Origin of the sequence: Mariniphaga sp., from assembly GCF_041687215.1 — a bacterium.
Lineage (GTDB): Bacteria > Bacteroidota > Bacteroidia > Bacteroidales > Prolixibacteraceae > Mariniphaga.
Window position 1 is genome coordinate 1 of the sequence record NZ_JAWLCI010000012.1, and the last position, 85,315, is coordinate 85,315.

General features: G+C 41.7%; 66 protein-coding genes, 1 tRNA gene and 1 pseudogene. 35 read left to right on the plus strand and 33 right to left on the minus strand.

The features are described 5' to 3' along the window. From ACESMA_RS06610 to ACESMA_RS06620, 3 genes and pseudogenes are all read right to left on the minus strand, one after another. Window positions 1–249, minus strand: a pseudogene (locus tag ACESMA_RS06610) (MFS transporter); the annotation flags it as partial. A 295-nt stretch (window positions 250–544) separates the two neighbouring features. Further along, window positions 545–1,561: a LacI family DNA-binding transcriptional regulator gene (locus ACESMA_RS06615; RefSeq protein ID WP_372947991.1), complete on the minus strand. Its 1,017-nt coding sequence runs from the start codon at window positions 1,559–1,561 to the stop codon at window positions 545–547. 53 nt (window positions 1,562–1,614) lie between these two features. After that, the gene (locus ACESMA_RS06620) at window positions 1,615–2,568 is read right to left on the minus strand and encodes a DNA adenine methylase (protein WP_372947992.1); all 954 of its coding nucleotides are present in this window, start codon (window positions 2,566–2,568) and stop codon (window positions 1,615–1,617) included. A gap of 319 nt (window positions 2,569–2,887) precedes the next feature. On the opposite strand from ACESMA_RS06620, the gene ACESMA_RS06625 reads away from it, so the two are divergent. The 5 genes from ACESMA_RS06625 to ACESMA_RS06645 all read left to right on the plus strand — a co-directional run bounded on the left by ACESMA_RS06625 (window position 2,888) and on the right by ACESMA_RS06645 (window position 14,116). After that, window positions 2,888–5,851 (plus strand): SusC/RagA family TonB-linked outer membrane protein, encoded by a 2,964-nt coding sequence (locus tag ACESMA_RS06625; RefSeq protein ID WP_372947993.1) that lies wholly within the window; start codon window positions 2,888–2,890, stop codon window positions 5,849–5,851. Window positions 5,852–5,869: 18 nt separating this feature from the next. Beyond that, window positions 5,870–8,092, plus strand: coding sequence for a RagB/SusD family nutrient uptake outer membrane protein (locus ACESMA_RS06630; protein ID WP_372947994.1), 2,223 nt, complete (start codon window positions 5,870–5,872; stop codon window positions 8,090–8,092). A gap of 25 nt (window positions 8,093–8,117) precedes the next feature. After that, a complete protein-coding gene (locus tag ACESMA_RS06635; protein ID WP_372947995.1) occupies window positions 8,118–9,215 on the plus strand; it encodes a SusE domain-containing protein in 1,098 nt (365 codons plus the stop codon). Between the two features lie 119 nt (window positions 9,216–9,334). Further along, on the plus strand, window positions 9,335–12,082 hold the full coding sequence (locus ACESMA_RS06640; protein ID WP_372947996.1) for an alpha-amylase family glycosyl hydrolase: 2,748 nt from the start codon (window positions 9,335–9,337) through the stop codon (window positions 12,080–12,082). A gap of 84 nt (window positions 12,083–12,166) precedes the next feature. After that, entirely contained in the window at window positions 12,167–14,116 is a 1,950-nt protein-coding gene (locus ACESMA_RS06645; protein WP_372947997.1) for a glycoside hydrolase family 97 protein, read from the plus strand. Window positions 14,117–14,187: 71 nt separating this feature from the next. Here the strand turns inward: ACESMA_RS06645 and ACESMA_RS06650 are convergent, their stop codons facing one another. The 7 genes from ACESMA_RS06650 to ACESMA_RS06680 form a co-directional block, all read right to left on the minus strand. Further along, window positions 14,188–14,463 (minus strand): type II toxin-antitoxin system YafQ family toxin, encoded by a 276-nt coding sequence (locus ACESMA_RS06650; RefSeq protein WP_372947998.1) that lies wholly within the window; start codon window positions 14,461–14,463, stop codon window positions 14,188–14,190. Further along, window positions 14,460–14,660: a hypothetical protein gene (locus ACESMA_RS06655; RefSeq protein ID WP_372947999.1), complete on the minus strand. Its 201-nt coding sequence runs from the start codon at window positions 14,658–14,660 to the stop codon at window positions 14,460–14,462. Before ACESMA_RS06655 ends, ACESMA_RS06650 begins: the two co-directional genes overlap by 4 nt. Window positions 14,661–14,704: 44 nt before the next feature. After that, window positions 14,705–15,454 (minus strand): LytR/AlgR family response regulator transcription factor, encoded by a 750-nt coding sequence (locus tag ACESMA_RS06660; RefSeq protein ID WP_372948000.1) that lies wholly within the window; start codon window positions 15,452–15,454, stop codon window positions 14,705–14,707. A 5-nt stretch (window positions 15,455–15,459) separates the two neighbouring features. Next, entirely contained in the window at window positions 15,460–16,443 is a 984-nt protein-coding gene (locus tag ACESMA_RS06665) for a sensor histidine kinase (RefSeq protein WP_372948001.1), read from the minus strand. Window positions 16,444–16,687: 244 nt separating this feature from the next. After that, window positions 16,688–17,500, minus strand: a complete 813-nt coding sequence (locus ACESMA_RS06670; protein ID WP_372948002.1) for a mechanosensitive ion channel family protein — start codon at window positions 17,498–17,500, stop codon at window positions 16,688–16,690. A gap of 114 nt (window positions 17,501–17,614) precedes the next feature. Beyond that, window positions 17,615–17,866 carry a phosphopantetheine-binding protein gene (locus ACESMA_RS06675; RefSeq protein WP_372948003.1) on the minus strand — a complete coding sequence of 84 codons (252 nt, stop codon included), beginning with the start codon at window positions 17,864–17,866 and terminating at the stop codon, window positions 17,615–17,617. A gap of 168 nt (window positions 17,867–18,034) precedes the next feature. Beyond that, window positions 18,035–18,568 carry a GNAT family N-acetyltransferase gene (locus tag ACESMA_RS06680; RefSeq protein ID WP_372948004.1) on the minus strand — a complete coding sequence of 178 codons (534 nt, stop codon included), beginning with the start codon at window positions 18,566–18,568 and terminating at the stop codon, window positions 18,035–18,037. Between the two features lie 124 nt (window positions 18,569–18,692). On the opposite strand from ACESMA_RS06680, the gene ACESMA_RS06685 reads away from it, so the two are divergent. The 5 genes from ACESMA_RS06685 to ACESMA_RS06705 are packed head-to-tail and all read left to right on the plus strand — an operon-like array spanning window position 18,693 to window position 22,355. Continuing rightward, window positions 18,693–19,517, plus strand: a complete 825-nt coding sequence (locus ACESMA_RS06685; RefSeq protein ID WP_372948005.1) for a peptidylprolyl isomerase — start codon at window positions 18,693–18,695, stop codon at window positions 19,515–19,517. Window positions 19,518–19,521: 4 nt separating this feature from the next. Further along, window positions 19,522–20,334 (plus strand): peptidylprolyl isomerase, encoded by an 813-nt coding sequence (locus tag ACESMA_RS06690; protein WP_372948006.1) that lies wholly within the window; start codon window positions 19,522–19,524, stop codon window positions 20,332–20,334. Continuing rightward, window positions 20,327–21,667 carry a peptidylprolyl isomerase gene (locus ACESMA_RS06695; RefSeq protein WP_372948007.1) on the plus strand — a complete coding sequence of 447 codons (1,341 nt, stop codon included), beginning with the start codon at window positions 20,327–20,329 and terminating at the stop codon, window positions 21,665–21,667. Before ACESMA_RS06690 ends, ACESMA_RS06695 begins: the two co-directional genes overlap by 8 nt. Window positions 21,668–21,690: 23 nt before the next feature. Next, window positions 21,691–22,077 carry a HEPN domain-containing protein gene (locus tag ACESMA_RS06700; RefSeq protein WP_372948008.1) on the plus strand — a complete coding sequence of 129 codons (387 nt, stop codon included), beginning with the start codon at window positions 21,691–21,693 and terminating at the stop codon, window positions 22,075–22,077. A 26-nt stretch (window positions 22,078–22,103) separates the two neighbouring features. After that, entirely contained in the window at window positions 22,104–22,355 is a 252-nt protein-coding gene (locus ACESMA_RS06705) for a nucleotidyltransferase domain-containing protein (RefSeq protein WP_372948009.1), read from the plus strand. On the opposite strand, the gene ACESMA_RS06710 is transcribed toward ACESMA_RS06705, so the two are convergent. After that, the gene (locus ACESMA_RS06710) at window positions 22,352–22,975 is read right to left on the minus strand and encodes an HAD family hydrolase (RefSeq protein ID WP_372948010.1); all 624 of its coding nucleotides are present in this window, start codon (window positions 22,973–22,975) and stop codon (window positions 22,352–22,354) included. The genes ACESMA_RS06705 and ACESMA_RS06710 overlap by 4 nt on opposite strands. A 50-nt stretch (window positions 22,976–23,025) precedes the next feature. Here ACESMA_RS06710 and mtnA point away from each other — a divergent pair, with 50 nt between their 5' ends. The 11 genes from mtnA (at window position 23,026) to ACESMA_RS06765 (ending at window position 42,497) form a co-directional block, all read left to right on the plus strand. Next, the gene (mtnA, locus tag ACESMA_RS06715; protein WP_372948011.1) at window positions 23,026–24,132 is read left to right on the plus strand and encodes an S-methyl-5-thioribose-1-phosphate isomerase; all 1,107 of its coding nucleotides are present in this window, start codon (window positions 23,026–23,028) and stop codon (window positions 24,130–24,132) included. After that, complete coding sequence (mtnP, locus tag ACESMA_RS06720) at window positions 24,129–24,875, plus strand: S-methyl-5'-thioadenosine phosphorylase (RefSeq protein WP_372948012.1); 747 nt, start codon at window positions 24,129–24,131, stop codon at window positions 24,873–24,875. Before mtnA ends, mtnP begins: the two co-directional genes overlap by 4 nt. Window positions 24,876–25,114: 239 nt before the next feature. Beyond that, entirely contained in the window at window positions 25,115–26,134 is a 1,020-nt protein-coding gene (gene pheS / locus ACESMA_RS06725) for a phenylalanine--tRNA ligase subunit alpha (RefSeq protein WP_372948013.1), read from the plus strand. 160 nt (window positions 26,135–26,294) lie between these two features. After that, a complete protein-coding gene (locus ACESMA_RS06730) occupies window positions 26,295–26,882 on the plus strand; it encodes a hypothetical protein (RefSeq protein ID WP_372948014.1) in 588 nt (195 codons plus the stop codon). A gap of 186 nt (window positions 26,883–27,068) precedes the next feature. Continuing rightward, window positions 27,069–27,962: an ABC transporter ATP-binding protein gene (locus ACESMA_RS06735; RefSeq protein WP_372948015.1), complete on the plus strand. Its 894-nt coding sequence runs from the start codon at window positions 27,069–27,071 to the stop codon at window positions 27,960–27,962. 29 nt (window positions 27,963–27,991) lie between these two features. Further along, window positions 27,992–31,324: a hypothetical protein gene (locus tag ACESMA_RS06740; protein ID WP_372948016.1), complete on the plus strand. Its 3,333-nt coding sequence runs from the start codon at window positions 27,992–27,994 to the stop codon at window positions 31,322–31,324. Between the two features lie 49 nt (window positions 31,325–31,373). Further along, entirely contained in the window at window positions 31,374–32,846 is a 1,473-nt protein-coding gene (locus ACESMA_RS06745; RefSeq protein ID WP_372948017.1) for a TolC family protein, read from the plus strand. Between the two features lie 21 nt (window positions 32,847–32,867). Continuing rightward, window positions 32,868–33,926: an efflux RND transporter periplasmic adaptor subunit gene (locus ACESMA_RS06750; protein ID WP_372948018.1), complete on the plus strand. Its 1,059-nt coding sequence runs from the start codon at window positions 32,868–32,870 to the stop codon at window positions 33,924–33,926. A 35-nt stretch (window positions 33,927–33,961) separates the two neighbouring features. Further along, a complete protein-coding gene (locus ACESMA_RS06755) occupies window positions 33,962–37,048 on the plus strand; it encodes an efflux RND transporter permease subunit (RefSeq protein WP_372948019.1) in 3,087 nt (1,028 codons plus the stop codon). A gap of 1 nt (window position 37,049) precedes the next feature. After that, complete coding sequence (locus ACESMA_RS06760; protein WP_372948020.1) at window positions 37,050–41,774, plus strand: efflux RND transporter permease subunit; 4,725 nt, start codon at window positions 37,050–37,052, stop codon at window positions 41,772–41,774. Between the two features lie 3 nt (window positions 41,775–41,777). Next, window positions 41,778–42,497: a hypothetical protein gene (locus ACESMA_RS06765; protein WP_372948021.1), complete on the plus strand. Its 720-nt coding sequence runs from the start codon at window positions 41,778–41,780 to the stop codon at window positions 42,495–42,497. A 5-nt stretch (window positions 42,498–42,502) separates the two neighbouring features. Here ACESMA_RS06765 and panD read toward each other — a convergent pair whose 3' ends face one another. Both panD and panC read right to left on the minus strand, forming a co-directional pair. Further along, a complete protein-coding gene (gene panD / locus ACESMA_RS06770; RefSeq protein WP_372948022.1) occupies window positions 42,503–42,853 on the minus strand; it encodes an aspartate 1-decarboxylase in 351 nt (116 codons plus the stop codon). A gap of 11 nt (window positions 42,854–42,864) precedes the next feature. Then, complete coding sequence (gene panC / locus ACESMA_RS06775; protein ID WP_372948023.1) at window positions 42,865–43,704, minus strand: pantoate--beta-alanine ligase; 840 nt, start codon at window positions 43,702–43,704, stop codon at window positions 42,865–42,867. 162 nt (window positions 43,705–43,866) lie between these two features. Here panC and ACESMA_RS06780 point away from each other — a divergent pair, with 162 nt between their 5' ends. Both ACESMA_RS06780 and ACESMA_RS06785 read left to right on the plus strand, forming a co-directional pair. Next, on the plus strand, window positions 43,867–44,670 hold the full coding sequence (locus ACESMA_RS06780; RefSeq protein WP_372948024.1) for a glycogen/starch synthase: 804 nt from the start codon (window positions 43,867–43,869) through the stop codon (window positions 44,668–44,670). Between the two features lie 132 nt (window positions 44,671–44,802). Continuing rightward, window positions 44,803–46,140, plus strand: a complete 1,338-nt coding sequence (locus tag ACESMA_RS06785) for a DUF4270 domain-containing protein (RefSeq protein ID WP_372948025.1) — start codon at window positions 44,803–44,805, stop codon at window positions 46,138–46,140. Window positions 46,141–46,211: 71 nt separating this feature from the next. On the opposite strand, the gene ACESMA_RS06790 is transcribed toward ACESMA_RS06785, so the two are convergent. From ACESMA_RS06790 to ACESMA_RS06800, 3 genes are read right to left on the minus strand one after another with little or no spacing between them, the layout of a single operon-like run. After that, window positions 46,212–47,153 carry a DUF4252 domain-containing protein gene (locus ACESMA_RS06790; RefSeq protein WP_372948026.1) on the minus strand — a complete coding sequence of 314 codons (942 nt, stop codon included), beginning with the start codon at window positions 47,151–47,153 and terminating at the stop codon, window positions 46,212–46,214. Window positions 47,154–47,166: 13 nt separating this feature from the next. Further along, complete coding sequence (locus ACESMA_RS06795; RefSeq protein WP_372948027.1) at window positions 47,167–47,601, minus strand: hypothetical protein; 435 nt, start codon at window positions 47,599–47,601, stop codon at window positions 47,167–47,169. Further along, window positions 47,564–48,097, minus strand: a complete 534-nt coding sequence (locus ACESMA_RS06800; protein WP_372948028.1) for an RNA polymerase sigma factor — start codon at window positions 48,095–48,097, stop codon at window positions 47,564–47,566. The genes ACESMA_RS06795 and ACESMA_RS06800 overlap by 38 nt, the downstream gene beginning before the upstream one ends. A gap of 119 nt (window positions 48,098–48,216) precedes the next feature. On the opposite strand from ACESMA_RS06800, the gene ACESMA_RS06805 reads away from it, so the two are divergent. Continuing rightward, window positions 48,217–48,786, plus strand: coding sequence for a manganese efflux pump MntP family protein (locus ACESMA_RS06805; protein WP_372948029.1), 570 nt, complete (start codon window positions 48,217–48,219; stop codon window positions 48,784–48,786). A gap of 10 nt (window positions 48,787–48,796) precedes the next feature. Next, window positions 48,797–49,798 (plus strand): tRNA dihydrouridine synthase DusB, encoded by a 1,002-nt coding sequence (dusB, locus tag ACESMA_RS06810; protein WP_372948030.1) that lies wholly within the window; start codon window positions 48,797–48,799, stop codon window positions 49,796–49,798. Here the strand turns inward: dusB and ACESMA_RS06815 are convergent. The 13 genes from ACESMA_RS06815 to ACESMA_RS06875 all read right to left on the minus strand — a co-directional run bounded on the left by ACESMA_RS06815 (window position 49,786) and on the right by ACESMA_RS06875 (window position 66,373). Next, window positions 49,786–50,025 (minus strand): hypothetical protein, encoded by a 240-nt coding sequence (locus tag ACESMA_RS06815; RefSeq protein ID WP_372948031.1) that lies wholly within the window; start codon window positions 50,023–50,025, stop codon window positions 49,786–49,788. The two genes, dusB and ACESMA_RS06815, sit on opposite strands and share 13 nt — an antisense overlap. A 31-nt stretch (window positions 50,026–50,056) precedes the next feature. Then, window positions 50,057–50,848, minus strand: a complete 792-nt coding sequence (locus tag ACESMA_RS06820; RefSeq protein WP_372948032.1) for a T9SS type A sorting domain-containing protein — start codon at window positions 50,846–50,848, stop codon at window positions 50,057–50,059. Window positions 50,849–50,860: 12 nt separating this feature from the next. Beyond that, complete coding sequence (locus tag ACESMA_RS06825; protein WP_372948033.1) at window positions 50,861–51,484, minus strand: tetratricopeptide repeat protein; 624 nt, start codon at window positions 51,482–51,484, stop codon at window positions 50,861–50,863. Next, complete coding sequence (locus ACESMA_RS06830) at window positions 51,472–52,803, minus strand: tetratricopeptide repeat protein (RefSeq protein ID WP_372948034.1); 1,332 nt, start codon at window positions 52,801–52,803, stop codon at window positions 51,472–51,474. Before ACESMA_RS06830 ends, ACESMA_RS06825 begins: the two co-directional genes overlap by 13 nt. Next, window positions 52,788–55,013, minus strand: a complete 2,226-nt coding sequence (locus ACESMA_RS06835) for an urea transporter (protein ID WP_372948035.1) — start codon at window positions 55,011–55,013, stop codon at window positions 52,788–52,790. Before ACESMA_RS06835 ends, ACESMA_RS06830 begins: the two co-directional genes overlap by 16 nt. Window positions 55,014–55,137: 124 nt before the next feature. Then, window positions 55,138–56,466, minus strand: a complete 1,329-nt coding sequence (locus tag ACESMA_RS06840) for an alanine racemase (RefSeq protein WP_372948036.1) — start codon at window positions 56,464–56,466, stop codon at window positions 55,138–55,140. A gap of 2 nt (window positions 56,467–56,468) precedes the next feature. Then, entirely contained in the window at window positions 56,469–57,515 is a 1,047-nt protein-coding gene (locus ACESMA_RS06845; protein WP_372948037.1) for an ATP-grasp domain-containing protein, read from the minus strand. A 5-nt stretch (window positions 57,516–57,520) separates the two neighbouring features. Continuing rightward, window positions 57,521–57,784 (minus strand): PqqD family protein, encoded by a 264-nt coding sequence (locus ACESMA_RS06850; protein ID WP_372948038.1) that lies wholly within the window; start codon window positions 57,782–57,784, stop codon window positions 57,521–57,523. 168 nt (window positions 57,785–57,952) lie between these two features. Further along, entirely contained in the window at window positions 57,953–58,771 is an 819-nt protein-coding gene (locus ACESMA_RS06855; protein ID WP_372948039.1) for a hypothetical protein, read from the minus strand. Window positions 58,772–58,869: 98 nt separating this feature from the next. Beyond that, window positions 58,870–60,720, minus strand: a complete 1,851-nt coding sequence (locus ACESMA_RS06860) for a T9SS type A sorting domain-containing protein (protein ID WP_372948040.1) — start codon at window positions 60,718–60,720, stop codon at window positions 58,870–58,872. Between the two features lie 78 nt (window positions 60,721–60,798). After that, complete coding sequence (locus ACESMA_RS06865; RefSeq protein WP_372948041.1) at window positions 60,799–63,885, minus strand: efflux RND transporter permease subunit; 3,087 nt, start codon at window positions 63,883–63,885, stop codon at window positions 60,799–60,801. A 22-nt stretch (window positions 63,886–63,907) separates the two neighbouring features. Beyond that, window positions 63,908–65,101, minus strand: coding sequence for an efflux RND transporter periplasmic adaptor subunit (locus ACESMA_RS06870; protein WP_372948042.1), 1,194 nt, complete (start codon window positions 65,099–65,101; stop codon window positions 63,908–63,910). Window positions 65,102–65,128: 27 nt separating this feature from the next. Then, on the minus strand, window positions 65,129–66,373 hold the full coding sequence (locus tag ACESMA_RS06875) for a TolC family protein (protein WP_372948043.1): 1,245 nt from the start codon (window positions 66,371–66,373) through the stop codon (window positions 65,129–65,131). 249 nt (window positions 66,374–66,622) lie between these two features. Here ACESMA_RS06875 and ACESMA_RS06880 point away from each other — a divergent pair, with 249 nt between their 5' ends. Further along, window positions 66,623–67,201, plus strand: coding sequence for a hypothetical protein (locus tag ACESMA_RS06880; RefSeq protein WP_372948044.1), 579 nt, complete (start codon window positions 66,623–66,625; stop codon window positions 67,199–67,201). A gap of 152 nt (window positions 67,202–67,353) precedes the next feature. Here ACESMA_RS06880 and ACESMA_RS06885 read toward each other — a convergent pair whose 3' ends face one another. Beyond that, the gene (locus ACESMA_RS06885; RefSeq protein WP_372948045.1) at window positions 67,354–67,842 is read right to left on the minus strand and encodes a rhodanese-like domain-containing protein; all 489 of its coding nucleotides are present in this window, start codon (window positions 67,840–67,842) and stop codon (window positions 67,354–67,356) included. Between the two features lie 153 nt (window positions 67,843–67,995). After that, window positions 67,996–68,071 (minus strand) — tRNA-Met (locus ACESMA_RS06890). A gap of 357 nt (window positions 68,072–68,428) precedes the next feature. Here ACESMA_RS06890 and ACESMA_RS06895 point away from each other — a divergent pair. From ACESMA_RS06895 to ACESMA_RS06915, 5 genes are all read left to right on the plus strand, one after another. Continuing rightward, window positions 68,429–69,967 carry an SUMF1/EgtB/PvdO family nonheme iron enzyme gene (locus ACESMA_RS06895; RefSeq protein WP_372948046.1) on the plus strand — a complete coding sequence of 513 codons (1,539 nt, stop codon included), beginning with the start codon at window positions 68,429–68,431 and terminating at the stop codon, window positions 69,965–69,967. A 35-nt stretch (window positions 69,968–70,002) separates the two neighbouring features. After that, window positions 70,003–71,358, plus strand: a complete 1,356-nt coding sequence (locus ACESMA_RS06900) for a Gfo/Idh/MocA family oxidoreductase (RefSeq protein WP_372948047.1) — start codon at window positions 70,003–70,005, stop codon at window positions 71,356–71,358. A gap of 224 nt (window positions 71,359–71,582) precedes the next feature. Next, window positions 71,583–73,019: an asparagine--tRNA ligase gene (gene asnS, locus ACESMA_RS06905; RefSeq protein WP_372948048.1), complete on the plus strand. Its 1,437-nt coding sequence runs from the start codon at window positions 71,583–71,585 to the stop codon at window positions 73,017–73,019. Between the two features lie 60 nt (window positions 73,020–73,079). Continuing rightward, window positions 73,080–74,537: an RNA polymerase factor sigma-54 gene (gene rpoN / locus ACESMA_RS06910; RefSeq protein ID WP_372948049.1), complete on the plus strand. Its 1,458-nt coding sequence runs from the start codon at window positions 73,080–73,082 to the stop codon at window positions 74,535–74,537. 1 nt (window position 74,538) lies between these two features. Continuing rightward, window positions 74,539–75,144 carry a hypothetical protein gene (locus ACESMA_RS06915; protein WP_372948050.1) on the plus strand — a complete coding sequence of 202 codons (606 nt, stop codon included), beginning with the start codon at window positions 74,539–74,541 and terminating at the stop codon, window positions 75,142–75,144. Between the two features lies 1 nt (window position 75,145). Here the strand turns inward: ACESMA_RS06915 and ACESMA_RS06920 are convergent, their stop codons facing one another. Further along, a complete protein-coding gene (locus ACESMA_RS06920) occupies window positions 75,146–75,847 on the minus strand; it encodes a response regulator transcription factor (protein ID WP_372948051.1) in 702 nt (233 codons plus the stop codon). Between the two features lie 83 nt (window positions 75,848–75,930). After that, window positions 75,931–76,971, minus strand: a complete 1,041-nt coding sequence (locus ACESMA_RS06925; RefSeq protein ID WP_372948052.1) for a sensor histidine kinase — start codon at window positions 76,969–76,971, stop codon at window positions 75,931–75,933. A gap of 332 nt (window positions 76,972–77,303) precedes the next feature. Here ACESMA_RS06925 and ACESMA_RS06930 point away from each other — a divergent pair, with 332 nt between their 5' ends. The 4 genes from ACESMA_RS06930 to ACESMA_RS06945 all read left to right on the plus strand — a co-directional run bounded on the left by ACESMA_RS06930 (window position 77,304) and on the right by ACESMA_RS06945 (window position 85,205). Beyond that, window positions 77,304–79,586, plus strand: a complete 2,283-nt coding sequence (locus tag ACESMA_RS06930; RefSeq protein ID WP_372948053.1) for an inorganic phosphate transporter — start codon at window positions 77,304–77,306, stop codon at window positions 79,584–79,586. Between the two features lie 121 nt (window positions 79,587–79,707). Beyond that, window positions 79,708–80,802 carry a phytase gene (locus ACESMA_RS06935; RefSeq protein ID WP_372948054.1) on the plus strand — a complete coding sequence of 365 codons (1,095 nt, stop codon included), beginning with the start codon at window positions 79,708–79,710 and terminating at the stop codon, window positions 80,800–80,802. Window positions 80,803–80,884: 82 nt separating this feature from the next. Then, the gene (locus ACESMA_RS06940; RefSeq protein WP_372948055.1) at window positions 80,885–81,721 is read left to right on the plus strand and encodes a UDP-2,3-diacylglucosamine diphosphatase; all 837 of its coding nucleotides are present in this window, start codon (window positions 80,885–80,887) and stop codon (window positions 81,719–81,721) included. Window positions 81,722–81,905: 184 nt separating this feature from the next. Continuing rightward, window positions 81,906–85,205, plus strand: coding sequence for a SusC/RagA family TonB-linked outer membrane protein (locus tag ACESMA_RS06945; protein WP_372948056.1), 3,300 nt, complete (start codon window positions 81,906–81,908; stop codon window positions 85,203–85,205). Window positions 85,206–85,315 lie beyond the last annotated feature (110 nt).

The following is an 85,315-nucleotide window of genomic DNA, read 5'->3' on the forward strand; positions in this document are numbered from 1 at the left end:
AAAATAGGGTCGGCGACGCCCCAGCCGGTTCCAGGTTTTGTCGCTCATGTGTCCGATGATGGGCTGCACCACCAGCCCGGTTACCGGAGCGGCAATCCATAAAATGGGAATATTTTCCACTTCAGCGCCGAGGGTTTCAAATATGCGGCTTACGTTGGCATTTTGCAGGGCAAACCCAAACTGAATTCCCAAAAAACCGAAACTCATGTTCCAGATTTGCCAAAAGCTAAGAGCAGGTTTCTTACTCATAACAATTATTTTATGTTATAACTGGCTACAATGAAAATTGCAACAAACGGATGTTTGTCTGCTCTGCAGTTGTGAGGTAACTTATGATGTTTTGCCGGAACAAATATAAGGGATAAAATATGGAATCTCCAAATTTATTTTTGCGCTAACCTGCTGATAACAGGCACATTTTGGGCTGAAAGACTTGATTCAAACGTTTGCGGAAAAATTTTGGGAGGCGTGATTTTTAATCGCGCATTAGATTAAAAATTCCGGGTTGTACACGAAATGCGGAAATGCAATTCGCGCCACCCGTTTAAGAAACCTGGCTTGACCCCCGCACAATTAAATTGGCATTTAACACTTTGGTTTCACAGGGATAATCTTCTTTTGAAAGAATTCGTTTCAGCAACATGCGGGTGGCCACCGTTCCCATTTCGTAGCCGTGCTGATCGACCGAGGTAAGCGTGGGGTCGGTAATTCCGGAGAACCGTCCGTCGGAAAAGCCGACAATGGCCACTTCGCCTGGAATTTTGATTCTCCTTTTTTGCAGGGTTTGCATGGCGCCGATGGCGGTTAGGTCGTTCACGGCAAAAATACCGTCTATTTCAGTACCGGATTCCAGAATTTTAAGCACTGCCAATCTGGCTTTTTCAAAATTGTCGGCATCGTAAACCAATGACTCGCCCAGGTTCAGTCCTGAGTCTTCCAGCGCTTTTTTATATCCTTCTTTCCGTTGCTGTCCAATGAGCAGGTTTTGCGGTCCGGCAAAGTGGGCGATACGTTTTTTGCCTGAATCAATAAGATGACGGGTGGCGCGGTACGCTGCATCAAAATCGTCGATAATCACCTGGTCGGCTTCGAAACCGGGAACAATGCGGTCGTAAAACACCAGCGGGACTTCGTTTTCGCGGATTTTCTCCAGGTGGCTGAAATCTTTTGTATCCTTTGAAACCGAAACCAGGATTCCGTCAACCTGACTGGCCAGCAGGGTTTTTACGTTGGCTTTTTCGCGTTCGCCCATCTCGTTCGACTGGCAAATGATAACGTTGTAACCTGCATCGTAGGCAACATCTTCAATGCCGCTAATAACCGATGAAAAAAAGTAATGTACAATTTCAGGAATAATAACGCCAATGGTGTTGCTACGCTGCTGCTTAAGGCTGAGCGCTACAGCATTGGGCTGGTAGTTCAGTTTTTCGGCCAGTTCGTTCACCGCGCGTTTGGTTTCAACGCTTATGTCGGGATGATCTTTTAATGCTCTCGAAACCGTTGACGGAGAAACTTTTAGTTCCCGGGCAATATCTTTTATGGTGGCAAAACCTTTTTTCATTCACCTGCTGACAGTTGATTTTCGGTTTTAAAAGTAACAAAATAAAATGATTTTTAAACGTGGTAGTTCGTTACAACAATCTCATTAATCGCATGTCGTTTGTGTGCGGCAGAATTAATTGCCCGCCTGGCCGGAACCCGGAAAATCTGAAATTCTTTATACAATTCGTCAAAAAAATGGTCATCTGCATTGTGGTTTTTGGGGTCGGAATTGCTCAGCATCTGTTTTATCCCTTTTTGGTTTAATTCAGAAAAAAGCGTTGCCAAAGCTATTTGTTCGGGGTCGCCAAAACTGTTTTTGCTGTATGCGGTAAAGCTCGATGTTTGATTCAATGGCCGGTAAGGCGGATCGTAATAAACAAAGGTGTTTTCGTTCACCCTGTTTTTAATTTCCCTGAAATCGGCTTTTTGTATTTCGGCAACCGAAAGCAGTTGGGAAACTTTTACCAGGTTTTCGGCATCCAGAATTTTCGGATTTTTGTATTTCCCCTGCGGAACATTAAATCCGCCTTTGGAATTGAACCGGAACAACCCGTTGAAACAGGTGCGGTTCAGAAAAATGATTTGTGCTGCCCGTTCCATCCATTTTGCTGAAAATCTGTTGTAGTTTATCTTTTTCTTTTTCGTATTGAATTGGTCACGTACTTTGTAATAATATTCTGTACGTTTTTCCTCGTTCAGATTCAGGTATTGGTTCTGCAACACGTTCAGTTGTTCAATCAGGGTTTGCACCTCTTTTTGAATGACCAGATAAGTCAGAATCAAATCCTCGTTATTGTCGCACAAAAGGGCCGATTTTACAGGGTGTTTTTGTACGATGTTGAAAAAAACAGCTCCCCCGCCAACGAATGGCTCGCAAAAAGTTTCAATTTTCCCCTCACTGAGTTCTTTGGGATAGAATTTCTGAAAGGCTTCCAGTAACTGCCCTTTTCCGCCAGCCCATTTCAAAAAGGGTTTTGCCGGGATTTCTTTTTCACTTTTTTTTATGTTGTTTTTCTGATTGGTCATTTTAAAATGATTGAACGGTAAAAATACCAAAACAAATTTCGGTTTGAAAATCAAAATACCAATTCTGATTTTTTGGCCATAATTACCTACCGGATCCTACCTGTTGTTAAACATATTCGGCGCAAACGAAACCGCAAACGTTTGCGGTTTTTCGCATGTTAAAAAACGGTAAATATCCTTAACAATTTATATACATTCGCATCGGATTTTTGCTTTGCTCAGGCAAAAACATGAAGTAACTTATTGATTTATTGCCAATTTTAAAATTAACTATTTGTTAATTAAACCGTGTAAGTATTATTAATTAATAACATTAAAAATGAGTATCATACGTAAAAACCTAAAGTTTTTTCTGTTTTTGGTTGCGCTGTTTACTGTTGTTTCAGTATCGGCTCAACAAAAAACAGTAACGGGTAATGTTACCGATGCAGAAAGTGGGGAAACATTGCCCGGTGTTACAATTGCCGTTATGGGAACTACCAGAGGAACAATTACGAATTTCGATGGTCAATTTTCCATTGATGTTGAAGAAGGACAAAAACTCTTTTTCTCATTTGTAGGATATACATCTCAAGAAATTCTGGTGGGAAGTAGCAATGTAATTAATGTTCAATTAGTTCAATCGCTATTTAAACTTGACGAAGTTGTAGTTATTGGATACGGACAGGTAAAAAAGGAAGATGCAACCGGTTCGGTAGAGGCTATTAGTACCGAAGATTTTAACCCGGGAGCAATTACCTCGCCACAGGAACTGGTAACCGGTAAAATTGCCGGTGTAAATATCACCTCAGGTGGCGGTTCGCCGGGTGAAGGCGCAACCATTCGCATCCGCGGTGGTTCATCGCTTTCGGCCAGCAACGACCCGTTGTTTGTAATCGACGGAGTTCCGGTTGACAACGACGGAATTACCGGTATGAAAAACCCGCTGAGCACTATTCATCCAAGCGATATTGAAACCTTTACCGTTTTAAAAGACGCCTCGGCAACTGCTATTTACGGTTCACGTGCATCAAACGGGGTAATTATTATTACCACCAAACGCGGAAGAAAAGGAACTCCGCTTGGTGTAACCTACAACCAGTTCTTTTCTTTGGGAACGCATGCCAACAAAATTTATCCGCTATCTACCAGCGAGTTCAAGTCAATTATGAACGAACGGTACGCAAATAATCCCAATGCGCTCAGACTTATAGGCAATTCAGATACCGACTGGCAAAATGAAATTTACCGGCCGGCTTACGGGCACGATCATAACCTGAGCGTTACCGGCAATATCAGTGAAATGCCATTCAGAGCATCGGTTGGTTATTCAAACCAGGAAGGTATTCTGAAAACAGACGGAATGAATCGATTTACAGGTTCTTTGGGATTCAGTCCTTCATTTTTCGAGGATCATCTTCGCATCAACCTGAATGTGAAAGGAATGTTGATTAACAACCAGTTCGCCAACCGTGGAGCAATTGGTTCGGCCTACAGCTTTGACCCCACTCAGCCGGTGTACAATGGAAGTCCTTACGGCGGTTTTTTCACCTGGGTACAGCAAAATGGCGACCCAATTCCTATTGCCAATATGAACCCGGTGGCACAACTTCAGCTACAGGATGACCAGTCAACTGTAAAAAGAAGTATTGGAAATGCCGAATTCGATTACCGGTTTCATTTTCTGCCCGACTTAAGGGCCAACCTGAATTTGGGATATGACATTTCCGGTAGTGAAGGTTTCACTAAAGTTCCGGAGTATGCTCCTTGGGCCTACGACAAACTTAGAGGTGGCGGTACCGACACAAAATATTCTCAGGACAAAAAGAATATGCTGCTCGATTTTTACCTGAACTATGTGAAAAACATTGATGCCATCGACAGCCGTATTGATGCCATGGCGGGTTATTCATGGCAACACTTTTGGCGGGCAGGAGAATCGCGAAGCACAAACGTGAAAGGTGATAATGTGTATTCTGAAACCGACTATGAAACTGAAAATTACCTGGTTTCTTTTTTCGGAAGATTGAATTATACTTTTAAAGAGAGATATTTGGCAACATTCACTTTACGTAACGATGGTTCTTCCCGATTTTCACCAGATACCCGCTGGGGTTTATTCCCATCGGTTGCACTGGCATGGCAAATTGCAGAAGAATCATTCCTTGCCGACTCGCGCACCATTTCAGACCTGAAACTGCGTCTGGGTTACGGGATTACCGGTCAGCAGAACATTACCGACAATGATTATCCGTATATGCCACGATATACTTTTGGCGAACCCACTGCAGCCTACCAGTTTGGAAATTCCTATGTGACCACCATCAGGCCCGAAGGCTACGATTCCAACATTAAATGGGAGGAAACCACTACCTACAATATAGGGCTGGATTATGGTTTCCTGAATAACAGAATTTCAGGTGCTATTGACGGTTACTACAGGGTTACCGACGATTTGATTAACTTCATTCCTGTTCCGGCAGGTACCAATTTAACCAACATGATTTTAACCAACGTAGGTGATTTGGAAAACCGGGGGATTGAATTCAGCATTGATGCTATTCCTGTTTCAAGGGAAAATCTGAGCTGGAATATCGGATTTAACATTTCGTATAATGAAAATGAAATTACCAAACTAACCGCAATCGACGATCCAACATACATTGGTGTGGAAACAGGAGGAATCTCTGGTGGCGTTGGAAATAACATTCAAATCCACAGTGTTGGATTCCCTGCCAATTCATTCTTTGTGTATGAACAGGTTTATACTCCGGAAGGAAAACCGGTTGAGGGACTTTACGTGGACAGAAACGGCGACGGTGTAATTACCAACGATGATAAATACCGTTACAAAAAACCTGCAGCAGATGTATTTATGGGCTTCTCAAATAAGCTTTATTACAACAACTGGGACTTTGGATTCAACGGCAGGGTGAGCCTGAATAACTATGTGTACAATAACATTTGGTCTGGCCAGGCTACCTATAATAATCTGTACAATTCGGTTGGTTATCTGAACAACATCAGTAAGGCTGTTTTTGATTCAGGTTTCGAAAACCCGAAATATTTCTCAGATTACTACATTCAAAATGGTTCGTTCTTAAGGCTCGACAATATCAGCCTGGGTTATACTTTTACCAATTTCTACCAGGAACGAATGAAAATAAGGCTTTACGGAACCGTTCAGAATGTATTCGTTATAACTGATTACGAAGGACTTGACCCGGAAGTTAGCGGTGGTATAGACAATAACATCTATCCGCGTCCGCGTACATTTGTGCTTGGTGTAAGTATTAATTTTTAACCGAAAAAGCAAGGAATAATGAAAACAAAAATTTATAACATATTTATTGCGGTTGGACTGGCTGTTCTCGTAGCTTTTTCATCGTGTATAAACGATTTGGACACGACACCACTAGATAAAGACGTGGTTACTTCAGAGAATGTTTATGCCAACCCAGAAAATTACAAAAATGTGCTGGCCAAACTGTATGCCGGGTTGGCTGTCAGCGGTCAGGAAGGACCTGCAGGAATGAATGACCTGAGTGGTCTTGATGAAGGTTTCGGTCAGTACCTGCGTGCCTTCTGGTATGCACAGGAATTGCCAACCGACGAAGCTGTAATTGCATGGAACGACGGCAACTTGCGCGATTACCAGGAAATGGACTGGAGTTCGAACAACGAGTTCATTTCCAACATGTACTACCGTGTTTTTTACCAAATTGCACTTACCAACGAGTTTATCCGAGAAACCACTCCTGAAAAACTGGATGGCCGTGGAATTGACGGTACTTTCCGCACCGACATTGAACTTTACCGGAATGAAGCCCGCTTTTTGCGTGCATTGAGTTACTGGCATGCCATCGATATGTTTGGCAATGTGCCATTTGTAACTGAAGAAGACGCAGTTGGGTCATTCTTCCCGGAACAGATTTCACGTGCCGACCTGTTTAACTACATTGAATCGGAACTGCTGGAAATTGAAACACAGCTTACTGCTCCCGGCCAGGTGGAATATGGCCGTGCCGATCAGGCTGCTGTCTGGACCTTGCTGGCCAAATTGTACCTGAACGCAGAAGTTTACGTTAATCAGGCAAAATATACAGAATGTATTACCTACTGTAATAAAATTCTAAATGCAGGTTTTTCGCTTGAGCCGGAATACCAGCACTTGTTTTTGGCTGATAACCACACATCAAACGAAATCATTTTCCCTATTACCCAGGATGGAAACCGCACCAAAACCTACGGTGGCGTTACTTTTATCATCAAAGCTGGTTTAGGTGGAAGTATGGATCCGGCAGAGTTCGGAGTTGACGGTGGCTGGGGTGGAACCCGTGTAACCAAAGAGTTTGTGGGGAAATTCCTGAATCTGGAAACGTTAAAAAGCGCCCGGATTCCTCTTAAAAGTGCTATGGATTACCCTGTTATTTATGTGCCCGGAGGATATCAGGATGAAAGCGGATACAGTGAAAATGAATGGGCGCCCGACCAGGCTCCAACGCTGGCATCAAAAAATTCTGACAACAACTACGAAGGGTATATTTATTTCAGTGAAGCCAATGCAGAATTCAAATTTACGGCAGGCCCTAACTGGGATGTAAACTGGGGCGACGATAACGGCGACGGAACACTTGAAGCCAACGGTGCAAACCTGAAAGCTCCCGAAACAGGCATGTATAAAATTAATGTCAATTTGAACAACTTCAGTTATACCATGGTAAAAACCGATTGGGGGCTGATTGGTGATGCCACCCCCGGGAGTTGGGATAACAGCACACCCATGGAATTCGATGCTGAAGAAAAAGTGTGGAGTGTGGTTATTGAACTGGGAAGCGGTAGCTATAAATTCAGAGCAAACGATGCCTGGGACATTAACTTTGGAGATAACGGTGCTGATGGAACTCTTGAATATGGCAGCGATAATATTGCGGTTGCCGAGCCCGGAAAATACCTGATTAAACTCTATCTGAATACTCCTGATTATAGCTATACTGCTGAAAAATACAGCTCCGATGGCCGTGGCATGTTCCACACCGATGGGCAAACGCTGGAAATTGAAAGTATGTTTGAATTCACCAACGGCTACGCTGTGAAAAAATGGAAAAATGTTACCAGAGACGGACAAACAGGTTCCGACATTGAATTTGTGGACACCGATTTCCCGCTGTTCCGTCTGGCTGATGTTTACCTGATGTATGCCGAAGCTGTATTGCGCGGAGGTTCAGGTGGCGATGCTGCAACAGCTTTAAATTATGTGAACATGATTCGCACGAGGGCTTATGGTGATGAAGGCGGAAATGTAACTTCTGCTGACCTGACACTCGATTTCATTTTGGATGAACGTGCACGCGAATTCTACTGGGAAGCCCAGCGCCGCACCGACCTTATCCGTTTTGGAAAATTCAGCGGTGGCGATTACCTGTGGGAGTGGAAAGGTGCTGTGAAAAACGGAAGATCGATTGATGCGAAATTCAATATTTTCCCGATTCCTGCTGCCGATGTAATTGCAAACCCGAATCTTACGCAGAATTCCGGTTATTAATTTTTCAATTTAAAAATGAATAGCAATGAAAAATATTAAAAATTTAATTTTCGTTTTCCTGGCTTTCTCGCTGTTGTATGCCTGCGAAGAAGTGGAAAGAGAACCAGTGGTAATGCCGGGTGATGCGCCTGTTATGAGCCAGCCGACCGCTGGAACCCAGGTGGTATTTCAAAGGGTAAATGCTGAAGAAGAGTCTGTAACTTTTACCTGGAACGAGTCTGATTTTGGTTTTCCAAGCGCCACAGTTTACAACCTGTTTGTTGATGAAGCCGGAAACAATTTCAACAATGCAATGGAACTTGCAACAACATCAGAACTTTCGGTGAGCATTTCTCACGCAACTTTAAACGAAAAACTGATGACTATGGGCTTGCCGGCAAACGAACCGGTCGCCATTGAGTTCAGGGTGGAAGCAACTGTAAATCCGAAATATTCACTGTACTCGCAACCGGTAAACATGACGGTAACACTTTATGCTGCATCGTTCCCGCCTATCTACATGATTGGCGCAAGCGTTGGCGGCTGGGATACCAGCAAAGCAGTTGAAGTGGCTTCTGCTGGCGAACCCTTCCAGTACATCACAATCTGGAATTTCGATGCATCAAACGGTTCAAACTTCCGGTTCTTCAGTCAACCCGAATGGAGTGCTTCACTGGGTGGATACGATGTATTTACCAGCTATCCGGAAGATTTGCTCGAACCGGCAACAGGAGACGATGATCCGAATTTCAATTTTATTGGAACAGCCGGATGGTACGAAATTAAAGTGAATACCGAAACCGGAACCATTGAAATGACAACAACAGACGAGCCCGGCATGTACCTTACCGGCGATGCCACACACGGCTGGAACTGGGATGAACCGGTAACCGCACTGACATACATGAGCTACAAAATATGGGAAGGCGATGTTGCTTTTACACAAGACGGAGCATTCAGGTTATTTGGCCAAAAAGACTGGGGGCCAACCAGCTACGGTTACGATGTAGTGGTGAATTACGACACGGATTACATTGACATTGCAGAAGGGCATGGCGATCCAAACTGGTTTTTCCTGAAACCTTCGGGAACATATCACGTAGTGGTAAATTTGAGAACAAATACGATTGAAATCAGTGAATAATTTGGCCACTTCTTTTATTCACCAATTCAGGAAGTGGATTGATTGTTAATTTACCTAACAAGAGTCATCGGGAACCTTTCTGATGACTCTTTTTTTTAAATACGAAAAAGGAAACGATTATGAATACATTGAAAATTTCCATTTTGACGTTAATACTGGTTATCCCTTTATTTATGAAGGCTCAGATAACTACCGACCCTGCTTTGCCAGTGGCCACACAAAAAGTTACCATCACATTCGACTCATCAAAAGAAAGCAGACTGGGTTATTTTACCGGCGATTTGTATGCCCACACCGGCGTTGGAATTGAAGGGAAAGGCAACTGGCAAAATATAGTTGGCGGTGGTGATAGTTGGGGAAAAAACGATGTTCAGCCCAAACTCACCCACAAGGGAAACGGAATTTACGAACTCGAAATTACACCTGACATCAACACCTTTTATTCGATGGACAGCGGTGAAAAAGTATTGAACATGTCGTTTGTTTTTCGTTCAGCCAACAATTCGCAGCAGACCAATGATATTTTTATAGATGTCTATGAAGAAGGTCTGGTAGTTCAAATTACCGAACCTGCCACAAATTCAATTTTCCCGAAAAACCAAACTGTGAACATTTCAGCCCAATCATCGGCAGATGTAAACCTGAGAATATACCTCAATGAAACAATTCTGACACAAAATACAGGGACTACTATTTCAACCACACATACTTTTTCTGAAAGTGGAAATTATTGGCTGATTGCCGAAGCATCGGTTGATGACGTAACCGAAAAAGATTCTGTGCAAATTTTTGTTCGGGAAGATACGACAGAAGAAACACTGCCGGAAAATTACCGGAAAGGAATTAATTATACTTCAGACACTTCAGCCGCACTGGTTTTGTATGCTCCTTTTAAAGAATTTGTGTTCGCTTTGGGCGATTTTAACAACTGGGAACCCCAAAACGAATATCAGATGAAAAATGACGGAGATTATTTCTGGCTCGAAATTTCGGGACTTGAAAATGGCAAAGAGTATGCATTTCAGTATTTTATTGATGGAGAAATCCGGGTAGCAGATCCTTACACCGAAAAAATCCTTGATCCCTGGAATGACCAGTATATCAGTGATGAAACATACCCAGGACTTCTGGCTTATCCCGAAGGAAAAGCCGAAGGAATTGTATCGGTACTGCAACCCGGGCAGGAGGAATATCAGTGGGAAGTATCTGATTTTCAAATTCCGGAAAAAGAAAAACTGGTAATTTACGAATTGCTCATCCGCGACTTTATCGAAGAACATACCTTTAAAGCTGTGCGCGAAAAACTGGATTACCTGGAAGATTTAAACATCAATGTGCTGGAATTGATGCCCGTAAACGAGTTTGAAGGCAATAGCAGTTGGGGCTACAATCCTTCGTTCTATTTTGCGCCCGACAAATATTACGGTCCGCGCAACGAACTGAAAAAACTTATTGACGAGTGCCACAAACGCGGAATTGCAGTGGTTATCGACAAGGTGCTGAACCACAGCTACGGCCAAAGTCCGTTGGTACAAATGTACATGGACAACTGGACCATCTCGCCTGAAAATCCCTGGTATAACGTGGAATCGAACTTTAAAAATTCACAGTTACGTTGGGGGTACGATTTTAACCACGAAACCGATGCAGTAAAAGAACTGGTTGACAGCGTGAACAGTTTCTGGATGACCGAATACAAAGTGGACGGTTTCCGGTTCGATTTTACCAAAGGATTTTCCAATACACCGTTTGGCGAAAATAGCTGGGGCAGCGAATACGATGCTGCGCGTATTGCCAATTTAAAACGCATGGCCGATGAAATTTGGAAACGGAAAGAAGACGCATTGGTTATTTTTGAACACCTCTCGGATAACACCGAAGAAAAAGAACTGGCCGATTATGGTATTTTGATGTGGGGAAACATGCACGGCAGTTACCGTGAAGCAGGCCGGGGAAACATTGGCGCTTCCAATTTAAGCTGGGGTATCTATAATAGTCGTGGCTGGAACGAGCCAAACCTGGTTACTTATGCCGAAAGTCACGACGAGGAACGGACCATGGTGGACTTGCTCAGTTCCGGTTTTATTGAAGGCAATTACAACATCCGGCAAATACCAATAGCCCTCGACCGTGTGGAACTGAATTCGGTTTTTCTGCTGCCATTGCCCGGCCCTAAAATGATTTGGCAGTTTGGTGAACGCGGATACGACGTTTCCATCGATGATTTTGGAGGACGGCTATCTGAAAAACCTCCCCGCTGGGAATACCTTGATAATTCAGACCGCACCGATTTATTTCGGGTAATGGCACAACTGAATTATCTGAAACAGACTTACGAAGAATTTACACCCGAAAGTTTCGATTACAACCTGAGCGGACAAGTGCGTTGGTTTCGGTTAAGTCACAGCGGAAACCATGTGTTTGTCGTTGGGAATTTTGGCACCACATCAACCACCGCAGAAGTTACTTTCCCCGATACCGAAAAATGGTACAACTTTTTCGCACAGGATTCCATAGAAGTGGAAACCGCAGCGCAAAGTTTCTCCATGCTGCCCGGCGAATACCGGTTGTATTCCAATCGTAAGCTGACAAAAACACAGGTGGTAACCGACGTGACTGAAATTGTTAATATAATGGACGATATTCACATTTACCCGAATCCAGCTAATGATGAGGTGACTATATCTTCCGAAAAACCATTGTCAAAAGTTGAAATCTATTCGGTTACCGGCACGATGGTCAACCAACTTAACGTTTCTCATGAAAATCAGGTAAAAATATCAACTGGAGACTACACTCCGGGAATCTATTTTGTGCACATTCTTCAGGAAAATAAACGGACAACGAAAAAGCTGATGGTGAAATAAAGGATGGCATCGCTTTGGGCGATGCTATCCTAATTCCCATAATTTCTTCTTAACTTGCAACCCATAAACCAAAAACGAGTTGTTATGAAAAAATATGCTGTTCTGCTATTATCCATTCTTTTTATGAACCAGTTAAATGCAAAGGAATATTTGGTAAAATCTCCCTCCGAAAGACTGACTGTTAAAGTGACTGTAGATGAAGATGTTCGTTACACTATTTTTCTGGATGATAAAGTAATTATTGCTGCAAGTCCCATTTCGCTGACACTTGAAAACGAAGTTTTAGGGAAAAATGCCAAAGTCAGGAAAGACAAAATTGTTTCGGTAAACGAAGAAATTATTCCGGTTGTGGCCCGCAAAAATGCAAAAATCCCAGATGTTTACAACCAGCTCACCCTTTCGTTTAAAGATTACAACCTGCATTTCAGGACGTACGACGAAGGTGTGGCTTACCGCTGGGAGGTAACCGCCAAAGGCCCGCTGAAAGTGATGAATGAACAGGCCACTTTTACATTTCCAACCGACCTGAAAGTGTGGTTTCCGGAAGAGGAAAGCATGTTTTCGCACCAGGAACGTTCTTATTTGGATGTCAAACTTTCAGAAATTACACCCGAACGTTTTGCTTCAACCGGGTTGTTGGTAAGCTGCAACAACAATGTGAAAGTTTACATTTCAGAATCGGACTTGATAACCGATTATGCCGGGATGTTTTTAAAAGGTTCTGCCGAAAATCCTTTCCGGCTCGAAGGCAAATTTGCTGGTGTGGTTTTGGAAGAAGAACAACGCACTGACCGCGATGTGGCGCCGCTAAAATATGCCGATTACATTGCTGAACTGGAAGGTCCGAAAAGTTTTCCCTGGCGGGCGATGATTATTTCCGATGACGATAAACAATTGGTAGAATCGGAACTGATTTACAAACTGGCACCTGAAAACGTGTTGGAAAACACTGACTGGATAAAACCCGGGAAAGTGGCCTGGGACTGGTGGAATGCGCTGAATGTTTACGGTGTGGATTTCAAATCGGGCGTGAACAACACTACCTACAAATATTACATTGATTTTGCCGCGAAATACGGCCTCGACTACATCATCCTGGACGAAGGCTGGTACCACCTGGAAGACATCATGAAAATGCAGGATGAAATTGATGTGCAGGAACTCGTTGATTACGGTAAAGACAAAGGTGTTGGCGTAATTCTCTGGGTGGTTTGGAAAGCGTTGGACGACAAGCTCACCGAAGCTCTCGACCAGTTTGAAGCGTGGGGTGTAAATGGAATAAAAATCGACTTTATGCAACGCGACGACCAGTGGATGGTGAATTTCTACGAAAAAATTGCCCGCGAATGTGCCAAACGGAAATTGCTGGTGGATTATCACGGTGCGTATAAACCTGCCGGGCTGGAACGCATGTACCCGAATGTGATTTCTTATGAAGGCTTAAAAGGAATGGAAAACTGCAAATGGTCTGAACTACCAGACCCGGAACACAACGTTACACTTCCGTTTATTCGTATGGTTGCCGGCCCCATGGACTACACTCCCGGCGCCATGCTGAATGCAAACAAGGAAAATTTCAGGGATATTTTTGAAGCGCCGATGGCGCCCGGAACCCGTTGCCACCAACTGGCCATGTACGTGGTGTTTGAAAGCCCGCTGCAGATGCTTTCCGATAATCCGTCGAACTACTACAGCGAACCCGAAGCCATGGAGTTTTTGAAGGAAGTACCCACTGTTTGGGACGAAACCCGTGTGCTGGAAGCCAAAGTGGGCGATTATATTTTAACGGCCCGTCGCAAAGGCGAAACCTGGTACGTAGGCGCTATGACCGACTGGTCGCCGCGCTCGCTGGAACTCGACCTCAGCTTCCTGCCCGACGGAAATTTCACCATGCAGGTATGGAAAGACGGCGTTAATGCCGACCGCCATGCTGCCGATTTTAAACAGGAAAAACAAACCGTCACCCGGTCGTCCAAAATTAAAATTGATATGGCTCCAGGAGGGGGCTGGGCTGCAATCATCAGCAAAAATTAAAAATTTTCACATTGAAAAATGATTTGAAAGGATGGCAGGAATTTTTTGATCTGTCATCCTTTTATTTTTGATTAGAACAAATCCGTGTGCGTGCCGGTACGAATCAATTTGATTTCTTTTTGTTTGGTGTCTTTTTCCCAGATGAGTAACCAATCGGGTTTTATATGACATTCCCAGCAACCAGCGTAATTTCCGGAAAGCTTATGCGATTTATATTTGGCAGGCAATAATTCACCGGTTTCAAGCAAACCAAAAATTGTCTGTAATTCAAAGATGGGAAAGTTCCGCTTTTTACAGGTTTTAAAATCGCGTTTAAATTGGTTGGTAAATGAAAGCGTATAACTCATGCATTCAGTTTTTCCATCAGGTCATCCAAATTTTCTGTCCGGGTAACTTTGCCTTCTTTTGCCGCCCGAATTGCCCTTTTTGTTGTTTCATTGGGCTCTTTTTCAATGGAAATAAATCTTTCGTCTGAAAAGCTTTTCAGAAATTCAAGCAAACTTTTTCCTTTTGTTGTCTTTTCATCAATGATTACTGTTGTCATCTTTAAAACATTTTTCTCAAAATTAGGAAAAATTCATTAAAAACTCATCGGTCCAACCACTGTTTGAATTCTGAAACTTTGTCGCGGCTGATGATGAGGCCTTCGTCATCAAAATTTTTCAGTTTCAGTTTGAGCCGGTTGGTAGAATAGCTGATAATTTCGGTTATACAATTGATATTCACCATAAAATTGCGGTTGATGCGAAAAAATAATTCCGGGTCAACACGTTTTTGCAGTTGGTCGAGCGAATAATCGAGTGCATAGTTTTTTCCGGTTTGGGTTTTCAGAAATGAACAGCGTTCTTCCACAAAAAAGCAGCAGATTTCTTCCACCGGCACCGATTGAAAATGTACGCCCACTTTCACAAAAAACCGCGTTTTCCATGGTTTGGCCAACTGTTCAAAAACTTTCGAAAGCTTTTCTTCCATTCCAACAGGCCTGAAAATTTTCCTATATTTTCCTAACGCCGATTCCAGTGCTTCCCGGTCAATTGGTTTCAGCAGGTAATCCACGCTGTTCACTTTAAAAGCGCGAATGGCATACTGGTCGAACGCCGTGGTAAAAATTACCGGAGTCTCCACTTTTACAGCATCAAAAATCTCGAAGGAAATGCCATCATCCAGTTGAATGTCCATAAAAATCAGATCGGGAGTTGGATTGGATGTCAGCCAGTTCACCGACTCTTCCACCGATTCCAGTTTGGCAACTACTTTAATTTCAGAATCAATCTGATTTAGCAGCGATTCCAGTTTTTCGGCTGCCAGCCGTTCGTCTTCAATAATTACAATGTTCATTTATCTTAAATTTTTGCTGGAATTTTAACTATGAATTCTGTATTGGTTTGGTTGATTTCAATTTCGCGTTTCAAAATCAGCCGGCACCGTTCATTCAGGTTCTTCAACCCGGTTTTCGATGAGTTGCTGAGTTGCGATTTCGGCTGCAGGTTATTCCGAACCACCAGCTTGTCCAACCCTTCATTATGGATGGTAATAACCATCGGATTTTTTCGTGTGGCAGCGTTGTGTTTCAACGCATTTTCGGTTAAAAGCTGTAGCGAAACCGGCGGAATCAGTACATTTTCAGTTTCGGTCAGCTCCACTTTCAGTTCAATTTTCTCTTCGTCCCTTATTTTTTGCAATGCAAAATATTCCTGAACAAACTGCACCTCGTCGGTCAGCGGCACCAGGTCTTTTTCCTGGTTTTCCAAAATGTACCGGTAATTATTCGACAATTTCCGGATAAATTCTTCCGACAACGATGGATTGCTGTGTACCAGCGACGACAACGTATTCAGACTGTTAAACAGGAAATGCGGGTTCACCTGGCTTTTCAGGGTTTCGTATTGAAACAGCAATTTTTCCTGCGCCAGTTTTTCTTCCCGTTTCAACGCATCAGACCACTGCGAATAAAAAAAGAAAAGCGTTCCGAAGGCAAAACCAATGAGCGTGGCAGAAATAAATCCACTTATTTCCTGTTGTTTGAATGCTGAAAGGGCACTTGTAAAGCTAACTCCGTTTATTATTTTCTGTAAGAAGAATACCGCTAAAAAAAATGCAGATGCAATAATTATTACTACTAAATAAAAAAGAACCAGCCGCACAATGGTTTTCTTTTTAAACTGGCTGACAGAAACATCGAGGTCGCGAAAAAACCTGAACCCAAGCCAGATAAAAATTTCAAGTTGCAGCCAGGTAAGTAAAATCATGATGGGCAGCCCTTCATGGAAAACCCTGCCAGCCAGCAAAATACTGAATAATAGCGAAATAAAAAAAGCTCCGGTCAAAATTTTTATTCTTTTAAGCAGGAAGCTTTTGTTGAATTTTCTAAAAAATATTTGTTTTTGCATTTTATCAATTTTCCCTGTTGAATTCCAGTGTTTTTTATTGCTTCAAAATTCAGAATAAAAAAATAAACCAGGAAATATTTAGTGACGAACGGGAATATTTTATGCCTGAACAGGAATTCCAGGGCACAAAAAAAATGACACCACCAGCAGTGATGCCATTTTTTCTATTTAAATGTAATTTCTATTTGTGAACATGCAAATCCATTTGCGGGAAAGGAATATTGAGGCCTTCTTTGTCAAAAGTTTTGTAAACTTTTTCGTGCATATCGAAATAAATGTCCCAGTAATTTGATGCTTCTGCCCATACCCGAACCACAAGATTTACCGAGCTGTCGGCCAGCTCACTAACGGCAATAAAAGGTTCCGGGTCTTTTAAAATCCTTTCATCTCCGTCAATTAGTTTTTGAATAACTGCACGTGCTTTGTCCACATCGTCGCCATAGCCAATTCCAAAAACAAAGTCAACCCGGCGGCGTGGTTCGGTGCTGTAGTTAATCATAGAACCCGTTGAAAGTCCGCCATTTGGAATTATAATGGTTTTATTGTCGGGTGTTTTTAGTATGGTGTTAAAAATCTGAATTTCATTTACCGAACCCGAATGTCCCTGAGCTTCAATATAATCGCCAACCTTAAACGGTTTGAAAAGCAGTATGATTACTCCACCTGCAAAATTTTGCAATGTTCCCGAAAGAGCCATACCCACAGCAAGACCGGCAGCACCTAAAATGGCAATAAAAGAGGTCATTTGTACGCCAATCATCCCAATTACACTAATCAGAAGGAGTACCTTTAGCAAAACGCCAATCATGCTGTTTAGAAATCCCCTGAGGGAGGGTTCCATTTCTCTTTTTTCAAAATTTTTTCTCAGACTTTTCTGGATGATACTGATTATCCACCAACCAACAATGAGGGTGATAATTGCCCCAACAAGCCGGGGACCAAAGGTTAATACTATGTCATTAATTTTTTCCCAGACTGTATTTACTGAATCCATATTTAATAAAATTTTTTGTTAATCTTTTAAAGATACAATAAATGATCAGACAAAAAAAAGAGAGCAAAAAATTTGCCCTCTTCTCATTTAACAATTAATAATCACCCAAAAAAACTAAGCTGTATGTTTTAAAAACTTTAAAGTATCGTTTACATTTCCTAAGTTCAAAACCTCCTCGTCGCGAATTGAAATATCAAAAATACCTTCCAGGTAAAAAGTAAATATTTTCCAGTCAACCGAATCAAAATTAAAATCTTTACTAAATGATGCTTCGGGCTGAATATCATTCTTTTGTACCCCCGTTTTTCGCAATACACGGTAAAGGTTTCTTCTTATTTTCTTTTCTTCCATTGTTTCCATTATCATTTTTACCCTTACAGTATTTATTTAAAAAACCGAACAAACGAATTTTTGGGTCAAATATATGAAGATTCTTTGAATATCAAATTCATCTTAACACATATTAACTTTAAAGAAACATTTAACCATTTCACTTACAACCAAATAATCCATCTTCAGGAACATTTAGGAGAGTTAATCTGATTTTAAAAAACTGTAAACCTGCAAATCAAGGTATTTGCCATGATGAAACTCCCCCTTCCGTTCTATTCCTTCAAAATGAAACCCCAATCGTTTTGGAATTTCAGCACTTTTTTCATTTCCGGTGGCAACCTTAATTTGAATACGGTTCATCCCCAATTTTTTAAAGGCGATTTTTATCAGTTCTTTTACACAGGTGGTAACTATTCCTTTTCCCTGCATTTTTTCGGTTAACCAATAGCCCAGTTCAGTTTTATGGTTTATCCAATCGGTGTCTTTAAATCCGATGAGTCCGGCAAAATCCTGATTATACCAAATGGTAAATACTTCATCTCTTTTTTTGCCATGCTGCGAATCAATTCCTTTTATAAATTCTTCGGTTTGAGCCACCTGCTGAGTTTCTTCAATAAACGGAAGCCATTTATTAAGGTACTCCCGATTGCTATCAATGGCCTCAAATATTACATCTGCCATATTTAGCTTTATGGTTTCAAGTCTTAGTTTCGAATTAATCTGAATGTAATCCATTATTTTGTGGCTTTGCTGTATCTGACTTTTAATAACAGGAATGGTTACAAAGAGTGTAATGTTTTTTTCAACTTGTTATATTTACGCAAATTTTTATTGTCAGTTATTACAAAAATTGAAATCTATGAGAAACTGGGGATTATTCGTATTTGTTTTTATTTTAATTGGAGTTTTTTCGTGCGGAAACGCTCAACCGCAAAAAGAAGAAGCCCAAATTGTTGTTAAAACCGGGTACGGCAACATAAAAATTAAATTGTACGACAAAACAACAGAACACAGAAAAAACATTGAAAAGCTTGTAGGTGAAGGTTTTTATGACGGGTTATTATTTCACCGGGTAATACAGAACTTTATGATTCAGGGGGGTGATCCGGATTCGAAGAATGCCGAACCGGGAAAAATGTTAGGCGGAGGATCCCTTGATTACACCCTGCCTGCAGAAATTCTTCCTGAATACTTCCACAAACGAGGTGCTGTTGCTGCTGCAAGACGCGGCGGGCCATCCAATCCGGAAAAAAGATCCAGCTCATCGCAATTTTACATTGTGCAGGGAAAAACTTTTTCTGAGGGTGCGCTCGATACCCTCGAAATGGCAAAGAACCAGCAACTTATCAACGAAATGATGCGAGAGCAATTAACTGCTGCCCAGGATGATATTGAGCAATTCAGAATGAATAATGACAGGGATAGATTTAATCAGAAAGTTGCAGAAATCAGGGAACAGGTTGATAACCTGATTGAAGCCCGTGGAATAGGATTCAAATTTTCTGATGAGCAACGCGAAATTTACACGACCATAGGTGGTTATCCGTCGCTTGATGGAGACTACACGGTTTTTGGTGAAGTAACAGAAGGCATGGATGTTGTAGATAAAATTGCCGCCATGGAAACCGACAAAAACAACAGGCCGGTACAAGATGTGAAAATGGAAATTGAACTGATAAAATAACAGAATGCTTCGAATTGTTTTAACAGGCATCCCTGTCCTTTTTTTTATATTGAACACGTCAGCTCAGTCGAAAAAAGTGCGCATTTCGACTAACCTTGGCGATATGACTTTTATGCTATATGACGATACGCCCAAACACCGCAATGCTTTTTTGCAACTGACCAGGGAAGGATATTACAATGAAACCCTGTTCTATCGGGTAATTCAGGATTTTTTGATTCAGGGTGGCTCAAAAAGCTCGAAAAATGCTCCTCCCGGAAAACGAATTGGCTACGGCGACCCCGACCACACCGTTGACGATGAAATTCTTTCACACTATTTTCATAAAAAAGGAGCACTTTGCGCACCTCGCCAGCCCGACGAAGTGAATCCCTGGCAACAATCGGATATTTCGCAGTTTTTTATTGTAAAAGGTAGTGTTTACAGTTCAGGTCAACTGGATACCATGGAACTTGCAGTTAACCGGCCTATACGCAACAAAATTGTAAATAAATACCTGACAGATGAAATCCGCTCTGAATTGCAAATGCTGAAAGAAGAAAAAATGGTGGACGAATTCCGCCAGATTGCAGATCGGGTGCGCAATCAAATAGAAACCGAATACAACCTGCAAACGGATGTTTTGGAATTTTCTGAAGAACAACGGGAAGCATACACCACCATTGGCGGCTACCCCGATTTAGATGGGAAATACACTATTTTTGGTGAATGTATTTCAGGCTTTGAAACCATCGACAAAATTGCTGCTCTTAAAACGGATGGGAACGATCGCCCGTTTACGGATGTTATAATAACTGTAACTGTATTGGATGACTGATATGAGAATTTTTGTCCTTTTAATCCTTTTTCCGATGATCCTTTTTTCCTGTAAAAACAAGGAAAAGAGGGAAGAAAAAACCGATGAGGAGCCTCAAAAGCAGGAAGCTGAAATCCAAACCGAAGAAACGGGTTGGGAAAACATTATGCCGGCAGTGGTAACTTTCGACTCGTTTGACGGAAACCGGATTCTGGAATCGGGCCAGGGAGTTTTTGTAGCACAAGACATTATTGTTACACGCTACACCATGGTTAGCCAGGCCGATAATGTTATATTTTCGCCAATGGATACAGATGAAAAATACACCTGTAACCAATTTATTGCTGTTGACCGCATAAACGACATTATTTTGCTGAAAACAGAAAATGTGAAACGAAATCCGGTGGAACTGTTTTCGGGGACTGCTCCCAACACGGCCAAAACAATGTATATTTCAGCAACGCCCGGAAAAACCCTGCAACTTTTTACCGGACAGTTACTAAATCAAACCACTGTTCAGGGTTCAAAACTATACCGCATTTCCAACCGGATACGAAACAATACTTTTGGAACACCAGTTTTTGTTTCGAACAAAAAAGCCATTGGAATTGCCTTTGCCGATGTGGTGAGTTACGAATTGCAAAGTTTTGCCATTCCGTCTGAATACATTTCCCGGTTGCTTGAAAAACAGAATGAACCGGCCAAATCGCTTGAGTCCCTTCGTTCGGCTGCCAGCGAAGCTGTATCGGCTGAAAACCGGAAAATAAAAGGATTGGTGCTCGAAACGGAAATGGGAAACATTACCATCCGGCTTTTCAACGAAACGCCTGAATACCGGGATAACTTTATAAAACTGGTAAAAGAAAACTATTACGACAGTCTGCTCATTCACCGGGTGATTTCCAGTTTTGGCATTCAAACAGGCGCTGCCGATACACGTTATGCCGAAGAAGGCGATATGGTTGGATGGAAAGGCCCGGGTTACACTTTACCTGCTCATATTGTTCCCGGACTCTTTCACAAACGAGGAATGATTGGTTCGCCCCGGAAACCCGACACCCAAAACCAGCGCCGGCGGGCTGACGGTTCGCAGTTTTACATTGTAACAGGCCGAAAATATTTCGACAAGGAACTGGACGACATTGAAGAAGAAAACGATTATAAATTTACCGCAGAACAAAGGCAGGCATACAAAACCATTGGCGGCGCTCCACATCTCGACGGAACATATACGATTTTTGGTGAAGTGATTTCAGGAATGGAAGTGGCAGATCGGATCGTTCAGGTAGAAACCGACCGCCAATGGAGGCCTATAGAGGATATCAGATTAAAAAAAGTCAGGATCTTGAAATAATTCCTTAACTTTAAAAGAAAATTTTGAAAAATAAGATTGAATATTGGGTTGAACTGTCAGATTATGACTTTGAAACTGCAAAGGCAATGCTCGAAACTGGCAGGTATCTTTATGTTGGTTTTATGTGCCATCAGACCGTGGAAAAATTACTAAAAGCATATTTTACAAAAACAAAAAATGAAACACCACCTTTTGTGCACAGTCTGTTATATCTTTCGAAAAAGTCAGGGATAATGGAATTTTTATCTGAGGAATTTAAAGATACAATAGATCTTCTTGAACCTCTTAATATTGAATCACGTTACCCAACATATAAAGAAAGGCTTTTTAAAAGTTTGACTCAGGAAAGATGTTTCGAAATTATATCTAAAACAGATTTATTCAGACAATGGATAAAAGAGATGTTATAAATAAACTAGTTCAATATAAAACACTTTTGTCCGGTTATTTTGAACTGGACAAACTGATACTTTTTGGATCGTTTGCAAAAGGCACAAATTCAGAAGACAGTGATATTGACGTAGCAATCGTTGTGAAAAAACTCAACGAGGATTATTTTGCAGACACCCCATTGTTTTGGAAATTACGCAGGCAAATTGACGAGCGGATAGAACCGGTTATTTTTGAAAAAGGAAAAGATGAAAGCGGATTCCTTTCGGAAATTATGAATACCGGTATTGAGATTTAAAATACTTCCGCAACTTCCATCTCATCTTTCAACCAGAAAGTTTTTAACCCTGCTTTCACAGCACCTGAAATATTTTTCTCCAGGTCATCTACAAATAATGTTTCTTCCGGAATTATTCCGGAAAGCTCAATCACTTTCTGATAAGATGCCAAATCGGGTTTGCGTTCGTGAATTTCGTGCGAGTAAAAATCTTTCACAAAAAGAGAAGGAAATTCAATTCCGTACATATCACGAAATTCACTGTGCAGTCGTTTAATGTGGATTGCATTCGTATTGCTGAACAAATAAACATCGTAATTTTTGGCAAGCATTTTTAGCATTTCCACACGTTTGGCCGGAATATCGCGTATCATCGCACACCAGGCATCATCAATTTGCTGATCGGTAGCCTCCGGGTTTTTCAAAATCCGACGAACTTGTTTTCTGAACGCTTCAGGCGTTGCTTTCCCTACCTCCAATTCATAAAAAACAGGATCGACATAAGCCTGCTGGCGATTGACCACTTCCGAATTCAACCCAAGATTTCTGAACGCCTGAATTGACGCATCAAAATCGAGGTTAAGCAAAACATTTCCCAGGTCGAAAACAATGTTTTTGATATTTGTGAGATTTGGCTTCATCTTTTTATTTTAAGCCAACGAATATAAATATTATTTTTGCTTTTATTTCCATGCGAATTAACAGCAAACCATATCATACCATTTGGCTGAGTGAAAAAAATCCATCGGTTGTGCAGGTCATCGACCAGCGAAAACTGCCATTCGTGTTCGAAATTCTCGATCTAAAAACGCCCGAAGATTGTTTCCATGCCATTCGAAACATGGCCGTCCGCGGAGCGCCACTCATCGGTGTAACTGCTGCTTACGGAATGTACCTGGCTTTGTTTGAATTTCGAGGCGACAATCTGAAAAACTATCTCCATGAAAAGGCTGATTTTTTGAAATCATCCCGTCCAACCGCAGTAAATCTGGCTTATGCCGTGGATGTGATGCTGGAATTTATGCTCCAAAATCTCCCGAATTCAAATCTGCAAAAAATTGCCCTGGCAAAAGTTGAAGAACTGAAATTCCGTGAAATCAGTTTCAGCGAAAAAATCGGGGAATTCGGATTGAATATTATCGAAGAAATTTATCGAAAGAATAAAAAACCCGTAAATATTTTAACGCATTGCAATGCCGGCTGGCTGGCCTGTATCGACTGGGGAACAGCAACGGCACCCGTTTACAAAGCCCATCACAAAGGTATTCCGGTACATGTTTGGGTGGATGAAACCCGCCCCCGAAACCAAGGCGCCCGGTTAACGGCATTTGAACTTGGACAGGAAGGAGTTCCGCACACCGTAATTGCCGATAACACCGGCGGGCACCTCATGCAACACGGGATGGTTGATTTGGTGATTGTGGGCAGCGACCGCACTACGTTTACCGGCGATGTGGCTAATAAAATTGGCACTTACCTGAAAGCGCTGGCGGCAAAAGATAACGGTGTTCCGTTTTATGTAGCGCTTCCATCCTCCACATTCGATTGGCAAATGGAAGATGGAATTGTTGAAATTCCCATCGAAGAAAGAGATGCAAGTGAAGTTGCCCAAATGGAAGGTTGGGACGGAAATGCCATCCAACAGGTGAGGTTGATCCCCGAAAACAGTCCGGCTGCCAATTACGGTTTCGATGTCACTCCGGCAAGATTGGTAACCGGTTTGATTACCGAACGGGGAATTTGCAAAGCAAATAAAGAGAGCATTTTAAAACTTTTTCCTGAAAAGAACAGAAAATGAAAGTAGCAATCATCGGCGGTTCGGGTCTCGAAAACCCCGACATACTTAAAAATGCGGAAGAGAAAAAAGTGGAAACCCCTTTTGGAAATCCTTCCTCAACTTTTAAAACAGGTCAGATTGAAGGAATTGATGTGGCGATTCTTTCACGACACGGCAGAAACCATGAAATTCCACCATCGCAGGTAAATAACCGGGCTAACATATGGGCCATTCGCGAGTTGGGATGCACCCACATTCTGGCTACCACAGCTTGCGGCAGTTTGCGGGAGGAAATCAGGAGGGGCGATTTGGTTATCCTCGATCAATTCATCGACTTTACGCGCCACCGCGAAGTTACTTTTCATGAAAAATTTGAGGATGGTAATCTGATGCACATTCCAATGGCTGACCCTTTCGATGCAGGGTTGAGACAAAGGCTGATTGATACTGCCGGAAAATTAAACCTTCCGTTTCACCACCGGGGGACGGTAATTACCATTGAAGGGCCACGTTTTTCAACCCGTGCCGAATCGAACATGTTCCGGCTTTGGAGCGCCGATGTTATTAACATGTCAGTTGCACCCGAATGTATTCTCGCCAACGAACTGCAAATCCCTTATGCAGCCATTGTCCTTAGCACCGACTACGATTGCTGGAAAACCGACGAAGAGCCGGTTACCTGGGAAGAAGTGCTGAAAGTCTTCAGCCAGAATGTAAAAAATGTTATCCTCCTGTTACAACAAACCATCGCTGGTTTCCAGTAATTTTCACCACAACGTGCTGAAAGACATAATGGATTAAAATAATTTGGCATATTCTTTGCTAAAAAAATCCTGTTGTCTTAAAGCCAGAAAAACAGAAATGTAAGACCGTTCAGTTAGTACTATATAAATTCAGCCATCAAGCTTTGTTGGCGTTTTAATTCCCGGCGGCATCTTTCAAAAGGTGCCGCTTTTTTATTTGAATCATTATCTTTGCACCATCATTTAAAGATTGAATCGCCATGTTGGATAAAATCAGTGCTTTGCAGCAGGAAATAGAACAGGCAACGGCTTCGTCGATGGACGAGGTGGAAGTGTTGCGTATAAAATACATCAGTAAAAAAGGAAGTGTAAATCAACTTTTTGCCGATTTTAAAAATGTACCCAACGAAGAGAAAAAAGCAGTTGGCAAAGCTCTGAATGACTTAAAAAACTTTGCCCTGGAAAAAATCAACAGCCTGCGCGATTCCTTCGAATCAACCGGTTCTGAAAATACCGGCACAGACCTTACCCGTCCCGGTGAACCGTTAAAACTGGGAACCCGTCATCCACTTTCGCTGGTGAAAAATGAAATCATTAATATATTTGGCAGGCTTGGATTTACCGTTGCCGAAGGCCCTGAAATAGAAGACGACTGGCACGTATTTTCAGCGTTGAATTTTCCGCCCGAACACCCGGCACGCGATATGCAGGATACTTTTTTTATTGAAAAAGACCCCGACGTATTGTTGCGAACCCACACCTCCAGTGTACAAATTCGTGTGATGGAACACACCCAGCCGCCCATTCGTGCCATTTTCCCCGGTCGGGTTTTCCGTAATGAAGCCATTTCGGCCCGGTCGCACTGCATTTTCCACCAGGTGGAAGGTTTGTATGTGGACGAAAATGTTTCGTTTGCCGATCTGAAACAAACTCTGCTTTATTTTGCCAAAGAGTTGTTTGGAGAAGAAACACAAATCAGGCTGCGCCCCAGCTATTTCCCGTTTACCGAACCCAGCGCCGAAATGGATGTAAGTTGCTCGATATGCGGCGGCAAAGGTTGCAATGTGTGCAAATACACCGGCTGGCTCGAAATTCTGGGCTGCGGTATGGTTGACCCCAACGTGTTGGAAGCCTGCAACATCGACAGTCAAAAATATACCGGATTCGCTTTTGGAATGGGCATCGAGCGCATTGCCATGTTGCGTTACGGCATAAAAGATATCCGGCATTTTTTTGAAAACGATATACGTTTTTTAAAGCAGTTTGAATCAGCTATTTAGAGAATAATTTTGGAATAAACGACATTTTTGTCGTTTGTCGCTGAATTGTATCCTTTTACCCCCTGAATTCTTGTTTTCATCGATATTGCTCTTATTTAATGTAACCAATTAGCAATTTTGAATGTCTTAATGTTACAATGAAAACAAAAACAATTGAGTCATGAAAACAAAAAATTTAGTTTTAACAGCAATGGCAGTATTTGTTGCAGCAACAGTATTTGCCACCCAACTCCCCACCATGAATGTAATTCCGGTACAAAATGAAAAAGCTCTGGTAGCATTTGAAACCATGTCGCCGGCGAATTTTGAGCTAACATTAAAAAACCAGCGGGGTGAAACCATTTTCTACAAAAAATCGGAAGAACCGGCACAAAGCTACAAGTTGGTTTTAGATTTACAAGATTTGGATGATGGCAATTACCATGTGAACCTGAAACACGGCAATTGTAACCTCGACAGGTTAGTTACGATTTCGAACGGAAAGAATCTAAAGGTTGGTGAAGAAATCAGGATGTTTAGTCCGTACTACAAATTCGAAAACAACACCCTTCAGATTTCTTATCTGAACAATTCACAAAAAAATGTATTCCTGAATATTTACCGTGACGGACAATATGTTACAGGCAAAAAACTGGGAAAAGAAATGTGTATTCAGAAAGCGCTTGATTTCTCAAAACTTGAAAAAGGAACTTATGAAGTTGTTTTAACCAATAACAGCAACGAATTTCAGTTTACCGTTCAAAAATAAGAAGAGTGAAATATTGAACGCGATCAGGGCTCCGGTTTTCCGGGGCCTTTTTTCATTTTTACCGGCGGTAATTTTAATCCTTAATTTTATACCTATCCACTAAAATTAAAATTTACTTGTCTTCATTTAAACTATTTCGCAGCGTTCAAGTCCAAATCAGTGTTTTAATTATCTGGAGGAAAAATCGTGCAAATAAAAATTGAGAAGCTGAACAAAGTTTACCGCAACGGGAATTATGCCATAAAAAACCTGAATCTTGAAATTCCCAACGGTATGTTTGGATTGCTGGGACCTAACGGAGCCGGCAAATCAACTCTGATGCGGATTTTGGTTACTCTGATGAAACCTTCAAGCGGAAAGGTTATGGTAAATGATCTCGATTTAGCTAAAAACCGGCGCGAAATTCGGGCCATGCTTGGTTACCTCCCGCAAGATTTCAGTTTTTTTTCGAAATTGAAAACGTATGAGTTTTTAGATTATGCCGCAAGATTGGCCGGAATGAAAAACGGTGCCGCAAGAAAAACTGCCGTTGACCAAATGTTGGAAGAAGTGGGACTTTATGAAGCACGCGACCGCAACGCCAACAAACTCTCGGGTGGAATGAAACGCAGACTGGGAATTGCGCAGGCTTTAATTAACAATCCTAAAATTATTATTGTGGATGAGCCAACCACGGGTCTCGATCCGGAAGAACGTATCCGGTTCCGCAATCTGCTTTCCAATTTAAGTACACGCGACGTTATTATAATTTTATCGACACATATTGTTGGAGACATTTCCAGCACCTGTCACAACATGGCATTGTTAAACAAAGGAGAACTTGCATTTGCCGGATCACCCGAAGATTTAGTAAAAAAAGCCAAAGGAAATGTGTGGCTAATTGAAGCTACTGAAGCCGAATACCTTGAAATCAACGAGAAATATCCGGTTATTTCCACCATTCCTACCGAAGGAGGATGGGAGGTTCAGGTAGTTGCCCCGGAAATTAACGGGTATTACGGGAAACAAATTGAACCTAATCTTGAACATGCTTACGTACATTATATGGAAAACAATTTGAACCAGTGGACAAATTCTTAATTATATAAAATAACAAAAAGATGATCTCATTGCACAACATATTCTCCATTGCCAAATATGAGCGTAAAACACTGCTCAGAAGCTGGTTTTTCCGCATTTTTGGTATATTGTCATTGCTGGTTCTTTTTGCGTTAAACTTTGGTATGATAATAGAAGGAGGCGGAGACCAGGGATGGGCAATTCGGAGTATTCCGGCTGCAATTCCCTATTTCAACCTGCTCATTTTAAATGTGGCCCAAGCTATTATCGCTGTTTTTCTGGCTTCCGATTTTTTAAAGCGCGACAAAAAACTCGATACCACCGAGGTAATTTATATGCGTTCGATGACCAATGGCGAATATGTTATTGGCAAAACCTGGGGAAACCTTCAGGTGTTTTTGTTCCTGAATATTGCCGTAGTTTTAATGGCTCTTATTTTCAACATGCTTTCGCAACAAACCTCCATAAACTGGGAATCTTACGGTATTTACCTGGTACTTATCAGTGTGCCAACGCTGGTTTTTATTATGGGACTTTCGTTTTTGCTGATGAGTGTTATCCGTAACCAGGCCATTACTTTTGTGCTTATTTTGGGTTATATCGGTATCACCTTGTTTTTACTCGAAGACAGGTTTTATTACATTTTCGATTACATGGCTTTTAACATTCCCATGTTAATTTCAGACATTGCCGGAATGGGAAACATGGAAAAAGTGCTTGTTCACCGCGGAATCTATTTTTCGCTGGGAATCAGCTTTATATTTATGACTATCTTCCTGTTAAAACGACTACCCCAATCGGAATCCATGACTTGGTTCTCACTAATTTTTGCCATTTTATTTTTTGTGGCAGGTGGTTATTTTGCCTGGCAACACATTAACCAGTTTAAAACAAATGCAACATTACGTGATGAGGCCATTGCCTTAAACAACTCTTTCGTAAAGGAATCGCTGCCTGCAACTATTTCCAACTCTATCGTTCTAATTCACAAAGGCAACAGCATTGAATCCGTTTCAAAATTAACGGTTAAAAACAAAAAAAATGTACCCCTAAACAAACTCATTTTCAGTTTAAATAACGGATTAGCCGTACAAAGTTTTAAACTCAACGGACAAGAAACGCCCTTTGAACGTAAAAATCACCTCATAATCAGCGAAAATATTACCTTGCAGCCCGGTCAGGAAGCAGAAATTGAAATTTCCTATTCAGGGGGAATAAATGAAACACTTTGCTACCTCGATATTCCGGAAGAAGAACGTACAGAAAAGTATGGAAAATTTGTGTTGAACGTGGATAAAAGGTATGCTTTTTTAACGCCGCAATATATACTGCTTACACCGGAAGCAAACTGGTACCCCAGAACAGGAGTAACATACAGCACCGAAGATGTTAGCTGGAACCACCCGGAATTTATAAACTTCAGTCTGGAAGTAAAAACCCAGCCAGGCCTTCAACCGGTTTCACAGGGTGAAATGACCAAAGTTTCTGAAGGACAATTCGTGTTTATCAATACTGTTCCGCTAACACAAATATCACTGGCCATTGGAAATTACGAAAAGAAAAACATTCAGACCGACAGTCTGGAATACGGAATCTGGCATATAAAGGGACACGATTATTTCACCGAGGCATTCCCGGAAACAAAGGATACACTGGCCCAGTTGGTAAACGAAAGAATGGGCGACTTTGAACGGTCTTACAATTTGGACTATGCGTTTGACCGCTTCTTTTTGGTGGAAGTACCGGCCCAGTTTAAAACATACGAACGCATTTGGTCGGGCAGGCAGGAGTTTATTCAGCCCGAGCAGGTTTTAATTCCTGAAAAAGGTTTTATGCTGCGTGAAGCCGATTTTGAAGGTTCAAAAAAAAGAATGGAACGCTGGGGAAGGCGTGGGGATAATAACATGACCGAAAAGGACAAGGAAATTCGTCTGCTTTACGATTTTATGAGAATTTTTACGGAACAGCAGTCAGCCGACTTTCAGCGAAACAGGGGCAATTTTACGGTACAGGAAATACCTAATCCTTATTTCATTTTTGCTATGTTTTACAACTTCCAGAATAATATTATTTCAGACCAGTGGCCCATTACCAACCGCATTTTCGAGGCTTACCTCAAAAGCCAGTCGGCAGACATGCGCTCTGGCTGGATGCGCAACATGCAGGGAATGAGCGACGACGAACTGGCAAACATTGCCCTTCAGGACAGCACCTTCGAAGAAATTCTTGCCGATCCGAGGCAGAAAAAAATAATTGACAATGTAATTAAATTAAAAGGTGAAGTACTTTTTTCCATGGTACAGTGGAAAGCCGGACAAGAAGAATTTGAAGATTTTCTGCGCGAAGTGCTCATGGAATTCCGCTTTCAAAACATCGATTTTGAGCAATTCGACCAAATCATCAACGAAAAATTTGGGGTTCAACTAATTCCAATGATGGATGAGTGGTTTAAGGCCAAAACACTTCCCGGCTTTTTATTTTCTCCAATTGAAGCGGTAAAAGTAAAAACCGGCGACCGGATGCAAACCAAGGTTTCGGTGAAAATAACAAACTTTTCTGATACAGAGGGAATTGTTAAACTTTCATTCAGAATGGGGGGTGGAGGTGGCCCCGGCAGAGGTTTTGGAGGAGGCGGCGGCTCTGATGATATGATTAACAAACTGGTGTATCTGGACCCGCACCAGACAAAAGATGTAAATTACATGTTTGATGCCGACCCGAGGATGGTAATGATAAACACCATGACATCACAAAATATTCCGCAGGTAATTATGGAAGGATTTCGCGATGTGGAAGAAGACCCACGGGCCGTTCCGCAAGACGGTGAAACCATTTCTGACACCCCGGTGCGAAAACAACTGCCCGGAGAATATATTGTTGACAATGAGGATCCGCAGTTTGAAATTACCCAAACAGAAGACATTAGCCTGCTTGAAAAATGGCTGGCAAAAGATACCGAAGACGCTCAAAAATATTCGGGATTGAACTACTGGCGTCCTCCGGCAAACTGGACAGCAAGTACCAATTCTGACTTTTTTGGCGAATACGTTCGTTCTGCACATTACATTAAAGCAGGCGACGGTTCTATGAAGGCAAAATGGCATGTACTTATTGAGGAAGCCGGTTATTACGATGTGTATTACCATTTATATAAACCCCGCAGATTTGGTCGTGGAGGAAATGACGATAGTGGTGAATACCAGTTTTTTATATACAGCGATGAAGGTACTGAGGAACAATCTTTGGCCATTCAAAGTGCCGAAGAAGGCTGGAACCATTTGGGTTCGTATTACTTTGCACCCGATACTGCTCTTGTTGAGTTAACCAATAAATCAGAATCGCGAATGGTTTTTGCCGATGCCGTGCGCCTTGTAAAATTGTAAGTAAAATTGAAAAAACAGAAATATGAAGTCGTTTAAAAAATTAAACCAAATGCGAAAAATATTTTTTTTACTTTCGCTTTTTCTTTTTTCCGTTTCAGGAATTAAGGCTCAGGAAATTCTTACTCTCGACATGGCTTTTCAAATTGCTGAAACCAGCAGCCCCGATTTGCAACAATCGTTGTTAAATCTCGAGCGGTTTCAGAAAAACCTGGAAGCTCAGCGGGCAGCGCTTAAATCGCGTTTTTCGCTCGACGTTTCTCCCGTTAATTTCAGCCGGAACCGCCGGTTCGACAACAGGGTTTCGCAATGGTACACCAACGAAAATTTTGAAACCAATGCCCTCTTCAGGGTAGAACAACCCATTCTGCTCACCGATGGAACTATTTCACTTACCAATCAGTTCGGTTGGCAAAGCAGCTATTCTGATGCGTCTGATATTGAAAGTCAGGTATTTTTCAACAACCTGTACCTAAATTATAATCAGCCATTATTTACCTACAACCGGCAAAAACTGGAGTTAAAAGAACTTGAACTGAATTTCGAAAACGCCAACATCGGGTATGTTATGCAGCGACTAAACATGGAAAGGAATGTAACCCAATTCTTTTACAATGTATATATGACCCAGATGAACCTGAACATTGCCAAAGAAGAATTATCCAATACCCAAAAAAGCTACGAAATCATAAAAAATAAAGTGGATGCCGGCCTGGCCGCCATGGAAGAATTGTACCAGGCCGAACTCAACCTGGCTACTTCAAATTCCTCGCTTCAGGACAGGGAGGTGGCATTTGAAAATGCAAAAGACCAGCTTAAACTTTATCTGGGAATGGACCTTTATACAGACTTCTCCATTCTTGCCGATGTTTCGGCCAACCCGGTTCCGGTTGATTTGGAAAAAGCCATTGAAACCGGTCTGGAGTCGCGAATGGAACTTCGCCAAAGGGAAATAGATATTGAGTCGAGCCAATTCGACCTCATCCGCACAAAATCGTTAAACGAATTCAGAGGCGATGTAAACCTGCGTTTGGGTATTTCGGGCGATAACCGGAATCTCGACCAGATTTTTGATGCACCAACCAACAGTCCTTCAGTTGGTATCAGTTTTAATGTTCCGCTTTTCGACTGGGGTGAGAAAAAAGCGCGAATTGCCGCCCAGGAGGCAGCCATTGAATCGCAGAAACTCAATTACACCGAAGAGCAGAATCAGATAATCATTGGAATCAGGCAGGCATTTCGCAATTTACAAAACCAACTTAACCAGATTGCCATTGCCGAACAAAGCCAGACCAATGCAGAACTGACATACGAAATTAACCTGGAACGGTACGAAAACGGCGACCTCACCGGTATGGATTTGAATCTTTACCAGGCCCAGCTTTCGGAGCGTAAAATTGCTTATGCACAGGCGCTTATAAACTACAAAATTGAATTGCTCAACCTGAAAATACAGAGTCTTTTCGATTTCGAAAACAATGAACCCATCATTCCTGCAGACTTATATTTAAATCAAAACAACTAATTCAGAAAAAACAGTTTAAAAATGAAAAATATTAAATTCTTCCCGCTTATTATTCTGGTTGCTTTAGCTGCTGCTTGTAACCAGCAAACCCAGTCAGAGAGCAGCGAACTGGCTGTTCCGGTTTCTGTTGAAGATATCCGCCTTCAGAGCATCGAACAATTTATAAGTACCACCGGTACGGTAAATGCCACAGCAGAAGTGGCTCTGAATTCTGAAATGGCCGGTGACTATTACCTGCAAAACAATCCGGCAACCGGAAGGACTTTTAAACCGGGAGACAGGGTAAATAAAGGGCAAACCATTATTAGGTTCGAAAACGAAGAATACGTTAACAACCTGGCCATGGATGCCGTTAAACTGAATCTGGAAATTTCGGAGCAGGAATATGAAAAACAAAAGTCGTTATATGAAAAAGGCGGCGTTACCCTTCGTGAACTGCGCAATTCGGAAGTTTCGAAAACCAATGCGCAATACAATTACGAAAATGCACAAATTCAAATGGCCAAAATGAGTGTAAAAGCTCCTTTTTCAGGCGTAATTGTTGAATTACCCTATTACACCAGAGGTGTGCGGGTGGCACAAGGTTCGCCCATGGTTACCCTGATGAGCTACAACCAAATGTACATGAATATTAACCTGCCCGAAAAAAATATTGAAGAACTGAAACTGGGACAGGAAGTTTTGGTAACTAATTATACACTTCCCGAAGATACACTCAGGGGAAAAGTAACAGAACTTTCACCGGCAATTAGCACCGAAACAAGAACGTTTTCAGGCAAAATTGAAATTTCAAATCCTGAACTGATGTTACGCCCGGGGATGTTTGTAAAGGCTGATATTATTACTGCCAGGAAAGACAGCACCATCGTAATTCCCAAAGATGTTATTCTTTCCGGAGGACGGGGCAAGTATGTATTTATTGTTGGCAGGAACAGTGCCGCCGACGATCGCCGCATAACCACCGGACTCGAAAACCAGAATTTTGTGGAAGTAACCGAAGGACTGGCAGTAAACGACAGGTTAATTATTAAAGGCTTTGAAACGCTTCGCGACAATTCCAAAGTTCGAATTATCCGTTAGGAAACATACCGGAAAATCATTAGAAATTATTTAAAATGAAGAAATTAACCCAATTTTCTGTCAATTACCCGGTAACCATCCTAATGATTGTCCTGGGAGTCATCCTCCTGGGGTACATTTCGTTTGACAAGCTGGGGGTTGACTTGTTCCCCGATTTAAACTCGCCCCGGATTTTCGTGGAAATTACTTCGGGCGAGCGGCCACCGGAGGAAATGGAAAAACAATTTGTTGAAAACATTGAAGCGCTGGCCATTCGCCAGTCCGATGTGATTCAGGTTTCTTCCATTACCCGGGTTGGCACAGCACAAATTACGGTAGAATATGCCTGGAATAAAGATATGGACGAGGCTTTCCTCGACCTGCAAAAAGCATTGAATTCACTTACCCAAAACGCCGAAATTGACGACCTGCGCATAACCCAGCACGACCCGAATACTGCACCGGTAATGTTGATTGCCGTTAAACACAGCGAAATTACCGACATGAACGAAATCCGAAAAGTTGCGGAAAATTACATTCGTAACGAACTGGTACGTTTGGAAGGTGTGGCAGAGGTTGAACTTTCGGGACAGGAAGAAAGCGAAGTGGTTATAAAAACCGACCACTACCGGTTGGAATCTCAAGGCCTTACACTCGACGAGGTAAGTTCACGCATTCAAAACTTTAACCGCAATGTTTCGGGCGGAAGAATAAGTGAAATGGGTCTTCAATACATTGTAAAAGGAGTTCGGTTGCTCAACGATGTGGAAGATTTTGAAAACCTGATTGTTGGTTACAAAGCTACTCGGGTGGAAACCGAAGAGCGTCCCCGCGTTGAAATGGCACCGGTTTTTCTGCGCGATGTAGCCACTGTTTCCCTGGCAAATAAAGAACCTGCCAACATCGTACATTTTAATGGTGAAAGATGTGTTGGGTTGGCTGTTTACAAAGAAACCAAATTTAACACCGTAAAGGCGGTGGATCAAATAAACGAAGCGCTGGTAAATATTGAAAGAGCACTGCCCGGTTACAATCTGCAGCAGGTAACCAATCAGGGACGTTTTATAAGTAGCGCCATTGGCGAGGTTCAAAACACAGCATTGCTTGGTATTTTACTGGCCGTATTTGTGCTTTTTCTTTTCCTGCGAAGGCTGGGAACCACACTTATCGTAAGTATTGCCATTCCAATTTCCATTATTGCCACCTTCAACCTAATGTACTTTAATAACCTCACCATCAATATTATGACATTGGGAGGTCTGGCACTTGGTGCAGGTATGTTGGTTGACAACGCCATTGTTGTTCTCGAAAATATTTTCAGAAATCACGAAAACGGAATGAGTGTAAAAGATGCAGCAGTTAACGGAACCGCCGAAGTAGGAGGCGCCATTACAGCTTCAACGCTCACCACCATTGTCGTTTTCCTGCCAATTGTTTACCTGCACGGGGCATCGGGCGAATTATTCAAAGACCAGGCCTGGACCGTGGCATTTTCTCTGGTTTCCTCTTTATTCGTGGCCATTTTTGTAATTCCAACCCTTTATCACCGGTTCTATAAAAACAAAAAATCCCCCACTAAAAAAAGTTCAGTAAAAATGGGCGGATACAGCCGTTTTCTCGATAAATTATTGAAAGTGAAATGGATGGTGGTTATTGTAACTACTCTGTTGGTATTAGGTTCGTTTATGCTGGTTCCGTTTATTGGCACAGAATTTATGCCCAAAACCGAAACCCGCGAATTTACCATGAACCTGAAAATGCAGGAAGGTACAAAATTGGTTCGAACTGAATCTACGGTTCAAAATATAGAATCCATTCTTACTGAATATTTAGGCGATAATCTGGATAAAATCTATTCGCACTCAGGACCTTCAACCAGTATTTTGGGTGACGAAACAGCCGTTTTTCAAGGCGAAAACACAGCTCAAATAAAGGTGATTTTAACGGAAGATGCTACGCTTACAACAGGCCAGGTTATTGAAACAATGGATAACCTCACGGCAGATATTTCCGGCCTTGAAATTAGTTATGCCGAAGAGCAAAGTGCGCTAAAATCTATTTTGGGAACTGAAGAAGCCCCGGTTGTTGTGGAAGTAAGAGGCGAAGAGCTCGACGAAATTGAAGCAGTGTTAAACCAGGTGAAAGAACGGATGATGAACATAGAAGGATTGTTTAACATTCAAACTTCAATAGAAGAAGGTGCACCTGAAGTTGAGGTGCATGTTGACCGCATCAGGGCCGGAATGTATAATCTCGATATCAATACTGTTATTACGCAAATTCAGGACCAGTTGGAGGGAAAAAATGCCGGACAAATGGAACAATCAGGTGAAATGCGCGATATCACCATTAAAGTTCCTGAAAAAGGGTTGAATGAAATTTATAACCTCACAATCAGCTCCGGAAACCAGGTGTTCAGGCTCAGCGAAATTGCCGAAATTACTTTTGGTACTTCCCCAAAAGAAATACTAAGAAAAAACCAAAACCGCATTGGACGGGTTACTTCACAAATGGACAAAGGACTTGCTTTGGAACATGTTGCTAATAACATCAGGCAGGAAACTGCAAATATAGAATTACCACTGAATTACAGGATTTTGGTGACCGGCGAAGAAGAAAAAAGGCAGGAATCGATGAGTAGTCTCGGATTTGCACTGCTGCTTTCAATAATTCTGGTTTACATGGTCATGGCGTCACAATTTGAATCGTTGATTCATCCGTTTACCATTTTGCTTACCATCCCGCTGGCGGTTGTTGGAAGTATTCTCATCTTTTTTGCCCTCGGAAAAACTTTAAACATTATGGCGCTTATCGGAATAATTATGCTGGCCGGTATTGCGGTTAACAACTCCATCATTCTGGTTGACCGCATAAACCAGCTTATCCGGGAGGGAAATACAAGAAGAGATGCCATTTTACAAGCCGGACAACAACGCATAAGACCCATTATAATGACCAGTTTAACCACAGTGCTTGCCCTGTTGCCATTAACTTTTGGGTTTGGCGAAAGCGCCTCGCTACGTTCGCCCATGGCTCTGGCAGTTATTGGTGGTTTGGTAACATCCACACTTTTAACACTGGTAGTTATTCCTTGTGTTTACGATATTTTAGACAGGATAAAAACCTTGTTTGTAAGAAAATAGAATGAATTTTATAATAAACAGAAAAGTACTCATCAGCATGTTGTTTACAGGGCTTACCCTTTTGGGGTATGTTTCCTATAAACAACTGCCGGTTGAGCTTATGCCCAATGCAGAACTTCCCATGCTTTTTGTCCAGATCAACTCACGTATTGAGGTTGATCCGGCCTACATGGAAAACCAGGCGGTAATCCCCATTGAGGGAGCCATTGGAACCATGGAAGGTATTGAGAGCATAGAAACTTTTATGAATAATCGTACGGCATCCATCCAGGTTAATTTCAATCAAAACATCAATTTTAAATATACGTTTCTGAAACTTCAGGAAAAGATTGATCAGGCTGCCGATAACCTCGACGAAAATTTTGTTGTTTCGGTAAACCGGGTGGATGTGCAGCAACTCTCCAACCAGTTTATGGAACTGCAGGTTAGGGGCAGTGGAGGTACCGACCGGCTTCGGAATATTGTGGACCAGGAAATTGCAGCAGAACTTGAAAATATTGATGGAATTGCTTCGGTAACTATTTTTGGCGGGAAAGAACGTTCCATTGAAATTACTTACGACAAAGCTGCCTGCGATGCCTACAATATTACACCGGCACAAATCAGAAATGCCATTACCTCAAACTCGGCAAACCGCACTTTTGCCGGCTACCTTCACGAAAGTCAGAAACAGTATTTCTTGCATGTAACTGCCGAGTATAACCAGGTAACCGATATTGAAAACATTATTGTTGCCGAAGGACCCATTTACCTTAAAAACGTTGCCGACGTATTTTTTGGTGTGAAAGAGGAAGAAAGCATCAGCCGCGTAAACGGGCTGGATGCCGTTTCCATTATGTTGGTGAGCGATTCGCAGGCTAACCTCATTGAGCTTTCAGGAAAAGTGCAGGAACGAATTGGAGCGCTGAATGAAAAACTGGCGCCAAATGATGTGGAGATGGTGGTTCAGACCAACCTGGCCGAAACCATGGAAAAAAACATCGATCAGATAATGAACCTGGCGCTGGTTGGAGGATTACTTGCCATTTTTGTTCTGTGGATCTTCCTGAAAAACCTGAAAATTGTTTCCATCATTGCCCTGGCCATTCCGGTTTCAGTATTCACGGCATTCAACCTGTTTTATGCCTTTAATGTTTCCATTAACAGTTTAACCCTGGTTGGGCTGGTGCTCGCCATCGGAATGTTGCTTGACAACAGCGTGGTGGTGCTCGAAAACATTTACCGGCTCTCCGGGAAGCGGTTTGATCCCGATAAAGCAGTAGTTCAGGGAACCACTGAAGTTTGGCGGTCAATTGTTGCGGCAACGTTAACCACCATCACCGTTTTTCTTCCATTCCTGTTCTCTTCAGAATACATGATTAAACTGATGGGGAACCACATTGGGGTTTCTATCATTTCCACACTTACGGTATCGCTGTTTGTGGCGCTTTTACTTATTCCCATGGCAGCTCATTTTCTGTTGAAAAGGGAATCGTCGCACAATATTTTTTATGAAAAAGTTACAACCAACAACCGTATTATTCAAATTTATATTCTGCTGTTAAAAGCCAGTATGCGAGCTCCCGCTGCAACAGTTGTAGGCGCTATTGTGCTGTTTTTTATTACGGTATTTATTGTGCTGGCCATAAGCGTAAATACGCTTGAGGAAGTAGAAGAAACCCGTTTTTCCGTTTATGTTACCATGCCCACCGGTTCAACTCTTGAAGCAACCGATTTGGTGGCTGCCGAAGTGGAAAGCCGCCTGGAAGGAATTCAGGAAAAACAGGATGTAATTGCAAACATTCAGGAAGAGGATGCCATTATAACTGTTGTTTTACAGGAAGACTATGAAAAGATTAACAAGCGCTCTATTGCCGAAATCAAATCGGAAGTGGAAGGACTTGTCAACAATATTTCCCAGGCAGAAATTAGCCTCACTGCACCTGCGTCAAGTGCACGGTTCCGCGGTGGCGGTGGCGGTGGTGGCGCCGGAATGGAAAATTTCAGCCGGTTTTTGGGCATTGGAACCAACCGCGAACGTATTGTAATTAAAGGTGAAGATTTTAATGCGATGCGTGGAGTAGCCGAAGATTTGCAATATTTTATTGAAAACCTCGAATCCATTCGTAGTGTAAATATCAGTGTGGCCAGCAACCGCCCGGAATTACACCTCTATTTTAACCAGTTACTGTTAACTGAATTTGGCCTCAACATGAATAACATTGCCTCTGAGTTGGGCTCTTTTACACGGGAATTCACTTCCGGCGTTAATTTCAAACAAGGCATTGAGGAATATGAAATCATCATCAAAGAAAAGCTCACCGAAGAGGAAGAAGAAAGAGAGAAAAACATTGAAGATTTAAGGCTAATGAAGGTGAGCAATAGCCTGGGAGCCACTTACGATCTTCAGGATATTGCCGATTTAGTTTATGCCGATGGGATGGCAAGCATTACCAGGGTGAACCAGGAAAAACAGATTGAACTGTTTTACCGTTTTGCCCAGGAGGCCGAACAATCGAAAGACCTGCTTGAAGCTTACCGGCTTGAACTGGACCAGGTTGTGAGTAATTATAAAATGCCGGCCGGTGTGGCTATTGAAATTATTCACGAAGAAGACCAGTTTTCAGAATTTTACTTTCTGATTGGCGCTGCTTTCCTGCTCATTCTGATGATTCTGGCATCGGTTTTCGAATCGCTTACCACGCCCATTGTTTTAATGTTTTCAGTACCGCTGGCAGCCATTGGCTCTTTTATTGCCCTCATTTTTACCGGCAATAGTCTGTTTAATGCCAACACGTTAACCGGGTTTCTTATATTGCTTGGAGTGGTGGTAAATAACGGAATCATTCTCATCGATTACACCAACATTCTCCGAAAAAGGGGTTACCGTAAATCGCGGGCTTTAATGACCGCCGGGCTTTCGCGTGTTCGACCGATTTTAATCACTGCCATTACCACCATAGTAGCCATGTTACCGCTTGCCATGGGGCAGTCGGAATATGTTGGTGCAATTGGAGCGCCATTCGCAATAACAGTAATTGGCGGACTTGCAGTGAGTACAATCCTCACTCTGGTTTTTGTTCCTACACTCTATTTCGGGATGGAAAATGCCGTAAACTGGCTCAAATCGCTTCACTGGGGTTTAAAAGTGATGCAACTCGTTCTGTTTGTAATTGCTACGCTTTATATTTATTTCGAAGTGGATTCATTTGTGTGGAAACTGCTTGGATTTATGATGATCGTTATTCTTATTCCCGGCGTTACTGCCTTTGTATTAACCAGCTTACGAAAAGCCAGCTCAAAAGTAGTGGACGAAAAAGAACAAATTCGGATTGTTATACAAAAACTGGTAAAAATTTACGACCGCGACAACCGTTTTGTACGTGAGTGGAAAGCCGGAATAAAAATCAGGGAACGTGCCGGTTTGCTGAGAGATTACAAACATCTGCGCGATTTTTACGACCTCATTTGGCAAATTCCGCTGTTCGGGTTCCTGGTTTTCTTTACTTTCTTTTACGTAAACAGTAGTGTGTGGATGTGGATCATGTCGCACTTTGTTTACTTCTTCCTGTTTCTGCTGTATGTGCCGTTTAAACAAGTAATGGCCAACAGGTTCGAAACCACAAAAAATTCAGTTTATCCAAAAATAAACCGAGTTGTCCGAAACGTGATTTTCTGGGGAGTTCCGGCCTTTTTCCTTTTTATATTTTTCAGAAACTGGGACAACCTGGGTATGGTTATTTTTGTGGGAATAATCTGGACACTGTTACTGGTTATTTACAGTTCGGGTGAATATATTCACCGGAAAAACCTGAATATCGCTCGGATTGAAGGTCGGTTCAGTGGATTGCGCCGCGGCTATTTTACTATGGTCAGGCAGATTCCGGTAATCGGGAAACACAAAGTTCCTTTCCGTGCATTAAATGGAGTTTCGCTTGAAATTAAAACCGGAATGTTTGGCCTTTTGGGGCCCAACGGTGCAGGAAAATCGACCATGATGCGCATCATTTGCGGAATTCTGGAACAGAGCTACGGAAAAATCTGGATTAACGGGCTCGACACGCAAAAACACCGCGAAGAATTGCAGGGATTAATCGGTTACCTGCCCCAGGCATTTGGTACTTACGAAAACATGTCGGCATGGGAATTCCTCGATTACCAGGCTATTTTGAAGGGCATTAAAGATGTTGCCACACGTAACGAACGGATGGAATATGTGCTAAAAAGTGTACACATGTTCGACCGGAAAGATGACAAAATTGGTTCGTTTTCGGGTGGTATGAAACAACGGATTGGTATTGCGCAAATCCTGCTCAACCTGCCACGTATTTTGGTAGTTGACGAACCAACCGCCGGGCTCGATCCGCGCGAACGGATTCGATTCAGAAACCTGCTGGTGGAATTAAGCCGCGAGCGGATTGTAATTTTCTCAACACATATTATTGAGGATATTTCGAGCTCGTGCAACCAGGTGGCAGTTATTAACCGCGGCGATTTAAAATACTTTGGAACGCCAAACGCGATGGTAAAAATGGGCGAAGGTTTTGTTTGGCAAATGACTTTACCGGCCAAAGAATTCGATAGTTTTTCAAACAAACAGCTCATTGTTCATCACATGCGCGATGGTGAGAACATTAAAATTCGTGTGCTTTCAAAAGAAAAACCATCGGAAAATGCCGTACCTGCATCGCCACACCTGGAAGATGCCTATTTGTGCCTGTTGAAAGACTTTGCTAAAAATGTGTAGAAAATGGAACAAAAATTCGATATAAAAAATAGTTTTAAAAACACGGTGAGAATGATTCGCTACAACCTGAAAATCATTTTTGCTGGCCGTTTTATCTGGTTTTTACTGGCAGCCTTCGGCTTTTTCCTGTTTTTTGCCATTCAAACCGTTTGGAATGGAGAAGCATTAACCGATGGAACGGTTTACAACCTGCTTATTTTTCCCGGAATTCTGCTCATTTTTTATCCGTCGGTGTTTGGCATTCAAAACGATGACGATTCGCGGATGCTTGAAATTTTGTTCGGAATTCCCAATTACCGGTACAAGATTTGGCTGGTGAGGCTGTTAATGATCTATGTTTTAATCTTTCTGATTACCATTCTTTTTTCAGCCGTTGCATCAGTACTTTTGTATAAAATTAATGTGCTGGAAATGGCTTATCAGTTGATGTATCCCATTGTTTTTATGGGTTCCATGGCTTTTATGTTTTCAACCATTATAAAAAACGGAAACGGAACTGCGGTTTTGATGGTGTTAATTGGCGTTGCGCTGATAATTTTACAGGATGCAGTGGAACGTTCCCAATGGAATGTTTTTCTGAACCCATTCCAAATACCAAACAATTTTAACGAAATTATCTGGCAGGGACTGATTACCAAGAACCGGATATTTTTGGGAGCAAGTATGATTGTTTTTATCCTTTACGGACTTTACAACCTGCAAAAAAGAGAAAAGTTTGTGTAACAAAATTAAACCAGTCTGTTGGTTTCAACATCCGGAAAAATAATGGAAGGCTTAAACGTTTTGGCTTCTTCAAAATCCATTGATGCATAGGAAATAATGATTACCACATCGCCCACTGCCGCTTTACGTGCAGCCGGTCCGTTCAGGCATATTGTGCCGGAGCCTCGTTCGCCTTTAATCACATAGGTTTCAAGCCGTTCGCCATTATTGATGTTTACCACCTGCACTTTTTCATTTTCAATTAAATTGGCGGCTTCCATCAAATCTTCGTCAATGGTTATGCTTCCAACATATTGCAGATTGGCTTCTGTAACAGTTACTTTATGAATTTTCGATTTACAAATTTCTATGTGCATAATTTGCCCTTTCAGTTCAAAACAATATTGTCAATCAATCGGACTTTTCCGCAAAAAACGGCAATACAGCCGATTTTCTTTCCTTTTTCGCTCCAGCTTTTTACAGGCTGAAGATTTTCAAAATCAACTATTTCAAAATATTCAACGTTTAAAAACGGGTTTTTGTTGATGGTTTCAATCACCTCGTTTTTAAGCTCTCTTACGGATATTGTGCCGGCAAGGTTTTTTGCCCTCAAAAGCGTTTTAAAAATAAGAGCGGCATTTCCTCTTTCATCAGCCGTCAAAAGTTCGTTGCGCGAACTCATGGCCAGGCCATTCTTTTCTCTAATTATGTTGCAGGGAACAATTTCAACCGGCAATTTTAACATTCTTACCAGTTGATTAATTATAGCCAGTTGCTGAAAATCTTTCAACCCTAAATAAGCTTTGTCGGGTTTCACAATTTCGAAAAGACGGCTTACCACCTGGGCAACTCCGTTAAAATGACCTGGCCGGTGTTTTCCCTCCATAACCTGCTCCAGGGGTCCAAAATCGAAAATCCGGGTATCGGGTTCAGGATAAATTTCTTCGGCTTCGGGCGCAAAAACCAGATCGCATCCAGTGGGTTCCAGTAATTTCAGGTCTGCCTCCAGATTGCGCGGGTAGCGTTTCAAATCGCTGGCATCGTTAAACTGGTTGGGATTTACAAAAATGCTAACCACCACAACCTGATTTTCGTGAACAGCCTGATTTACCAACGATATGTGGCCGCTATGCAGTGCACCCATGGTGGGTACAAAACCTACACTTCCCTTTTCCCGAAGCGCATTTAATTGCTTTTTAAGTTCCTTTATTGTTTTAACCAGAACCATTGTCTTATTTTTAACAGCGCAAAGTAAATAAATTATCTGCTTAATTTTTGGAACAGCCTGTTATTAAAGCATGAGGCTTAACACAATGGAAATGACTATAATTGAATATTCACGATATTTTTATTACCTTTGCAGTCTGTTATAAACCGCGCTTACAGGTCAATGGAAAAGAAAAAGATCCTATATATTTCTCAGGAAATCACCCCTTATCTGCCCGAAAGTGAAATGTCGGAAATTTCCCGCTACCTGCCTCAGGGAGTGCAGGAAAAGGGACGTGAAATTCGCACGTTTATGCCGCGATACGGATGCGTGAACGAAAGACGAAACCAATTGCATGAAGTTATTCGCTTGTCGGGGATGAATCTGGTTATTGATGATACCGATCACCCTCTTATTATAAAAGTTGCTTCCATTCAGGCAGCCCGTATGCAGGTTTATTTTATTGACAATGAAGACTATTTCCACCGGAAGCAGGTTGTTGCCAATTCAAAAGGAGAAGAATTTGAAGACAACGACGAACGCGCCCTGTTTTTTGCGCGCGGTGTATTGGAAACGGTTATTAAACTGAGGTGGGCACCCGATTTAATTCATTGCCACGGCTGGATGACCGCACTTGTTCCGCTTTTCATTAAAAAATACTATTACAACGATCCGCTTTTCGGACAATCAAAAGTGATTTACTCCCTCTATAACGATGAATTCAAAAAAACACTGAACCCCGAAATTAAAACCAAGGTTTTGCTGGACGGAATGGTTCCCGAAGATGTTTCGCTTATCGAAAAACCAGACTATGTGAACCTGAGCAAACTGGCCATTAATTACTCTGATGCCATTATTCAGGGCACAGAAAAAATTCACCCCGATCTGGAAAAATTTGTTCCTGAAACCGGCAAACCCTTTCTGGGCTACCAGCCAAAAGAAACATACATTGATGCTTACGACGATTTTTACAAAAAAGTATGGTAGTTGTTAAAAGATCAAATTTTATTGTAAAAAGATCAAAATTGCAACCATTTACACTACCGCCTCAACGATTTTTTATACGTTTGTGTTTTATTTTTTGCAAACAGGAAAACAATTACTTAAAACAAGAATTCAGTGAAACGCAAAATAGCTTATAAATACCTACTAATTTTCTGGATAATAACTACTGTGGCATTTTTTACCGCATGTAATGAACCCAATGATTTGGGAATGGAATTGCTTCCTACAAGTGATTTAATTGAAGTAAAAAACCTGGTGGAAAAAAACAGTATTTCTTCCTATACTTATACAGAAGGGCCAGTCCGAACCGATGAACCATCGAAAAGTTTATTAGGGAGTTTTTATGATCCGGTTTTTGGGAAAACAACCATCAATTTTGCCACACAATTCAGATTACAGGATTTTCCGGATTATGGAACCAATGCTGAAGCTGACTCTGTAAAATTATTTCTTTATTACCGCCTCATTTACGGCGACACCATTACCCCGCAAAAATTCAAGATTTACGAACTGGAATCACCCCTTGATGTGGATCAAAATTACAATCAGGATGTTAATTTGAAGGAACTGGCTTCTGCACAACTCATTGGCCAAGTTGATTACACGCCGGTTGTAAGGCAGGATTCTGCTTCGCAAGACACATTCTACCAGCTTATTACTATTCCGCTCGATAATTCGTTTGGACAAAAACTGGTAGATGCTGATTCGCTGCAAATGATAAACAACGATGTGTTCCTGGAATATTTTAAAGGTTTGTATATTGAAGCCGAAGAACAAACAACCCCAGGTGGCACAATTCTTACACTGGAAGCTGCTTCATCAGGCGATTTTCAAGGTTCAGCACTGGTAGTTTACTATAACAACGATGAAAACAAGGCTGAAGATGAACCGGATACCCTTTTAAACCCTTATGTAATTACACGTTTCAGTGCCCGCGTAAACTCCATTGAGCACGATTATTCGGGAACTTCTTTCGAAGCCAGTTTGGATGTGGATTCCGGCGATGATTCACTTATTTACGTGCAGGCTACAGGAGGTTTAAAATCAAAAATTTATATTGATGGAATTACCTCCTGGAAAGATTCCGCGAATATAGGTATAAACAAGGCTGAACTGGTATTTCAAGTTGATACCATTGCTTCCGAAGTAGATAAATATCAACCTCCCTTGCAACTGCTTTTTACAGTTTTAGATGAGGAAGGTACCGAATTTCTTCCTTCTGATTACTCGTTTAGTTCAACCTATTACGGCGGTGGGCTTCGTTCCGATTACACTTACCGTTTTAATATTACTCAACATTTGCAACAAATTATTGAGGGACTAGCAGAAAACCATGGATTCTTTTTAACCACTGCCCGAAAAAACAGTGAAGCCAGCCGGGTTGTGCTGAAAGGCAGCAACAGCCAGACCGGCATTAAACTGGTAATCACTTATTCAAAGTTCATGGAATAAGAAATTATTAACCAAATAAAAAACGGGCAACTTAAAATGAAAGCTGCCCGTTTTTTATTCGAAGCAATTTTTTATTTCGTTTTAATTTTAATGGTTGTTTCGTCGCCCTCTTTTTTGGGCTTGGTTACCTCAATGCTTTCAATATCATCAGGTTTAATTTTTTTCAATGCCTCAGCATCTACCTTTTTCCCGTTAAGGAAATAAACCGTACCGGCATCGCCCGGATAATTTAAAAGAATGGGGAACCGGTTGTATTTCTCAGCCAGTTCTCGATGTTTTTCAGATAATTCACGTTGCCTGTCAGCCATAATTCGTGCCTGTTCTTCAATTTTTTGCCGTTGTTCTTCACTTAAAAAACGCTGTCTTTCAGCGAGTTCTCGTTGACGGGCAACCATTTCTTCAATTCGTTCCTCCGACCATTCCGCTTTTGGTGAATTTACATAAAATGCACTGGGTCCCTGATTATTAATTTTATAAAGATTTTCGAGACCGCGTAAATTCAGTGCCTGGCTGAGTTGCGAAACATTGGAAAGATCGATATTGCCCTGAAGTTCGACCAGATTTGTGGCCGTCTGCGAATGGGTTACCAAAGCCAGTGACTCAATTTTTTCCTGGTTTTTTTTCAGGAAAACTTTTACATCTTCACCCATCTGCTTTTCAGTTTTAAACAATGAAAAATTTTGCTTTTTATAATAATCCAAAATGACCTGATGAATTTCGGCAGCCAATTCGTCGGGTTCTGTTTCGCCGGCAGTTGAAACACCACCCCGAAAAACACCGGTTTGAGAGACAACCAGGATATTATCCAGACTTTTTAGTGCATCAAAAACCGGCGATTGTTCGTCGATGTTACGTTTTTTAATGTACAAATCGAACATGTCGGAAGTAATTTGGCTGGCACTGAATCCATTTTGATCTGCATATTTTTCGGTTAGTTCCTCAAAAAGTTTCTGTTGCGACCAACCGGCAAATGGAATTACACAAATTGTAAAAATGAGCAAAATTTTTTTCATGACTTTTCTATTTTTAGTTTACTATTATTTCTACATTTTCATCTATCCAAAGCACCAGCATTTCGTTTTGTTCTTCAGGCTGAATACTTTTTGAAATCCTGAACAACGCCTCTTCCAAAACGAAAAATTCGTTTTCCATTTTTTGATTTCTTTCAGCACGGATTCCAAGGAAAATGCTCAAAATAATGAGTACTGAAGCAGCCGCTGAGGTCATGGAATAAATCCACATCCGGCGGGATTTGCTTTTTCTCTCCTTTTTCCGAATGTTTATAAAAATGGAATCTTCCAAATCGTCAGGTACAGAAGCATCATGCCTGAAATAACCGAAAATATTTTTTTCAACTGAATCCAAATCAGAAGACATGACTTCTGATTTTAACACTTTTTCCTCTTCTTCCGTGGTTTCTCCCCTATAATATTTTTCCAGCAAATTGTCTTTTGTCTTCATAATTGTAAATTTTTTCCACCTCCTCTTTCACTTTCTGTCGTGCCCTCGAAAGTATCACACGGATGTGGGGTTCTTCAATCCCTGTCATTTCTTTTATTTCGACATAGGCAAATCCATCGATATCACGCAACCGGATAATTTCCCGGTATTTTTCCGGAAGTTTTTCAATGGCATGGTGCACCTGTTCATATTTCTCTCTTAAATCCGGATTCACTTCTCCCGCTTCAATCTGATAGAACTGCTGTTCGCCGTTTTCACTAAAGTTTACAATGCGCTTCCGTTTCAGCAAATCGAAACTGTAATTTTTTGCGGCAGCAACGATGTAACCCTGCAGGTTATGACATTTGACAAGTTCGTGTCTTTTTGCCCAAAATTTGACCATCAACTCCTGCACGGCATCCCTCGTTTCTTCCTCGTTTTTCAGTATTCGTTTCAGCATCGGATACAGCTTCCGGGAATATGGCAAAACGCTATTTTTAAACTCGTCTTCGGTCATTTGTTATTATGGACGATTATCCTTTAGTTTTATAACAACAAATCAGTATTTTGCTGAAAATAAAATTACAAAGCTTTCAGTTTTTAATGAATTAGGTATTTTTGCACCTTTTAATTGAAATGAGTTTTACGCACTTTTTAACCTTTCTGTTTATTGGTGTCGGATTGAGTTTCGATTCGTTTGCGGTGTCGGTTTCGTGTGGATTGATGAAACAGGAAATCCGGTTTAAACAAGCAGTTCCCATTGCCATTTCACTGGCATTTTTTCAGGCTGTTTTTCCGGTAATTGGCTGGTTCGCAGGAAAAACCATTCACAATTTTATCAGCTCATTTGACCATTGGATTGCCTTCGGATTGCTGGCTTTTATTGGAATTAAAATGATTGCAGAAGGAACAAAACCCAATGGCACGCTTCAAAATTTTAATCCCTTCAGAAAAAGGGTCATTATAAGTCTCTCCATTGCCACCAGTATCGATGCTTTGGTGGTGGGACTTAGTTTCGGGTTCCTCGAAGTGCCCATTTTATTTCCGGTATTAATCATTGGTGCCATTACATTTATTGCGTCCATGCTTGGCATGTTGTTCGGGAAAAACATTCCGGCCAATCGCAGCAAACAATCGCTCATTCTCGGAGGAATTATTTTGTTTGGAATGGGAGTGAAAATTCTGGTTGAACACACCTTTTTATAGTTTTGCATTGATGAAAATCGGAAACCTCATACTGGAAGGAACCCCGCTCTTTCTGGCGCCCATGGAAGACGTCACCTACAAATCGTTTCGGTGGATGTGCAAAAAATACGGCGCCGATGTGATGTACACTGAGTTTGTGTCGTCGGAAGCGCTGGTGCGTGATGTAAAAAAATCGAAGCAGAAAATGGTTTTGTTCGATTTTGACCGCCCGGTGGCCATTCAGATTTACGGGCACAACATCGAATCGATGGTAGAAGCAGCAAAGGTTGCTGAAGAAATGCAGCCCGATTTTATCGACATCAACTTTGGCTGCCCCATGAAAAAAATTATTCGTCATGGAGCCGGGGCTGCCATGCTACGCGACCTGCCCAAAATGCAGCAAATGGCTGCCGAAATTGTAAAAGCGGTGAAGGTTCCTGTAACGGCAAAAACCCGACTGGGATGGGACAAAAATGATAAACCGATTTTGGACACTGCCCTCCGTTTACAGGATGCCGGAGTTGCTGCGCTGGCCATTCACGGGCGCACCCGCGAGCAGCTTTATACCGGCGTGGCCGACTGGACGTTGATTGGCGAAGTAAAAAACCATCCGCAAATTAAAATTCCGATTATTGGAAACGGTGACATTACCGGCGGTGAAAAAGCCAAAACCTTGCTGGAACAGACAGGGGTGGATGCGCTGATGATTGGCCGGCCTGCCATTGGCCGCCCCTGGATTTTCAGAGAAGTGAAACATTACCTGAAAACCGAAGAAACACTTCCGTCTCCAACGGTTACTGAAGTGGTTGAAAATGTAAAAGAGCAACTGCAGCTCAACCTCGAATGGAAAGACAACGAGCGCTCAGCCATTTTAATGATGCGCCGCCATTTTGCCAAATATTTTCCGGGACTGCCCAATTTCCGCGAATTGAAAATCAGGCTGTTGCGTGCCGAAACCAATGCCGAAGTAACTGATATTCTGGATGAAATTGTGGAGAAGTATGGAGATGTGAGGCCGGATTATGAGGAATAAAGTCCATATTTTTCCTTTACTTCTTCGTGCGGAGTTACCCGGCCTTCTTCGATATCTTTAAGTCCCCTCTCGATTCCGGATTTCTGTTCCAGTGTCAGGATATGCCACCAGTCCTCTTCAGATGATGTTGAATCTTTAACAAGCTTCAGGTATTCAATGGTTTCATCATCATCGAGTTTGGTAAGCCATTCAATTAATTCCAGTTTTATAGCATCGTGTCCCATCATTTTTTTTTCAAATTTACGAATTCCTGATAATCTATCGCACCACCAGCTTTTGCGACGGACTCCTTTTGTTGTCGTACTCCACAAAATAGTGGTAAACGCCGCTGCTGTAATCCGAAACATTCAACAGCAGGTGGTCGGTGTGGTTGTCGATATTAAACCGTTGAATTTGCTTGCCGCTGTTGTCAAAAAGATAAAGAGTCCCTTCCCTTACTTCCGGAGGTAAAGTGTATGCTACTTTTAACTGATTGTTTGCCGGATTTGGAAAGGCCTTCAGATTAAACCCCGGAGTCTCATTTTCCAGAAAAGCGCTCACAACCGGTGTTCCGAGCAAACTGTAAATGTTGGTCCACACTTTTTCAGGCCAGACCGAAAAATCGTAGCAATACGAAAACAGTTTGTACGTGTTCTCGCCGGTTTTGTGGATGTAGTTATACAATGCGCCGTCGATAAAAACCACTTGCGAACCGTCTTCGTTGATGATTTTGCTATCGTACTCGTAATACTGCAGGGTCTCATTATATTTATAAAAAGTACAGAGCAGCTCAATTCCGGCATCATTGTCGAACAGTTTTTCCGACAGAAATTTAATATCGTACAAATAAAAACCTGCAGGAACGTTGCAGTTAATGGTTTTAAACAGCGAATGGTCAAGGTTATAAATCCGGCATTGTGCCAAAGGAACATCCATCAAATAGTACTTATAGCCGAGCGTTTCAAATTCAACCACCGAGGTGGAATAGTCGTACTTCTTTTCGAGGGTAACCTGGGCATTTGCTGATGTATAAATCAGCATGAACATGGCAAAAGCAAGGATTGATTTCATAGTAGTTAATTTTTACCTCATCAGTTGCAATCCTTCGTTTGCTGAAGCATCGCCCGGATTGTTCAATTTTACTTTGTTAAAAAGCACTTTGGCCTGGTTGTAATTCCCGGTGAAATAGGAAGTCCAGGCCAACATGAGCAGCCCGTCGTAATCGAACGGGTACAAATCCACCACTTTTTTGAAAAGCGGCAGCGCTTTGTCGTAGTTTTTGCGCTCGTAATAAATCAACCCCAAACGGTACATCGCCACTGTATTGTTGGGATGAATTTCGAGAATTTGGTCGTAAAGTTCTATCACTTCGTCCCACTGGCCCTGCGCTGCTTTGGGCAGAATTAAACCAAACCGGGCTTCTTCGGAGTAAGGCATCAATTGCTGTGCGCGCAAATAGTATTTAACCGATTCATCAAACCGTCCGGCATTGTACCAGAGCCAGCCCATCCGCAGGTTGATTTCGTACGCCGACTGGTCATAAACTTTATTCAGTTCTCCGGCAGCAGCCGGATAATCTTTGGCGTTTTCCAGTTCGTAGCTTCGGGCAAACGCCTGTTCCAGCGTTTCCTGATTAACCTGCGCACTGCCTGCCAAAACAGTAATCATCAAAATCAGCAAGCTTATTTGTATTCTTAAAAATTCCATGATATTCCGGCTGTTAAAGTATGTTTCATATAGTTGTAATTCACTGAATTGCTTTCAACAAGATTTGTATAAACCCTGTACTTTTCTGTAACGTCCTGGCTAAGATAACGCAAAACAAACTGATATTTTTTGCCGGTGGGAAAATAAATGCTTCCCGAAAATTTCTGTTCCGAAACACCCGGGAAATTGGACACCACGTAACCACCAGCTTCGATAAAATTTTCCATTTCGCCGTTCAGATACTGTCCGTAAAAATGTACCGGTCCCAACTGCGCTCCTCCTGAAATGCCAAAGGTGTTGAATCCGAAACCATTTTCTTCGCTGCTTTTGAAATACACCCGCGGTGTGAAGTAAAAATTCAGGTTCGAAAACGGATATACGGTTAGCCAGGCTGAAAGCTGTGTAAATTTCTGGTCGGTTATGTTGGCCAGGTTCATTTCCGCTCCCGGCGAAAAACCTCCAAAATGCGACCAGACTGAAGTGGAAAAAACGAAATCAGAAAAACGTGAGGAAGCATTATAAAACATCTTCATCTGGTTTCCGGTAAAACCTCCGGCAAAAAAATCATAACTACCCCAGATGGCTGAAATTGAAGGAGAAATATTCAATTTTTTACCCAACAAAAATTGTGGATTTAAATAGTATTGAAACTGATTGGTTTCCATCGGAAAACTATTCGCGGACCCCCAATCAATTTGCTGCTCACGGTTTAGGCCAACGTAAGTCAGATTATGATTCACACTAATCCCCGGTGTTATCCGGTGACTGAGGTCGAACGATTCAAAATGGTAATTTTTCAGGTAAAACGCTTCGCCGTAATCTTCGCCCACACCGGCCTGTTGACCGTGAGGCGCTGCGTTTAAGGTTTCAAAATCGGGATTGAAACTGTACCCAGCTTCCAATCCCACTCTGGTGATTTTCTTTTCAGAAAAACTGATTTTATCCTGCATCTCAGGCGAAAAACTGCCTGCCACTTTAGATGCTTCCGATGCCCGTCCACCCCAAAGCAGGCTGTAATAGAGGTATTCCTGCAACCATTCAAACGACTGGTCGCTTTCCCATGCTTTCAAAAACCATTCGCTGGCAATACGATATTTTTTCAGATTGTAGTAAGCAATACCGGTGCGGGCCTGCAGGTAGAAAAAATCAATATCCTGGCGGCGGGCTTCTTTTGAGTAATCAATGAGTTCCGTCCATTTTCCCTGCATGTAGAGTTCGTACGAAACTTTATCCACTTCGGGGTAATTGAGCTTTTGCTGCGCCTGAACCGCCAGCAAAAACAGGGTAAGTACCACTATCAATCCTATTCGTTTTTGCATGTCATTTTCAACTTTGCTTCATTTATTTCTATTGAAATTTCAAAATTGCCTTTTTGGTTGATATCAATTTTACTTGTGCATGCTTTTATCTTTCTGCCAGCAACTTTTTTCGTGATTTCAGCTTCCATTTTCACGGAGTCCGACGACAGAATGTCTCCGGTTTCCTTCAAGGTAAGTTCATATTCGGCTTTCAGAAACAGGAAAAGTGGTGCTGCAAAATCCTGCAGGAACTTCAGGATGCCACCAAAAAGCTGGTGAACTGGTAATGTGTCGTAAATCCGGCTTCCGGCCTGAAATCCCACCGGAACCTTAAACAGCGAAACATAGAACCAAAACAGCGGCGAATATTTCCTGCCGGTGAAATTGGTAAAGAAGTGCATGTCGCCCTGGTTGTACAAATAGGCCCGTCCGTTGTGTTTTTCGCAGCGGAGAAAGGTGGTGTTATATACATCAGTTTCGGCCACCCATTCATATTCGCCGGCCAGTTTTTTCCATCTGGTTTTTTCCGAATCCACTTCTACTTCAACTTTTATCCGCCGTCCGGGAATAAAATGTAACGCTTTATTTAAGACTTCATTTTTGGACGGATTGACCAAAACCTCGTCTTTTTTCGGAAAATCGAATGATTTCAGGGAGTAGCCGGATTCTTCCTTCAGCAAATAATGGCCAAACGGATAATCGATGGTGGTGGAGCCTACATACGGATTTGCCTGAAACTGAAAGTGCAGGTGCGGGTAAGGTGAACGACCCGAGTTTCCGCAGCGGCCAATCATTTGCCCTTTTTTTACCGCATCGCCGGTTTTTACCTCCACCGACTGAAATTTCAGGTGGCTGAGTTTGGAGTACAAATAGTCGTTGTGTCTAATAATCACCGTATTTCCCCAGTTGTCTTTTGTGTTCAACTCGCCGATGGTGTTGTCGGGAATATTATTTATCACCTCGGCCACAGTGCCGTCGGCAGGCGCCAATACGGCCTTCCCAAAACAGAAATAATCTTCGGCAAAATCGCCTGAATTTTTAAATTGCTGCCCTTCGCGATTGGAGATAATAAAATCAAACGCATGACGCCAGGCGCCTTTGTGGGTATGTTCGCCATTGTGTGCCTGGCTTACCGTCCACTCGCCGTAAAACGGAAGGGCTGCCGAAACCGGGTAAGCCGCCGGGAAACGTTTCATGTTTCCGGAATAGAGGTACAGGTTTTTTTCCGGTTTTCCCAGTTGTACCGGCGTTTCAATTAAATGCCGCGGGCGTTTTTCGCGCAGTTTCAGCGCATACAGAAAGGTTAATACAATTACGTTGAATGGCAGCGAATAGGGCGAAATGCGGAACAGCACAAAAAGCTGCTGGGTGCTGGTGGTAATTAAAACCACCGCCGGAAGCAGGAGAATAATCCAGCCAAAACTAGCCCTTCCCGGCACGAGGTAGTACCCGCCCAGCGCAATGGCCGTTAATATGTAGTTGAAGCCAATAAACGTATAGCCCAGTGAGTCGAATTCGATGCCCACCAGCCGGTAAAACAAAAAAGCGACACCATAACCCAGAACAGACAGAACAAAAGTGATGCGCGAATAGATGAGCAGACCCAATGCGATGATAATCCCGGCCAGTAAATGGGTTTGAAAAAAAATGGCGCCCAGGGAATTAAAATAAATCCGGATGAACGATGAGGGAATGCTTTTTTCAAGAAAATCGTAAAAATTGACGAATGATTTTCCGCCCAGCGCATAGAGTTCGTTGTACACAAAAATGCCGCGTTCGCTCAGGTTGAGCGCCGACAAACTGTTGGCCGAAAGCGCCACAATCCAGATGGTGAGCAAAAACGGAACACTCAAAAACGGAAGGCCGTATTTTCCCAAAACCCCCTGAAAAACAACGGTGAGGAAAAAGCAGAAAAGTGCAGTAACGGCCACCAATATATAAACTTCAGGTGATGGCTGGTAGTACAATCCCACGCCCAGGCCTACCAGCAGCGCATTAAAACCGTAAAGTCCCGAGCGCAGGTAATACGAATTGTAACCCAGCCCCCAGGCCAGTGCGTTGGCAATAAGCACTGCCACCAAACCGCCAATGCCGGCGCCGTAATCAAAAAAACTGATGGCTACCAGAAATACCGCCAGCGTTTTCGAGGTGGAAAAAAACACCTGCGAATAGCTGTTGAGGATGGAATGAAGGATTTCCTTTGCGGTGGCTATGTTTTGGTTTTCCGCCATCTTTAATTTTTATATTTTCCCGCTGATTTCGCAGATTTTCGAAGAAAATACTGTTTATAAATCTGCGGTTATCTGCGCAATCTGCGGGAGATTTATTTACAAGATTTCATTCAAAATTAGTTTTTCAATTTTCCTTTTCCTTCAATGTTTCCAAATCTTCTTTTTTTCTGATTATATGGGTTTTCCCCTCCAAATCAATCAAAACCACATTGGGGCGGTAGGTGATAAACTGCATCCACTGGGTGACATTGTATGCGCCAATACGTTCGATAACCAACTGGTCACCGGTTTTTACATGTGGAAAATTAATGGCGTCGCGAATGACGTCGATGTTCATACATAGCGGCCCGTAGATGGTGGTTTCTTCCACGTATTCCGAACCCGGTTTACTGGGGTAAACCCCCAGATTGTACCAAAACGAGGTAAAAAGCAGGTTCACTCCGGCATCGATGATGAGGTTGCGCCGCCCAATTGATGAACGTTTATTGGCCAGAACAGTGGTGAGTAAGTAGCCGGCATCGTCAATCAGCGCACGACCGGTTTCCAAAAACAACGCCGGCAGGTTTTCATGCGGAATTTCCGAAGAAATGAGCGCGTTGGTAATGGCTTCGGCGTACTCATCGAACGACGGACAGGTTTCTGAGCCAGGCATGTAAGCGCCTTTCAGTGTGTTTTTGGAGGCAAATCCGCCGCCCATATCGATGTATTTCAGCCAGTGGTTAAACTTCCGGTGAGTTGCCATCATCAGGTTAGCCAGTTTGGACGCCGCAATTCCGTATGCCGAGGTTGCCATAATGTACGTCCCGATGTGGGTGTGCAGGCCAATCAGTTCCAGCTTTTCGGCCAGCATTATGCGGTTGATGGCGTTCCAGGCCTCGCCGTTTTCGTAGTTAAACCCAAACCGGTCCCACATAGGATAAATGCCGGTGTCCATATTAATACGAATGGCAACACGCGCTGTTTTGTCCAGCTTACGGATAATTTCCATCAGCAGATACAATTCATCGAAATGGTCGATGTGAATGCAGGCGTTGTGGTTGATGGCCAGCTCCAAATCATTAGCCGACTTTTCAGGGCCGTTAAAAAGGACTTGCGAACCGTTCACGCCCAGTGCAAGGGCTTTTTCAAACTCAAAACCCGAAACCACTTCGGCCCAGGCGCCTTCATCCTGAAAGATTTTACACACTGCATCGAGGTAGTTTGTTTTGTACGACCAGGCAAACTGCACTTTCGGGTAGCGGGTTTCAAACGCCCGGCGCGCCTCGGAAATCGTGTTTCGGATGGTTTTCTCAGAAAAAACGAACACAGGCGAACTGTATTCTTCCATCAGTTTTGAAACCGGAATTCCGTCTATTTCCGAAATAATTTTTGGTTTGGCGGGAAGCCCGAATTTACTGGGCATTCCGGCGGTTATTTTACTGATAACCGGTTTTTCGTATTTGATTTTTTCCATTTTTAAATTTCTTTATTCATTGAAATGGCAGCAAATTTTTCCAAATCCACAATCATGTCGTAGGAATAGCGCACAAACATTTTCCCTATTTTATAATGCTGCATCAGTTCAACTTTCATGCCGAGCGCCAGTTTTACCAACGCCTCGGGAATGTTTTGCCCGGCACCCACGGCCAGATAGACCCATGCCGGAATGCGCGGATTGATTTCGATGAGGTAGTATTCGCCAGCATTGGTTTTAATCAATTCCAGTTCCATGCCGCCTTTCCATTTGGATTTCTGAAAAAGCGACCGGGTGAGTTCCATCATTTTATCGTCGGCCAGGGTTATGCCGCCCCATGCTTTTCCTTTATCTGTGATGTATTGTTTCCGCATGGGTACGGCCGCCACAGTGTTGCCTTTTCCGTCGCCAAGCGCCACCACGTTCACCTCAGTTCCGGCAACAAATTCCTGTGCAATAACCGGCAATCCCCATTTCGATGAAATTTTCAGGAAAGCCTGTTTCACCTGTTCTTTATTGGCAGCCAGGTGCGCATCGTAAAACTGGCCTTTCACCATCACCGGGTAATCGAATTTATCTTCCATTTCGGTAATTTGACCCAAACTGCCCAGGTTAATGCTTGATGGCACTCTAATACCATACTTTTTGCCAAACTCGGGCAGCCGGTGTTTTTCGCGTTCCTGAAACTGCTGCAATGTGGGTAAAAAGGTATGAATTCCCTGCTTGTGCAGTCGTTCTTCATTTTTCATAAACGAATAAAGCTCTGCATCGAAATTCGGAATAAGTACATCTATTTTTTCCTGCTGGTGGATGTGTTCGATACGTTCAATCAGCTCGTCGGAACCGGCAGAAGGGTAAGGAATCTGGAAAATGCGGTCGCACAAGCCTTCCATATAAATCCCGGGTTCAAGATTTTCGTAAACCAGACCGATGATGCGAACGTCGAATTCTTCCGATTCTTTAACGCCACGAATTACCGGAACACCCGGCCCGGGATTGTCGGTATTATTTAACCCGGTAACAGCCAGTGTAATGTGCTTCTTTTTCATTGTGTTTAGTTAAAATCCAGCGGGTTGCTCTGAACAGTTATTTGATGATGCTTTAATAACGTGCAGAATTCATAAAAGTCTTTTTCAAAACTCAAATCGTCCACATCATATTTTGCAAGGAAAGCTTCCTTGATTTCGTCCAGTTCTTTTTCTTCTTCAATCATTTTCATCAATTCAAGTCCCGATGGATTCAGGCTGAACGAGTCGCCGGTTTTCTGGTTGAAAACAAACCCGTTGTCGCTGATTTTTACTTCTGGTGCAATTTTCATTTTCCCTTATTTTTACTCGTAATTTTCTGATTTCTTTTTGGTTCTTTTCTTCTTCGAATTTAGAACATTTCTTTAAAAAATGCACTTAAAGTTTAATTTAAATAAAATTGGAGAAACAAAACAAGAATTTGTTTCTCCAGTCTGGTTGTGAGTTGTTTAACTCAAAAACTAAAACTCTGTTGTTTCTGAAACTCCGTTTGTTGTAACTGTAACTTTATTGTCACACTCGCCATCGCCATAATCAAATACCTGCAGGATGCCGTTGGTGTTGATTTCAACCACACCGCTAACCGGACCAAAACAGCCGTTTTTATAAATTAGGGGTGATGTAATCTGAAAACTAAACTCCAGTCCGTCTTTGTTTACACCTGCACCGGAACCAGTAACCGACCAAACATCATCAGCAAAAAGAAGGGTTTCTTGGCCTTCAACCATCTCACTTAATTTTTCACATTCCCAGGCCATTTCGTCACCATCGGCATAAATCAGTTTTCCGCCGGTTACTTTTTTGGTAAAAGTGAGGTTCCCGTTTTCGTTTTCTCCGTTGTTCAGAATGGTTTTGGTTCCCTGCAGATTGTTGTCGTTGAAGTAATAATCTTCAAATGTTATCTCACGAAATGAACCCTCGTTTCGCCACCAGTCAGACAGTGTTACATGAATTTTTCCCCTGCGCAGGTTTCCGTTAAATGTTTCGCAGTTTTCGTCGCCGTAGTCCAGTGTCCAGTTTCTCGGCCAAAACTCGCCACTTTCATTTTCGTGAATGGTAACTGTCAAACATCCCAACAATTCTGCTGATTTCAAATCGTCCTCATCGCCACTGGTAATTGTTTCTTCTGAATCGAAATTAAAAGCGCCGAAAAGAGCAAGGTAATCTTTGGCTTCAGTTCTCAAAGCTAAATCCTCCACATCGTTTTTGTTACACGAATTCAGCATAGCCAAACCGACTGCCAAAACAACCAACACAATAAATTTTCCTGATTTTCTCATGACTTTCAAATTTTAATGAATAAAGATTTTTTGTATCAGAATTAAGACACACTCTGGATTAAAAACTTGCGTACAGGTAAAAAAATTGTTTGGATTTTTTAATTACTCAGGATAATCGAATGGCTGAATTGTTTGCCATCGGCTAAATGTAAAACAAGAAGGTAATTGCCGGATGGTAAATTAAGGGCAATGCCGGATTCATTTCTTTCAATAAACCCCTTTTTTACAAGTAACCCCAAGGTGTTAAAAACAGAATATGTGCAATTATCAGCAATGCCTTCAATATGAATTTTTCCGCTTGTAGGATTCGGGTAAATCCGGTATTTTTCTTTTTGAATTTCAGGAGTTGAAGTGGCTGTTAACTGCATTGAATCTGATGCGATTAGCATTGGTGATCTGTTTGTGTTGTAATACATATTTTTAAAACGATGAATATCTTCATCTGTTTCGGCATGTTCAAATAACTCATGCATCCAACTTTCCGGCGCCGTTTCGTAATGCAGCAAAAACTTCACGTCAGCAGCATTTCCCACTTTAGATATTGGAAAGGCGTAGATGATGGATTCCATGCCCAGACCGGAAAAATAATCAGAATCGATTGTGGCTTTGCCAACAACTTTTACAGTGTCATAATTTAAGTGCGACGAGCTAAATCCCTCGGGTACTATTCTGTTATCTTTTAACGGCACATAAGCTTTTTCCAAAACGGTGGTTACCTTTCCCTGTGTATCACCCATCACAAATTCGTAAATTTGAACCTGATTTTCGTTGTTTATGATTTCGTAATGAGGTTCGAAGTGATCATCATCTCCATTTACAAGAGCGGTTGTTCCTTGTTTCCCTGAATGAAAAAGAGTGTCTGAATCCTGAATTAGCAGACATTCAAGGTAAGCCCTGCGGCTCGGAAAACCGGTTGGAAATTTGTGCCCTGCTTTATTTTTTAAAAGAACCTGAACAAAAACAGAGTCATTTTGATGGTAATATTCGCTGATGCTCAAATCTACGGTACTTTCGGTTAACAATTTTTTTGTGCGGTTGATGGTTTCGGCCAGAAACTCCTCTCCTGAATGAAGTTGTAACTCTTCGTGATTCTCTTTTAAAAGGTTCAGCATAAAAACGTTTCCGCCCGTCAAATCATGAATTCCAAACGGTTCGCGTCCGGGAGAAAATCCAGGCCGGCTGCTGATTTTTATGGGTTCATTCAATTGGGGAAAATGACAAGATTGGCAAGAAATATTTTGTTCTCCATAAATGGAGTTTTCCCATTCATGATAAAGTGCTTGTTCAACAAATGTTTCACCGGTTGGTTCGCCATGTTCATCCACAGAATTCGTGAACAAGGAATGGCAGGAGCCACAAAGTCTTGAGTCGTTTATTTTTTCAGAATAAACCGGCGTAAATCCTGTATTCGCAACCATTTGAGCAGTTAACGGACTTTGATAAGGTCCGTAAATTTCTTTTGTATCGTTTATTCCAAAATTTCCGGAAAACAACGGCGAACTGAAATCGTTTATCTGGTGACATACCGTGCAGGATACGCCATCTTTCCCTAATTCATCTTCTACTAAATCATCCAGCGTGTAATAGTCTGACGAGGTTAAAAATGCATTCACCATTCCCATGGGTGCATGACATCGGGTGCAAACATTTTCGAGCGCCTCTTTGTGTGCAGGATTTACTATTCCTTCGTGCTTTACTTTTGCTTTCCAAAACGGGTCTTTTGCGGAATTAGCAAGCATGGTGCTACGCCAGCGGGCAACAGGTGAAACATCATTCCCCTGACTGTCGCGTAAAGCAAAATCACTGGTTGAATGACACAAAATACAAGCACCTGAAGTTGAAAACCAGGTGTTTGATTTGTCAGGCAGTTCCTGTGTAACTATCAGATAGCTTGAAAGCAACAATGCCAAAACCAGGGCGACTACATATAAAACAGCTGGCAATTTCATGATTTTCTTAATTGAATGTATAATTATTTGACACCACCTGGCTTAAAAGCTTGCGAACGAATAAAAAAGTTGAATTTTTTATTCCGATTTCCTTTTCACCTTCTTTCTTTTTCCTTCAATCCAGTTGTAAACAATAGGTAAAACCATAAGCGTTAGCATAGTAGAAGTAATCAATCCGCCAATAACCACTGTAGCCAGCGGGCGTTGCACCTCGGAGCCGGGGCCGGTGTTAAATGCCATGGGAATGAATCCGAGACTCGCTACCAGAGCAGTCATTAATACCGGACGTAAACGGTCGGCTGCACCGTCGATAATGGATTTTCGAAGGAGCGTGTCTCCATTTTTTCGCAGTTCGTTGATGTGGTCAACCAGAACTATACCATTGAGTACCGCCACACCAAACAACGCTACAAAACCAATGCTTGCCGAAACCGACAGGTACATTCCACGTACCCAAAGCAGGAAAACCCCGCCAGAAAGTGCAAATGGAAGATTGAGCAAAATAAGCAGGGCATATTTCATTTTGCCAAAGTTGAGGTAAAGCAGACCGATTATAATAAAAATGGAAAGCGGAACCACGAGCAGCAGATGACGCATTGCCCTGCGCTGATTTTCGAAAGTGCCGCCGTATTCAATAAAATAACCAGGTGGAATGGCAGCTTTTTGAGCAATTTCCTGTTCCAGGGTTGAAACGTAAGTGCCTAGGTCGATATCCTTTATGTTGATAGCTACAATTAACCTGCGCCATCCGTTTTCCCGCTGAATCTCGCGCGGACCTTCCTGGAGTTCAATGTTTGCCACCCGCTTAAGGGGAACAAAATCGCCACTGGGTAAATGCACCGGAATATCCTGAATTTTATACAGTTCGTCGCGTACATTTTCAGGGTAACGCACCACAATGCCAAAACTGCGTTGTCCTTCATACAAAATACTAACCTCCTGACCGCCAATTCCGGCTTCAACCACTGTTTGCACCTCATTCACGTTTAACCCGAATGTGGCAACAGCTTCCCGGTCAATCTCAATGGTTACATAAGGCTGTCCGGCTGTTTGTTCCACGTAGTAATTATCAGTTCCAGGCACGGTTGGAAGCAAATTGGAAATGTTTTCCCCAATCAGGTCGAGCATGTCCAAATCTTCGCCGTAAATTTTTACTGCCAAATCCGATTTTACACCACTGGTCAGTTCATCTACGCGCATGGCAATTGGTTGTGTAAAGTTATATGCCAATCCCGGTTCGGTTTGAAGATAAGGTTCAATCATGGCGATAATGTCTTCCTTTGTAATTCCTTTGCGCCACTCTTTTGTGGGTTTCATCACCACCCACACGTCGGTCTGATGCACTCCCATCCAGTCGTTGGCCAAATCTGACCGACCGGTTTTGGGAACCACGGTTTCAATTTCAGGAATATTTTTTTTCAACTGACCCGCCAGCCAGTCTGCATTTTCAATGGATTGGCTGAGGGTAACAGAAGGCATCCTCACTTGTTCAATCAAAATAGAACCTTCATCCAGTTCAGGCAGAAACTCGGTCCCCAGTCGTGTCATCAGAAAAAGAGAAGCGGCAAAAATAACTCCGGCAATGGAAACCACCATCCAGCGCTGGTCGAGGTATTTTTCGAGCGAACTCATGTAGCGCGGTTTCAGCCAGTTGATGAGCCGGTTTTTACGCACTTTCACTCCTTTTCGGAAAATAATGGCCGACATGGCCGGAACAAAAATCAGTGCCAGCAGCAACGACCCAAAAACAGCAGCAGCCACGGTGATAGCCATCGGACGAAACAGAATTCCCTCCATGCCGCTAAATGTCATTATGGGAACGTAAACCATCAGAATAATCAGTACCCCAAAGAAAATGGGACGAACTACCTGTAGGGCTGCACTTTTTATCACTTCTGTTTTGTCGGCATTTTTATCTTTCTGCAAACGATGAACAATGTTTTCCACCATCACCACCGATCCATCAACTACCATCCCAAAGTCGATGGCGCCCAGGCTCATCAGGTTCGCAGCCAGGCCAAACTCGCGCATGCCAATAAATGCAAAAAGCATGGAAAGCGGAATGACTGCTGCAACAATCAATGCTCCCGAAATTTCACCCAGCATGAGTAACAGTATCACAATAACCAGCAACCCTCCTTCAACCAGGTTGGTAGAAATCGTTTTTGTAGTGCGGCTTATTAAATCCGACTGGTCGTAAAATTTTTTGATTTCCACCCCTTCGGGTAAACTGGCGTTTATGTTTTCAATTTTATCTTCGATATCTGAAATAACTTCCCGTCCGTTGCCTCCGCGAAGCATCATCACAATGCCGGTAACCACCTCTCCGTTTCCATCCTGCGTTACGCCACCCTGCCTGATTTGAGTTCCAATTTCAACAGCAGCAATATCACGAATGAAAACCGGTTTGTTCTCCACATTTTTAACAATGATGTTTTCAATATCTTCCGGGGAATTGATTTGTCCAAATCCTCTGATAATGTATTGTTCATCGTTGTGTTCAATAAAATTTCCACCCGAAACGCTGTTATTGTTGGCAATGGCATCCATCACTTCTGAAATGCCGATGCCAAACATTCGGAGGCGACCGGGTTGAACGATAACATCGTATTGTTTGACAAAACCGCCAAATGAATTTATTTCGGTAACTCCTCTGACTACTTTTAACTGCGGGGCAATCAACCAGTCCTGGATTTCACGTAATTCAGTAAGGGAATAATTTTCGCCGTGCACAACATACTGGTAAATTTCACCAAGAGCAGTTGAAATGGGCCCCAATTGAGGACTGCTTACTCCGGGGGGAAGCTCTTCGGCAATGGACTGCAACCGCTGGCTCACCATTTGCCGGGCAAAATAAATGTCGGTACCTTCATCAAATTCTACTGTTACGGCTGAAAGCCCAAATTGCGAAATGGAACGGACCTGCGCTACGTCGGGCAAGCCGTTCATGGCGGTTTCAATAGGGTAGCTCACCAGTTTTTCCACATCGAAAGGTGAAAAACGGCCTGCTTTTGTAATGACCAGCACCTGCACCGGGGTAACATCGGGTAATGAATTTATAGGCAGGCGGATGAGTGAAAAATACCCGCCAACGGCCATCAAAACCACCAAAGAAAGGGCAACAAATTTTTGCCGGACACTGAATGTGATTATATTTTTAAGCATAAAAATGGATTTCTTTGGTTTTTTATTCCTCTGCAATTATATCGTAACGCGAAAGCGCCTTCAAACTGAAAACCTTTGATATAGCCACCTGTTCTCCTTCTTCAAGACCACTTTCCACAAAAATAAACCGGGGCCCGATTTCAATAATCCGGATGGTTCTTTTCTCAAATACATTTTCACTCTGCTGCACAAAAACCACCGGCTGATTTCCATCGTAGGCAAGTGCTTCTGTTGGGATTGCAATTATTTCTTTTTGGGAAGAAGAAACGATTTCGAGCCGAACATTTTCACCCGGACGGGGCCAGTTCTCCGAAGTTGAAACCATAATATTTACCACCACCGAGCGGCTGTTTTCATCGAGACCGGGATTAACCGATGAAATGATTGCACCGGTTTTTACGCCAAATGTTTCATCGCGCCGCATGATAAAAATTGAATCTCCGGTGTTGATTAGTCTTGCATCGTCGGGCGAAACATATCCGCGAACCAGTACTACCCGCGTGTCGAGAATTCGGGAAAGATTCTCCAGGGCATTTACCGACTGACCCAGTTCCACAAAGCTTTTCTCCACAATTCCGCTAATTGGTGCATGAATGTGAAGTACCGGGTCAAAATTGTCGGAAGTGGTTAGCGCTTTAATTTCATCATCGAAAACACCAAGTGCTTTCAGTTTGGCATAGGCTGCCCGAACAGAAGCTGAAGCCCGCTCATACTCTGCGTTGGCGCGTTCCAGTTCGCTCACCGAGCTAATGGTTTCTTCCACCAGTTGTTTTATTCTTTTCAGCCGGTTGGTTTGAAACTGTTCTTCGGCAAACGCCTGAAGATATTCCGAAACCAGGTTTCCATATTCCAGACTTTGAAGGTGAAACAACGCCTCACCTTTTCTTACCCAGTCGCCCTCGTTTTTATTTATTTCCCGTATTTGCCCGTCAATGGGTGTGCTGATGATGCTGGCATGATTAGGTGCAGGAAAAACTACTCCGGGTGCAAATACCACATAATCTTCAACATTTGTGGTAACCGGAACCGTTTCAATGCGCAGTTCGTTTTGCTGTTGTGTAGTGAGTTTTACCAGTAAATTTTCCTTTGAATCCTGAAGCGATGGGGGAACACCAACCTGCTCCTGAACGGTGATGGTTTTCTGGTTTTTATTTGAAGAGCAAGACGCTGTCAGTAAAATAAGCGCTGATAACAAGAATTGTACGTTGCGGTTCATATTGTTGTGTTTTTTATTCGTTTACATTTAATATACCAATTCCTGGCCCAGGTATTTTTCAAGGGCCACCAGTTGAAGGTAATAATCGCGCAGAGATTCAAGATATCTTTGTTCGCTGGTTAAATAAGTTTGCTGGGACGTAAGCAGGTTAAGCAAGTCAATCTCGCCCAGTTGGTAAGCCCTTAAACTCAGATTCTGCAAATGAGTTGCTTTCTCTTTCATGGTTAAATTGTACCTGTTAATAATTGACCGGCTCACCTCGCAGTTGTGCCAGGCGTATTCTATTTGCTGTTTTATTTCGAGAGATATTTCTTTTTGTTTCCAGTTGATTTCTTCCCGGCGCGCTGTGGCCTGGTTAATTTTTCCTTTTTGTTCAAACGGAAACCAGATGGGAATGCGCAATCCTACTTCAAAACCTTTGAAATTATATCCATCGCCAATACCCAGGTTTTGCTTGTAAAGGCTCAGGTTCAGGTCGGGGAGGTAATTGCTTTTGGCTTCTTTCAGAAAAAAATAAGTTGCCTGCAATTCATGTTGTGTTGCCAGATAGCGCGGATGGTCTTTTTGCTTTAACAGCGCTTCAATTTGAGGAATTTCAAGGTTGGTGGCCATTAGTGTATCCGAAAAGGTAATGTTATAGAGTTGTTCCTCTTCGGGAAGGCCCATGGAGAAAAACAGACCGTATCGTGCTTTATGTAAAATCCATTCACTTTGGTCAAGGTCGTTTTTCGCCTCTTCAAGCCTTAATTCGGCATTGGTTAAATCAATTCCGTTGGCCATGCCTGTTTCAAATTTGGTAAAAACTGCATTGTACAGCTCTTGCGCAAGTTTAAGCTGATTTTGCCTCGACCGTTGCAGGTAGTTTGCATACAGCACTTCAATGTAATAACTTTTTACCTCTGCCTTAATCTCACTTTCAATGGATTTTACCTCCAGTTCCAGTGCTTTTACCACTTCCGAAATTCCTTTCAGGCGGTAGGCTGTGGTTAACGGGAAATCTATTTCCTGTGAAACGGTTACCCGCTTCTCGTCGAAAACATCGCCTGGTCCGCTTCCGATTCCTTCTTTAAAATAGCTGATTTCGGGAGCTGAAATACCGGTTTCGGTGCGCCAGGCATTTTGTTTCTGTTTTAAAACAGCACGCATTTGCTGCAATTTCGTATTCTGGTCCAGTGCATAATTTACTGCATCTTTTATAGTTAGCTCATCCTGTGCTTTTAAAGTGAGAGATACGAAAAATATAAATAGTGTTAAATAATATATTTTATTCATTTTCAATATTTTGATTCTTTTGATGAATTGAAAGTGATGGATAACAAATTGTAATTATTTTTTCGCTGATTTTTGCCATCTAAATTAGAAATTATATGTTAGAATCATACCAAAAGCATAATTTAATGTACGACACATTCATTGGGAAAAACCTGCGCATATTTAAAAAAGTTATTTGATTTTTTCTGCTTGGCACCAATGTTGTTTATTTTGCTTTATAAATCAGTTTTAATTCAAAAATTATAAGCTATGAAAACAATTACAGGAATTATTTTAGTATTTGCACTGGCAGTATTGACCTCGTGCACAGGCGAACCCGGCCCTCCAGGAAGAGATGGAACCGACGGACAGAATGGACAAGACGGTGAATCTTTTTTAGGTTCGGTTTTCGAAATTGAAGGTGATTTTACTTCTCAAAACGATTACACACTGTATTTCCAGTTTCCATCAAACATTACCGTTTATGACACCGACGTAGTTTTGGTTTATATTTTATGGGAGGTTGTGGAAGACAATTCGGGTGACCTGCTGGATGTTTGGCGACTGCTACCACAAACGGTGGTTTTGGATGAGGGTGTTTTGCAATATAATTTCGATTACACCTTTGCCGATGTACAGGTTTTTCTGGAAGGAACCCTCGATTTTAACACGTTGCTACCCGCCGAAACCGACAACCAGGTATTTCGTATTGTGGTATTTCCGGCCGATTTTATTGTGCAAAAAAGTCTGGATGTAAGTGATTACAATATGATGATGAAATCGCTGGGGGTCAAAAAAGATTTGGTGCAGAAAATTGATATGAATACGCAGATTGAAATCAACAAATAATTCATTTTTATTCTTTCAAAATTCACCTGAAAAATTTGATAAAAAAACAGGAAAGCATGGTTAAATATGTTTTCCTGTTTTTTTTCTAAGCGTGTTTATCGGCAGACCTGCCCAAATGTTAAAAAAGACCGAATAGACGGACTAGCAACAAATCATTCTTTAATGTCAGGATATGCTTCATTCCAGGCATTCCAGCCCCCTTGCAACGATTGAACATTTGTATAACCGAGCTGCATCAGCGCTTTTGCCGACAATGAGCCGCGACCGCCTGTGCTGCAATACACAAAAATGGAGTCTGTTTTTTTAGGTGGGTTTTTTCCGGAGTCTTCCCAGGTTTCTTCCATTCCTATTCTGAATTCCAGCATACCACGCGGAATATTAACTGCTCCGGGAACAGCGCCTGCCCGGTTTTCAGTAGATGTCCGAACATCGATAATGAAAATATCGTTGCGGGTGTAAGTATTTTTGAAATCATCTGGCGCAATTTCTGTAATTACTTTTTTGGCAGCAGCTACCATTTGATCAACGTTTTCGTAAACTACCAGATCGCTTTTGTTCTGACTTTCAACCGTGTAAGAAACAAACAGAAATAACAACAGGAAAACTATTGTTAACTTCGGGGTAATTATTTTATGTATCATTTTTAATTTTTTAATTTAATCAATTATTCAACTAAAATGAACAGAAAAAAGTTGTTATGGTTCAATTTTGTTGTTTTCAGAACAAATGATTAAAAAGAATATTTCATAGCATGAAACAAAAAAGGAGAGCTGATAATTCAACTCTCCTTTTGCTGGTAGCGGGGGCAGGACTTGAACCTACGACCTTTGGGTTATGAGCCCAACGAGCTACCAACTGCTCCACCCCGCAATATATTTTATAATAGTTTCACTATTTTCTCTGAACGCGGCTGCAAATATAAATACTTTAATTGAATCAGCAAAATCTGATAGTATATTGTTTTTTCCCGGTTATCTTCCTTTTTTTTAAAACAGTACCGTTATTTTTAAATGTTCTACAACACAAAAAGAACTCGGTTTCGGATAGGTGTATGCAGTAAAAAAATCGTCTGATATATATAAAATGAATGAATTACGTGTAAGGATAAAAAAGTTGATTGTTTCTAAATAAGCCTGTAAAATACAAATTGCTCTGTAATCCTTTGATAAATTATTATTTTTGGGCTTTTAATGAAAAAATCTTCCGGTTTTTCTAAATTCTTTTAGGATGTTTAAGAAAATTGTTTTTTACCTGAAAAAGAAACTGCTCCTGGTAATCTTTATTGGTTTTGTAATTGGCTTGCTTGCTGCCATCTATACCAATAAAGCCCTGGAATATACTTCAACCAACGAATCGTGCGAAATATGCCATGTCCATCCGCATGTTTTCGATTCATGGAAATTATCGACCCATTACGATAATCCGTCCGGGTTCAGAGCCAGATGCGTGGACTGCCATCTGCCGCCCAAAGGACAGGGTTATCTGAAAGAAAAAATGATTGCTGCAGCACGCGATGTTTACGGGCTGGTGTTTAAAGACAGTGCAGACTACAACTGGGAATTAAAATCGACACTAGAATACGCACAGCATCACGTTTTTAAAGAATCGTGCCTGCACTGCCATCAAAATTTATTTCCGTTAACACTTACCAAAGAAGGACAGGATGCCCACTTGTATTATACTCAAAATGAAGAAGAACTGCGCTGTATCAATTGCCATTTGAATGTGGGACACTACGATCCAAATGCAATACACGCGGCCAATGTTGATTTTGGCATGGGAACCGACGAAAACCTGAAAGTTTTTACGGAACCTGCTATAGTTAATGCACATGTTGATTTTACTGAAACCGTACCCAACTCAACGGTATCATTTAATATGAAAGCCATTCCGGGAGGTTTATATAAAATTGGAAGTCCGGAAAACGAACAATTGCGCGATGCCGATGAGGGTCCGCAAAAAGAAGTAAAAATCAGCCCGTTTTTTATGGCCGAAATTGAAGTGACCTGGAAAGAATACCTGGCTTTTTATGATGCAACTGCTGCCGAGGGCCGGTCAACCGATACCGAAGGCGGGCGCACCGAAGCAGACGATGTTGATGCCATCTCAGGCCCCACCCCACCCTATGGGCAACCCGACCAAAACTGGGGATTGGGTAACCGTCCAGCCATTACCATGTCTTATCATGCGGCTGAAACCTATTGCAAATGGCTTTCGCAGGTTACCGGAAAAACCTACCGATTGCCCACCGAGGCTGAATGGGAATATGCAGCCCGAGGTGGTACCGAAACTCCCTATTTCTTTGAAGGCCAGCCCAAAGACTTTGGAAAACAAGGCTTTTTGGGTAATCTCTTCGGAAAAGGAAGCGACTCGATCAATCAATATGTAATTTATGAAGAAAACAGTTGGGGAAAAACCCAGGAGCCCGATATGGTAGAAGCCAATCCGTATGGATTAAAAAATATGTTGGGCAATGTTATGGAATATTGTTCCGACTGGTATGCTGAGGATGCATACGAACAACTCTCTGATGGAGCGATTGATCCCAAAGGGCCTGCCGCAGGTGAAGAAAGAGTGGTAAGAGGCGGTTCATTCAGAAGCCCGGCTGGTGATGTAAGAAGCGCATGGCGCGACTACACGCGCACTGAGGAATGGTTGCGCACCGATCCGCAAATGCCTAAAAGTATTTGGTGGCTTTCAGACTGTAATTACATTGGGTTCAGGGTAATTTGTGAATTTGACGAAAATACCGGAAAAAATAATTAATTTAGAGTCCTAAATTCAACTAAAATCATCGAATTATGAGTAGTAATAATGTTTCAAGACGTAAATTTTTAGCTGGTGCAGCCACTGTTGGTGCAGCCAGTGCCATGGGAGTAGGAACTTTAGCATCGTGCAGCGGAGGTGGAGGAACCTCAGGAACTGCTGGGGTATTCGATTTCAAAAAAAGAGATTATACTCTTCCGCCAATGCTCGAAACCGCTCCTGACGGACCAGTGTTAAAAGCTGGTATCATTGGATGTGGTGGCCGCGGGTCAGGTGCCGCCATCAACTTTCTGGATGCAGGCCCAAACCTTTCAGTAGTTGCAATTGGTGACGTTTTCCAGGATCGCGTTGACAGCCTCCAGGAAAAACTAAAAAATGAAAAAGGCGTGGAAGTACCCGACGAAAATTGTTTTGTAGGCTTCGATGCATACGAAAAAGTTATTGATGCAGGTGTTGACATCGTTATTCTGGCAACTCCGCCAAAATTCAGACCTGATCATTTCGAAGCTGCGGTTAAAGCGCGTAAGCACGTATTTATGGAAAAACCGCTTGCCGTTGATTCTGCCGGAATTCGCCAGATTATTGCAGCATCAAAAATGGCCGATTCCCAGGGATTAAAAGTGGTAACCGGTACACAACGCCGTCATCAGCATAACTATGTAAATCTTTGGAACGAAATTAACAATAACGCCATTGGCCATATTGTTTCAGCCAATGTTTACTGGAATGGTGGTAAATTGTGGCACCGCGACAATAACCCAAGCTGGAGCGAAATGGAATGGATGATTCGCGACTGGGTAAACTGGACATGGCTTTCGGGCGACCACATTGTAGAGCAACATGTTCACAACATCGACGTTGCCAACTGGTTTATTGGCAGCCATCCGGTTAAAGCGGTAGGTTTCGGTTCACGCCAAAGACGGGTTACCGGCGACCAATACGATAATTTCAGTATTGACTATTTTTATGAAGACGGACGCCACATACACAGCATGTGCCGCCAGATTAACGGTTGTGCCAATGGTGTTTACGAAATTTTCCACGGAACAAAAGCGATAGCAACAACATCGGGAGGTAAAAACCAGATTGTTGATGCGGCCGGAAACCAATTGTTCGAGGCTCAGGGATCCGAAACCAGTCCTTACGTTCAGGAACATATTAACCTGGTTACCTGCATCCGTCAGAACATTCCGTTTAACGAAGCTGAAGCTACAGCAGAATCGAACCTGGTTGCAATTATGGGCCGTGTTTCAGCCTACACCGGAAAAGAAGTGACCTACGACGAAATGATGAACTCAGACATGAAACTGGGACCAACCACTTACATTATGGGTGATATTGGGTATATAGAAACTGCTGAAGTCCCGGTTCCTGGTACACTTGAAAGATAAATACTGAGGTGAATGTTCCGGAACATTTATCCGAAGCAGTAACCAGAAAATAAATCAATCAACTTGGCAAAAGCCATTCGCCAGCTGGCGAATGGCTTTTTGCATTTTACCATTTCTTCAAAAAAGGAAAAATTAAAACCGGCACAACAGAAAATCCTTATAAAAAACTACATTTGTATCCCTTAATACAATTGAATTTACAGCAAAGCAAAAGCAGTTGAATTATGACAAGATTGAAAATTAAAGAGATTTTGAAAACCGGGAAAACCGGCACAAAAACCCTGGCAAAAGGATGGGTTAGAACAAAACGCGGGAGTAAGAATGTAAATTTTATTGCCCTCAACGATGGTTCAACTATACATAATTTGCAAGTGGTGGCCGATACGGGCAAATTTGACGAACAACTGCTTCGCGAAATAAATACAGGAGCAGCTTTGGCAGTGGAAGGAACGCTGGCCGAATCTCAGGGTACCGGGCAAAATGTGGAATTGATGGCAGAAAAAATTGAACTGCTTGGGAAGGCCGATCCGGAAAAATACCCTATTCAACCCAAAAAACATACCCTGGAATTTTTGCGCGAAAATGCTCATTTGCGTTTTCGAACCAACACTTTTGGCGCTGTTTTTCGTATTCGTCATGCCATGGCTTTTGCTATTCATAAATATTTTAACGAAAAAGGATTTTATTATCTGCACACACCCATTATAACAGCCAGCGATGCCGAAGGCGCCGGACAGATGTTTCGCGTTTCAACACTCGATGCGGTAAATCCGCCACTTACGGAAGACGGTAAACCCGATTACAGCAAAGACTTTTTCGGAAGGCCGACCAACCTTACCGTTTCCGGGCAGTTGGAAGGCGAATTGGGTGCTTTGGCATTGGGCGAAATTTACACATTCGGCCCAACTTTCCGTGCTGAAAATTCAAACACTACCCGCCACCTTGCCGAATTTTGGATGATTGAACCGGAAATGGCCTTCTACGATTTGAAAGACAACATGGACTTGGCTGAAGAGTTTCTTAAATATCTGATTAACTATGCACTGGAACATTGCATTGACGACCTTAACTTTTTGGCAGACAGGTTAAAACAGGAAGAAAAAAACAAACCGCAGGACCAGCGTTCTATGGATTTGGTGGAAAAACTGCAGTTTGTGCTAAACAGCGAATTTGTAAGAATTACTTACACCGAAGCCATCGAAATCCTGAAAAATTCAAACCCGTACAAAAAAAATAAATTCCAGTTCCCGGTTGACTGGGGTGTTGACCTGCAAAGTGAACACGAACGCTTTCTGGTGGAAAAACACTTTAAATGCCCGGTGATTCTAACCGATTATCCGCGCGATATCAAAGCATTTTATATGAAACAGAACGACGATGACAAAACCGTTCGTGCCATGGATGTGCTTTTCCCGCAAATAGGTGAAATTATTGGCGGTTCGCAGCGGGAAGAAGTGCTGGAAAAACTGGAAGCCCGAATGAAAGAGATGGATATTCCGGCAGAAGAAATGTGGTGGTATCTCGATACACGTCGTTTTGGAAGCGTAGTTCACAGCGGTTTCGGGCTGGGATTTGAACGGTTTGTTCAGTTTGTTACAGGAATGGGAAATATTCGCGATGTAATAGCATTCCCAAGAACACCTAAAAATGCAGAATTCTGATGCTCTGTTTTTGAACTCCATGGAAAAAAATAGTAAATTTACGAAGTATAAATTTGGGAAATGGAGCAGAAACTAACATTACAACAAAAACTGCTGCAAAAGCTTTCACCACAACAAATACAGGTGATTAAGCTTTTGGAAATCCCTACTATGCAGCTCGAACAACGCATTAAAAAAGAACTGGAAGAGAATCCTGTTCTGGAACTGGAATCAGACGACCCCGAAAATTCTGAGGATCAAGACAATAATGAACAGGAACTGGAAACGGATGTGGACAACGACGAATTTTCGTTTGATGATTACCTGAACGATGACGATGAAATTCCAACCTACAAAACCAACACAAACAACTATTCAAAAGACGATAAATACATTGATATTCCTTTTTCTGTAGGAATAACGTTTCACGAAAGTCTTTACGATCAGTTAGGTATGATTAACCTCCCTGAAGATGATCGGCAACTGGCCGAATACATTATCGGGAACATTGATGATGACGGCTACCTTAGGCGCGATTTAATTTCAATAAGTGATGATTTGGCTTTTAACCTGAACATGGAAGTGCCGGAAGAAAAGCTAAAAGAAATTCTGGAAATTATCCAACAGTTCGATCCACCCGGAGTTGGCGCCCGCGATTTAAAAGAGTGTTTGCTTTTACAACTCAACAGAAAAAAGGGAAATAACCACGAACTGGCAACTTCCATAATCAAAGATTTTTTTGAAGAGTTTACCCGAAAGCATTACGAAAAAATAAAGAAAAAGCTTGATCTTTCTGATGAGGATTTAAAACAAGGTATTGATCAAATTTTAAAATTAAATCCAAAACCGGGCAGCTCGTATAGTAACCCACTGAATAAATCGAACCAGCATATTATCCCCGATTTTATTCTGGACAATATTGATGGGGAGCTGAATCTTTCGTTAAACCAGCAAAACGTTCCTGATTTAAAAATAAACGATACCTACCTTGAAATGCTGCATGCCCTGGTAAAAGAATCGAAAACCAAAAATAAAAACCAGAAAGATGCGGTTGTTTTCGTAAAACAAAAAGTAGATTCAGCCAAATGGTTTATTGACGCCATAAGGCAGCGGAACCAGACCTTGTTAATAACCATGTCTGAAATAATCAACTTTCAGAAAGAATATTTCAAAGATGGCGACGAGACCAAATTACGGCCAATGATTCTGAAAGACATTGCAGAAAAAACCAACCTCGACATTTCTACCATTTCGCGGGTTTCGAACAGCAAATACATTCAAACGCACTTTGGCATTTTCCCGTTGAAGTACTTTTTTTCTGAAGGGATGCAAAAAGAAGACGGCGAAGAGGTATCAACCCGTGAAATCAAGAAAATTTTACATGATTGCATTGACAATGAAGACAAACACAAACCTCTGACCGACGAAAAACTGACTAAAATTTTAAAAGATAAGTCGTATAACATTGCCCGCCGTACCGTTGCAAAATACCGTGAACAACTGGGAATTCCGGTAGCCCGTTTGAGAAAGAAACTTTAGCATGGCCAAAAAATTTGCACAGATAATTTCTTTAATCTTCCATCCGGTATTAATACCCACCCTGGGGTTCCTCTTATTTTTTAACTCTGATTTCTACTTCTCGTTTATTACCTGGGAAGCCAAACGGTTTGTGTTAATGGTAGTTCTTTTTTCAACTGGCATTTTACCTTTACTGGCGATGGCAATTTTTGCCATAAATCCAAAATTCGAATTGTCTTTTGAAACAGGCAGCCAGCGTGCTTTGCCGTTGTTAATTTCCTCTGTATCGTATTCCCTGGGTTATTTTCTTTTAAACAAGGTAAATGCTTACCCGGTATTTAAAATTTTCATCATTGCTTCGGTGCTGGTCATAGTAGTTTTGCTTGTTCTTTCGCTTAAATGGAAAATAAGCAGCCACATGGCCGCCATGGGCGGATTGACCGGAGCTCTTCTTGCTCTTTCATTTCGAACAGGTACAAATCCGGTTTGGGCAATTGTGTTGGTAGTTGTTTTATCAGGACTGTTGGCCACTGCTCGGCTAAGGCTCGAAAAAAACAAACTCTGGCATCTTGAAGCAGGCTATGCCGTTGGGTTCGTTACGCTGTACCTTATTATTTACTTCGTATAATTTATTCCACATATTTATACCCGATGCCTTTCAGGGTTTTAATGTGATCGTTGCCAATTTTTTCGCGCAACTTCCTGATGTGAACATCAATAGTACGATCGCCAACCACAACGTTTTCGCCCCAAACGGTTGAATAAATTTCTTCGCGGGTAAATACTTTCCCGGGTTTTGAAACCAGTAACGAAAGCAATTCGAATTCTTTACGGGGCAAAACCATTTCATTATCTCCTAAACGAATCAGGTAACGTTCTTTATCAATTACGAGGTTGCCAATAGAAACGGTACTTGAATCTTCAGGATGGGCTGCCTGAGTGGTTGATTCGCCAGTTCGTTTTAACAGCGCTTTAACACGACTGATTAACACTTTGGGCCGAACTGGTTTGGCAATATAATCATCAGCGCCAGCCTCAAATCCGGCAATTTGTGAATAATCTTCACCCCGGGCGGTAAGGAATGCAATTACGGTGTTATTTAACGAAGGGATTTTCCGAATCTCTTCGCAAGCGGCTATTCCATCCATCTCCGGCATCATTACATCGAGAATAATAAGATGGGGCTGATGTTTTTCAGCCTGTTTAATGGCTTCCACTCCATTTTTTGCGGTATATACTGTGTATCCTTCTTTTTCGAGGTTGTAGCTGATAAACTCCAGAATATCAATTTCATCATCAACCAGCAGAATTTTTAAATTATTTTCGCTCATCGGTACTATTTGTTAATATAGACAAAGGTATAAGTTATTTTTCAGATTGTACTTCAATATGATGCCTTGCAAAGGTATTCTTATTATTTGGCTTTTTCAAGTGTAAAATTGAAAGTTGTGCCTTGCTCAACTACACTTCTCACATTAATTGACTGATTGTGCGCTTCAATAATATGCTTAACAATAGATAACCCAAGCCCTGTGCCGCCCTGTTCGCGCGACCGTGATTTATCAACCCGGTAAAACCGTTCAAAAATTCGCGGCAGGTTTTTCTTTTCAATACCAATTCCGTTATCGGTAACTTCAACCATAATGTTATCTTCCAAATCGTGAAATGAAACATGTACAAAACCTTCCTTTTTACCGTATTTTATAGCATTAACAATGAGGTTGGTAAGTACTTCCAAAATCCGGTTGCGGTCGGCTTTTACATAAACCGGTTTCGAGGGCGGGTTAATAATTTCCAGTGAAATGTTTCGTTCCTGGGCCTGCCAGTGTTCCATTTCAAAAACATCTTTCACTGTTTTTACAATATCGAATTTTACCATGTTCAGCTTCAGTTCACCCGATTCGAGTTTGGTAATGGACTCCAGGTCTTCCACTATGGAAATCATGCGGTCGATGCTTTTTTCAGTGCGTTTAAGGTAAAGCATGTTTATTTTGGGATCTTCCAGTCCGCCTTCAAGTAAGGTAAGAATGTACCCCTGAATATTAAAAATTGGCGTTTTCAGCTCATGCGAAACATTACCCACAAATTCTTTCCGGTACCGCTCCAGTTCTTTCAGCCTTTCAATTTCTTTCATCTGGGCTTTTGCCCATTCTTCCACTTCAAATTTAACATTGGAAAGCAGGTTGGTAGAATCGGACGACTTTTCTTCGAGTTTCTTAACACTTAATGGCAAGTCTTTTATTGTTTTATATACTGGCCTTATTTTATCAGAAATGTACTTGTTTATTACAAACATCACATAAAAAAAAGAGGCAAGAAAAAAAAGCAGAACAAAACCCAGCAGTACCAAAAAACCGGGCGATAACCACCATGTAAATACCAGCAACAAGGTTGCAAGCGAAGTAAGAAGCAGGGATATATAAATGGTAAGCTGCCGCGATGAATACGTTTTCATACTATTAAAATTGTTAATTTTCAAAGGTATAGTATGGAACTCGCATGTATTTTAATCATCCTCTTGGGCGTTCCGCCAACTGGCGGATTACATGCTTGTTTCATATTTAATGTTTTTTAGAGCCTCTCAAAATTAGTTATTATACCCAAATAATTTCGATTCTGTAGTAATTCATTAATAATTAGACCGCAAGATGTTGCATTTTTCAATTAGCCGGTTATTTTTGCATCAGCGTTAATAAAAATTTGATTGTTCCTTAATATTTTTTTAATATTTTAGTTGGCAGGAATCAGGTAATCGAATATAAATTTGCCATCCGAAAAATCTAGATAATGGAAAATATTTACCTTATCATTGTTGTTATCCTCTTCGCACTGGCTATTTCAGATTTAGTTGTAGGAGTTAGTAACGATGCAGTAAACTTTTTGAATTCAGCATTTGGTTCAAAAGCAGCACCAAAATGGCTTATTTTCCTTATGGCCGGATTAGGTGTGCTAATTGGCGCTACATTTTCAAGCGGTATGATGGAGGTTGCCCGAAAAGGAATTTTTCATCCCGACATGTTTGTTTTCTCCGAAATTATGGTCATTTTTCTGGCAGTTATGATTACCGATGTCATTCTGCTCGACATGTTTAACACATTCGGGATGCCAACATCAACCACTGTTTCCATCGTTTTTGAATTGCTCGGGTCGGCTGTGGCAGTTTCGGTTGTAAAAATCAAACAGTTAGGTGGCTCACTTGGTCAATTGTCGGAATATATTAATTCAGAAAAGGCACTGGCCATTATTACAGGAATTTTGCTTTCGGTACTGATTGCATTCACAATCGGGGCTCTGGTACAATATATTGCCCGCCTGATTTTTTCTTTCAATTACCGTAAAAACATGAAATATTTTGGTTCCCTGTTTGGCGGTTTTGCCATCACATCCATTACATATTTTATTCTGATTAAAGGTATTGATGGTTCTGCATTTGCTGAAATCAGGGTTCCAAACGGAGAAAAACTGAGCGAATGGGTAACAACCCACACCGGAATTTTGCTTCTTTACAGCTTCATTTCCTGGGTTATTGTTATTCAGCTTTTAAAATGGCTTTTCAACATTAAAATACTTAAACTAACTGTATTAATTGGCACGTTTGCGCTGGCCATGGCATTTGCCGGTAACGACCTGGTAAACTTTATAGGGGTTCCACTGGCTGGTTTTAGTTCTTTTAAAGCATGGGTAAGTTCAGGCGGTGTAGCGCCTGACGCCTTTACAATGGAAATGCTGGCTGGCAAAGTGAGTACACCTACTTTTATGCTGCTAATTGCCGGGCTTGTAATGATTATTACACTTATTTTTTCGAAAAAAGCACAATCGGTTGTAAATACTTCAGTTGATTTATCGAGGCAGGCCGAAGGTACAGAGCGTTTTAATTCAAGCATGATTGCAAGAGTAATCGTCAGAAATTCTTCCTGGCTGCATAATTACATTGAAAAGATTTTTCCTGATTCTTTAATAAAAAAAGTAAATTCCAGATTTATACCCGTTAATACCGGAGATTCAGCAAATCCAGACGCACCTGCATTCGACAAAATCAGAGCAACAGTAAACCTGGTAGTAGCAAGTATTTTAATATCGATTGGAACTTCTTTAAAACTCCCGCTTTCAACCACTTACGTAACATTTATGGTAGCAATGGGAACCTCACTCTCAGACAGGGCCTGGGGACGCGACAGTGCTGTTTACCGTATTTCGGGAGTTTTTGCAGTTATAGGCGGCTGGTTTTTAACGGCGATTATTGCATTTTCGGTAGCTGCTATTGTAGCCTGGATTATATCCATAGGCGGTATGTTTATGATTTTCGTTTTTGTAGCCGTTGCTATTTTAATGGTAATTCGCACCCACATGATTTTCAAAAAAAGAAATGCATTGGAGGTGGTGGATGAAGACGATACCATAACCGAAAAAGACGAAACGGAAAAAGTAATGGAAAAATGCAGGAAACAGGTAGTGAAATCAATTACTTTGGCCAATCAAATTTATTCGGAAAGTATTGACAGTTTTCTGAATGAAGAACGCACACAATTAAAAGAATCTTTAGTCCTGAAAGACAATCTGAACAAGAAATCGAAAAAGCAAAAGAATAAAGTTTTAAATACGATTTCAAAAATTGAGGAGGATGTGGATTCCGGCCATTTCTATGTGCAGGTGGTTGATTACCAGCGCGAACTGGCCCATTCCCTGAATTTTTTGGTTGAACCGCTTTTTCAACATGTTAACAATAACCACAAACCTTTTATTCAGTCGCAAATTGATGAATTTACCAAATTGAAACTGGAAATTAACAAGTTTTTCAATTTTGCTGTTGAACTGGTTAAAGACAACAAATTCAATCAAATAACAGACTTGATTAAGCAGCGTGACGAAATTTTGGTTAAGCTGGAAAAAATGGAAATTGCACAGATTAAACGCATTAAAGCACGGGAAATCAATACCAGGAATTCGGTGCTGTTCTTCAATACCATTTCTGAAACCAAAAATATGCTGTTACATGCCATTAATCTGATAAAATCTCATCGCGACTTTATTTCAATTACTCAGAAGTCAAGTAAGCTAATGCAATTATGAAACGAACCTGGTAATAAATATCTTCCATGAGGAGGATTAATTCCTGTCGCTATCAGAATATGGGAGTTATCCCGAAAAGTATCGGGAATACCTTTGAAAATGAACAATTTATTCGAATGAAATGAATTTTTCCGAAAAAAAGCTCAGGACTTTATTGTATCTGACACTTTTTACATTTGCATTTTTTTCGTGCAAACGGCCAAGCGAAGGTTCGAAAGATGTCGGGAAACATATCACAAATACAGTAAGCGCCAAAATTGAAACAGTTCCGGTACATCAAGAGAAAAACGAAGATGCAGCCGACGATCCGGCCATTTGGATACATCCTGAAAACCCAGAAGGATCAATCATTTTTGGAACCGATAAAAAAGGTGGATTGGTTTCGTATAACCTGAATGGTGAAGAACTGCACTATTTTCGGACAGGCAACATGAATAACTGCGATTTGCGTTACAACATCAAATTAAACGGAGATTCGATTGATGTGCTGGCAGCCAGTAACCGCACCATTCACTCCCTTTCCCTATACAGAATCCGGGAAAACGGGATGCTCGATTCTATTCACTCACGCATCATTACTTCCCAAATGGAAGATGATGTTTACGGACTATGCATGTATAAGAGCAGAACTACCGGCAAATTTTTTGTTTTTTTGAACAGCAAAGCAGGTGAAGTGGAACAATGGGAATTATTTCAGGCGGATAATAAAATTGACGCAAAACTGGTTCGCTCTTTTTCAGTAGAAACACAAACCGAAGGAATGGTGGCCGACGATGAAACCGGAATACTTTACCTGGGTCATGAAGTGGCCGGTATTTGGAAATTCGATGCCGAACCCAACGGTTCCACGAAAGGTGCTTTTATTGAAAACAGTTCGGAAGAAAACCCAAACATCAACTACGACATTGAAGGCCTTGCGATATACGACAGCGGGAACGGCGAAGGGTTTTTGATAGCCTCATCGCAGGGGAATTATTCGTTTGCAGTTTTCGAACGGCAGGGCGACAATAAATACCTCGGCAGTTTTCGCATTGTGAACGGGGAAGTTGACGGAGTGGAAGAAACCGACGGAATTGAAATTACCAGCACACCGCTACCCGATTTTCCTAAAGGATTGCTGGTGGTTCAGGATGGTTACAACTACGACAAAAAGAAAAAGAAAAGCCAGAATTTTAAGTTGGTTGACTGGGAAAATGTTGAGGTGTTTTTCAAATAGTCTGTTTATTCAAAGCGTAACTTTTTTGCAACCAATCATTCATATTTAATGCTGTAATTTGTAAAACCAATTTTTTACAATTATGGAAGTACGGGACCTGGAAGTGGCGGTTATTTCCGATTTGCATCTGGCCACCCATGCCAGCAAACCCAAAAAAGTACTGAAGTACCTGAAATCCATCTTACCCAACATTCTGGTACTAAATGGCGACATCATCGATTCGTGGCGTTTCAGCCGGAATTACTTTCCTAAAAATCAATTAAAAGTGGTTCGGCAGATTATAAAAATGATGGAAAAGGGAGTGCAGGTATATTACATTACCGGCAACCATGATGAATTTTTAAGGAAGTTTGCCCCAACTACAATTGGAAATCTGAAAATTGTTAACCAACTTGTATTGGAACTGGATGGAATGAAAACCTGGATTTTTCATGGCGATATTTTCGATAGCACCATTCATCGAAAAAAGCGGCTGGCCAAATTTGGCGCAGCATTAAAAGGATTCCTTTCTGTTTCAAACAAGCTGATAAACCATTTGCTTGTGTACGCGGGAAAAAATGAAATCATTTTGTATAAAAGCATCAAATACCGGTTAATTCGCGACAAGCTAAACCTGTCCTCCAACGAATCGAAAATACTAAATGCGGCTATTACACAGGATTATCAAACCGTTATTTGTGGTCACACCCACGTACCAAAAGAAAAAGTATTAACAGTAAATGATAAAACGGTTCGTTACCTCAATTGCGGCGACTGGGTAGAGCACTTCACTGCGGCAGAATTTAACGACGGGAATTGGCGGCTGTACTATCATCACGAACAGGCTGAGGAACTTCAGCCCGATGAACTGGAAATACCTGAAGAGAACCATTTGTTTCAAATCATTTCAAAAGAATTCGCTTGTTTAAATCTTATTTGAATTGCAATAAAACATTAATGGGGATTTAAGATTGGGTTAATACATGCTTCCTTTTTTTGCTTTCGAATTCAAAATCAAAATGCCTATGGTAGATTGACAACAATTTTAATAAAAAACCTGCATAAGCTTCGACCCAAATGCAGGCTAAAAAATAAATTTTTTAAAAACTAAGTAGTATAAAATTATGAAAGAAAAATTACGTAAACAATTTATTGTTGTTTCAAAAAAGCTGTTGTACATCATGCTTTTGCAGCTTTTTGCCTGGCAATTGGCCAACGGAAACGATTTGCATTATCCACAAAAATCTGAAACGCAAATTCAACAACCTTCAAGGAACATTACCGGAAAAGTTACAGACGAAAACGGAGTTGGACTTCCGGGAGTTTCTATTGTGGTAAAAGGCACTACCCGGGGAACTGTTTCAGATACAAATGGAGACTTCACATTATCTGTTCCTGAAGATGCTGAAGCTCTTCAGTTTTCGTTTATCGGGATGAGAACTCAGGAAGTGGCCATTGCAGGAAGGACAACAATTTCAGTGGTAATGGAAGAAGAAACCATTGGTGTGGATGAAGTGGTTGTTGTAGGATATGGAACGCAGAAAAAAGTCAATTTAACTGGAGCTGTTGAACAAGTTAGTTCAGAAGTTCTTGAAAACAGACCTGTTAATAATATTACGCAGGCGCTGCAGGGGGTAGTTCCAAACCTCAACATTACCTTAGCCGATGGTAAACCAATACGTTCTGCAGAATTTAATGTACGCGGCGCAACTTCTATTGGACAGGGAGGCTCTGCCTTAATATTAATTGATGGAGTTGAAGGAGACCCGAGCCTTCTTAACCCTAATGACATTGAAAGCATTTCGGTTTTAAAAGATGCTGCATCGGCTGCGATTTATGGTGCCAGAGGAACTTTTGGTGTTATACTTATTACCACTAAAATGCCTGCAAAAGATAAGATTTCTGTAAATTATACCATGAATTTCGGAATTAAATCACCTACAACAGTTCCTGATTTTGTAACTGATGGTTACACATTTGCCAAATGGTTTAGTGAAGCATATAATGCCTGGTTCGATTACTCGCGGATTCCTTCTTCTATTAATAAAACGCAGAGATTTTCTTCAGCTTATCTTGAGGAATTGAAAAGACGCTCCGAAAATCCTGATCTTCCTGATTATGAAATAGACAGCGAGGGAAATTATGTTTATTATGGCAGCACCGACTGGTATGGGTTATTATATAAAGACAATTTAACTTCTATTGATCAAAATATATCAGTATCAGGAAGCAATGACAGAATAAGCTATTATATTTCAGGAAGATACAACGACCAGAAAGGACTCTTTCGCTACAATTCGGATGATTATTCTGTTTATAATTTCAGGGCAAAAGGTGAAATAAAAATCACCGACTGGTTCACTATAGATAATAATACAGAGTATTCTCAACAAAAATATCATCAACCACTGAATGTTGGTGAAGGTGGTGGTATCTGGAGAAATATTGCAGATGAAGGACATCCCACTTCTCCCATGTTTAACCCTGACGGGACATTGACTCATGCTGCATCATATACTGTTGGTGATATGTGGTACGGCAAAAACGGGGAGGATACCGAAAGAACCCTCATTAAAAATACGACAGGTTTAAATGCAACTCTTTTTGATAATAAGATAAAAATCCGGGGTGATTTCACCTTCTCTGCAAATAACCAGTCAAGTTTCCGAAGAAGGGTTCAGGTACCGTTCAGCAGGCAAGAAGGGGTAGTTAATTATGTTGGAACCACAACAAATGATATCAGAAGAATTAGTGCCGAAACAAATTATCTGGCATCGAACATTTACGGAGAGTATGAAAATACTTTTAATGAGGTTCATTATTTTAAAGCAATGACAGGTTTTAACTATGAAGAAAGTACCTATGAATCTTTTACAGGCTCCAGAAACGGAATATTGTTTGAAGACGCTGAAAATATTTCATTAACCATTGGTGAAAATATTTCTACTAATGGCAGTTATAATAAATGGCGGGTTGCCGGTCAGTTTTACAGGGTTAATTATAGTTTTAAAGACAAGTATCTTATAGAACTAAACGGGAGACTCGATGCATCTTCGAAATTCCCGGAAGATCAACAGACAGCATTTTTCCCTTCCATTTCAATGGGTTATCGTATTTCAAACGAGTCATTTTGGAACGTTGATGAAAATGTTATTTCAAACCTTAAATTAAGGGCCTCTTATGGTTCACTGGGGAATGGTAATGTTTCTCCTTATTCTTACATAGAATTATTCAATATTTCTCAGTTAGGCCGGGTAATTAACGGAAAACGACCTGCTGTTACTTCTCAACCAAATGTTATCCCCGAGGGCCTGACCTGGGAAACAGCAACAACAAAAAATTTAGGAATCGATTTAGGTTTTATTTCGAACCAATTGAATGTAACTGCCGATATTTATCAACGGTTAACTACCGATATGTACACAAGTGGTCTTCCAGTGCCCGCTGTTTTTGGTGCTAGTGTTCCAAAAGGGAATTATGCAGATATGAAAACAAATGGCTGGGAATTATCTGTTAGCTGGCGAGACCAGGTTGAACTGGCCAATAAACCGTTCAACTACGATGTACGTTTTATTTTGGCCGACAATAAATCTGTAGTTACAAGGTTTAATAACCCGGAAAAATTATTATCTAACTATTACGAAGGTATGGAGTTAGGTGAAATCTGGGGTTTTGTTACAGAAGGTCTATTCCAAAGTGAAGCTGAAATTGAGGCACATGCAGATCAATCCTATCTCCAAACTTCTTCCAATAATATATGGTTGCCAGGGGATATCAAATTTACAGATTTGAATGATGATGGTAAGATTAACAGAGGTCAAAACAGAATTAGCGATCCCGGAGACTTAGCCATTGTTGGTAATTCCAGCCCACGTTTCACCTATGGTTTTAACACAGGTGCAAACTGGAACAATTTCTTTTTCTCTGCATTTATACAGGGAGTAGGCAAACAAGATTGGTTTCCGGACCGGGAAGCAAGTTTTTTCTGGGGTCAATATAACAGACCCTATAATAAGCTGCCAAAGTGGCATTTGGATAATGTTTGGTCAGAAAATAATCCTGATGCATTTCTACCAAGATACAGAGGATATTCTGTGTTGGGAGATGGAAGGGTGTTAGGTGTTGTGCAGTCACGCTATATAATGAATGTTGCATACATCAGATTAAAAAATATTCAATTAGGTTATAATTTACCACAAAAGGTTATGCAAAGCGTTTCGTTTCTTTCCAACGTTAAGCTTTACGTTTCTGGTGAAAATATTTGGTCATGGTCGCCACTTTACAAAACAACAACAGATTTTGACATAGAAAATATTGGTGGATCTGATCCTGAATTAACTTCCGGAAGTGGTCGAAGGGCTGGAAACGCACTAAATTATCCCATATTAAAAACTGTATCATTTGGGATTTCAGCCACATTTTAATAATTAATAAATAAGGGTGGCGATCCGGTATTACGCAGATTTACAATAATTTGATCAAAAATTGCTCCTGCTTGTTAATATATAAACAACTAAAAATTAACAGTTATGCA

Coding starts and splice junctions, on each gene's coding strand:
- ACESMA_RS06615 (WP_372947991.1), bottom strand. CDS start 1,561: ATGAAAAAAGGTTTTGCCACCATAAAAGATATTGCCCGGGAACTAAAA.
- ACESMA_RS06620 (WP_372947992.1), bottom strand. CDS start 2,568: ATGACCAATCAGAAAAACAACATAAAAAAAAGTGAAAAAGAAATCCCG.
- ACESMA_RS06625 (WP_372947993.1), top strand. CDS start 2,888: ATGAGTATCATACGTAAAAACCTAAAGTTTTTTCTGTTTTTGGTTGCG.
- ACESMA_RS06630 (WP_372947994.1), top strand. CDS start 5,870: ATGAAAACAAAAATTTATAACATATTTATTGCGGTTGGACTGGCTGTT.
- ACESMA_RS06635 (WP_372947995.1), top strand. CDS start 8,118: ATGAAAAATATTAAAAATTTAATTTTCGTTTTCCTGGCTTTCTCGCTG.
- ACESMA_RS06640 (WP_372947996.1), top strand. CDS start 9,335: ATGAATACATTGAAAATTTCCATTTTGACGTTAATACTGGTTATCCCT.
- ACESMA_RS06645 (WP_372947997.1), top strand. CDS start 12,167: ATGAAAAAATATGCTGTTCTGCTATTATCCATTCTTTTTATGAACCAG.
- ACESMA_RS06650 (WP_372947998.1), bottom strand. CDS start 14,463: ATGAGTTATACGCTTTCATTTACCAACCAATTTAAACGCGATTTTAAA.
- ACESMA_RS06655 (WP_372947999.1), bottom strand. CDS start 14,660: ATGACAACAGTAATCATTGATGAAAAGACAACAAAAGGAAAAAGTTTG.
- ACESMA_RS06660 (WP_372948000.1), bottom strand. CDS start 15,454: ATGAACATTGTAATTATTGAAGACGAACGGCTGGCAGCCGAAAAACTG.
- ACESMA_RS06670 (WP_372948002.1), bottom strand. CDS start 17,500: ATGGATTCAGTAAATACAGTCTGGGAAAAAATTAATGACATAGTATTA.
- ACESMA_RS06675 (WP_372948003.1), bottom strand. CDS start 17,866: ATGATAATGGAAACAATGGAAGAAAAGAAAATAAGAAGAAACCTTTAC.
- ACESMA_RS06680 (WP_372948004.1), bottom strand. CDS start 18,568: ATGGATTACATTCAGATTAATTCGAAACTAAGACTTGAAACCATAAAG.
- ACESMA_RS06685 (WP_372948005.1), top strand. CDS start 18,693: ATGAGAAACTGGGGATTATTCGTATTTGTTTTTATTTTAATTGGAGTT.
- ACESMA_RS06690 (WP_372948006.1), top strand. CDS start 19,522: ATGCTTCGAATTGTTTTAACAGGCATCCCTGTCCTTTTTTTTATATTG.
- ACESMA_RS06695 (WP_372948007.1), top strand. CDS start 20,327: ATGACTGATATGAGAATTTTTGTCCTTTTAATCCTTTTTCCGATGATC.
- ACESMA_RS06710 (WP_372948010.1), bottom strand. CDS start 22,975: ATGAAGCCAAATCTCACAAATATCAAAAACATTGTTTTCGACCTGGGA.
- mtnA (WP_372948011.1), top strand. CDS start 23,026: ATGCGAATTAACAGCAAACCATATCATACCATTTGGCTGAGTGAAAAA.
- mtnP (WP_372948012.1), top strand. CDS start 24,129: ATGAAAGTAGCAATCATCGGCGGTTCGGGTCTCGAAAACCCCGACATA.
- pheS (WP_372948013.1), top strand. CDS start 25,115: ATGTTGGATAAAATCAGTGCTTTGCAGCAGGAAATAGAACAGGCAACG.
- ACESMA_RS06730 (WP_372948014.1), top strand. CDS start 26,295: ATGAAAACAAAAAATTTAGTTTTAACAGCAATGGCAGTATTTGTTGCA.
- ACESMA_RS06745 (WP_372948017.1), top strand. CDS start 31,374: ATGCGAAAAATATTTTTTTTACTTTCGCTTTTTCTTTTTTCCGTTTCA.
- ACESMA_RS06750 (WP_372948018.1), top strand. CDS start 32,868: ATGAAAAATATTAAATTCTTCCCGCTTATTATTCTGGTTGCTTTAGCT.
- ACESMA_RS06755 (WP_372948019.1), top strand. CDS start 33,962: ATGAAGAAATTAACCCAATTTTCTGTCAATTACCCGGTAACCATCCTA.
- ACESMA_RS06760 (WP_372948020.1), top strand. CDS start 37,050: ATGAATTTTATAATAAACAGAAAAGTACTCATCAGCATGTTGTTTACA.
- ACESMA_RS06765 (WP_372948021.1), top strand. CDS start 41,778: ATGGAACAAAAATTCGATATAAAAAATAGTTTTAAAAACACGGTGAGA.
- panD (WP_372948022.1), bottom strand. CDS start 42,853: ATGCACATAGAAATTTGTAAATCGAAAATTCATAAAGTAACTGTTACA.
- panC (WP_372948023.1), bottom strand. CDS start 43,704: ATGGTTCTGGTTAAAACAATAAAGGAACTTAAAAAGCAATTAAATGCG.
- ACESMA_RS06780 (WP_372948024.1), top strand. CDS start 43,867: ATGGAAAAGAAAAAGATCCTATATATTTCTCAGGAAATCACCCCTTAT.
- ACESMA_RS06790 (WP_372948026.1), bottom strand. CDS start 47,153: ATGAAAAAAATTTTGCTCATTTTTACAATTTGTGTAATTCCATTTGCC.
- ACESMA_RS06795 (WP_372948027.1), bottom strand. CDS start 47,601: ATGAAGACAAAAGACAATTTGCTGGAAAAATATTATAGGGGAGAAACC.
- ACESMA_RS06800 (WP_372948028.1), bottom strand. CDS start 48,097: ATGACCGAAGACGAGTTTAAAAATAGCGTTTTGCCATATTCCCGGAAG.
- ACESMA_RS06805 (WP_372948029.1), top strand. CDS start 48,217: ATGAGTTTTACGCACTTTTTAACCTTTCTGTTTATTGGTGTCGGATTG.
- dusB (WP_372948030.1), top strand. CDS start 48,797: ATGAAAATCGGAAACCTCATACTGGAAGGAACCCCGCTCTTTCTGGCG.
- ACESMA_RS06815 (WP_372948031.1), bottom strand. CDS start 50,025: ATGATGGGACACGATGCTATAAAACTGGAATTAATTGAATGGCTTACC.
- ACESMA_RS06820 (WP_372948032.1), bottom strand. CDS start 50,848: ATGAAATCAATCCTTGCTTTTGCCATGTTCATGCTGATTTATACATCA.
- ACESMA_RS06825 (WP_372948033.1), bottom strand. CDS start 51,484: ATGGAATTTTTAAGAATACAAATAAGCTTGCTGATTTTGATGATTACT.
- ACESMA_RS06830 (WP_372948034.1), bottom strand. CDS start 52,803: ATGCAAAAACGAATAGGATTGATAGTGGTACTTACCCTGTTTTTGCTG.
- ACESMA_RS06835 (WP_372948035.1), bottom strand. CDS start 55,013: ATGGCGGAAAACCAAAACATAGCCACCGCAAAGGAAATCCTTCATTCC.
- ACESMA_RS06840 (WP_372948036.1), bottom strand. CDS start 56,466: ATGGAAAAAATCAAATACGAAAAACCGGTTATCAGTAAAATAACCGCC.
- ACESMA_RS06845 (WP_372948037.1), bottom strand. CDS start 57,515: ATGAAAAAGAAGCACATTACACTGGCTGTTACCGGGTTAAATAATACC.
- ACESMA_RS06850 (WP_372948038.1), bottom strand. CDS start 57,784: ATGAAAATTGCACCAGAAGTAAAAATCAGCGACAACGGGTTTGTTTTC.
- ACESMA_RS06855 (WP_372948039.1), bottom strand. CDS start 58,771: ATGAGAAAATCAGGAAAATTTATTGTGTTGGTTGTTTTGGCAGTCGGT.
- ACESMA_RS06860 (WP_372948040.1), bottom strand. CDS start 60,720: ATGAAATTGCCAGCTGTTTTATATGTAGTCGCCCTGGTTTTGGCATTG.
- ACESMA_RS06865 (WP_372948041.1), bottom strand. CDS start 63,885: ATGCTTAAAAATATAATCACATTCAGTGTCCGGCAAAAATTTGTTGCC.
- ACESMA_RS06870 (WP_372948042.1), bottom strand. CDS start 65,101: ATGAACCGCAACGTACAATTCTTGTTATCAGCGCTTATTTTACTGACA.
- ACESMA_RS06875 (WP_372948043.1), bottom strand. CDS start 66,373: ATGAATAAAATATATTATTTAACACTATTTATATTTTTCGTATCTCTC.
- ACESMA_RS06880 (WP_372948044.1), top strand. CDS start 66,623: ATGAAAACAATTACAGGAATTATTTTAGTATTTGCACTGGCAGTATTG.
- ACESMA_RS06885 (WP_372948045.1), bottom strand. CDS start 67,842: ATGATACATAAAATAATTACCCCGAAGTTAACAATAGTTTTCCTGTTG.
- ACESMA_RS06895 (WP_372948046.1), top strand. CDS start 68,429: ATGTTTAAGAAAATTGTTTTTTACCTGAAAAAGAAACTGCTCCTGGTA.
- ACESMA_RS06900 (WP_372948047.1), top strand. CDS start 70,003: ATGAGTAGTAATAATGTTTCAAGACGTAAATTTTTAGCTGGTGCAGCC.
- asnS (WP_372948048.1), top strand. CDS start 71,583: ATGACAAGATTGAAAATTAAAGAGATTTTGAAAACCGGGAAAACCGGC.
- rpoN (WP_372948049.1), top strand. CDS start 73,080: ATGGAGCAGAAACTAACATTACAACAAAAACTGCTGCAAAAGCTTTCA.
- ACESMA_RS06915 (WP_372948050.1), top strand. CDS start 74,539: ATGGCCAAAAAATTTGCACAGATAATTTCTTTAATCTTCCATCCGGTA.
- ACESMA_RS06920 (WP_372948051.1), bottom strand. CDS start 75,847: ATGAGCGAAAATAATTTAAAAATTCTGCTGGTTGATGATGAAATTGAT.
- ACESMA_RS06925 (WP_372948052.1), bottom strand. CDS start 76,971: ATGAAAACGTATTCATCGCGGCAGCTTACCATTTATATATCCCTGCTT.
- ACESMA_RS06930 (WP_372948053.1), top strand. CDS start 77,304: ATGGAAAATATTTACCTTATCATTGTTGTTATCCTCTTCGCACTGGCT.
- ACESMA_RS06935 (WP_372948054.1), top strand. CDS start 79,708: ATGAATTTTTCCGAAAAAAAGCTCAGGACTTTATTGTATCTGACACTT.
- ACESMA_RS06940 (WP_372948055.1), top strand. CDS start 80,885: ATGGAAGTACGGGACCTGGAAGTGGCGGTTATTTCCGATTTGCATCTG.
- ACESMA_RS06945 (WP_372948056.1), top strand. CDS start 81,906: ATGAAAGAAAAATTACGTAAACAATTTATTGTTGTTTCAAAAAAGCTG.